Raw genomic sequence first — 110,986 nt, 5'->3', positions numbered from 1 at the left:
ATTGAGTCGCATGACCGGTCAGGCGAATCCACGTCCCCGCGATCGTAACCCTTCGTTAACCAAGTGGGGCCGATTTGTGCCCTTTCCGCAACATGTGCCGACATTCCTTCACGGCGCGGGCCGGTTCGCTTGACCGGAGGGGGCGATCAACGGATTAATCGGGTTACGCGCTCGGGGGGCAGTTTCAGTCGGCCCGGCGATGGACGCGGCCATGGGGGGTTTTTCCGATGGCACGTGCGAATGGAACAGCTCTTAGCTGATACTGCGAGGAACACATGAAAAAGATTCTTCTTGGGACGACCGCTCTCGTCTCGGCCGGCTTGATCGCCGGTCCGGCGCTCGCGAGCGATCCGCTGACCGTCACGGTCGGCGGCACGGTCACGGCCGGCTTCTACGTTATCGACGGCGATAACACTGCTCCGGCCACAAAGGTCAACGACACCGCCGTCAAGCTTGTCGCGCGCAACATCGACATCAATGCCGAAGGCACGCTCGACAACGGCATGGTCGCCGGTGTCCTCGCGACGCTTTCGCTCAATGACGATTGGAACACGGCCAACGCGGGCCGCGCACCTAACGATGCGGCGTTCCGCGAACTCTTTGCCTATCTCGAAGGCGGCTTCGGCCGGTTCGAAATCGGCGGCACCGATGGCGCTGCCTTCAAGATGCACTACACCTCGCCCTGGTTCGTGCCGGGCAACGGTGTCGACAGCCCGAACATCCTGAACGTTCCGACGGCGATTACCGGTATTACGGTTGGTGGTGCCGCGCACCGCTCCTCGACCTTCTCGCTGATGGCGGCCGATGCCAACAAGGTGACCTATTTCACCCCGCGCTTCGCCGGCTTCCAGCTCGGCCTGTCCTACACGCCGGACGTTTCCTACGCTGGTCCGAATCCGAACGGTCTCGGTGCAGCGACCGCGGGTGCGGCCGCCGGTGTCCGTATCGACGACGTCATCGAAGTGGCGCTCAACTATGCCGGCTCGTTCGGCGGTGTCGATGTCGGCGCCTCGGGCTTCTACGTCTCGGGCGAGACGGTTCTGAATGTCGCCGGCGGATCCGATCCCGAGGAATGGGGCTTCGGTCTCAATCTCGGCATGGCGGGCTTCACGCTGGGCGGTGCCTGGTACCAGTCCGAGGATCTTGCTGGCGTTGGCGCCCCGCTTGCGACGGCGGCCGGAGCAGAACAGGAAGTCTGGACCTTGGGCCTTTCCTATGCGACGGGCCCGTGGACGGTTGGCCTTGCGTACCTGCAGGATGAAATCTCCGCGACGGGCCTTCTCGATCAGAAGCTGACCACCTGGCAGACGGGCGGTGGCTACAATCTCGGCTCGGGTGTCGATATCGGCCTCGACCTGCAGATGAGCGAAGTCGAGCGCGCCGGTGTCGGCGGTGGCGACTACGACGTCCTGTCGGGCGGTCTCGTCCTGTCGGTTTCGTTCTGATCGCTTCGGCGTCAGACGCGAAACTTCGATACTTGGAGAGCGGGTGGCAACACCCGCTCTCTTTGTTTTTCGCGGCAGGCTTGCTAGAGATGCGTTAGAGAAGACGGTAAGGAGCTACAGAGAATGGGCGCGCTGATCTGGCTTGCCTCCTATCCGAAGTCCGGCAACACCTGGATGCGAAGCTTTCTGCACAATCTGTTCAGGAACGAACCCAAGCCGATCGACATCAACGACATTACCGATTTCTGCATCGGCGACTCAGGGGCGCAATGGTATTTGCGGCGCTCGGGAGGACGCCCCGTCACCGAGCTGACGGATGAAGAGATCGCCCGGCTGCGCCCGCTGGTGCATCGCGACTTTACGACGGTCTTTCCCGACTCGGTGTTCGTCAAGACGCATAATTATTTCGGTGAGTGGTGCGGCGTTCCGCTGCATACGATGGATGTTACGGCAGGCGGCATTTATGTGCTGCGCAATCCGCTCGACGTTGTCATATCCGTCAGTCACCATTTCGGAGAAACGCTGGACGAAGCAATCGCACATCTCGCCAATGACATGACGGTGATGGGCGGAACCGAGAGTCACGTCCTTGAAGTTCACCGCTCCTGGTCGACGCATGTGAAGAGCTGGACGGAGCATCCGAGCCCGCAGCTTCTCGTATTGCGCTACGAGGACCTGCTGCACAAACCGCGAAAGCATTTCAAGCGGGTAGCGAATTTTCTGGGTTTGAAGCCTTCCTCCGAACGTCTCGAACGCGCGATCCGCAATTCCTCCTTCAAGACGCTGAAGGCGATCGAAGAGAGGAAAGGCTTCAAGGAGCGCTCGAAGAAAGCAGAAAGCTTTTTCCGCGAAGGCCGCGCCGAGCAGTGGCGCGAGGTGCTGACGCCCGAACAGGTCCGCCGTATCATTCGCGATCATCACGAACAGATGGAACGTTTCGGTTATATTCCGGAGGATTATCGGGATGCCGTTCCGGTAGCGGATATGGAAGTACGGGACGCCACGGGCGTCGCGCGGGGCTGAGGACCGATATGGGCGCGTTGATCTGGCTTGCCTCCTATCCAAAGTCGGGCAATACGTGGCTCAGAACCTTCCTGCACAATCTGTTGCGCGATGCGCAGGAGCCGGTTCCGCTCGAGAAGCTCACCGATTTCTGCCTCGGGGAATCCTGGCTTTCCTGGATCGAACCGCATGCGAAGAAGCCGGTCGCGGCGCTGACGGAGCCCGAAATCGCGCGGTTGCGGCCGCTCGGCCAGGCCGACATGACCAGGGCGTTTCACGAATCCGTTTTCGTCAAGACGCATAATTATCTCGGTCCGTGGCACGGCGTGCCTCTGCACAATATGGATGTCACGGCGGGTGGAATCTATGTTGTCCGGAATCCACTCGATGTCGCGATATCCGCCCATCATCATTTCAATGCCACGCTGGACCAGACAATTTCCATCATGGCGCGGCCGATGGCGACTTCCCAGTTTACAGACAAGCTCATGCCGGAGGTTTATTCGTCCTGGTCTGCACATGTGAAAAGCTGGACGGCACGGCCTTTTCCCCAATTGCTTGTACTGCGCTACGAGGATCTGCTGGCCGATCCGGCAAAGCATTTCGGCATCGTCGCCGGTTTCCTCGGTCTCCAGCCGTCGCAGGAGAGGCTCCAACGCGCCGTCCGCAATTCGTCATTCGCGGTGCTGAAGGCCCAGGAGCAGCGCGACGGGTTTCGCGAACGTCCGGAGCATGCCGCCGCCTTTTTCCGCGAGGGCCGCGCCGAGCAGTGGCGCGAGGTGCTGACGCCCGTGCAGATCCGCCGCATCATCGCCGATCATCTCGAACAGATGGCGCGCTTCGGCTACATTCCGCCTGACTACGCCTGACGCTCAGTCGAGAAGAAAGCCGATTCCGGCCACGCCGGCCGCATCCGTTCCCGCAAGGCGGCGTATGTCGGCGCCGGTGGCGACGCCGCCCAGCGCATAGGGCGCCATGCCAAGCGCGTGGGCGAGGCGGGCGAGTTTTGCAAATCTGACAATGCCGAGCGTGGCCGCGCCCGGATGGCTCGCCGTCGGGAAGACCGGCGAGATCAAAACCGCGGCGGCGCCGGCGCGCGCGGCGGCGCGGATGGCGGCCTCGGAATGCGCGGCCGCCGTTATCGTTCCCAAACCGGCACCATGGCGGCGGGTGAGCGTGCGTTCGGGCAGATGCAGACCGCCCGCGCCAAGGCGGCGGCAAAGTTTCGGTTCGCCGGCAATCAGCAACAGGCAGTTCTTTGCTCGCGCTCGCGCCGCCAGCCGCCGAGAATCCGCGGCATCCGCGCCGGCGTCATAGGCGCGCCAGACAAGCGCAGATCCGGCGGGCAATGCATCGAGTGCCTTCAGCGGGTCCGGCAAGCGCGTGGCGTCGGTCATGCCGATCAGCGCGATGCCGCCGCGGCCTTTAGCGAGTCGCGATGCGGCGCGGCGCAACGCGCGCGCCTTCGCGCTTCCGCTTCCCTTGCCGTATGCGCTGCCTGCCACTAGCTTCGCTCCCATCCGCCGATTGTCCGCCGGGCCGAGCCGAGACTATGACAATGACCGCCTCCGACGCCACCGCTTCCGCCGATCGCCTCGCCGCCATTCGTCAGCGGATCGCCGATGCGGCGCGCGAGGCCGGGCGCGCCGCGCAAGAGGTGACGCTGGTTGCTGTGTCGAAGACCTTCGACGCGGAAGCCATCGTGCCGCTGATCGATGCCGGTCAGCGTGTTTTCGGCGAGAACCGCGTGCAGGAAGCGGCCGCCAAGTGGCCGGCGCTGAAGGCGCGATATGCGGATATCGAACTCCATCTGATCGGTCCGCTGCAAACCAACAAGCTTGGCGACGCACTCCAGCTCTTCGATGTTTTTCATACGCTCGATCGCGAGAAGCTGGCGCTGGCGCTCGTCAAGGCGCGCGACAAGGGCGCGGCGCTGCCCCGTTTGTTCGTTCAGGTGAACACGGGCGACGAACCGCAAAAGGCCGGTCTTGCGCCCACCGATACGGATGCGTTCCTCGCGCGGTGCCGCGACGAGTGGCGCCTCGATGTCGAAGGGCTGATGTGCATTCCACCGGCCGACGAAGAACCCGCTCTTCATTTTGCGCTGCTCGAAAAGCTGGCGCGCCGCAACGGTCTCGCGAAGCTTTCAATGGGCATGAGCGGCGATTTCGAGACGGCGATTGCATTGGGCGCCACCCATGTACGCGTCGGCAGCGCGCTGTTCGGCGCGCGCGGCTAGAGCTTATCGATCCGCATCGTGGTTTGCGGCGTGCAGCGCGACAAGACCTTCAGCATGTCGGGAAGCCGCAGCGCGACGCAGCCTTCGGTCGGTTGCAGGATGCCGTTCTTCTCATTGGCGAGATGAAAGAATATCGCACTGCCGGCGCCGGGGCGCGGCGGATCGTCATTGTGGCCGAGCACGACGACAAGATCGTAGAGATGGTCGTCGCGCCACATCGTCTCGGCGCTTGACGGATAGGGCAGACGGACCGGCCGGTTATATGCCGGGTCCTGCGGCGCATCGCACCAGCCATCCTCGCGCGTCGTTGGACGTACCGGCAAGGCGGTTGCCGGCGTCGGCAGACGGTCCGGGCGGTATCTGAGCTGTCTGAGCGGGAAGATGCCGATGGGTGTGCCGCCATCGCCTTCACGCTTGTCGCCCACCAGTCCGGTGCGCCCAAGTGCACAGACGAATTCGAGCCCGTCCATGATCAGCCGGCCGTGCGGTTCGCCCGGCTTCGCGGTTACGAGAATTTCGGTGGAAGACGCCATGGCCGCGTTAATCTAGGCGGACGCTTCGTGGCTGACCAGAGGGCGTCAGCGCGCGTGCTTCAAGGCTTCGTATTTGTCGAGCGCCTGGCTCATGGCGCCCAGAAGATCGGTCGCGGCGGGCGCGGCGTCGCCGTCATCGTCAGACGGGCCCTCGATGTCGAGGCTCATGCGCGGCGCGGCGACGACAAAGCCGGGTTCCATTTCCGCAGGCTCTGCGGCGGCCATTTCAAGATTGTCGAACGAACCGATCAGGGCTGCGAAGGCCTCCGGGCTCAGTTGCGGCAATCCGGCGCCACCGGTGACGGGCGACGTGGCGGCGAATTCGCGGCCGGGCATTTCCGGAACGATCGATGCCGTCTGTTCGACTGACGCATTGGCGCGGGCAAGCGCCAGCGTGTCTTCGGCCGGCGCCGCGGCGATGGCGGTTTCGGTGGCGGGGGTGTCCGCGTCGAAAACTGCCGCATAGATCCGGTCGCCGATGCCCTGTTCGCCCGAACCGCCCGCGATGGCGAGGCTCGCCACGGAGGCGACAAGGCCGATCGGGCCGCCGTAGAGCGCGCCACCGGCGACGCGGGCATGGGCGCTGATCCGGTCGCCGGTCAGGCCGCGATAAATCTCGGAGACCACCGGAATGTGCTGGAGGGGGTTCAGCGTGTCGATCAGGTCGTTGAAGCTGAGTTCGGCACCCTCCGGGGCGCGGCCTTCGCGCCGGGCCGCCCGCAGCTCGGCAAAAGCGGCGGAAGCCATGTTGTGCTTGCCGGCCGTGAACTGCTGGGGATGGATCAGTGCGTCGGTCATGCCGAGTTCTACGCAAAGGGCGGGCCAGCCGGCGGGGCTCGGAAAGCCGTCGGTTTTTTGCCATGCCGTGGCGGCGGCGGGGGCTCGCCCGGCAAATTCTGCCGGGCAGGTCATCCGGCGCGGCAGCTTTGCCTGTGTGCATTGGTTGGCGGCGCGAGCTATGGCAAACTCCGGCCCGCGTCCGGCCCCCGCTTCCGGCCTGTGGGCGTGTTTTGCGTATCGGAACGGATCGATCATGGCGAAAAAACCTTCCCCGCCCGGACCGGCAAAGAGCCCCTCCTTCATGCCGCCGGGCGGCGGCCGGGCGACCGTCGGCCTGCCGCGTTCGGCCTTCGGCGGACCGGGCCCGACGGTCGGCCTTCCGGCTGGCGGGCAGGGCGGCCTTCGGCCGGGCGCCGCTCAGAGCACGCCGCTGGCACCGGGCGAGGTTGTCCAATTGCTGCAACTGGGCGGAGCCCATCTCGCGGCCGGCCGGCTCGACCATGCGGGCAAGGCGGCGGCGCATATCCTGAAAACCGAACCGCAAAACCCGGACGCGCTTCATCTGCTCGGTCTCGTGGCGTTGGGCAAGGGCGATGCCGCCAACGCCGAAAAGCTGATTGCGACTGCCGCCGCCCTGATGCCCCGGCATGTCAATGTCTGGGTCAATCTGGGGAATGCGCAGCGCGAGCAAGGCAAGGCCGATGAAGCATTGATTGCCTATCGGCGGGCGGAGGCCATCAATCCGGACTATCCCGATATATTTCTCAATCGGGGCATTCTCTACAAGGACAGCGCCGATTATGCGGCGGCCATCGTCGAGTTTGAAAGGCTCATCGAGCTCATGCCCGCCGATGCCAACTCCTATCTGCGCGCGGCATCTGCGGCGACGGATGCCGGACGTTTTCGCGACGCGCGAACCTATTTGCTGAGCGCTACCGAACGCGCAACCAACATTCCGTTGCCGCTCGCCACGACGCTCTCGGCAACATATGAGCGGCTGGGCGATCTCGAGGACGCACTCACATGGGCCAACAAGGCGCTTGCCATCGACGCAGCGAGCGGCGGCGCGCTGGCCGTCTGGTCCAAGGCAAAGCGCCGTCTGCACAAGGGCGACAAGGCGGTGCTCGCCGAATGCCGCAACCGTCTCGCGGCACTCGATCTCGGTAAGGTGCCTGTGAACGATGCACGGCTGGTCTCTTCGGAACTCGCGCAAATCTGTCACGACGAGGGCGATATCGACGCGTCGTTCGGTTATTTCACGCAGCAGAACGAACATACAGCGCGCTTGCCGGAACTCGGCCGTGTCAACCGAACCGCCTTCATTGACGAAGTCAGCACACTGATCGATATCTTTACCGAAGACTTCGTATCCGGCTGGCGGGCGCTACCGGCACCCGGGATCGAGCCTGGTCACGCCGCGGCGCCGGTTTTTCTCGTCGGATTTCCACGTTCGGGGACGACGCTTCTCGATCAGATTTTCGACGCGCATCCGCAAGCCCAGGTCTTCGAAGAGCAGCCTTTCTTGCGCGCCGTCAGAAAGTCGATCGTCGGCTATCCGCAGTCGCTGGCGATTATGGATGAAGGCAGGCGGACGGCGGTGCGACGTCTCTACTGGCAAGAGCTATGCGATGCAGGCGCCGATCTCGAAGGTAAGACCGTTATCAACAAGATGCCGCTCGATATCATTTACGCCGGCCTCATCCACCGGGTGTTTCCCGAAGCGCGTATCGTCTTCGCGCTTCGCCATCCGGCGGACTGCGTGTTGTCCTGCTTCATGCAGGATTTCGTGCCGAACGGCGCGATGCTGAATTTCCTGACGCTCGAGGGCTCGGCGCGGTTCTACGAGCGGGTGATGACGCTCTGGCAGACCTACAGGACGCTGTTGCCGCTCAATGTGCATGAAGTGCGCTACGAAAACCTTGTCGCCGACCTGCGCGGCGAAGTCGGTCCGGCGCTGGAATTTCTCGGCCTCGGATGGCACGATGCGGTGAGCGATCCGGCGGCCCATGCGCTGGCGCGCGGCACGATCAAGACGCCTTCCTATTCGCAAGTGACGCAGCCGATCTATTCGAGTTCGGCCGACCGCTGGCGGCGATATGAAAAGCATCTGCAGCCCGTCATGCCCATTCTCGAACCGCATATAAAGCGCTTCGGCTATTCCCTCTGAAGGACCCATGAGCGGTATCAAGAAAATTCTCGTGGTCGACGACGACGATGCGCTGCGGACGGCGCTTGTCGAACAGCTCGACCTCCATGAAGAGTTTACCTGCGTGACGGCGCCGACGGCTGCGTCCGCGCTGGACCGTGTTCGCGGCGCGCATGTCGATCTTGTGCTGCTCGATGTCGGTCTGCCGGACATGGACGGGCGGGAGGCGTGCCGGCTGATGCGCAAGGCCGGCGTCAAGGCGCCGATCATCATGCTGACGGGCGCCGACACCGAATCCGATACGATCCTCGGCCTCGACGCCGGCGCCAACGACTATGTGACCAAGCCGTTCCGTTTCGGCGTGTTGCTGGCGCGCATCCGTGCACATTTGCGCAGCCACGAGCAGAGCGAAGACGCCGTGTTCAAGGTCGGTCCCTACACGTTCCAGCCGAGCGCGAAGGTGCTGGTCGACGTGCAGAACAAGAAGGTGCGGCTGACCGAAAAGGAAACGGCGATCCTCAAATATCTCTATCGCGCCGGGGCCAAGGTTGTCGGGCGCGATATCTTGCTGGCGGAAGTCTGGGGCTACAATTCAGGCGTCACGACGCACACGCTCGAGACGCATATTTACCGGTTGCGGCAAAAGATCGAGAAGGATCCGTCGAACGCCGAGATCCTCGTTACCGAAACGGGCGGTTACCGGCTGGTTCCCTGAAAAGGGATCGCATGGGGAGGATCGGGATGGTGGACGACGCGCTTCTGGTGGCCGAGAGGTTTTTCCGCGCCGTCGAAACGGGCGACACCGACGAGGTTGCGCGCGTTTATGCGCCCGACGCTCGCATCTGGCACAACTTCAGTCAGGCGGAACAAACGGTCGAGGAGAACCTCAAGGTTCTGCGCTGGATGGCGCGCAAGCTTCCCGGCCGGCGCTACGACGTCCTCAGGCGCGTCGTCATTCCCGGCGGCTTCATGCAGCAGCATGTGGTCAGGGGAACGCTTGCCGATGGCTCGGCGTTTGCGATGCCGGCCTGCGTTGTCTGTCTCGTCGAGAATGGACGCATTGTGCGCCTTGAAGAATATCTCGACCCGGCCCAGGCGGCGGTGCTTTCGGCCTAGTCTCCCTCGACGCGTGCGGTGGGGCGATAGGCGACGATGAATTGCGGCGGCATGCGCGTCGCACGTCCGCTTTCGATATCGATGCAGACAAAATCCGTCAGGCCGCGCAGCAGCGTCTGTCCGGTCTCGGCATTCACCATCTGGAAACGACGGCGCAACCGCAGGCGGCCGTCATTGCCGGTGATCCATGTGGCCACCAGCACGCGCTGCCCTTCATAGCTCGCCGCCAGGTATTCGAGTTCGTGGCGGCGCACGACCATGCCGCGGTTGAGGCGCTTGTAGTAGGCGAAATCGATCCCCAGCGCCTTGGAATGCTCCCATGCGGTTTTCGCCATCCAGCTCAGATAGACGACATTGTTCGTGTGCTGAAAATCATCGATGTGGCGGGGTTCGACCTGGACTTCGTGGATGAAGGGGTCGGGCCAGTCCCAGACGATCGGGGAGGTCGGCGAGGCCATGCGGATGCTCCGTTTCGGGGTTCGCACTTCTTAGCGTCGCCGCCGCGCAAGCGCAAATCGGGTCTTTGGCGCGGACGCGCGCCTCCGCTATGCTCCATCCATGAGCCTTGAACCCGCCATCGAGATGCTGAAGCGCCTTGAGCTTTTTTCGGGCCTCGATCCGGTGCGGCTCGAGGTCGTCGCCTTTACCTGCGAGCGGCGCGAATATGCGCCGGGCGCGACGCTTTTCGAGACGGGCGACGAGGCCGACTGCGCCTATCTCATTCTCGACGGCGAGGCCGCCATGCTGGCGCGCGACGACAGCGGCGCGGCGCAGGCGCTCAGGCTTGACAGGGGCGATCTCATCGGCGAAACGGCTTTGTTCGAACCGGGGCGACGCGTGACGACGGTGCGGGCGGTTTCGTCGCTTCACACGCTCAGGATCGGCCGCGACATGTTTCAGCGGCTGATCGGCGAGTTTCCGGAAATGGCGGGCGCGGTCGCGTCGCGGCTTGCCGGACGGCTGGCGCTGCTCGGGCGGGAACTGTCGGCGCTGGGTGATCGACTCGACACAAATGCGCGCGTAACAGGAAAAGGCAGGGGTGCGGATGAGTGAGCGTCAGGCGGAAGCAAGGCAGGACTGGCCGCCGAACATACAGGCGGTGTTCAAGCGCATGGCGCCGGCGAGCCGCTATCTCGGGCTCGAAATTCTCGACGCCGACCGCGAGGCGCGCGTCGTGAAGGTGGCGTTCAACGCCGGGCCCGAACTCTGCAACATGTGGGGCGGCATTCAGGGCGGCATGGTGGCGGCGATGCTCGACGATGTGATGAGCCTCGCCGTCGGTCTCGATCTCGAATGGGGACAGATTTCGCCGACGCTGGAACTGAAAGTCTCGATGCTGACGCCGGCGCGGCCGGGGCGCATTCTCGGCATGGGGCGTGTCATCAAGCGCGGCAAGTCGGTCGGCTTCATCGAAGGCGAATTGACGTCGGAAGACGGCAAGCTCATCGCGACCGCAAGCTCGACGGCAACTTTCGTAACGTTAAAAAGGAAAGACGCGCCGGCGGAGAACAACGCTCAGGCGTAGGCTTTCTTTGCGAAGAAGGCGCGCGCCTCGGGCGTCAGATGCGTGTTGAACAGCGCGAAGTGATGGCGGATGCCGGCATTGAGCGCCGCCTTGTCGAGTTTCACGACGCGGCGCGTTTCGCGCAGGAAGCTCGGCCAGTAGCGAATGACCATCCACACATTGTCGGCAAGCGCGGTCAGTTCGTCGTCCGGCATGTCGAGATGCTTTGCCTCGATCATGTGACGGAAGAAACGGACCAGCATGTTCGTCGTCGTTTCATAGATGCGGTGAACGCGATCCTCGAGCTCGGGCGAGGTGCGTCCGTATTCGGCCTGGTCGCGATAGAGAAACTGATAGGTCCAGACTTCCTCGAAGACCAGGCGATTGAACAGCGCATAGGATTCGAGCACCGTGTCCGGTGTCGAAGCGATGGCGAGGCGTTTGTCGATCAGTACAAAGAGCGCCAGTTGATGGGCGCGCACCAGATCGCGCTTGGTGCGGAAGTGATACCAGAGGTTGCCTTCCGAGATGCCGACCTCGTCTGAGATGCGCGCCGTCGTGACCGCGTCGTAGCCGTTTTCGTTGAAGAGACGCAGGCTCGCGGCCAGGATCCGATCCTTGGTTCTGGCGGGCGTTTGACCGGCTTTGGCAGGCTTTGTCATCGATCTGTCACTGGACTGTCAAAAAACTGTTGTCGATCTGTCGTGCGAGGACGCAGCGGCAGACTTGTCCCCGGTTTATCCCCGCCCGAAGCTGCCCTCTTGCGTGAATAGGGTCAATACCCTAATATGGGGCATCTACCCCATTAAAAGACCGGCGTGGCGGAGCCCCAACTTCGCCCCGCAAAATCGGCAGCGGTAGGAACCCCAGGAGCGGGCGCGCGGCGAGGCCTTCACCCCCGAGGCTGGCCCCCCCAGCTAGAGCCTCAGCGTCGCGATTACCGGCGCATGATCCGACGCCCGCTCCCACCCCCGCGCTTCCTTCAGGACTTTCATCGATGTCGGCGCGTCGGCGAGCGCCGGCGTCACCCAGATGTGATCGAGGCGGCGGCCGCGATCGGCGGCCAGCCAGTCCTTGGCGCGGTAGCTCCACCAGGAATAGAGCTTCTCGGTGTCGGGCACGAAGCGGCGCATCACATCGACCCAGTCATGCGAGGCGTAGAGCTCGTTCATCAGATCGACCTCGACGGGCGTGTGGCTGACGACTTTCAGCAATTGCTTGTGCGACCAGACGTCGTGTTCGAGCGGCGCGATGTTGAGATCGCCGACCAGCACCATGCGGTTTTTCGACTTCGTCTTGTGGCCTTCGTAGAGCCGTGTCATCTCGCGAACGAAGTCGAGCTTGTGGGCGAACTTGTCGTTGATCTCGGGATCGGGCTCATCGCCACCGGCCGGCACGTAGAAATTATGGACGCGCAACCCACCCGGAATGTCGAGATCGGCCGAGAGATGGCGGCAATCGCCTTTCCCGCAAAATTCGCGCGCCTCGGTCTTCTTGAAGGGGATGCGGCTCGCGATGGCGACGCCGTGATAGCCCTTCTGGCCGTTGATCGCGACATGTTCGTAGCCGGCTTTCTTGATCGCCTTCAACGGAAAGGCGTCGTTGACGCATTTGATTTCCTGCAGGCACAGCACATCGGGCTTTTCCTGCTTCAAGAGACGTTCGACGAGCTCGATCCGCAGGCGGACGGAATTGATGTTCCAGGTGGCGATTTTGAGGTTCACGGGGGCTGTTCCGGTTGGCGGCGGGTTTCAGAAAATGTTGAGCGTCAGGCCGGCAATGCCGATGGGCCAGCGGCCGCGCGTGAAAAGCGAGAATTTGCGGCGGAAGGGATGGTCGGCATCGGCCTCGACGATCAGCGCCAGCGCCGCGCCATGCGCCGCGTGAAGGGCGGCACCGGCGGCGGCGTTCAGCAGCTCCTCGTCCTCGACCTCCCAGAAGGCGGCGGCGTCGCGCACCGCATTGCCGATGCGTTCGCCGAGCAATGCCGAGACATGCGTCATCGCGATCGTCAGCCCGTCTTCGCTCAGGCGTTCGAGCGCGTCGGACGAAAGGCTCGCGCGCAGGCCCTCCTCGGCCTCCCAATGCACCGGATCGAAATCGAGCGTCGCGGCGGCGTCGGCGGCTTCCGACCAGTCGCGCAGGCGGGCGACCTCGGCATCGGGGAAGCCCAGACCGTCGAGCCAGGAGCGCGCCAGCGCCCGCGTCTCGGCATCGAGCGGGCGGCCGAGCTTCGAGAACCACGGCATGTGGACCGCTTCCTCGGCAAAGGCGCGCAGGCCCGCCAGAATCGGGATCTCCTCCTCGAGCCGCATCAGCTCGCTGTCGGAAATGGTCAGATGCGGTTCGCCGGGTTCGTCGAAAGGGCGCGGCATGAATTCTCAAGGTCCAGGGGAAGGTGGCGCGAGTCGCGCGAACGCAGCTTAGCTGCATAAAGGGCGGGCACAAAAAAGTTGCGCCCCCCACCTTTATTTCAAGGATGGCGGGGCGCAAAAAAAGTTGCGCCCCGCCGGGGGGAGGCGAGGCGCAACCGCGCTGTTCGCGCGTGGCGCCGGGAGGGGAAAGACCGGCGCTAAAGGGGCCAGAAGCGCCGCGGCGGGTGAGCGGGGGGCAGGTCACCCGGGCGGCATAAAGCTCGGCCCTTATAGGGAACTAGATAGGTGCGGCCCGGCCGGGCTTCAATACGCTTTGTTTACACAGGTAAACTGTGGATTAATGCCACTGGAGATACCGGAAAACAGCAGGAATCCGCTCTTTTCGGTCCGATTCCCGGCCGCCGGCGGCCCATGCGGCAAACGGCCGCATGAGGCGCGCGGCAGCGGTCAGGCGACGCCGAGATCCTTCGCCGTCAGGTCGAGGCAGCGGCGGGCGAGCGCGAAAAGCTCGTCGGTTTCGCTCTCGGTGATGGTCAGTGGCGGGCTCAGGACCATCGTGTCGCCGATGGCGCGCATGATGAGGCCGTTCGAGAAGCAGTGATTGCGGCATTGCGCGCCGACGGTGCCGACGTCCGGAAACTTGCCGCGGGTCTTCCGGTCCTTGACGATCTCGATGGCGCCGAGGAGGCCGACGCCGCGTGTGCCGCCGACCAGCGGATGGGCGTCGAGTTCGGCGAGGCGCTTCTGGAAATGCGCGCCGGTGGCGCCGCCGGCCTTCTCGACCAGCTTTTCCTTCTGCATCAGTTCGAGATTGGCGAGCGCGACGGCCGCTGCGACCGGGTGGCCCGAATAAGTGTAGCCATGCGCCATCTCCTCGTCGGAATTGAAGAGGACGTCGCCGACGCGGGCACCGACGCCGACGGCGGCGATCGGCTGGTAGCCGGACGACAGGCCCTTGGCCATGTTGATCATGTCGGGCTCGATGCCGTAGGTGTCGCAGCCGAACCAGTTGCCGGTGCGGCCGAAGCCGCAGATCACTTCGTCGATATGCAGCAGCACATCGTATTTGCGGCAGATGCGCTGGATCTCGGCCCAATAGTTCGCAGGCGGAATAATCAGCCCGCCGGCGCCCTGCACGGGTTCGGCGACAAAGGCGGCGACGTTTTCAGCCCCGAGTTCGAGGATCTTGTCTTCAAGGCTTTTCGCCGCGAAAAGCCCGTGCTCTTCCGGCGTGCGCTCGCCGCCTTCGGCGAACCAGTCCGGGCATTCGACATGGACGAAGCCCGGCAGCGGCAGGTCGAATTGCGGATGAAGATGCGGCAGGCCCGACAGCGAGGCGGCGGCCAGCGTGACGCCGTGATAGGACTTCTTGCGGGCGATGAAGGTTTTCTTTTTCGGTTTGCCCATCAGGTTCCAGTAGTAGCGGATCAGCTTGATGGCGCTGTCGTTGCCTTCGGAGCCGGAATTCGCAAAGAAGAAACGGTCGATGCCTTTCGGGCAAACCTCCGACAGTTTCTGCGACAGTTCGGCCGCGTAGGGGTTCGTCGTCTGGAAGAAGTTGTTGTAGTAGGGCAGTTCCTTCAGCGCCTTGTAACCGGCTTCGGCCAGTTCCTCGCGGCCATAACCTACCTGCACACACCAGAGGCCGGCCATGCCGTCGATCAGGCGCTTGCCTTCACTGTCATAGAGATAGACGCCCTCGGCGCGGGTGATGACGCGGGCGCCGGTCCGGGCGAGGTCTTTGTGAGTCGTGAAGGGGTGGAGATGATGGGCGGCATCCATCTCCTGCCAGCGTTTGGTCTGGTTGGAAATCGCGGCTGTCTGCGACATGGGATTTGCTCCGTGTTCCGAATGAAAGAGATATGCGGAAGGACGCGCCATTGAAGGCGCGCGGAGCGGCTCTACGGATTGTAGCCGATGCGGGCGCAGAGGATCAGCAGCTCGCGCTTGGCGAGACGCATCCTTGCAGCGGGTGTGAAGGCATCGCTGGTCATGGAGTGATTATAGGGGAAGGGTCGCCGGGTGGCTAGCGACCCTTCTCACACGTTCAGCAGCAGATGCTCGCGTTCCCAGGCGGAGATCACCTGCTGATAGGCTTCGTGTTCGGTCAGCTTGACGTCCATATAGACCTGCACGAAATCCTGGCCGAGCACTTCCTTCAGTTCCGACGAGGTACGCAGATTGTCGAGCGCGTCGAGGAGGTGGCGCGGCAGGGCGTAGCGCTTGCTGTCATAGGCGTTGCCGGTCATTTCCTTGGTCGGCTTCAGGTCGTTCGTCATGCCGATATAGCCGCAGGCGAGCGACGTGGCGATGGCGAGATAGGGATTGGCGTCGGCGCCCGGCACGCGGTTTTCGATGCGCCGCCCGTTGCGCTTGGCTTCCGGCACGCGCAGGCCCACCGTGCGGTTCTCGTGGCCCCAATGGGTGTTGATGGGGGCGGCGTGGTCGCGGACGATGCGGCGGTAGGAATTGACGTTGGGTGCGATCAGCGCCATCGCGTCGGGCAGGAATTTCTGCAGGCCCGCGATATAGGCGAGGAAGAGCTTCGTGTCCTTGCCCTGTTTGTTGGCGAAAAGATTGTCGCCGGTTTCGTTGTCGACAATCGACTGGTGAATATGCATCGCGCTGCCGGGCTCGCCCTCATAGGGCTTGGCCATGAAAGTCGCGTAGATGCCGTGGCGCAAGGCGGCCTGACGCATGGTGCGCTTGAAGAGGAACGCCTGATCGGCGATTTCGAGCGGGTCGCCGTGATCGAAATTGATCTCGACCTGGGCGGCGCCCGATTCATGGATCAGCGTGTCGATGTCGAGATCCTGCGCCTCGCAGAAATCGTACATGTCCTCGAAGATCGGATCGAATTCGTTGACCGCGTCGATGCCGTAGGATTGCCGCGCGGTCTCCTGGCGGCCATTGGCGCCGACCGGCGGTTCCAGCGGATAGTCGGGGTCGATATTTTTCGCCGCCAGATAAAATTCGATCTCGGGCGCGACGACGGGCTGCCAGCCCTTCTCGTCGAACAGCGCCAGCACGCGCTTCAGCACGTTGCGCGGCGCGATCGGCACCGGGCGGCCGTCGCGGTAATTGGCGTCGCAGATGATCTGCGCCGTCGGCTCGTCGTACCAGGGCACGACGCGCACGGTCGCCGGGTCGGGATCGAGGATGATGTCGGGTTCGATGTCGCCCAGAAAGTCGCTGTCGATATAGTCGCCGGTGACGGTCTGACCGAAAATCGATTCCGGCAGCTTCAGCGAACGCTCGGTGAGGCCGGCGACGAACTTCCGTGTCGGGATGATCTTGCCGCGCGCGATGCCGGCCATGTCGGAGACCATGCATTCGACTTCGGTGATGCGGCGGTCCTTAAGCCACTTTACCAGATCGTCCGTGCTGCCGACCGTCTCCGTCTTCTCCTCGCCCATCGCCATGGGACACCTTGCTTTCCTGTGTGGACTTGTTATTCGCGGCCGCCTCGCGCACCGCGTCTCCGAATGCCCGGAAAAGTTTTTGCGAGACCGGGTTTTCCCAGTAGCGCCATTCCGGGTGCCATTGCACACCGAGCGCGAAACCTTTCGCGCCGGTCACGCGCACCGCCTCGATCGTGCCGTCCGGCGCGCGGCCCTCGACGGTGAGGCCGGGCGCGAGCTTCGCGATGCCCTGCCCATGCAGCGAGTTGACCTCGATCTTCGCGGCGCCGAGTAGGCCCTCGAAGACGCCGCCGGCCACGAGCGTAACCTCATGGGCGGGGCCATACTGAATTTCGAGCGGGTCGTCTTTCCCCTCGCGGTGGTCGAGGCGCGGCGCGAATCCTTGCTCGCCCGGCTCCTCGTGTATGTGCTGATGCAGCGTGCCGCCGAAAGCGACGTTCAATTCCTGAAAGCCGCGGCAGACGCAGAAGAGCGGCACGGCGCGCGCGACGCAGGCGCGGATCAGATCGAGCGTCAGCGCATCGCGCTGGCGGTCGAGCAGCACGCCCTCGCGCGGATGGGCGCCGCCGTAAAGTTCGGGATGGACGTTGGAATGCGAGCCGGTGAGGAAGATGCCGTCGCAAAGCGCGAAGATTTCCTCAAGGTCGGCACCAGCGTCGAGCGGCGCGCGCGGCACCGGCAGCAGCACGGGCTGGCAATCGGCGCCGCCATCGACGGCGGCGATGTATTTTTCGCCGACCGCATGAAAAGGGTGCGGACCCAGCATCTTGACGTCGCAAGGCACACCGACAATGGGCCGGCGCCGCGCGGGATTTGGGGATTTTCGGGTCATGCCCCGTCAAATTACCACGCCGGACCCCTGAAAGGTCAAGGTACCGGCTTTTGCGGGGATGCGGCGCGTGTGGAAGATAATCGACGGAACGCGCCCTACTGTCGGCCGCCGATGGCCGGGCGTTGCTCGTCGCGCAGGGTGAAGAGCGCATTGTCGGCGCGGATGCCCGACTGGACATTGCGCAAGGCAACGGTCGTTTGCAGGCCTTGCGCGTCGGTGACGACCCACTGGCGGAGCTGCATGTTGGGCTGGTCGAACACCAGCGTGATCTGGCCGGGGGCCTCGCCGGCGCGGTCGGCCAGCGTGATCAGCAGCGCGCCGGGCTGGCTTTCGACATTGAGCACGCGGGCGGACTTTGCGAGATCGACATTGGCGGCGAGAAAGAGGCTCAGCGGCGTCGAGGCGATGGGGTAGCGCTGCGCGGGCGAGGAACTGTCCTTGACCGCGACCCAGGTGCCGTCGGCGACCACCAGCAAATTGTCCGGGGGCTGATATTCAAAACGCAGGCGGCCCGGCCGGCGCAGATAGAACTTGCCCTCGGCGACCGAACCGTCGGGACCGAGCTGCAGGAAATCGCCCTGCATGTTTTCAAGCGCCGCGAGGTAGGCGCTGGCATCGTCGAGCGCCTGTTCGTCGCTCGTTGCGGCGATGGCCGCATCGGACGCCGCTTCGGCGCGCGCCGCGCCACCGCTGACAAAGGCGACGATCAACATGCCGATGCCGACGGCGGCGGCTGCGAACAGCATGCCCTGACGGCGGCGGTGATTTTGGTCGAGATTGCTCATGGCAATAAACATGGACGGCCTTTGTGGCAAAATGTGGCGCCCGTTAAGGCGTTTTGGCGGCATATTCTTGTTGGAACCTTAACGGCGAAACGGCATGAATCCGTCGTTTCGTCAGTGGTCGCCGACCAGCACCTCGCGCTTTCCCTGATGATTGGGCGGGCTGACGACGCCCTGTTCTTCCATAAGTTCGATCAGGCGCGCGGCGCGGTTGTAGCCGATCTGCAGGCGGCGCTGGATGTAGCTTGTCGAGGCGCGCTTGTCGCGCGCGACGATCGCTACCGCCTTGTCGTAGAGGTCGTCGCCGGAGCCCGGGCTCTCGAAGGCGAAGGGATCGCCGCCCTCGTCGTCTTCGGCGGTGATCGCTTCGAGATATTCCGGCACGCCCTGTTTCTTCAGGAAGGTCACGACCTTCTCGACTTCCTCGTCGGATACGAAGGGTCCGTGGACGCGGCGGATGCGGCCGCCGCCGGCCATGTAGAGCATGTCGCCCTGGCCCAGCAATTGTTCGGCGCCCTGTTCGCCCAAAATGGTGCGGCTGTCGATCTTCGACGTCACCTGGAAGGAAATGCGGGTCGGGAAATTCGCCTTGATGGTGCCGGTGATGACGTCCACCGACGGGCGCTGCGTCGCGGTGATGATGTGGATGCCGGCGGCGCGCGCCATCTGCGCGAGGCGCTGCACGGCGGCTTCGATTTCCTTGCCCGCGACCATCATCAGGTCGGCCATTTCGTCGACGATGACGACGATGAAGGGCATGGGCGCGAGGTCCATTTCCTCTTCCTCATAGATCGCCTCACCGCTTTCGCGGTCGAAACCGGTCTGCACGGTGCGCACCAGCACCTCGCCGCGCGCATTCGCTTCGGTCACGCGGGTGTTGTAGCCGTCGATGTTCCGTACACCGACTTTCGACATCTTGCGGTAGCGGTCTTCCATCTCCTTGACGACCCATTTGAGCGCCACCACGGCCTTTTTGGGTTCGGTGACGACGGGCGCCAGCAGATGCGGGATGCCGTCATAGACCGAGAGTTCGAGCATCTTCGGGTCGATCATGATGAGCTTGCACTGGTCGGGCGAGAGCCGGTAGAGCAGCGAGAGGATCATCGTGTTGATGCCGACCGATTTGCCGGAGCCCGTGGTGCCGGCAATCAAGAGATGCGGCATGCGGGCGAGATCGGAAAGCACCGGCTCGCCGCCAATGTTCTTGCCGAGCGCCAGGGTCAGCTTCGAGCCGGAGTTTTCATAGTCGCGGGTTTCGAGCAGTTCGCGCAGATAGACCATTTCGCGGCGCGCGTTCGGCAGTTCGATGCCGATGACGTTGCGGCCGGGAACGACGGCGACGCGCGTCGAGACGGCGCTCATCGAGCGGGCAATGTCGTCGGCCAGCGAAATGACGCGCGAGGATTTGATGCCGGGCGCCGGTTCGAGTTCGTAGAGTGTGACGACGGGGCCGGGGCGCACCGAAATGATTTCGCCGCGGATGCCGAAATCGTCGAGCACGGATTCGAGCAGGCGGGCATTGGCCTGCAGCGCATCGTCGGTCAGCTTCGCGGTCATTGCCGGCGGCTTCGGCTTGGCGAGCAGGCTCAAGGGCGGCAGTTGATAGTCGCCGGCGGGTTCGAGCGGGAGCTTCGGTTGCGCTTCGCGGGCGGCGCGGTTCGAGGGTTTCAGCGGTTTCGTTTCGCCGCGCGCGACGCGGGGGCCGGGGCGGTCGGATTTCGGTTCGATGCGTTCGTCGGCGATGCGGGCATTGCGCGCCTCGCGGCGGCGGGCGCGGCGTTCGGCGGCGCTGCCGTCGAGACCGCGCTGGCCGAAACCGCCGAGCGCGCCGGCGCGGGCGGCGTCGATTTCATCCTGCGACAGCGGCGCATAATCGCCGCGCCGCAAAATGCGGTCGAGGCCGTCGGTCAGACGGTCGCCGATCTCCCAGGCAAGAATGCGCAAGCGGCTCGGTTCGACATCGGGGCGATGGGGGCGGGCGGGCGCTTCATCCTCGCCGGCACGGCGGCGCGGCCGGGCGCCGGAAGCGTAGCGGCGTTCCTCTTCGGCGGCGACGGTGACCTTGCGCAGATCGCGCACCCAAATGGCGGCGGCTTTCAGATCGGCAAGCGCGATGTCGGCGGCAAAGAGGATCAGGAAAAAGGCGATGGGCGCCGTAGCCAAGGCGGTCAGCGCATAGGCGACGCCATCGACGGTGAAGGGCGAGAAGAGCGAGAAGCCGAGTGCGGCCAGCCCGTCGCCGAGCAGGCCGCCGAGACCGAGCGCCAGCGGCCAGAAGGCAAAGCGCGGCAGCGCGCTCAGGGCGGTCGCGGCGAAAAGCGTCGCGGCGAGCCAGGCGGCGACACGGAAGGCAATCAGGTTGATGCGGCGATGCGCGAAGGCGCGCGCGCCCCAGACGAACAAGGGCAGCAGCAGCAAGACACCGGCAAGGCCGAGCGTCTGAAGCAATATGTCGGCGACATAGGCGCCGGGCAGTCCCATCCAGTTGCCCGGTGCGCGCGTCGTCGCGTTGTTGAAACTCGGATCGTCGATCGACCAGCTCATCACCGCGAGCAGCAAGAAACCGCCGAGCGCGATCAGCGCGACGCCAATGCCCTCGAAGGCGCGGCGCGCCAGGAAGGCGCGCAGCGACGGCGGCAAAAAGGCGAGCGGGTCGACGAGCCAGCTCCTCACGCGCTGCATCCTCCGATGGCCCCTTGAGGCCTCCTGCTTCCGGGAGACGGTTCCCGGACGCGTCCTGCTCTTTTTCGCGGCGGGCTTGCGGCCGGCGCGCACTCCGGCACCGATCACAGAACCTCCGCCATGCGGGCCAGCGCCTCTTCGGTTTCGGCAAGACCATCGACCAGCGCCACGCGAATATAGGCCGCGCCGGGATTGCCCGGCGGACCGTAAGGCGAATCTTCGCGCGATAGATAGGCGCCCGGCAACACTTTCACGCCCGCCTTCGCCCAGAGTTCGCGCGCCGCCTTCTCGCCGTCGCCGACATCGAGCCAGAGAAAGAAGCCGCCGGCCGGCCGGTAGAAGCCCAAACGATTGCCGAGAACGCGCTCGGCGGCGTCGATCTTGGCGCGATAGAGATCGCGATTGGCGGCGGCATGGGCGTCGTCGGTCCAGCAGGCGGCGGCGGCGGCCATCAGCGGCAACGGCACTTGCGGCGCGGCGACATTGCGGAAATCGCGGAAGCGGGCCATCAGCGCCCGGCCGCCGGCGCAGAAGCCGGCGCGCAGGCCCGGCAGGCTCGAGCGCTTTGACAGCGAGTGAAAGACGATCAGATCGGCGAAGGGGTCGTTGCCGCCGGCCTCGGCGGCCAGCGCGGCCTGCAAGGCGCTTGCCGGTGGTTCGCGGTCGTAGATGTCGGCATAGCATTCGTCGACGGCCAGCACGATGCTGTGGCGGCGCGCCAGGGCGATCAGGTTTTTCAACCAGTCGAGGCTCGCGACTGCGCCTTGCGGATTGGCGGGCGAGCAGAAATAGATCATCGCGGTGCGCGCCAGCAGTTCCTCGGGCAAGGCTTCGAAATCGGGCATGAAGCCCGTTTCGCGGGTCGCCGCCACATAGACGGGCTCCGCGCCGGCGGCCAAGGCGGCTGCCGCATAGCACTGGTAGAAGGGATTGGGCATCAGGATCGCCGGGCGTTGCCCGCGCTTTTCGGGCGGTGTCGCGACGAGGGCGATGTTGAAGAGCGCCTCACGGGTGCCGTTGACCGGCAGGATCTGGAGGTCGGGATCGAGGGCGGCGTCCTTGCCGATGGCGTCGGCCAGTCCGTAGCGGCGCGCCAGCCAGCCGGCGGCGGCGGCGCGGAACGCGGCGGTGCCGACGATCGGCGGATATTTGCCGAAAAGGGCGGAATTGCGCGCGATTTCTTCCATCACGAAGGCGGGGAAGGCGTGCTGCGGCTCGCCCAGCGACATGATGAGCGGCGGCTTGCCGGGCGACACACCGTCGATCAGCGCATTGAGGCGCGGAAAGGGGCTGCCGGGCAGGCTGTCGAAACGGGAGGCGGCGGCATGGTCCGTCATGGAACTCGCGCGGGGTTCGGGACCGGACGCGAGCAAATGCGCGGGTCCCGATGGTTAAGCGTCGTGGGCCGGCGCGATCTTATCCATGGCAGTGAGGTGGGTCCAGTGGCGGCATGTCCCGCACCCGGTGGAAAAAGCTGTGGAATTCCCGCGCCTTATCCACACAATTGCAAGCAAATCATTAACCATTGGTTAACCGTCCAGGGCGACCGCCGGTCGCCCTGGAAAAATTGTCAAAAGGAGGGGGGCGGCGATGGGCCGCCCCGGAGGTCAAGCGTTCAGCGGACCGGGATCTCGGATTCCGGGTTGGCGCCGATATTGTGGATCGAGAGGTCGGCGCCGCGGTGCTCTTCCTCTGCGGTCAGGCGAATGCCGACGACCAGTTTCAGGCCGCCATAGACGACGAGGCCGAGAAGGGTGGCGTAGACGACGCCCGCCAGCGAACCGACAAGCTGGCTCATGAAGCTGACGCCACCGAGGCCGCCAAGCTCCGCCATGCCGAAAATGCCGGCCGCCAGACCGCCCCAGAGGCCGCACAGCCCGTGCAGCGGCCATACGCCCAGCACGTCGTCGATCTTCAGGCGACGCTGGCAGAAGTCGAACATCACCACAAAAAGCGCACCGGCGACGCCGCCGACGATGAGCGAGCCCGCCGGGTGCATGATGTCGGAGCCGGCGCAGACGGCGACGAGGCCGGCCAGTGCGCCGTTGTGGATGAAGCCCGGATCGTTGCGGCCGACGACGAGCGCGGCAAGGATGCCGCCGGCCATGGCCAGCACCGAGTTCATCGCGACGAGGCCCGAGACGCCCTCCAGCGATTGCGCCGAGACGACGTTGAAGCCGAACCAGCCGATGCAGAGCAGCCAGGAGCCGAGCGCCAGCCAAGGGATCGAGGAGGGCGGAAAGCCGATCAGCTTGCCGTCCTTGGTGTAGCGGCCAAGACGGCGGCCAAGCAGGATGGCGGCCGAAAAGGCCAGCCAGCCGCCGACCGCATGGACGACGATCGAGCCGGCGAAATCGTGGAAGGGTGCGCCGAACGTGCCTTCGAGCCAATCCTGGAAGCCCCAGTTGCCATTCCAGACCAGACCTTCATAGAAGGGATAGACCAGACCGACGATGATGGCGGTCGCGGCGGCCTGCGGCCAGAAGCGGGCGCGCTCGGCAATGCCGCCCGAAATGATCGCCGGAATGGCGGCGGCGAAGGTCAGCAGGAAGAAGAATTTCACAAGGTCGACGCCCTGAGGCCCGTAGCTTGCGCCCTCGGCGCTGCTGCCGCTCAGCTCGGCGGCATTGACCAGAAAGTCGACGCCATAGGCGACGCTGTAGCCGATGAAGAAGTAGGCGACCGTCGAAACGGCGAAATCCGCCAGGATTTTGACCAGCGCGTTGACCTGGTTCTTGTGACGCACCGTGCCGACTTCGAGAAAGGCGAAGCCGGAATGCATCGCGAAAACCAGAATGGCGCCCATCAGAATGAAAAAGACGTCGCCGCCCGCGCCGAGACCGGCGCTAGCGCTTTCGATCGGATCCATGGGGATCTCCCTTTCGTTGCCACCAAGGAGCCCGGTCGCGTTCCCCCCTTTTCGAGTTCCCGGCCGGACGGCTGAGGCCGTTACCGGCCTTTTTCTTCAGCGCCCTGCACAATCAAGAGGCATGCCACGACGTTGCCGGTTTGAAAGGCAAGCCGATCAATGACTTAGCAAAAAGGGGCCGGGAGAGACGCTTGGAAGCGCCTAGCGAATAGCCACGCTTTGGAGGCATTCGGATTAATTCTTGTGCATCGGCCGCGCTGGTCAAAAATCAGGCGGACGGCAATGCGAGGCGCCGCGGCGCGGATAAAAAAGGAGCCCGGGAGGGGGGACCTACCGGGCTCCAAGTGTCGCCGCCGGCGCCCCGGATTTGGTGGCAGGGGACGCCGGCGGCTGCGGGAGGAGTGCGGAGGCCCGAGGGAGACCTCCGCGCCCATGATGCGGTCTAGTTGGTCACGAACTCGGGATAGGCCTCGACGCCGATCTCGCCCTTGTCCATGCCCATCATTTCCTCTTCTTCGCTCGCCCTTATGCCGATGGTGACGCGCAGCGCCGTCCAGAGCACAAGGCTCGTGATCGCCACGAAGAGGCCGATCGAGACGACGCCTGTCGCCTGAACGGCGAAGCTCGTTTCGGCATTGGTCAGCGGAACCGCCATCGTGCCCCAGATGCCGGCGAAGAGATGGACCGGAATGGCGCCCACCACGTCGTCGATATGGAGCTTGTCGAGCAGCGGCACCGTCAGCACCACGATGACGCCGCCGATGGCGCCGATGCCGAGCGCCCAGCCGAGCGTCGGGGTCAGCGGTTCGGCCGTGATCGAGACGAGACCGGCAAGCGCGCCGTTCAACGCCATGGTGATGTCGACCTTCTTGTAGAGGAGCTGCGTCAGCGCCAGCGCCGCCACCACACCGCCGGCTGCGGCGATGTTGGTGTTGATGAAGATGGTCGCCACCGCGTTTGCGTCCGCGACGGTACCCAGCGCGAGTTGTGAGGCGCCGTTGAAGCCGAACCAGCCCAGCCAGAGGATGAAGGTGCCGAGCGTCGCCAGCGGCATGGACGAACCGGGCATCGGGTTGATGCCGCCGCCCTTGACGTATTTGCCGAGACGCGGCCCGAGGATGATCGCGCCCATCAGCGCAGCCCAGCCGCCCGTCGAGTGAACGATCGTCGAGCCGGCGAAATCGGAGAAGCCCATTTCGCTGAGCCAGCCGCCGCCCCACTGCCAGGCGCCCTGGATTGGGTAGATGAACCCGGTCAGGAAAACCGTGAAGAGGAGGAAGGGCCAGAGGCGAATGCGTTCGGCCAGCGTGCCCGACACGATCGACGCGGCGGTGGCGACGAAGACCATCTGGAAATACCAGTCGGAGGCGGACGAATAGCCCGTGCCATCTTCGGCAACGCCGCCCGTGTCGTCGACACCCCAGAGCGACAGCGAACCGAACCAGCCGCCATCGACGCCGTCATACATCAGGTTGTAGCCGACGAGGTAATAGAGGATGCCGGCGATCGAGTAGAGGCTGATGTTCTTGGTGCATTGCATGGCGACGTTTTTCGAACGCACCAGGCCCGCTTCGAGCATGGTGAAGCCCGCCGCCATCCACATGACGAGGAAACCGCCGATCAGAAACAGCAGCGTGTTGAAGATATATGCCGTTTCAGGGCCGCTCAGTTCGAACGCCTCTTCCGCGATCTCCTCGATTTCCTGCGCCATCGAGGGCACAGTCATTGCCAGTGTCGCGAGCCCCGCCATGCCCGCCAGGCGTGTGTATCTTCCTATCTTAATCATCGTTCCTCTCTCGTTAGAGGGTTGCCGTCCCCTGTTGCCGCAAAACCCCTTCAATCCGTAGGCGGATTAAAGGGCTTCCGCGTCCGTTTCGCCTGTGCGGATACGCAGCACCTGCTCGACGGAAATTACAAAAATCTTGCCGTCGCCGATCTGGCCGGTCTTGGCAGCGCCACTGATCGCGGACACGACCGCGTCGGCCTGGTCGCTGGCCACCACGATCTCGATCTTCAACTTCGGCAGAAAGTTCACCGCATACTCCGCACCGCGGTAGATTTCGGTCTGGCCCTTCTGACGGCCGTAGCCTTTGACTTCCGTCACGGTCAGGCCCTGGACGCCGATCGCGGTCAACGCTTCGCGGACTTCGTCCAGCTTGAATGGCTTGATGATCGCCATAACGAGCTTCATTTGAGTTTCCTCTTTTCTATTGCCACCGAACCGCCTCTCGCATCCGGCGTGCTGTTTGTTCGACCCTTGCCACGCCGCAAACTGCGACAGCCGCAAGGGCGCGGACCAGAGCTACCAATCAAGAACCGTGCCGCGACTGCGAAGATGCAAAAAGCGCCGGACTCGGGCGGATTTTCGTCACTCGCCGACCGGGATGCGCCGCAATGCCCATGTTGCGGCGTGTTGCTGCACAAATTCTGTGCAACCTGTTTCGACGACAGTCAGCCCACGGAGCGACACGGCGTGCGCGGGCATTTCGCACATAAAAAAGGGCGCCCCCGCGGGAGCGCCCTTTCGTTGCGGTGTGAGCGATCGTCAGTGGATCGTTTCGCCGTGCAGGCTGATGTCGAGGCCATCGACTTCTTCCTGCGGCGTCACGCGCAGGCCGAAGAAGATCTTGGTCACCATCAGCAGAACGAAGGTGCCGAGACCGCAATAGACGATCGTGGCGATGACGCCCTTGATCTGGACGCCGACCTGGGCCCAGTTGCCTTCGAGGCCGCCAAGCGGCGTGTCGCCGCCGGTGATGGCGATGGTGGCGAAGACGCCGGTCAGGATCGCGCCGACGATGCCGCCGACCGCATGGACGCCGAAGACGTCGAGCGCGTCGTCATAACCGATGGCGCGCTTGACGCTGGTGGAGGCGATGAAGCAGATGACGCCCGAGGCGAGACCGATCCAGAGCGCGCCCATCGGATCGACGAAGCCGGCCGCCGGGGTGATCGCGACGAGACCGGCAATGGCGCCGGTCGCCATGCCGAGCAGCGTCGGCTTGCGATGGACGATCCATTCGGCGGCCATCCAGCCGAGCACGGCCGTTGCGGTTGCGATCTGCGTCACCGCCATCGCCATGCCGGCATTGCCGTCGGCGGCGAGCTGCGAACCGGCGTTGAAGCCGAACCAGCCGACCCAGAGCAGCGCCGCGCCGACCATCGTCAGCACGACATTGTTGGGCGCCATGTTTTCCATGCCGAAGCCCTTGCGGGGTCCGAGCACGAGGCAGGCGACGAGACCGGCGACGCCGGCATTGATGTGCACCACCGTGCCGCCGGCGAAGTCGAGAACGCCGTCCTCGCCGAGGAAGCCGCCGCCCCAGACCCAGTGACAGATCGGCGCGTAGATGAAGATCACCCAGAGTGTCATGAAGACCAGCATGCTGGAGAACTTCATGCGGTCGGCAAAGGCGCCGACGATCAGCGCCGGGGTGATGATCGCGAAGGTCATCTGGAAGGTCATGAAGACGCTTTCGGGGATTGTGCCCGACAGCGCATCGACGGTGAGGCCCGCGAGGAAGAGATTGTCGAGGCCGCCGACCCAGGCGTTCATCGAGCCGCCATCGCTGAACGCCAGCGAGTAGCCGATGACCATCCAGACCACCGACATCAATGCGGCGATCGCGAAAATCTGTGCGCCCATCGCAACGAAATTCTTCTTGCGCACCATGCCGCCGTAGAAAAGCGCGAGACCGGGAATGGTCATCATCAGCACCAGCGCGGTGGCGGTGAGCATCCAGGCGGTGTCGCCGGCACTCAGTTCAGCGACTTCTTCCTCGGCGAGCGCGGCGCCGGCGGTTGCGGCCAGCGCGAAAATGCCCGTGGCGGCCGCCAGCGCGGTCCGGCGGACAAGCCCCCGTCTTTCGATTGTGTCGGTCATTCGTTTCTCCATGTGCCGCCGGTGAGCATGGCCCCCGGCCTTGTTGCGCGCGGCGCGCCGCCCGTCTCCCCGGCGTGCGGTCTTCCGGCGCTTGATACGCTTGTTCTCAAGAAGCATGCCGTTTGCGCCGGAAGTCGTACCCCATTGTATTTGTTAGGAAATTTCTTTCGGGAGCCGGGTGGGTCACTGTTTGCAGTCAAGAATGTGCATCGAAAATAATCAGATTTTTCAATCTGCATAATTTTTAGGCTATCTGCCTTTTCCGAGTCGGCGGCGGGCGGCGGTGAGCGCGGATTAGCGGCGCTTTTTTCAGGGAAGGGGGTGGTTTCGCGGCATCGGCGCTTCGGCTAAGCTTTCGCCACAAAAAGTGGAGTGCAACTCCGCAAACAGGGGATCGGCGCGGCCCAAGCGGCGGCTGGCGGCCGGGAAACAGGGACGGGGAGGTCATGGCGGATCTGGCAAAGAATTGGCCTGTGGCGGTCAACGCCGCGGCGGGTGTGGTGTTGGCCGGCTTTATCGGCTGGCAGTTTATTTCCGGCGGCGCGGACAGCGCCGGGACGCCGGTCGTCGAAGCGCCGGTCATCGAGACGCCGGCCGAAGAGCCTGCGCCCCGCGGACTGGCCGATATCGACGGCGCGCGCATCGCGGCGGCGGACGCGGAACCCGGCAACTGGCTTTCGCATGGCCGCACCTATGACGAGCAGCGCTTCTCGCCGCTCGACGACATCAATGACGGCAATATCGGCGAGCTTGCGCTTGCGTGGTCGCTCGACACCTATACGACGCGCGGCCTCGAGGCGACGCCGATCGTCGTCGACGGCATCATGTATCTGTCGCTCAACTGGGGCGTCACCATCGCGGTCGATGCAAAGAGCGGCAGCGAAATCTGGCGCTTCGATCCGGAAGTGCCCGGCGAGTGGGGCCGCTATGGCTGCTGCGACGTCGTCAATCGCGGCGTCGCCGTGTGGAAGGGCCGCGTCTATACCGCGAGCTTCGACGGGCGGCTATTCGCGCTCGACGCGGCGGACGGCTCCGTCGTCTGGGAAGTCAACACGATCCCCGGACCGCCTTACACGATCACCGGCGCGCCGCGCGTTTTCGGCGACAAGGTGGTGATCGGCAATGGCGGCGCCGAATATGGCGTGCGCGGCTACATCACCGCCTACGACACCGACACCGGCGAGCAGGCATGGCGTTTTTACACCGTGCCGGGCGATCCGGCGCTGCCGGTCGAACATCCCGAACTCGAAGCCGCGATGCCGACATGGAAGGGCGGCGAGTGGTGGAAGATCGGCGGCGGCGGCACGGCGTGGGACTCGATGGTCTATGAGCCGGAGAGCAACACGCTTTATGTCGGCACCGGCAACGGCTCGCCCTGGACGCGCGAGATTCGTTCGCCTGGCGGCGGCGACAATCTCTATCTGTCGTCGATCCTGGCGCTCGACGCCGATACGGGCCGCATGAAGTGGTACTACCAGACAACGCCCGGCGACAATTGGGACTACACCGCGACACAGCCGCTGATGCTTGCCGACATCGAGATCGATGGCGCACAGCGCAAGGTCATCATGCAGGCGCCGAAGAACGGCTTCTTCTATGTGCTCGACCGCGAAACCGGCAAACTGATTTCCGCCAATCCTTTCTCGACGACGACATGGGCAAGCCATGTCGATCTCGAGACGGGCCGTCCGGTCGAGACGGGCGAAGGCGAATTCGGCCATGCGACCGCCTTCGTGCTGCCGTCGGCCAATGGCGCACACAACTGGCACCCGATGGCGTTTCATCCGGGCACCGGCCTCGTCTACATCCCGACGCAGGACATCGCCGGCATCTATTCGCTGAGCGAGCAGTGGAAGAACGAGGGCACGTACACGCCGAAAGAGAACTGGTGGAACACCGGCATGGACTGGACCGCCTATATCGACGCGATCACGGCGCTGCCGGAAGTCCCGATGGAGAAGGGTTACCTGAAGGCGTGGGATCCGGTGACCGGCGAAGCGCGCTGGCAGGCGGAATACCCCGCGCCGCTCAATGGCGGTGTACTGGCGACCGCCGGCAATCTCGTTTTCCAGGGAACGGCCGACGGCTATTTCCACGCCTACAAGGCCGACACGGGCGAACGCGTCTGGTCGCAATACATCCAGACCGGCATCGTCGCCGCGCCCGTCACCTATACGGTCGATGGCGAACAATATATCGCCGTGCTGGCGGGCTGGGGCGGCGTCAATATCGTCTCGGGCGATGCGCGCACGTCGGCGGCGGCGAAATACGGCAATGAGGGACGGTTGCTCGCCTTCAAGATCGGCGGCGGCGGGGAACTGCCGCAGCTTGCGCTGCGCGACCAGTCGATCCCCGACTGGCCGGCGTTGACGGCCGACGAGGCGACGGTGCGGCAGGGCGAGATTGCCTATACGCAATACTGCATGCTCTGCCATGGCGCATTGGCGATCAGCCCGGGCGTCACGCCCGATCTTCGCCGGATGGGCGAGAATATCCGCGAACACTTCCAGGACATTGTGCGTGGCGGCATCCTGTCGGATAACGGCATGGCAAGCTTTGCCGATCTCGTCAGCGAGGAAGACGTCGAGGCGATCCTCTCCTATATCCAGAAGCGGGCGCTTGAAGACAAGGCGCGGGGCGAACCGACCAACTGACGGGCGGGACGCCGGCAAGGAAAGAAACCCCGGAGAGAAATCTCCGGGGTTTTTTGCTTTCAATGCAAGGCGCGCTCGACGGCAAGGGCGAGGCCGAGCAGCTTTTCCTCCGTGAACGGATGGCTTTGCAGCATCAAGCCGACCGGCAGGCCGAGCTTGTCGTAGCCCGCCGGAAGCGTGATCGCGCAGAGGCCGAGCTGGTTGCCGATGGTCGCATTCCGGAGCGCCATGCGATTGGCGCGGAAGTAAGGCTCGCCGCCGGCTTCGAGCGACGCGATCGGCGGCGGCGAGATGGCGACGGTCGGCAGGAGCACCGCATCGACGCCTGCGGTCGCCGCCAGGTAGCGGGCGCGGATTTCGGCGCGCTTCAGATCGGCGGCGGCGATGCCGGATGCGGTGAGTGCCGCGCCCGCCATCACGCGCTCGTAAACCGGCGGATAGATGTCCGTCTTGTTGGCGGCCAGCATCTCGCCCCATTGCGCATGGGCTTCGGCGACGAGGCGGCTCGAACCCGGCGCCCAGGCGAGCGCGTCGATTTCGTCGAGTTCGGGCAGCTTGTGTTCGACAATACGCGCGCCGGCATGGACGAGGCGGCGGATCGCCGCTTCGAGCGCCGTGGCGACGCCCTCGTCGAGGCCTTCCCATGCGATGCCGCCGGGCAGCCAGAAGACGGCGCGGGAAAGATCGAAAGGCTGAAGCGCGCGTGCCTGATTTCCTTCGAGAAGCGCGAGCAGCGCGGCCGCGTCCTCGACGGTTTTTGCCAGCGGACCCACCGTGTCGAAGGTCGGCGAAAGCGGCACCGTGCCCGCGAGCGGCAGGTGGCCCGCCGTCGTCTTCAAGCCGACAAGACCGTTCCATGCGGCGGGGATGCGCACCGAGCCGCCGGTGTCGGTGCCGATGGCGGCGGCGGCCAGCCCGCGCGCCACCGAAACGCCGGCGCCCGCCGAGGAGCCGCCCGGCACACGCTCGATATGATCGTCATGCGCATTGGCGGGTGTGCCGAAATTCGGATTGATGCCGAGGCCGGAGAAGGCAAGCTCGGTCATCGACGTCTTGCCGAGACAGATGGCGCCGGCGCGGGTGGCGCGCGCCAGCACGTCGGCATCGCGTTCGGGCACACGATTTTTCAGCGGCAATGAGCCTGCCGCCGTCGCCTCGCCGGCGGTGTCGAACAGGTCTTTCCAGGAAAGCGGCACGCCGTCGAGCGCGTGGCGGCGCAAACCGCTCCTTGCGCGTGCGGCGGCGGCATCGGCCTCGGCGCGGGCGCGGGGCCCGAGCAGGCGCACATAGATGCGATGCGCCGGATCGGCGGCGGTGGCGCGGGCCAGGAAATCGTCCGTCACGGCGCGCGGGTCGGCCTCGCCGCTTTCGAAGCGGCGGCCGAGTTCGAGCGCCGTCAGGCCGGCGAATTCCATGTGCCTCTCCTTCATTTTTGCGGAGATTAGGCCCGCCGGGTGCTTGCGTCCATCCGCCCCTTGCCTTTGGCGTCCGCGCGGCCGATCTTGCTTCGATGAGCGGTGCGAGCGACAGCGATGTACTGATTGTCGGCGGCGGGTTGACCGGCCTGCCGCTGGCGCTGGCCTGCGCGCAAGGCGGATTGAGCGTCACCGTGGTCGACGTGCTCGACCCGGCGACGGCGACGGACGCCAAATTCGACGGCCGCGTGTCGGCCATTGCGTTTGCCTCCTGCCGGATGTTCGAGCGGCTGGGCGTCACCGCGCATCTTCAAGGCCAGATGCAGCCGATCAACGACATCATGGTGTCGGACGGGCGGGTGCGCGAGGGCGCCTCGCCCTTGTTCCTGCATTTCGACCACAAGGAAATCGGCGACGAACCGCTCGGGAATCTGATCGAGAACCGGCATATCCGCATCGCGCTGCAAAAGGCGGTGGAGGCCGAACCGGCGATCCGGCTCGTCGCGCCGCAATCGGTGAAGCGCGTCGAATACGGCGCCGGCGTCACCGCGACGCTCGCCAATGGCGAAAGCGTGACGGCGCGGCTTTGCTTCGCCGCCGACGGGCGCAATTCGCCGACGCGCGAGGCGGCCGGCATCCGCACCGTCGGCTGGGACTACGGGCAGACCGGCATTGTCTGCACCGTCGAGCACGAATTGCCGCATGAGGGCGTCGCGCAGGAATATTTCCTGCCCGGCGGGCCCTTCGCGATCCTGCCGATGGTCGGCAACCGCGCGTCGCTGGTCTGGACCGAAAAGACCGCGGACGCAAAAGCGATCCTTGCGCTTGGCGATGATGCTTTCGCCGAGGAGATGCGGGCGCGCTTCGGCGACTATCTCGGGACATGCGCGCCTGTCGGACCGCGCTGGTCCTATCCGCTGACGCTGCAGCTTGCGCGCGATTATGTGCGGCCACGCCTCGCGCTTGTCGGCGATGCGGCGCATGGCATCCATCCGATTGCCGGCCAGGGGCTCAATCTCGGACTGCGCGATGTCGCGGCGGCGGCCGAAGTCGTCGTCGATGCGGCGCGGCTCGGGCTCGATATCGGCGCGCTCGACGTGCTGGAGCGTTACCAGCGCTGGCGGCGTTTCGACAATGTGGCGCTGTCGCTGCTGATGGACGGGCTCAACCGGCTCTTCTCCAACGACATCGGCCCGCTCAGGCTGGCGCGCGATCTCGGGCTCGGGATCGTCAACGAACTGCCGCCGCTCCGCCGCTTCTTCATGCGTCATGCCGGCGGCGCCGTCGGCGACCTGCCGCGGCTCTTGAAGGGTGAGGCGGTTTAGTCACTCGCGGGCGAGGCCTTCGCGCTCCAGCGCCGTCAGATAATCCGTCCAGATTTTTTCGCCGTCGCGGCCCAGCCGATAGAGCGTCTCCCAGGTGAAGAGGCCGGTGTCGTGGCCGTCGTCGAAGACGATGCGCAGCGCGTAATTGCCGACGGGTTCGAGCGCGACGATGGTGACGTTCGCCTTGCCGGGCACGGTCTTCTTTTGTCCGCTCCCATGACCTTGCACTTCGGCCGATGGGCTTTCGACGCGCAGCAGCTCCGCCGCGAGACGAAAATGCGCGCCGTCATCGAAGGATATTTCGAGAAGGCGTTCGGATTTTTTCAGTTTGATTTCGACCGGCCAGGGATGCGTATCAGGCATCGTCGAGCGACCGGGCCTCGTCGACCAGCATGATCGGAATGCCGTCGCGGATCGGGAAGGCGAGACGCGCCTTCTCCGAAATCAGCTCCTGCTTTTCGCGGTCGTAGCGCAGCGTCGTCTTGGTGACGGGGCAGACCAGAATTTCGAGCAGCTTCGGATCGACTTCCATGCGCTGGCCGCGGGCGCTTTCCTGTGTCTCGGTCATGTTTCTTTCCGTTTGTTGTGCCGCTTGCGCTACTGCACCGTGGCGTCGCCCGGCGAGAGTTCGCGCAGCGCCTGTTCGGTGAGCGCAATCAGCATCTGGTTGCGGTCTTCCAGCGTCTTCGCTTCGAGCAAGGCCTGCTTCTCGCGCGGCCCATAGGGGCTGATGGTGCAGAGCGAGTTGACCAGCGTTTCGTTCGACGACAGCTTGATGGCGCGCCAGTCGGCCTGCAGGCCATGCGTGTCGAGATATTCCTTCAGGATTTCGAGCAGGCGTTCGCGGGAGACCTCGTCCTGCCCGTGGCCGGGCGTCAGGTCGTCGGCGAAAGCGTCCCAGTCGACTTCGAATTGACGGTAGGGCGTCATTGCCGGCAGTTCCGGCCCGAGGACGAAGCGGCAGATGCCCGTCAGCGTGATGACCATGCGTCCGTCGCCGGTTTCGGCAAAGGAGGTGACGCGGCCGGCGCAACCGGTGGCGCAGAGCGGCGGCTTGCGGCCGTCGATCTGCGAGGCGAGGATCGCCTCGTCGCCGTCGGGCTGAACCATGCCGACAATACGGTCGCCGCGAATGGCATCGTCGATCATCTTCAGATAGCGCGGTTCGAAAATGTTGAGCGGCAATTGTCCGCGCGGCAGCAGGATCGCGCCGGCAAGCGGAAAGACCGGGATCGTTCCCGGCAGGTCCGCCGTCGTCCGGTATCGATCCGTGAAACTCATGCCGATCCTAGCTGAACAGGATGGAGGAAAGACGGCGGCGTCCGCTCAGCGTCGCCTCGTCTTTCGGTCCATAGGCTTCGAAAAATTCGACGAGCTGCTTGCGCGCCGCCTCTTCGTTCCAGTTGCGGTCGTATTCGACGATGATCAGAAGTTCCTCCACCGCGCGTTCGCGTTCGCCGGCGGCGTTCAGCGCCAGCGCCAGGTCGAAGCGCGCCTGATGATCCTTCGGGTTCGCCTTGATGCGTTCGATGAGTTCGGAGACGTCGCCGAGATCGGCGGCCTTCTCGGCCAGCGACAGCGCCGCTTCGGCGGCGGTGAAGGCCGGATCGTTTTTTCCGTCGGGCCGGACAAGCGCCAGCGTCTGGCGGGCGCGGTCGAGATCGCCGGCCTCGATGTAACAGCGGGCAAGGCCCGCGACCGCCGCCGGGTGGCCGGGTTCTTCCTGCACGGCTTGCGCGAAGGCCTGCGCGGCGCGGGAAAGATCGCGCGCCTCGAGCGCTTCCTCAGCCATTTCGATCAGCTGCTCGGCGGGCGAGGGTTCAAGACCGCCGGCGAGACGCTCGATGAAGGCTTTCACCTGGCTCTCGGGCAGGGCGCCCATGAAGCCGTCCACGGGCTGACCGTTCTTGAAGGCATAGACGGCCGGGATCGACTGGATGCGCAATTGCTGGGCGACCGCCGGATGGTCGTCGATGTTCATCTTGACGAGCTTCACCGCACCGCGGGCCGCCAGCACCGTCTTTTCGAGGATCGGGGTCAGCTGCTTGCAGGGCCCGCACCACGGGGCCCAGAAATCGACGATCACCGGGACCGCCCGCGAGGCTTCCAGCACATCCTGCGCAAAGGTCTGGGTGGTGGTGTCGACGATCAGGCCTTCCGCGTCGGCGGCGCCTTGTCCGATGATCGGTTCCATGTTTCTCGGCCTTCTTCTCCTGCTCCTTAAGATGGAGCGGCGGCGTTGTGAGACAATGGTGTAGCGCGGGGCGAGCGGGCGGCGCAAGAATTGGGAGAATTCTTTGTGACGGCTCTGGCAAAGGCCAGCCCGACGCCTCACATATGGGCCTTGGTGGCAATATGAGGGGGGATACCGATGTCGTCTGCGCTTTTCCGGATCGTTCTGGTGCTTTCGGGCGCCGCGGTGATTTTTCTGGCGCTCAATGTGGCGCTGGGCGGCATCCCGACCATGGGCTGGCTCGGCGAGCGGCCGTTCCTTTCGGTCACCGACGAGGCGCAATATGCGCTGATCGACAATCATGTGCGGTTTTTCGGCGGGCTGTTTGCCGGGCTCGGCCTCCTTCTCTTTCTTGCCGCCACCGATCCGGTCAAGTACCGGCAGGCGACGATGCTGGTCTTCGGCGCCATTTTCGTCGGCGGACTGGCGCGCTTTTCGGCGCCGGACATTTCGGTGGTCTTCGCCCCCGAAATCGTCAATTCGCTGGCGGCCGAGCTCGTGCTGATGCCGCTGCTCGCCTTCTGGCTGTCGCGGCTCAGCCGCTAACCGGCGGCCGCCACCAGATCGACGATCATCGGCCGATGGCCGGTGAGCGCCAGGAAGGCCATGAAATCGTCGCGGGAAAGCGCCGTGGTGGCGGTGTTTTCGAGCGGGTGGTAGTTGAGCCGTTCATGCGCCAGCATCGGTGCATCGAGGACCACGGTGACGCGATGCTCATGGTCGTTGACGAGGGCGAAAGGCGTCACGGAGCCCGGACGGACGCCCAGCACCTCCCACATCAGCTCGGCATTGCCGAAGGAGAGCCGGGCGCTGCCCAGCGGTTTGGCGAGATTGTTGAGCTTCAGTTCGCGCTCCTCCAGCGTCACGATCAGCCAGAGGCGGCCCTTCTTGTCCTTCAGGAAGAGGTTCTTGCAGAAGGCGCCCTGGCGCGCCGCTTCCGGCCATGAGGCGCGATGGCCTTGCGCTTCCTCGACCGTGTGAAGGGCAGGATGGGTACGGGTTTGATGCGCGATACCTTGCGCCGCCGCCCAGGCGAGGAAGGCCGCGCTTGTTGTCAGTTTCGGGGTTGCATCGCCGGTCATCGCTCCTGATTGGCATGGATTTCCGGCGGAAAACAAGGGCCTTGCATTGGTTCTGGCGATAGGCCATAAAACCGCCCTCACAGGCGGCCGCCCGATTTTCGGGCGTCACCTGACCCGGATGCGGGCGTAGCTCAGGGGTAGAGCACAACCTTGCCAAGGTTGGGGTCGTGAGTTCGAATCTCATCGCCCGCTCCAGATTTACGAAGCCGCCGCGAGGCGGCTTTTTCTTTGGCTCGCGTTCGACAAGAGGGGGTTTCCACCGATGATTTCCGGTTCCGCTGCCTGCCCTTGCGGCTCGGGCCTTACATTTTCCGCCTGCTGCGAGCCGCATCTGACCGGCGCGAAGCTGCCGCCGACGCCCGAGGCCTTGATGCGCTCGCGCTATGCGGCCTTCGCCACCGGCAATATCGACTATCTGGAAGAAACGCTGCTGCCGGGCACGCGCGAGGATTTCGACCGCAAGGGCGCCGCCGACTGGGCGGCGGCCAGCGAATGGACCGGTCTTGAAATCCGCCACACGCAGGGCGGCGGGCCCGGCGAGGCGGAAGGCGTCGTCGAATTCGTCGCGCATTACACCCAAAGCGGCGACAAGCGGCTTCACCACGAGACCAGCCGCTTCCGCCGCCAGGACGGGCGCTGGTTCTATGTCGACGGCATCATGGGCGCGCGGCCGCGCCATGTCGAAAAAATCGGTCGCAACGATCCTTGTTCTTGCGGCTCGGGCAAGAAATACAAGAAGTGCTGCGGCATGGCCGCCTGAGCCTCGCGGCTTCCACGGCCCGGCTATTCATGCTCCACTTTGGAAAACGAAATCGGGTCCGCAACAATGCAGGGCCGGGTATCAAGGGGGCGGGCGTTGGATTCTCACAACCGTGCGGCGGATGACGAGCCCTTGCGCATTCAGGTGCCGGGGCAGGCAAGCGCGCAGCTTCTGTCGGCGACGGGCGCCCATGCCGCCAACGGTCTCGGGCAGTGGAGCTGGGCCGTTTTCGAATGGGCGCGCAATCCTTACGTCATTCTGATCACCATCTACATTTTCTCGCCCTATTTCTCGAATGTCGTGGTCGGCGATCCGGTGCGCGGCCAGGCGATCTGGGGCAACATCAACGGCGTCGCCGGTTTCTTCATCGCCTGTCTCGGGCCGGTGCTGGGCGCCATCGCCGACACGGGCGGACGGCGCAAGCCGTGGATCGCTTTTTTCGTCGCGCTGATGGTGCCGGCGATTTTCATGCTGTGGTGGGCGATGCCGGGCGGCGAAGGGCTGTCGATCCTCACCATCGCGGTGCTGATCGTGTTGATCGCGGTCGCCTTCGAATTTTCCGCCGTCTTCCACAATTCGATGCTGCCGGCGGTCGCGCCGCATGAGCGCATCGGCTTTCTGTCGGGCCTCGGTCTTGCGCTCGGCAATGCCGGTGCGCTGCTCATTCTCTGTTTCATGCTCTGGGCCTTCGTGCTGCCCGGCGTTGTCGGCTGGGGCTTCGTGCCCGAGGCGCCGCTTTTCGGCATCGATGCGGGCGCGCATGAGAACAGCCGCATCTCGGGCCCGATCGTCGCCGTCTGGATGTTCCTCTTCACGCTGCCGTTGCTGTTATGGACGCCGGATGTTTCGGGGTCGGGTGTGCCGGTGGCGACGGCGATCCGGCGCGGCATCGGCTCGGTCGTCGGCACGGTGAAGAAGCTCCGGCACTATCGCAACATCGCGATCTATCTCGTGGCGCGCATGTTTTACAATGACGGCAAGACGGCGGTGCTGATTTTCGGCGGCGTTTACGCGGCCGGCGTTTTCGGCTGGGACGTGCTGACGCTCACCGTCTACGGCATCGTGCTGTCGGTCTTCGCCGTTGCAGGCGGTTTTTTCGGCGGTTGGCTCGACGACACGTTCGGTTCGAAGCGCGCCATCATCGTTTCGATCGGCGGCACCTGCATTGGTCTGGTGCTTGCGATCTCGATGACGCCGACCGAGATGTTCTTCTTTATTCCGCACGACCCGGCAACCGCGCCGCCGGTCTGGAACCTGCCCTTCTTCGCGACGCTGCCGGAACTCATGTATCTGATCGTCGTGCTGATCGTCGCCATCTGCATCACGGCCGCCTATGCCAACAGCCGCACCATGCTGGCGCGCATCGCGCCGGTGTCGAAGATGTCGGAGTTTTTTGGCATCTATGCGCTGTCGGGCACCGCGACGGCCTTTCTCGGGCCGCTGCTCGTCGGTGTCGTGACGCATATGTTCCAGAGCCAGCGCATCGGCTTTGCCTCGATCCTCATTCTGCTCGGGCTCGGTCTTGCGGGCATGTTCTTCGTCAAGGAAGAACGCGCGGAGGCAGTCGATTGAACGCGGTGATCGAAGGCGCGGTGCCGGAGCTAAAGCCGCCGCACGATACGGGCGGGCGCGAGCCTGCCTCCAATGTCGCACAGGGCGCGTGGGTTCTCTATGAATGGGCGAACCAGACCTATTTCTCGCTCATCACCATTTTCCTGTTTCCGCCCTTCTTCACGCAGGTGCTGGCCGCCAATCCGATCGAAGGTCAGGCGCAATGGGGCTATGTGCAGGCGACGGCCGGCATTTCGATTGCGTTGCTCAGCCCGCTGCTCGGCGCGATGGCCGATGCGGCGGGGCCGCGCAAACCCTGGATCGTCGTCACCACGCTCGTCTGCGCGGCGGGCTGTTTCGCGCTCTGGTTCGCCGTGCCGGGAACGCCGCTGCTGCCGGTGATGATCGCGCTTGTCGTCGCCGCCATCGGCATGGAATTCACGATCATCTTCGCCAATGCCATGCTGCCGACCATCGCGTCGGACCGGCGGATGGGGCTTTTGTCGGGCATCGGTATCGGCGTCGGCCAGCTTGCCGCGATCGTCGCGCTGGTGCTGGTGCTGATCCTGCTGCAATTGCCGGGTGAAGTGGAAGCTTCCTTCATTCCCGCCGAGCCGATCTTCGGCCTCTCCAAGGAAGCGCATGAAACGGACCGCATCATCGGGCCGATCTCGGGTCTCTGGTTTGCCGTCTTCATGCTGCCCTTGCTGCTGCTGGTGCCGGACCAGAAGAGCCGCGGCATCAGCCGCACACAAGCCGCGCGGGAAGGTCTCACGCGCCTCGTTGCGACGCTGCGCTCGGTGCGCCATTTCCGCAATGTCGCGCTCTATCTTTTCTCACGCATGCTTTTCTATGACGGCATGACGGCGATCTTCGTTTTCGGCGGCATTCTCGCCGCCGGGATTTTCGGCTGGGGCGCGATGGAGATGGCCGTCTACGGCATCTGGGTGACGCTCTTTGCCGCTTTCGGCGCTTTCGTGGGCGGTTGGGTCGATCTCCGGATCGGCTCGAAGCGCACGCTGGTCTGGTCGCTTCTCGGCGTGATCGGCACATTCCTCATGTTGTTATCCTTCGATCGGGACAAGATCTTTTATGTGATCGAGGTGCAGGTGGCGGCGGATGCGGGCGCCTTCACCACGTTGCCGCAGCAGCTCTTTCTGCTCACCGTCGGTTTCTTCGGGCTGTCGGTCGGGCCCGTCATCGCGTCGAGCCGCACCATGATGGCGCGGATCAGCCCGCGTGAAATGATGACGGAGTTTTTCGGCCTCTTCGCGCTGGTCGGCAAGGCAACGGCCTGGGTCGCGCCGCTCTTCATCGGTATCGTGACGACGATAACGCAGAACCAGCGCTTCGGGCTGATGGTCGTCGTGCCGCTGATCCTTGCCGGGCTGATCGGGCTTCTGTTTGTGAAAGAGGAGCGTTCGTCACCGCTCGCCGAAATTCACCGCCATTGAGACAATGACGTTCATTCAATAAAATGGCGGCACTTCTCGCCGCGCGAAATTCCAGGGACATGCACATAGATGGCCAAGAAGAAATCCCTCAGCCAACGGCTGGTCCGAAGCTTCTATTACAAATACTTTGCCCGCAATATTCTCTTCGAGCTGCAGATGCGCGCCCGCGCGCAATCGGCCGACTATGCCGAAGCGCATATGGCGGATGCGATCATCTTCGAAGATGCGATCAAGATGCTCAAATATTGCGTCAAGCAAGCGCCGGCGGGTGCCGTTCTCGAATTTGGCGTCGCGGATGGCGGTTCGATCGCCGACATCGCTTCGGTCCATAGTGGCATTGTGCACGGCTTCGACAGTTTCGAGGGCCTGCCGGAGGACTGGACGGGACACACCGAAACCGCCGGCACTTTCAGCCGCGGCGGCACGCTGCCCAAAGTTCCGAAGAATGTCGAGCTGCACAAGGGCTGGTTCAGCGACACGATCCCGGTGTGGAAGGCAAAGCATGCCGACAAAGTCGGCTTCCTGCATATGGATTGCGATATCTATTCGTCGACGCGCGACGTGTTGGCGCTGATGAAGGACCGGCTGCAGGTCGGCACCATCATCAAGTTCGACGAGTATTTCAACTATCCGGGCTGGCAGAGACACGAGTTTCGCGCCTGGAAGGAATTCGTCGAAGCGAACGGCGTCGAATATCGCTACATCGCCTTCACGTCGTTGCATGGTCGCGTCGCGGTCGAGATCACGAAGATCTGAACGATCCGTCTCAGTGGCGGAAGTGGCGCATCCCCGTCATCACCATGGCGAGGCCCTTGTCGTCGGCCGCCGCGATCACTTCGTCGTCGCGCATCGAACCGCCGGGCTGGATCACCGCAGTCGCGCCGGCTTCGGCCGCCGAGAGCAAACCGTCGGCGAAGGGGAAGAAGGCGTCGGACGCCACAACCGAGCCGATGGTGGCCGGCGTCTTTTCACCGGCGGCTTCGGCGGCGTCCTGCGCTTTCCGCGCCGCGATGCGGGCCGAGTCCACGCGGCTCATCTGGCCGGCGCCGATGCCGACGGTGGCGCCGTTCTTCACATAGATGATCGCGTTCGATTTGACGTGCTTGCAGACGCGGAAGGCAAATTTGAGATCGGTCATTTCCTGCGGTGACGGCGCGCGCTTCGTCACCACTTTCAGGTCAGCCAAGTCGATGCGTCCGTTGTCGCGCGATTGCACCAGCATGCCGCCCGCCACCGCCTTGAAGTTGAGGCCGGGTGTGCCGGCATCCGGCAAGCCGCCGGTGATCAGCAGACGCAGATTCTTTTTCGCGCCGATGATGCGGCGCGCGTCTTCATCGGCGTCGGGCGCGATGATGACTTCGGTGAAGATGCGGGCAATCTCTTCGGCCGTCTCACCGTCGAGCGGGCGGTTCGAGGCGATGATGCCGCCAAAGGCCGATACGGGATCGCAGGCCAGCGCCTTGCGGTAGGCGTCGGCCAGCGTTTCAGCCGTCGCGACGCCGCAAGGGTTTGCGTGCTTGATGATGGCGATGGCGGGGGCGAGGCCCGCGTCGAATTCGGCGACGAGTTCGAAGGCCGCGTCGGTGTCGTTGATGTTGTTGTAGGAAAGTTCCTTGCCCTGCAACTGGCGCGCATTCGAGACGCCGGGGCGGTTCTCGCCGGTCACGTAGAAGCTCGCCACCTGATGCGGATTTTCGCCGTAGCGCAGCGTCTGCTTCAGGCTGCCGCCAAAGGCGCGGTAGTCGGGCGCGGTTTCGCCCAGCGCATCGGCAAACCAGTTCGAGATCGCGGCGTCATAGGCCGCCGTGCGCGCATAGGCCTTCTGCGCGAGGCGCGAACGCAGCGCGAGGCTCGTGCCGCCCTTGGCCGTAATTTCTTCAATCACGGCCGCATAATCCGCCGCATCGACGACGACGCCGACATAGGCGTGGTTTTTCGCTGCGGCGCGGATCATCGCCGGACCGCCAATGTCGATGTTCTCGATGCAGTCGTCATAGGCCGCGCCCTTCGCCACCGTCGCCTCGAAGGGATAGAGATTGACGACAAGGAGGTCGATGCCGCCGATCCCGTGCTCCTTCATCGCCGCGGCATGGGCCGCGTCGTCGCGCACCGCCAGCAACCCACCATGCACTTTCGGATGCAGCGTCTTCACGCGCCCGTCCATCATTTCGGGAAAGCCCGTCAGGTCGGCCACATCCTTCACCGGCAGCGCCGCATCCTTGATCGCCTTCGCGGTGCCGCCGGTCGAGACCAGCTCGACGCCCGCCCCGTGCAGCGCGCGGGCGAATTCGACGAGGCCGGTCTTGTCGGAAACCGAAAGCAGGGCGCGGCGGACGCGCTGGATGTCGGCGGCCTTGGGATGGGGTTTGGCGGAGGTCATGGGGTGCGGGTTCCGGTGCGGAAGGGGATGGCCGGGCGATAGCATGAAACGAGGCCCCGCGCCAAGGCGATCGACGGGCCGCGCCGGTAGATTGGCTCCCTTATCTTTACCTCAAAGGTCATCGAAAAACCGGCCCGGCGCGGCTAGGCTGGCCCGCTTTTCACTATTCCAGCGAAAGAACGTCGCCATGAGCGCTGCCCTCGACATTTCCTATCTGCCCTTCGCAAATCTCCTCGGGATCGAAATTGTCGAGGCGAAACCGGAGCTTGTGGTGGCGCGGCTCGCGGTCCGCAAGGAGCTCTGCACAATCCCCGACATCCTGCATGGCGGGGCGATCATGTCGTTCGCCGACACGGTGGGTGCGGTCGCCACGGTGCTGAACCTGAAAGAGGGGGCGGCGACCACGACGGTCGAGAGCAAGACCAATTTCCTGGCGCCGGTGCCGCTCGGCGATGTCGCGACGGCCACTTGCGAGCCCTTTCACAAGGGTGGGCGGCTGATGGTCTGGCAGACGAAAATCACCCGCGGTGACGGACGCCTCTGCGCCGTCGTCACGCAGAGCCAGATGGTGCTGGAGCCGAAGAAGAAGGCCTAGAGCCGATCAACGTTTCATGGAAACGATGAACGACTCTAGGTCTTTGTTTTGTCGCGTTTCCGGACGGTGAACCGGCCTCCACTTCACCTGGAAACGCTCTAGCGCTCTTCAGGCATGCCGAGTTCGGGCAGTTCCGGCACCTCTTCCTCGCGGGCCGCGCGGCCGGCATTGCGGGTCGAAAGCCGCCGCCAGGCCCAGTTGACGCGCGCCTCGCCGCGGAAAACCCGGCCCGTCACCACCACCTGTTCGGCGCGCCGCGTCGTGTCGCCGGAGCCGAGATAGACGCTTTCCTCGATCGCGATGTCGCATTCGCCGCCGCCTGCGCGGGCGCGGAATTGCCAGCCGTCGCCGTTCGAAAGCATCACCAGCACGTTGGAGCGGTCATGCGCCAGCGAGGCTTTTGCATCGGGATGCAGATGGAAGCGGATGGTGAAGCCGGGATCGGCGAGCGGCTTCGTCCAGAAGCGCCGCTGCCAGGGCAGGGCGCGGACGGGCGGCGCTTCCTCCAGCATGTCCTCGCCGCGCAAATCTTCGCCGGTCGCCGAAAGAAAGAGGCGCCGGCGATGCAGAAGACCGAAATTCCCCGCATAGCCGTCATGCGCCATGTCGAGCCAGACGCCGGCCTCGTTTTCGTTGCGGCGGCTTTCGACGCGGGCCGGCCCTTCCATGATGCGGGCGCCGAGCAGCGCGCGCGAGATTTTCCCGCGCAGCATGCGCGCCGATGATGTGTCGGCAAGCACCAGCGTCGAATGCGCGGCGGTGGCGCGGCTTGCCGCTTCCCAGTCGGGGCCCAGCACCTTCGTCGCGCCGCAATTGACGATCATGCGCGCGCGGCCGACGCTCATCTCGAAGGAGAGGCAGCCGGCATGCGCTTCGTGGCTGAAAGGGCCGGGCGGCGGCTTGCCGGCATCGACGACAAGGCCGGCCGGCCCGGCCGCGAGCCGCTGATAGCCCGAATGCGGCGCGTAGCCGAAGGGGCGTCCCTTGGTGTCGTCGCGTTCGAGCACGGCGTCGATCGCGCCTTCCGGTCCCTCGGTCGAGCCGTTGAAAAGCGCCAGCCGTCCGTCGCCATGGCGGAAGAAGCGCAGCATCGGCATCATCCGGTCGATCGCGTCGCGGATCGGCTTCGGGACTTCGATGCGCCGCATGGTCAGGGCTTCGCGCAACGAGAGCAGATCGAGCAGGATCGACAATTGCGCCGACGGGTTGCGGCTGACATGGCCGCCGTCGGGAAGGATCTGCCGGTTCAACTCGCGGCAGAGAAGCGCGATGCCTTTCTTCAGCCGCCTGTGGCCTTCCGAAAGACAGAGACCCGAAAAGGCGAGGCCGATGGCCGCGACGATGCGCGGTTCGCCGGCCGGCGCCATCGCGGCGACGCGCGAAAGGTGACGCGCCTGGCGGGCCATGTTGCGCAGCAATGTCGAGCGATAGACAAGTTCGGTGCCGTCGATGATCAGCGCCCCGTTCGCAACCCATGAGGTCAGGCGGCGGCCGATCACCTGCGGGCGCCAGGCAACGGCATGCCAGTTGCCTTCGGTGGAGATCCAGTCGGCGACGAGCTTCTGCGCATAGGCGCGCGCGGCGTCGCCCGTGCCTGCCGCATGGGCGGTCGTGAAATGGCGCAGCCAGGAGAAGCCGTGCAGTTCCTCCGCCCAGGTTTCGCTCGGCGGATCGGCGGCGAAGGGCGAGGAACCGCCCGGGGCGCGCAATTGCCCGCCGGGCAGGAACCACAAGCCCTGAAACAGCGCGTCGGCCTTCGAGGCGCGGCCGGGCCGGAGTTCGGCGGGATAAAGCACCATGTGATCGGGCATCGGCCCGCGCAGCGTCTGGCCGTAGAGCCAGCTTCCGAAGGCGCGGGCAAGGCTTGCATCGCGAATGCGAATGATCGCGGCGGCGGCGAGGTCCGCGGCGCGATTGCCCGAGGCCGCGCCGGCGCGGGCCAGCGCCTGTGCCTTGCTCTCCCGGTCGGTTCTCGCGCCTTCAATGGTCATGGACCGACGGCTGCCTCCGGACAGGGTTCGCCGCGCGCGCTACCGGGCGCCGCGCAACGTCGCGATGTTTTTCGCATAGGCGGAAGGTCCGCCCTTGAATGTCGCGGTGCCGGCAACCAGCACATCGGCGCCGGCCGCAATCGCGCGCGGCGCCGTTTCGAAATTGATGCCGCCATCGACTTCGAGATCGACGGCGCGTCCCGACGCATCGATCCGTTTGCGGATGGTTTCGATGCGCGGCAACTGGCTTTCGATGAAGCTCTGGCCGCCGAAACCCGGATTGACCGACATCACGAGCACGAGGTCGATGTCGCCGAGAAGCGGCCACAAGGCTTCGAGCGGCGTGCCGGGATTGAGCGACAGCCCGGCCTTGCAGCCCGCCGCCCGGATCGCCTGGATCGTGCGGTGTGGGTGCGCGCCGGCTTCCGGGTGAAACGTAATGATGTCGGCGCCCGCGCCCGCGAAGGCCTCGATGTAAGGATCGACCGGCGCGATCATCAGATGCACGTCGAAGACCTTGTCGGAATGGGGCCTCAGCGCCTTCACGACATCGGGGCCGATGGTGATGTTCGGCACGAAATGCCCGTCCATCACATCGACATGGATGTAGTCGGCGCCCGCTTCGGTTATGGCGCGGACCTCCTCGCCCAGCCGGGCGAAGTCGGAGGCCAGTATCGACGGGGCGATCTTGATGCCGCTCATGGCCGAAGCTCTCTCGGTCGGGGGTGTCCGAATTGCCGGATCGGGCAGTTCGGGCTTCTGATTTCAGTGATTAACAGCTAGATTCCTGCGGCGCAAGAATGAGCGGCGCCGGCCGGCTGGCCGGGCTGCGAGGAGAACCAGTGACGTCAACACAGCCGCAGCACGGCCCGGTATTGAGTTTCCGTCAGCGGCTCACCTGGATTGCCCATTTCTTCAAGGCGGTGGTCCGCCAGTATCTGCGCCCGATGGAGCGTGTGCTGCGGCCGCTTCTGCCCGAGGACGGGGTCGCGGTCGATGTCGGCGCGCATGCCGGCCATTATTCCAAGGTGCTGGCGCGCCTCGTGCCGCAGGGCCGCGTCTATGCTTTCGAGCCCGGTGCTTATGCGCATTCGCTCCTGAGGCTCGTCGTGGCTGTCCTCCGCCTTTCCAATGTGACCATTGTTCCCACGGGACTTTCCGACCGTCCCGGCGCCGAGGTTCTGCATGTGCCGATCAAGCGCCGGGGGACGGTCGGGTTCGGCCTCTCGCATCTCGGCACGGATACGAGCGGCCGGGCGATGGTTGAAGAGGAGATCCGGCTGACCACGCTCGATCTCTTTGCCGAGGAGGCGGGGCTTGCCCGGCTCGATTTCATCAAGATCGATATCGAGGGCTGGGAAGCACATTTTCTGCGCGGCGCAATGAAGACGGTTGAGCGCTTCAGGCCGGTAATGCAGTTCGAAATCCAGGACGAGATGCTGGCGCGGGCGGGCTCGACACATGCGGAGATTTTCGACGCGCTGGCGCCGCTTGGCTACCGCGTTTTCAGGCTGACCAGCCAGCATGGACCCGGCATCGAGCCGGTGGACGGATTTGTACATTCGGCCGATTATATCTTCGTGCCGGCTGAAAAGGCAGCGCTCGTGCCGCTGTCCTGAAGGTCAGCGCTTGCGCGCGATCACGCGCAGGCCGGGTTTCAGATAGAACTCGAACTTCACGATGTCGAAACCGTGACGATCCAGAAAACGGCGCATCGCGTCGCGCGTAAAATAGATCAGATGATCCGGCGGAAACACTTCGTTCCAGTCGGTGAACTTCTTCGGCACGCGCCAGTGTCCGGCATCGGGCGTCGTCAGATAGAGCACCGCTCCCGGATTGACCCGTGGAGTGAGCGCGGCGAAATATGTGTGCGGATCGGAGATATGTTCGATCACCTCGGCTGAATAGATGAAGTCGAAGTTCCCCCATTCAGGCGGCAGGCTTTCGATCGGCCCGGCATGGTACTGTCCGCCCGGAAACAGATTGCGTGCAATGCCGACGCTCTCATTGTCGATGTCGATGCCGTAGGCTTCGAGGCCGAGCTCGTGTGCGGCCTCGACTGCGGTTCCGACATTACAGCCGACATCGAGAAAACGCTTTCCCGGTGCGCACTTCATATAGCGGCGGATGCGGCGCCGGGCGCGTTGCACCTTGCGTTTGGCCTTGCCGGCATAGCTCTGGTTCGATCCGTACTGGTCGTAGATCGCTGTGATTTCGGCCGCGCCGGGCATCGGGTGAACGAAGGAAAAGCCGCATTCGCGGCAGCCGAATAGTGCATGACCCTTGTGCGCACCGAGCGGTGTAAATTCGGTGCCGCCGCATATCATGCAGCGCGTGGGCATTCCGGTCTCTGTTGCGGTATCGGGCACGATGCTAAAACTCCCCCGTTTTGGCGTGGCCAGACTGCATATCGCCGCCGCCGCCGTCAAATGGAAAGCCCGGGTTCAGCCCGGGCGGACGAGCCGCGCCGCATAAAATCCGTCCATGCCGCCTTGTTCGCCCAGATGACAGGGGAGGCTGCGCAGGTCGCCTGCGGCGGTGACGATGCCGTCGATACTGCCGAGTTCCGCCGCGCGGGCGGGCTCGCGGCAAAAGCCGGTATGCGTGTCCAGAAATTCCTCGACGCGTGCGACGCCTTCCTCCGGCTCCAGCGAACAGGTGCAATAGACAAGCGTGCCCCCCGGCGCCACCAGCGTCGCGGCATGGGCGAGAAGCTTCGTCTGCAAGCGCGCCAGCTTGTCGCGGTCGGCGGGCGATTTCAGGTGCAGCACGTCGGGGTGGCGGCGCGCCGTGCCGGTCGCGGTGCAGGGCGCGTCGAGCAGCACATGGCTCCATATCCGCCCCGGCGCGAAGCTGCTTGCGTCGGCCACCACCGTTTCGGCTTCGAGGTTGAGGCGCGCGAGATTTTCCTTCAGCCGTTCGAGGCGGGGGCCCGAACGGTCGAGCGCCGTTACGCGTGCGCCAACGCCTGCAAGCTCCGCCGTCTTGCCGCCGGGCGCGGCGCAGAGGTCGAGCACGTCGCGGCCCGCGACATCGCCCAGCAGTCGGGCCGGCAGCGCGGCGGCGGCGTCCTGCACCCACCAGGCGCCTTCGGCAAAGCCCGGCAGCGCTTCGATGCGGCCGGCACCCTTGAGACGCAACGTGCCGGCGGCCAGAATTTCGGCGTTGAGTTCCGCGGCCCAGCGTTCGCGTTCGTCGGCGCGCTTCACCGAAATGTCGAGCGGCGGGTCGGCATAGTGCGCGCGCACGATCGCCCGCGTCGTTGCCTCACCGTAAGTCCCCACCCAGCTCTCCCAGAGCCAGCCGGGCGTGTCGAGACGTTCCGTGTCGAGAGCATCGAGGGTGGCCTTTCCCTCGCGCGCGAGGCGGCGCAGCACCGCATTGACCAGCGATTTGAAATGCCGCGCGGCGCTGTCATGGGCCGCCGTCTCGACGCCGCTGTCGACGGCGGCATGGGCGGCGACGCCCAGAAACAGGATTTCGGCGGCGCCGGCGCGCAATATGTTTTGTGTCGGTCCGGCGCGCTTCGGCAATTCCTTGTCGAGCATCTGCGCCAGCACATGATCGATGCTGCCGAGGCGGCGCAGCGTCGTTGCCGCGATCTGGCGGGCGAAGGCGCGGTCGCGCGGGCTTGCGTCGCGCAGATGTCCGCTTGCGGTCTCGACGGTGAAGGCTTCGTCGAGCGGGCGGCGGCGCGTCAGCACCGCGCCGAGCAGTTCGGCGGCGCCGCGCCGCGCGGCAAGGCCCGGCGCGACGGCGTTTTCAGGGGCAAAATCGTTCATGGGGCGAGGTTAGAGCACAGGCCCCGTCTCAACACAAAGCGGAAGGAAAACGCTCAGCCCCGCGTCCGGCCGGCGGCCATGCCTTGCGCCAGCTTGCGCAATTCTGCGACGCGGTTGCCGGTCGCCGGATGGGTCGAGAACAGGTTGTCGCGGCCCTCGCCGTTCAGCGGATTGACGATGAACATATGCGCGGTCGCCGGGTTGCCCTCGGCCTGCGCATTGCGCGTCCGCCGCGCCGTGGCGTCGATGCGCTCCAGCGCCGAGGCGAGCCAGAGCGGATTGCCGGAAATTTCGGCGCCGCCCCGGTCGGCCGAATATTCGCGCGTGCGGCTGATCGCCATCTGCACCAGCGCCGCCGCCATTGGCGCCAGGATCGCCAGCGCCAGCACGCCGATAAAGCCGCCCGGCGCATTGCGGTTGCCGCCGAAGAAGAGCGCGAAGTTCGCCAGCATTGAAATCGCGCCGGCAATCGTCGCCGTCACCGTCATGGTCAGCGTGTCGCGGTTCTTGATATGCGCCAGTTCATGCGCCATCACACCGGCGAGTTCCTCCGGCGTCAGCATTTCGATCAAGCCGCTCGTTGCCGCCACTGCCGCGTGTTCGGGGTTGCGGCCGGTCGCGAAGGCGTTGGGCTGCGGCGAATCGACGATATAGGTCGCGGGCATCGGGATACCGGCGTTCTGCGCCAGCCGCTGGACGATGCGGTAATAATTGGGCGCCGACGTTTCGTCGACGCGCTGCGCCTTATACATGCGCAGCACGATCTTGTCGGAATTCCAGTAGGCAAAGAGGTTCATGCCCGCCGCGACGACGAGCGCGATCGCCGCGCCGCCGGCGCCGCCGATCAGATAGCCGATCCCCATGAAAAGCGCCGTCAGCGCGGCGAGCAGCATGAAGGTCCTGACCGTGTTCATTGTCTGTCTTTTCCGTCTCGTTCCGTTTTCCGTGCGCGCGGCTGGCGCGCGGATTGTTCACGATCTATATGTAGTTCGCAGGCCGCCGCTTCAAGGAAAACCGGAATTGCCGCCGATGACCGAAACGCCCGAAACGCCCGAAACGACGCCGAAAGAACTGACGCCCGCGGCGAAGCGGGCGCTTGCCGAGGCCGAAGCGCGGCGCAAGGCGGCGGCGGAAGCGGATGCGCCCCGCGAAATCGGCGGACGCCCCGGCCCCGAGCCGACGCGCTATGGCGACTGGGAAAGCAAAGGCATTCTCAGCGACTTCTGATTTCCGGTCCTGGCTGCAAGCTTCGCCATCGAGAGACGCGCCGCATTGGTCGCGGTTGTGCTTGAAGACGGCCGGATCGTGTTGTAAAAATTAGGAACAAAGTCCATTTAAGGACTTTATTCCCAATACCGGTGCCGTCATGCGTGCGTATCTCGCTGTCCTCGTTGTTGCCGCTTCTTTTGCGGGCTCGGCCGCCCCTGCCGCCGAGCGGCTGGCGGGTCCGGTCGAGGCGGAGGTTGTGCGCGTCATCGATGGCGATTCGCTGGTGGTGCGCGCCCGCATCTGGCTCGGGCAGACGGTCGAGACGCATGTCCGGCTTGCGGGCATCGACACGCCGGAGCTACGCGGCAAATGCGCCGAGGAACGCGAAAAGGCCGAAGCGGCGCGCGCGGCGCTCATTGCCTTTCTCGGCGAGGGGAAAGTGGCGCTTTCCGGCATCGAGGCCGACAAGTTCGGCGGCCGTGTCCGCGCGCGGCTGGCGAGCGCCACGCATCGCGATGTTGCCGAAGCGATGATCGCCGGCGGTCATGCGCGGGCCTACGACGGCGGCGCGCGCGCCGGCTGGTGCCGAGTGGCGGCGGTGGAGTGACTACCCCGCCCGGTTCTGCCGGTTGTCGACGAGATCGGTGACGACGCCCGGATCGGCCAGCGTTGAGGTGTCGCCGAGATTGGAAAAATCATCCTCGGCGATCTTCCTCAAAATGCGCCGCATGATCTTGCCCGAGCGGGTCTTCGGCAGGCCGGGCGCGAACTGGATCAGGTCGGGCGAGGCGATCGGGCCGATTTCCTTTCGCACCCATTGCACCAGCTCCTTGCGCAGCTCTTCGGACGAAGGTTCGCCGGCGTTCAGCGTCACATAGGCATAGATGCCCTGGCCCTTGATGTCGTGCGGATAGCCGACCACGGCGGCCTCGGCGACTTTCGGATGGGCGACCAGCGCGCTTTCGACTTCCGCCGTCCCCATGCGATGGCCCGAGACGTTCAGCACGTCGTCGACGCGGCCGGTGATCCAGTAATAGCCGTCCGCGTCGCGGCGGCAGCCGTCGCCGGTGAAGTAGCGGCCGGGATATTGAATGAAATAGGTTTCGACGAAACGCTGGTGGTCGCCATAGACGGTGCGCATCTGGCCGGGCCATGAATCGTCGATGCAGAGATTGCCGCTGGTCGCGCCTTCCTGAACATTTCCTTCGGCATCGACGATCACAGGCTGCACACCGAAAAAGGGCCGTGTCGCCGAGCCGGGTTTGAGGTCCGTCGCGCCGGGCAGCGGCGTTATCAATATGCCGCCGGTTTCGGTCTGCCACCACGTATCGACGATCGGGCAGCGGCCGTCGCCGACGACGCGGTGATACCAGAGCCAGGCTTCGGGATTGATCGGTTCGCCGACCGAGCCCAAGAGCCGCAGCGACTTGCGGCTGGTCTTCTTCACCGGTTCGTCGCCTTCGCGCATCAGCGCGCGCAGCGCCGTCGGCGCGGTGTAGAAAATATTGACATTGTGCTTGTCGATCACCTGCCAGCAGCGCGAGGCGTCGGGATAGTTCGGCACGCCTTCGAACATCAGCGTCGTCGCGCCGTTCGCCAGCGGCCCGTAGAGAATATAGCTGTGCCCCGTCACCCAGCCGACATCGGCCGTGCACCAGTAGATGTCGCCGTCGTGATAGTCGAACACATATTGATGCGTCATCGAGGCATAGACCATGTAGCCGCCGGTCGTGTGCAGCACGCCTTTCGGCTTTCCGGTCGAGCCGCTCGTATAAAGAATAAAGAGCGGGTCCTCGGCGCCCATTTCCTCCGGCGCGCAGTCGGCGCTCACTTTCGCCGCCGCCTCGCCATACCAGACGTCGCGGCCCGCTTTCATCCCGACCTTGCCGCCGGTGTGCTTCACCACGATCACCGACTTCACGTCGGGGCATTTCGTCAATGCTTCGTCGGTATTGGCTTTCAGCGGAATCTTGCGGCCGCCGCGCACGCCCTCGTCGGCCGTGATGACGCAATTGGAGGCGCAGTCGACAATGCGGCCGGCCAGCGCGTCGGGCGAGAAGCCGCCAAACACTACCGAATGCACCGCGCCGATGCGCGCGCAGGCGAGCATCGCATAGGCCGCTTCCGGGATCATCGGCATGTAGATCGTCACGCGGTCGCCGCGCTTCACGCCCTGCGCTTTCAGCACATTGGCAAAGCGGCAGACGGCCTCATGCAATTCGCGATAGCTGATTTCCTTGTGGTCCTTCGGATCGTCGCCTTCCCAGATGATCGCCGTCTGTTGCCCGCGCTTTTCGAGATGCCGGTCGATGCAGTTGACGCTGGCGTTGAGGGTGCCGTCCTCGAACCATTTGATCGAGACGTTGTGCGTGTCGAAGCTCGTATTCTTGATTTTCGTGTAGGGCTTCATCCAGTCGATGCGCAGGCCCTCGCGGCGCCAGAAATTTTCCGGGTCGTTGACGCTCGCCTCGTACATCTCGCGATATTTCGCGTCGTCGATCGCCGCGCGCTTTTTCCACTCGGCGGGCACGGGGAAAATTTCATCGGACATCGGGGCCTCCCTTGCAGGCGCGTTTCTCGTTGGCGGCATTATGTCGGGCGCGAGGTGAGGGGACAAGGCGGGAGGGTTGGCGCCGCCACATCCATATGTGTCATCCCGGCGAAAGCCGGGATCCATGGGCGGCTCCTCATGTGCCGCGCGTCAGATGGACCCCGGCTTTCGCCGGGGTGACATCATTCTTTGATGCCCGCCAGCCTGGCTATTTCCGCCTCGCTCATCCCCGCCTCGCGCAGCACTTCCGCCGTCTGCTCGCCGAGGCGCGGCGGATGGCGGCGAATGCTCGACGGCGAGGCCGAAAACCGCACCGGCGGCTTCAGCGCGAAATAGCCGCCGGCGTGCGGGTGTTCGTAGCGGCCGAAAAAGCCGACGGCCTGTAAATGCGGATCGTCTTTCAGGTCGTCGAGCCGGTTCATCTTGACCACCGGGATCGACAGCGGCTTCAGCAGCGCCAGCCATTCATCCGTCGTCTTCGTCTCGGTCAATTCCTCGATCATCGCGTAAAGCTCGCGGATGTTCTGCGTGCGGGCGCGATAGGTGTTGAAGCGCGGATCGTCGGTATAGACGCCGGGCTTGCCCGCCACTTCGAAAAACTGCTGCCACTGCTTGTCGGAATAAGGCAATAAGCCGATATGGCCGTCGAGCGTCTTGTAGGGCCGGCGGTCCGGGTTGGTGATGCGGCCATAGGTCCAGCCGCCCGTCGGCGGATCGTAGACCTGGTCGTAGAAATGTTCGGCGAGCACGAAGGAGGTCACCGCTTCGAGCATCGGCACTTCGACGAATTGCCCCTCGCCGGTGCGTTCCTTGTGAAAGAGCGCGGCGGTGACGGCCTGAACCATGAACAATCCCGACACCTTGTCGGCCATGATGGTCGGGATGTAGCGCGGCTTCGGGTCGCCGTCCATGCGGCCCAGAAGATCGGCGGCGCCCGAGCCCGCCTGGATCAGATCGTCGTAAGCGGGAAGTCCCGCGTAAGGCCCGTCCGAGCCATAGCCCGCCGCATGCACGAAAATAATGTCGGGCTTGACCGCCTTGATGTCTTCATATGACAGCCCGAGCTTCTTCATCGCCGCATAGCGGATGTTCGACGCGATCACATCGGCGGTTTCGACGATCTTCAGCAGCGCCGCGCGGCCGTCCGCGCTTGCCAGATCGAGCAGCACCGAGCGCTTGTTGCGGTTGATGGTCATGAAGATCGGACCGAGATCGGCGCTCGCCCCTTCCGGCAGGTGGCCCGGCCAGCGCATGATGTCGCCGCCCTGTCCGCCGCCGCCGGTCGGCGAGGGCGCCTCGACCTTGATCACGTCGGCGCCCATGTCACCGAGGATCTGCGTCGCATAGGCGCCGAAAACCACGGCGGTCAGATCGACAATGCGCACGCCTTTCAGCGGCCCGCGATTTTCGGTTTCGAGTTCTTTTCTCTGGCTCAACTTGGACTTTCCTACCTGTCGGTATTTCTATTCGCCGATCGTTTTCAGCAGGTGTTCCTTCAATTCCTTTTTGTTCGGCTTTTGATCGTCTCGCTCTGGAACCCTGAATGGGTGACCTTCCCATTTCGCGTAGGTGGAATGCGAGATTGCGGGACTAATTCGAACTTTCCATGAGTCTGGATCAATTGAGATGAGATGTGCGTCGAACAATCGATGCAGATCGACACGAAGCAGAACGCCATTGTAGATCCGATCCGATCTTGGGCCGAAATACTTGCCAATGTGGGATGCTTCGAGCGCTGTCTTTACATCACAATTCGTGATGGCGCATCGGTGACGGTAGGCTTCAAGAATCATCCTTCGGAAAGCCGGTTGCCCCGGCCTGACAGGTGTTCTGCGATTGGCAAACCGCCGATGATCGTCGGTCGGTATGTCGTGGTCGATATCTTCGTCGTGCTGGCGGGTGGCAGAGTTGTCTGAGAAACTCCGAAGTATCTCCCTGTACTGATCTTCTTTCAGGGGAAAGATATTTGCCTGCTTCGAAAATCCCATCTCTGCAAAGACGGGCAGCAGTGAGAGGAACGCGTCTTCCTTTAGGTGCGAGACTGGAAGCTGTAGGGATAGGTTCGTAGTAGGCGCGACTATCACTCGATAGTCTGTTGGTTTGAACTTGTTGATATCTGTTATGTACTCCCGCTCGACGGAGGACATAGCGCGATCTTTGGCACTATCCGTGACCTCGACAATTCCATAGATGCCGCCGTTTGTACCGCTTTCAAAAAGACACGCATAATCACCGACAGAGATCGGGCCAAATTTCTCTGAGTTGCGCCAGACGTCCCATGTGAGTTTGCCCAAGTCTTCGAGCGCGTCGCGCACGCGATACTTTTCGATCGAAGTGCGAAACAACCAGAAAGACATTTCTCACCTCTGGGCCCAATTCGAGTTCTCGGCCTCGCCGTTCCATTCATATAGAATGTCTGGCAGCCCCTCCTCATTGTCGGCGCCGTTGGTGCGGCGCGTCTCGGTCAGTTCGTGCCGCTCGTAGAAGCGGCGGGCGCCGAGATTGGCCTGAAACGTCCACAGGGAAAAGCCCCCCGGCAGTTCGGCCTTGGCCTTGCCGAGAAGAGCCGAGCCTGCCCCTGCGTTCTGCGCGGCGGGATCGACATAAAGATGATGCAGCCAGCCGGGCTCCAATGCCGCGAAGCCGAGCAGCGTGCCGTCGCGTTCCGCCAGCCAGACCGCGCTGCGCTTCACCACGCGGCGGATGAAGGCCCTCGTGTCGGCATCGCCGTGGAGCCGCGGCAGATAGGTCATGCCGGCGCGCGCCGCGATAAACACGCGCGCCACCTCCGGCCAGTCGTCCTCGGTCGCGCGGCGGATTTGCATGGGGTTATTTTTCGAGACGGCAAATCAAAAACAGAAGTGTCATCCCGGGATTTATTCCCGGGACCCAATCCACGCCGATTTTCATTGCGCCGTCAATCGCGGGCAATGCAGCACGTCAAAGCTCTTGCTGAGGGAACCAATGGGCCCCGGCAACGAGTGCCGGGGTGACACTTTTGGGTTGGGTTTGCTCTGCGTCTCTGCGCAACAGTTCATTGCATCACCCTCAGGTGCCGGTTCCTACTGCGAGCGGCGGTCTTTTACCGGCCTGCACTCAGCCGCAACGCAAAACTGCGTCTCGCCGGTCAGTCGATTGATCTTGTAGGACGCGGGAGCGCCGCGGGTCTGTACACCTTCGATGTGATAGATGCCGAGCAGCAGAACGGCGGTGATGAAGCCCGCGACAAACGATACTCCCAATAGTACCCACTTCATCATGCCCTCCTTGCCGGAACGGCACATATTACACGATGAAGGAGGCAAGGTCGCGCTTTACCCCAGACCCTTCACCAGCAGCACGCATCCGTCCGTCGCGGCTTCGCGGTCGGCCGAGATCGCGCGGTATTCCGGCGAAAAGGCCCATCGCCGCCACGAAGCCTCGTCGGGAAACTCGATCAGCACGATCTTCGTGCCTGACCATTCGCCTTCCACGAGGTGCGGGTTTTCATCCGCCGCCAGCAGCCGGCCCGGATGATCCTTCATCGTGTCGAAGAAGCGCGCCGCATAGGCCTCGTAGCGCGCCCGGTCATGGATCGTGAATTGCGCCAGTGCATAAACGGTCATGGGCCGCTCCCTCGCGTTTCCTTTCGCAGGATGCTGCGGGAGCGGATGCTGCGCGGGAAGCCCGCGAATGCGCGAAGGGGTTTGCAGACAACAGGGAATCGGCGCTTCGCAAGCAGAAAACAGAATCGTCATGGCCCGGCTCGTCCGGGCCATCCACGTCTTTCTTCCGATGGTTGCCGCCAAGACGTGGATGGCCCGCCTAAAGCGGGCCATGACGATTTTGGGGTAGGGCGGGAGGTACCGCACAGCAATCCCACCTTTCCCCCCGCCTCCACATTCTTCCCCGCCTCCTCTATGCTCCCCCCATGCTGCTGCATCTTTCCACCTGGCCCGAGATCGAGGCCTATCTCGCAAAGTCGAAAGGGATCGTCATCCCGATCGGCTCGACCGAGCAGCACGGGCCGAACGGGCTCATTGGCACCGATGCGATCTGCCCGGAATCGATCGCGCATCGCGCGGCGGCCGAGGCCGGCTTTCTGGTCGGCCCGACCTTCAATGTCGGCGTCGCGCAGCATCATCTGGGGTTTCCGGGTTCGATGACGCTTCGTCCCTCCACGATGATCGCCGCGATCCACGACTGGGTGTCGTCGCTCGCCCGCCACGGCTTCGAGCGCGTCTATTTCTTCAACGGTCATGGCGGCAATGTCGCGACCATCGAGGCGGCCTTCGCCGAAATCTATGCCGACCGCTCGCTGAGCGCGGACGCCTCCAATCGCGGCCCGGTCAAATGCAAACGCGCCAACTGGTGGGACTTCAAGCCCGTCACCGATTTCTGCAAGGAACGCTACGGCTCGGCGCATGGCGCGCATGCGACGCCGTCGGAAGTCGCGGTGACGCAGTTCGTCTATCCGGCCGCGATCAAGCAGGCAGAGATGAACCCGAAGGTCGCGCCCTGGGGCCGCTACACCGATGCCGAAAGCTACCGCGCCGCCTTCCCGGACGGCCGCATCGGCTCCGACCCGTCGCTTGCGAACCCAGCGGACGGCGAAAAACTCCTCGCGCTCTCGGCGAAGGGGTTGATCGAGGATTTCCGGAAATTCGAGGCGGCGTGACGGACGTCCGCCGCTGTCGCCCGAACGTCACAGCGCAGCGCTGCGCTGGTGTACTTCCGTCACAGCGGGGACAAGTCGTTGCTGCGTTGCGGTGGCGCGACGAAATTAGAGACGAATTCGTCTCCCGTTTCGTCTCTTTTCTCGTCACGCGCGCATGTGCGAATCCGGTGCGTGACAGATTTTTGACAGTACGATGACAGTCGACCGATTTATCCCCGATTCGGGGCAGTGACGCTGCCCCATTCGGCCCTTATCATTCCGTACAAAGATCGATTTACAGTGCCTTCTTCAACCCGCCCATCTTGCAGATCGTCTTCCACTCATCCGCCGTCACCGGCTGCACCGAGAGGCGCGAATTTTTCACCAGCACCATTTCGGCAAGCGCCGGTTCGGCCTTGACGTCGGAAAGCGTAACCGCGTTGGGCATGTCGCAGACCGCTTCGATGTCGACAAGGCCGAACTTGCCCTTCTCGTCGGTCGGGTCGGGCCGGTGTTCGCCGATCACGCGCACAATGCCGACAATGCTGCGCTCGTCGCCCGAATGATAGAAGAAGCCGAGCTCGCCCTTCTTCATCGCTTTCATATTGTTGTTGGCCTGATAGTTGCGCACGCCGGTCCAGGGTTCGCCCTTCGCGCCCTTCTTCTTCTGTTCGTCCCAGGACCAGGTCTCGCGTTCGGATTTGAAAAGCCAATAGGCCATCGCGTTCTTCCCTGCCTATTCTTTCGGGCCGAGCAGCCACTTCCACGCTCGCACTTCGGTTTTCGCGAAGAGACCGGCCTTGTTGTATGGATCGTCCGCGACAAGTTTCTCGGCGGCCGCGCGGTCTGCAACGTCGATCACCAGCATCGAGCCGTTCATTACGCTCGCATCGTCATTGGTGAAGGGTCCGCCGATTTTGACGCAACCCGCCGCGCCCCAATATTTCAGATGTGCCTCGCGATTGGCGAGCCTCAGTTCCAGCGCGTTCGGCTTGTCGGTGCAGATCAGACAAAAAAGCATGGATGTTGTTCCGTTTCCATTTCCAGAAAATCTCAGGCCTCGCGGCCGACCGGGCGCGCCAGCAGCGCCGCAATCGCCTCGTCGACGCTTGCCTTGCCGGTGACGATGGCCGTCACCGCGTCGGCGATCGGCATTTCGACCTTGTGTTTCTTCGCCAGTGCCGCGACGGCGGTCGCCGAATGCACGCCTTCGCTGACCGAGTTGCGCGATCCCATGATCTCGGCGAGCGGCTTTCCCTGTCCAAGCGCCATGCCGAGCGACATGTTGCGCGACTTCGGCGAGTTGCAGGTCAGGATCAGATCGCCAAGGCCCGACAACCCCATCAGCGTTTCGACATGCGCGCCCATCGCAAGACCGAGCCTCGTCAGTTCCGCAAAACCGCGCGTCGTCAGCGCGGCGCGGGCGCTGTCGCCGAACTTTTTGCCTTCGACGATTCCGCAGGCAATCGCCAGAACGTTTTTCACCGCGCCGCCGATTTCGGCGCCGATCAGGTCGGCGGAATAATAGGGCCGGAAGGTCGGCAGGCCGATCGCATGGGCGAGCGCTTCGGCCGTGCCCTCGTCGGCGCAGGCAAGCGTCACCGCGGTCGGCAATCCGCGCGCGACTTCGGCGGCGAAGCTCGGGCCGGAAAGGACGGCCGGTGTCGCATGCGGCGCGGCTTCGGCCAGCACTTCGGTCAGCAGCTTTCCCGTTTCCTGTTCGATGCCCTTGGCACAGAGCACCACCGGCGTGCCAGCGGTGAGCGCGGGGCCAAGCTCGATCAGCACACGGCGCATATGCTGGGCCGGCGTCACCATCAAGAGCGCGTCGGCCGCCGCCATCTCGCCAAGCGCCGTTGTCGCGCGGATGCCGGCATCGAGCGCGATGCCGGGCAGGAAGGTTGCGTTTTCGTGGCGCGCGTTTATTTGCTCAGCGACTTCCGGCTCGCGCGCCCACAGCGTCACCCGGCGTCCGGCCTTCGCCGCCACCTGCGCCAGCGCCGTTCCCCACGCGCCTGCACCGACGACGCCGATGTTCTCGATCTGTCTGGAAATATTTTCGGCCAACAGGGCTCTCCGTCCTGCGTTTTGTTGCAGGCGCTAACGATTGAACGGTTCGTTGATTATTTACTCCGCCGCATTACAATCATTTGTATGACCGCTCACGACGCCACGCACGAAAAAATCATTCAGGCCGCCAAACGGCGCTTCACGCATTACGGCTATGGCAAGACGACGATGGCCGAGCTCGCCGCCGATTGCGAGATGTCGCCCGGCAATCTCTATCGCTACTTTCCCGGCAAGCTCGACATCGCCGAAGCGATCTGCCGCGAGGCGTCGATGCAGACCGCCGACGATCTGGCGCGCATCCTGACGATGCCCGGCCGCACCGCGTCGCAGCGCCTCCATGATTTCCTGTTCATGGATCTGCGCGAGACTTTCCACAAGCTGGAAGAAGACACCCGGATCGTCGAGATGGCGCAGATCGTCACCGCCGAGCGTCCGGAGTTCCACAATGAGGGACTGAAACGGGAACGCGAAGTCCTTGCACGGATCATCGAGCTCGGCAACGCGTCCGGCGAGTTCGAAATCAGCGATCCGGAATTCGCCGCCGAAATGATCCAGGCGGCTACCCTGAAATTCAGCTACCCGCAGCTTTTCACGCGCCTGCCGCTTGAAAAACTCGAACGGGAACTCGAGGGTGTCTATCAAATCGTCGTCGCGGGGTTGAAAGCCGGGGCCGCCTGTTGCGACCCGCTGAAGCAACTCACGGAAGCTTGAACCGCTCTAATTTTCGTTCTAGCTCTTTACTTTTATTGCGCTGCGTTGGCCTGCGCCTGCGCCACAGCGCTTGTCTATGACGCTGAATCCATTAACAAAACACAGGCTGAAGCGGTGTTATTTGTTGCATCGCAGCAACATAAATCCTGACGATTGAATATTTTTTATTTCATTCATTGTTTTTCGAAAAGGGGCTCCCATTTCCCCTCTGTCAGCGGGACACCGGACCCGACCCGCCGACAAGGAACACAGGAGCAAGAGCCATGATCAACATTTCCAGCAAGCTGACCAACCGCGTCATCACCCTCGCTGTCGGCGGTTACTCGCTCGTCTTCCTGGCTCAGATCGCCTCCCAGTACGCGGCCTGAGCGGGAACGGCATCCCCATCGAGGGCGGCTCGGCCGCCCGCCATCCGAAAGACCAATGCCATGACGCAGAACCGGAAATTCTTCCCCCTCGTGGAGCGCGTCGCCGCCAAAGCCGTCGCCGCGCTGCTTGTGGCCTACACGCTCGCCCTGATCGTGCAGACCTCGGGCGTCGCCACCATCGTCTGATTTCCCCGTCCGGGCTCCTCCCCCTCCCCCTCAGGGAGCCCGGCGATCCCAGGACCCTTGCCCCCCAAGGGTCTCTTGACCCCGCCGCCTCCCCCGCGGCGGGGTTCTTTTTTTACCGTCAGGCCTTTGCGCCGGTGGCAGCGGCCGCGGGATCGAGCGGCCAGCGGGCGCGCGGCCCGGCCGAGATCGGGTCGGTGAGGCCGAGCGCCAGCCGCTCGGCGCCCGCCCAGGCGATCATCGCGCCGTTGTCGGTGCAGAGCTTTAGCGGCGGCACGACGATTTCGTAGCCGCAGGCATGGGCCGAAACCTTCAGCCTTTCGCGCAGCATCATATTGGCGGCGACGCCGCCCGCCACGACCAGATGGCGATGGCCGGGCGGGATCGTTTCGCTTGCCAGCGCCATCGCATTCTCGGTCCGGTCGGCCAGCACGTCGGCGACGGCCGCCTGAAAGGACGCGGCGATGTCGGCGCGGTCCTGGTCGTTCAATGGCCCGAGGCTTTCGGCTGCCTGTCTGACGGCGGTCTTGAGACCGGAGAAGGACAGATCGCAACCCGGACGGTTCAGCATCGGCCGCGGCAGGTGAAAACGGGTGGCGTCGCCGTCTCGCGCCGCGCGCTCGACCGCCGGGCCGCCCGGAAAGCCGAGGCCGAGCAGCTTGGCGACCTTGTCGAAGGCTTCGCCCACCGCATCGTCGACCGTGGTGCCGAGGCGGCGATAGCGCCCGACGCCATCGACCACCAGAAGCTGGCTGTGGCCACCCGAGACCAGCAGCAGCAGATAAGGAAAGGGCAGCCCGTCGGTCAGGCGGGCCGTCAGCGCATGGCCTTCGAGATGATTGACCGCCAGCAGCGGCAGCCCGCGCGCCGCCGCGATGCCCTTGGCGGTCATCAGGCCGACAATGACGCCGCCGATCAGGCCGGGTCCGGCGGTGGCCGCCACGCCATCGAGATCGTCCCAATCGACGCCTGCCTCGCTCATCGCCCGGGCGATCAAGCCGTCGAGATGTTCGACATGGGCGCGGGCGGCGATTTCCGGCACGACACCGCCAAAGGGCGCATGTTCGGCGATCTGCGAGAAAACGACATTGGAGAGAATTTCGCCCCGGGCGTCGGCGCCCGCGCCACGGCGCACGACCGCGGCGGCCGTCTCGTCGCAGCTTGTCTCGATGCCGAGCAGGGTGAGCGGTTTCGTCACGGGTTTCGCATTCCAAAAAGCCCGGCTTTCCTCTCTCGCGGAGCGGACAATCGGGCTATAACGGGCCCCGGGCGGCCGGACGCCCGACAAATGTTCCCGCTGGCATACAACCTTAGAGACCCCGCATGCAACGCCGCTACCGCATCGGCACCAGAGGCTCGAAGCTCGCGCTGATCCAGGCCCATGAAGTCGCGCGGCGGATCGCGCAAGTGCAGCACCTGTCGGTCGAACATGCGGCCGAGATCGTCGTCATCAGCACCGAAGGCGACCGCACACAGGACCGGGCGCTTTCCGAAATCGGCGGCAAGGGGCTTTTCACGCAGGAGATCGAGGAACAGCTTCTCGATGCCTCGATCGACATTGCCGTCCATTCGATGAAGGACATGCCGACGCAGCTGCCGGACGGGTTGATTATCGACTGTCTGCTCGAGCGTGCCGATCCGCGCGATGCGTTCCTGTCGCCGAAGGCCGCGACGCTCGCCGCGCTCCCGCAAGGCGCGGTTGTGGGCACCTCCTCGCTCCGCCGCGCCGCACAGGTGCGCGCTCTCAGGCCCGATATTCGCGTGGTGCCGTTTCGCGGCAATGTCGACACGCGGATTGCGAAGCTCGCCGACGGCGTTGCCGATGCGACGCTTCTGGCGATGGCCGGTCTCACCCGCATGGGGCTTCAGGAGAAAGTAACGGCGCCGCTATCGCCCGAGGAGATGCTGCCCGCCGTCGCGCAAGGCGCCATCGGCATCGAACGCCGCGCGGGCGACGACGAGGCGGCGCATCTGCTGGCGAAGATCCATCATGGGGAAACGGGCCTTTGCGTTGCGGCCGAACGCGCGCTGCTTGCCGTGCTTGACGGTTCGTGCCGCACGCCGATCGCGGCGCTGGCCGAAATTTCGGGCGAGCGGATGCGGCTTCGCGGCATGATCCTGACGCCGGACGGCGCGGAAGTGCTCGAAACGGCGCGGGAGGGCCTTGCGGCGGACGCCGTTGCCATCGGCCGCGACGCCGGTCTCGAATTGAAGTCCCGCGCCGGTCCGCAATTCTTCAGCGGGGTCTGAAGCCGATGCGGCTTCTCGTCATCCGGCCCGAAGAGGATGCGGCAGAACTTGCGCGTCTCCTCGCCGCGCGCGGCCATGAGGCGGTCACCGCACCCGTCATGTCCGTGCGCTTTCTCGACAATGCCGAATTGCCGGCGCGCGCATGGCAAGCCCTGCTCGTCACCAGCGCCAATGGCGCGCGGGCGCTGGCGCGACATGCGCAGGCGGCGGCATTGAGGGATGTGCGGGTTCTCGCGGTCGGCCCGGCGAGCGCGCAGGCGATGATCGACGCCGGTTTCCGCTGGGTCGAGGCGGCGGAGGGAGATGTCGACGCGCTGGCGGCCCTTGTCTGTCTTGAACTCTCGCCGGATGGCGGACCGCTGCTGCATGTGGCGGGGCGTGTGGTGGCGGGTGACCTCCGGGCGGTGCTGGCGGTTCAAGGTTTCGCGGTCGAGCGCGTGGTTCTTTACGAGGCGGTGGCGGCGGATCGTCTGCCTGAGGCGGCGCGCAAGGCCTTGACCGAAGGCGGCGTGGACGGCGTCCTGCTTCATTCGCCGCGCACGGCGCGGATATTCGTGTCGCTTGTGCGCGCGGCGGGCCTCGAAGCGGCGCTTTCCCGCATGACGGCCTTTTGTTTGTCGCAAGCCGTCGCCGATGCGCTTGGCGGCGCGAACTTTCTTACGGTGAAAATAGCCGCCCGGCCCGAACAGGCGGCGCTGCTCGACCTGCTCGCGCCCTGATTTTCCGCGGAACTTCGTCCTGACCGGCGGCGTTTCAGCCTCTATAGTGACGCCGGAGCGATACAGATCCCCCAGATGGTTGTTCATGTCCGATTCAAACGATAGCGACGCCGGCAAAGGGCCTGAGCCGGAATATCTGAAGCCCGAAGCGGAAGCGCGGCAGCGCAATGAGAAGCCGCGCAAGGAACCGCGTACGCTCGAGGGCACCGCCGAGGAGGTCAGCGGCGATGCACCGGGCAGACCCGCCACCTCCGCTGGCGGTGGAATTGCCCTTGCCGCTGCCGCCGGTTTCGGCGCCGCCGCCGTCGCGCTTGCGCTTGCCTGGTTCGCCGGGTTTGGAATGCCCGCACCCGATACCGGCGCCGACGACAGGCTTGCCGAACTCGCGGCGCGGCTTGAAGCGGTCGAGAGCGGCAGTGGCGAAAGCGCGCGCGGCCTCGACGAACGCGCGCAATCGCTTGCCGCGCGCCTCGATGTGGCGGAGGAAAAAATTGCTGCCGCCGAAGGCGCCGCGCCCGATGCGCAAATCGCGCGGCTTGCCGAAGAGCAGCAGGCGCTGAAGGACGCACTCAACGACACACGCGGCAGCGTGCGCGAGACGCGAGACCGGATCGATGCGCTGGCCGCCAGCCTGCCGCCTTCGGGCATCGCCGATCATGTGAGTGGCCTCGACACGCTGGTGAAGGCGCTCGATGCGCGGCTCGCGACGCTTGCACCGCAGATCGAGGCGATGGAAGGGCGCGTCGCCGCGCTTGAAGAAAAGAAAGACGATCCCGACGCGGCCGCGCGCGCGGCGCTTGGACTGGCGCTCGCCAATCTCGCCCGCGCCGCCGAAACGGCGGGTCCGTTCAAGACAGAGCTCGACACCGTGGCAAGCTTTCTCCCCGGTCAGGCCGCTCTCGATGCCTTGTCCGGCGCAGCGGCGGACGGCGTTGCGACGCGCGCCGCGCTGAAGGCGCGGTTTCCTTCGGTGGTCGAGAATATATTCGATGCCGAACGCCGCGCCGGCGCGGACAGTCTCTGGTCGCGCTTCGTCGCCAATGCAAAATCGCTGGTGACGATCCGGCGCACCGGCGAAATCTCCGGCGATACGACCGAGGCCATCGTCGCGCGCATGGAAGAGCGGCTCGAAACCGGCGATCTCGCGGGCGCGGCCGCCGAGGGCGAGGCGCTTCAGGGGCCGGCGCGCGAAGCGGCGGCGGGCTGGCTTGCGGATGCCCGCGCGCGTCTCGAAACCGACATGCTGCTGCGCGATCTTGCGGCGCGTGTCGCGACGCGCCTCGCGCCGGGCGGGGAGTGAGGCCCTAGATGCTGCGCGCCATTTTCATCTTCATCGTCGTCGCGCTCTTGAGCGCGCTTGCGATCTGGCTTGCCGACAATCCCGGCGATCTGACGATGCATTGGCGAGGCTACGAAATCCGCACCAGTTTCGTCGTCGGTGTCGGTGTCATGGCGCTGGCGGCTTTTCTGGTGCTTCTCGTATATCGCATCGTCTCGGGCTTCATCGATACGCCGGCCAGCGTCGCGGCATTTCTTGAAAAGCGTCGCCAGCAAAAAGGTTTTCTGGCGTTGTCGCGCGGCATGGTGGCAGTCGCGGCCGGTGACGCCCCCGAGGCAAAGCGCTACGCGGCGCAGGCGCACAAGCTTCTCGATGCGCCGCCGTTGACGTTGCTGCTTGCCGCGCAAGCCGCACAACTCGAAGGCGACGAAAAATCCGCCACCGGCTATTTCGAACGCATGCTGGAAGCGCCCGAAACGGCGTTTCTCGGATTGCGCGGTCTCTTCATTCAGGCGCGCCGCGCCGGCGACCGCGAAGAAGCGCTTGCGCATGCGCGGCGCGCTTTCGAGCTTCGGCCGCAAACGCCCTGGGCGGCGCAGGCGGTGTTCGAGATCGAGGCGGCGGAAGAAGATTGGGATGCAGCGCTCGCCACGCTCGACCGCGAGGTGTCGGCGAAAGTCATTTCGCGCGACAAGGCGCGCCGCCGCCGTGCCGTTCTGTTGACCGCCAAGGCGATGACGGCGACGGAGGCTGCACGCGGACAGGCTGGCGAGGCGCGAAAGGCAGCGCTCGAAAAAGCCGTCGCGCTGGCGCTCGACGCCGTTGCGCTCGACCCGGCTTTCGCGCCGACGGTTGCGCTTGCCGCACGGCTGTGCAGCGAGACGGGACGCACGCGCAAGGCAATACGGCTGATCGAGGCCGCGTGGGACGCAGAGCCCCATCCCGATCTCGCCGATGTCTGGCTCGACATGACCGAGGGCGAAAGCGGTTACGATCGTGCGGTTCGCGCGCGCGTTCTCGCGGCGCGCAATCCCGACCACATCGAAAGCCGTATTCTGGTTGCGCGCGGCGCCATCGGTGCGCGCGACTGGGCGGCGGCGCGCGAGGCGCTTGCCGTTTATGCGGGTCCGGACGCCAGCGCGATGCCGACGCAGCGCATCTGCGAATTGATGGCGGAAATCGAGGAAGGCGCGTTCGGCGACCGCGGTGCGGCGCGGGGCTGGCTTGCGCGCGCGCTTCACGCGCCGCAGGACCCGCAATGGACGGGCGAGAATTATCGTTCGCCGCGCTGGTCGCCGATCGATCCGATGACCGGCGCTTTCGACGCACTTGTCTGGACGGCGCCGGCGATCGCGCTTGCCCGTGAGGAGCCGCGACCTGACGCTTTCGGGCAGGAATCCGAGCGGCATGTCGAAAAAGCCGAAGCGCCGACGGCGCCTGTCGTTTCGCTGCCGGAGCGGGCGGCGCCAAAGGAGCCGCTTGCCTTTCAGCCGCCGCTGCCCGACGATCCGGGCCCGGAGGATGCCGACGAAGCGCAGGAGGGGGAACGCAAATGGTGAAGCGGGTATTGGCCGGGACGCTTACGCTGATCGTGCTGGCGTTTGTGGTGATCGTCATTTCGGTGATGCGGTTCGACGTGCCGCGCGAGGAACTTGTCGGGAAATATGCCGGCGGCGCATCGCAGTTCGCGACGCTGCCATCGGGCGCCAGCGTGCATTTCCGCGACGAGGGCAATGCGGACGGGCCGGCGCTGGTGCTGGTTCACGGGTCCAACGCCTCGCTGCATACATGGGAACCGTGGGTTGCCGAGCTTGGCGGCACCTACCGGATCGTCACGATGGATCTGCCCGGACACGGCCTGACCGGCCGCGTGCCCGGCGACGATTACAGCCGCGAAGGCATGGCGGCGTCGGTGCACGAGCTGACGGAAGCGCTCGGGCTGACGCGCTTTGCGATCGGCGGCAATTCGATGGGCGGCGGCATTTCGGCGCTTTACGCGCTCGATCATCCCGAACGCGTCACGGCGCTGATCCTCGTCAACTCGTCCGGCGTGCCGGTCGTGCGCGAGGACACCGACCCGCCGCTCGCCTTCCGGCTGGCGCGGATGCCGGTGCTCAGCAAGATCATGCGCTATGTGCTGCCGCGTTCGGTGGTCGAGGAGGGCGTGCGCAAGGTTTTCGTCGACCAGTCGAAGGTGACCGACGAAATGGTGGCGCGCTATTTCGACATGACGCTTCATGAAGGCAATCGCGATGCGACGCGGATGCGCTTTGCCAGCTATTCGGCGCGCGACGAGGTGGCATTTTCCGAACGTCTCGGCGGTATCGAGATGCCGACCCTCATCATCTGGGGCGACAAGGACCTGCTCATTCCGGTGGCGGCGGCCGACACGTTCAAGGAGCGCATTCCGCATGCCGAGCTTGTGATCTACGAAAATGTCGGCCATGTGCCGATGGAAGAGGTGCCTGTGGAGAGCGCCGGCGCGGTGGCGGCTTTTCTCGGCGCGGCGCTGGCCGAGCCTGCGCCCGCACCGGCTGCCGCGGCGGAAGAACCGGAAGGCGTCGAATAGGGCTGTTGCCAAAGGCGGCGGGGCGGGGTATCTGAGGCCCTTGAGCGGCCGGGCTTTTTCAGGGTCCGGGCCGCTCCGGCGCCGCTTTAGCTCAGTTGGTAGAGCACCTCATTCGTAATGAGGGGGTCGGGTGTTCGAGTCACCCAAGCGGCACCACACCCCCCACTGTCACCGCGCTGTCAAAAATCTGTCGTGAAACCGTCACGAACGGAAATCCTGTCCCGGACAAGATTGAGGCAAGGCATGTCGTCCGACGTCAAACACGCCCGCTTCGAGGGTCGCATCGTCATTGTCGGGTTCGGAAGCATCGGGCAGGGCGTGCTGCCGCTGCTGCTCCGGCATATCGATGTCGCGCCGTCGCAAATCTCGATCCTGACCGCCGACGCGGGCGGGCGCGAGGTGGCCGAAAGCCACGGCGTCGGCTTTGCCGTGACGCCGCTGCGCCGGGGCAACTATCTGTCGGTGCTCGACCCGCTGCTGGCGGAAGGCGACTTCCTGATCAATCTGTCGGTCGATGTGTCGAGCATCGCGCTCATCGAGTTCTGCCGCGCGAAGGGCGCGCTTTATCTCGACACCTGCATCGAGCCCTGGATCGGTCAGTACACGGATGCATCGCAACCGCCGTCGCAACGTTCCAACTATGCGTTGCGCGAGAAGGCGATGGCGCTGAAGGCGAAGCATGAGGGCGGGCCGACCGCGATCCTGACGCATGGCGCCAATCCGGGCCTTGTGTCGCATTTCGTCAAACAGGCGCTGCTCGATATCGCGGCGGACACAAAGACGGCGGTCGCGAAACCGCAGACGCGCGAGGACTGGGCGCGGCTTTCGGCGCGACTCGGCGTCAAGGTCATCCATATCGCCGAACGGGATACGCAAGTGTCGCCGACACCCAAGCGCATCGGCGAATTCGTCAACACCTGGTCGGTCGACGGTTTCGTCAGCGAAGGCTGCCAGCCGGCCGAACTTGGCTGGGGTACGCATGAGCGGCATTTTCCCGATGACGGCCACCGGCATGCGAGCGGTCCCGCTTGCGCGATCTATCTGACGCGGCCGGGCGCCTCGACGCGGGTCCGGAGCTGGACGCCGAACGAAGGCCCCTATCACGGTTTTCTCATTACGCATGGCGAGGCGATTTCGCTCGCCGATTATTTCACCGTGCAGCAGAACGGCGAGGCGCAGTACCGGCCGACCGTTCACTATGCCTATCACCCTTGCGACGATGCCGTTTTGTCGGTGCATGAATTCGCCGGCAAGAACTGGCAACTGCAAAAATTGAAACGGCTGATGATGGACGAGATCAGCGCCGGCATGGACGAGCTTGGCGTGCTGCTGATGGGTCATGCGCGCGGCGCCTATTGGTACGGCTCGCAGCTTTCGATCGGGGAGGCGCGCGCCCTCGCGCCGCACAACAATGCGACCAGCCTGCAGGTGACGGTGGCGGTGCTGGCGGGCGTCGTCTGGGCGATCGAAAATCCGGGGCGCTGGATCGTCGAGCCGGAGGAAATGGATTTCGAGCGCATTCTCGAAATCTGCCGGCCTTACCTCGGAAAAATGGCCGGCGCCTATAGCGACTGGACGCCGCTGCTCGACCGGGGCCTCCTTTTCGAGGAAGAACTCGACGAGGCCGATCCCTGGCAATTCCGGAATTTCCGCGTCGTCTGACCGCCTCGAAACGGAAAAGGCCGCCCCTCTTTGCGAGGGACGGCCTTGACCTGCGGAACCGCGCGCCGGACGCCAGTCGGGGACGGCAACCCTCCAACATTTGGCAGGGGCGGCGGTTTCCGTCAGTCGTGCTGCGGGATGCCCCGGTAGCGGAGACCGGCATGGCTTGCCTTCGGCTTGTCGTGAGGCGTCGCGCGATAGCTGGCGCCGCGATAGCGCAGGGTCGCGCTTCCGGTCGCACCGGCTGCCTTTTCGCCGTGATGGGCGGCGCCCCGGTAGGTGAGATCGGTCATGGAAGCCTCCTGCTGGCCTTTCAGTGTCCCTCGTTCCCCATCAATATGAGTAAGATGTGTAAGTTTGTCAATATACTTAAAACAAACAAATACACATTCCTTAGACAGGATGCCGGACGCCTGCTACAAAAGGGCGGAACAGCTTGAGTTTTCTTGTGTTTTCGACGCCGGCCGCGGATCCGCCGGGCCGGCGCCGACCGGAGTACATAGAAGAATATGGAAAAACTCGACCAGAGAATCCAGCTCGTCGCCTCGACCGAGTTCAACAATCTCGTCGACCGCTGGCGCCGGGAACAGGCCGACCTGCCCTCCCGTTCGGAGGCCATCCGCCGGCTCGTCCTTCACGGTCTCGAATATGAAAAGAGCTTCCCGATGCGCATGATCACGGCGATTATCCGGCCCCATAAATACGAGGAATTGCGCGACGCGCTGATCGCGCTCGGCATCGAGGGGATCACGGTGACCCAGGTTTCGGGCTTCGGCCGGCAGCGCGGCCAGACCGAAATCTATCGCGGCGCCGAATACAGCGTCGCCGAAGTGCCGAAAGTCCGCATCGACGTCGCCGTTTCGGCGGCGCTGGTCGAGAAGGCAGTGCGCGAGATCGAGCGGGCGGCCAATACCGGCAAGATCGGCGACGGCAAGATTTTCGTGCAGCCGCTCGAACAGGTCGTGCGCATTCGCACCGGCGAGACCAACGAGACGGCGCTCGGCTGATCCATCCGGCGGTTTTCCGCCGAAATCGCGGTTTCCCGCATCTTCCCGTTTACTTCCGGGCAAGGTGGCGGGGCGTATGCTGAGGGCCGGTCTCTCCCTCGGGCAGGACGCTGAAAACCGCAATGCACGGCCAGAAACATATGCTGTCGGCGCGGCGCAAGTCGCTGCTGGCGGATTATTCGACGGACCTCGGACAGCTGATGTCGCGAAGCCGGTCGGAAGCTGCATTGCGCGCCGCCAAGATCGAGTCCGATGCCGCGAGCCGCACCAAATCCGAATTCCTCGCCAATATGAGCCATGAGCTCCGGACGCCCTTGAACGCGATCATCGGCTTTTCGGAATTCATCCAGCACATCGCCGCGACCGGCAAGCCGTCGGAAAAGACCGGCGAGTATGCCGAACATATTGCGGGCGCCGGGCGGCATCTGCTCAACATCATTTCCGACATTCTCGATATTTCGAAGATCGAAAGCGGCACCTTCACGCTGTCGACGGAGATGTACGGGCTGCGCGAGCTGATTGATGCCTGCACGGTGCTGATCGAGCCGCGGGTGCGCGAAAAAAACCAGATACTCGAGATCAAGGCCGACAGGGATCTGCCGGAAGTGCCGGTCGATGTCCGCCGCATCAAGCAGGTGCTGATCAACCTTCTGTCGAACGCCCACAAGTTCACGCCCGAAGGCGGCCGCATCGTGCTGGTGGCGACGCGCGCGCCGGACGGCGGCGCGACGGTAGCCGTTGCCGATACCGGCATCGGCATGTCGGACGAACAACTCGCTTATGCGATGACGCCCTTCGGTCAGGTGCAGTCGAGCTATGCGCGCGGCCATGAGGGCACCGGACTCGGATTGCCGATCGCGGCGGCGCTGGCGCGGCTTCACGGCGGCGAATTCCATGTTCACAGCGAGCCCGGCAAGGGCACGACGGTTTTCTTCACCTTGCCGCCGCAAACACCCGATCAACCCGCTTCATCTGCATCCCCATCGTTCAATCAAGGCCTGCTGCAATGAGTGTCGCCGTTCCTCCTCCCGCTCCGCAGGCCGGTTCGCCGGTCAGGCCCACCGAACCGGAAGCGCCGCCCTTCATCGAACGCCGCGGTGTGCCGGCGGCGCCGCCCTGCCGCATCGCGCATATCGTTTCGGTGTCGGGCTCGCAGGCGATCGCCGTGCTGGAGCGCGACAAGATGCCGGGCGCCGAAGAACCCCGTGTCGAGATCGGCCAGCTCGTCAAGATACCGACGCCGTCGGCGACGGTGGTGGGTCTTGTCTCGGCGGTCAGCGCGCCCTCGCCGGCAATGGGCGGCATCGGCAGCAGCGAAGATCTCGGTCTCATCGAAATCAATCTTGCCGGCGAGGTCGCGCTCGATCCGAAGAACGGACGGCTGAGCTTCCGCCGCGGCGTCACGCATCTGCCGACGCTCGGCGACGGGGTGCTGCTTGCCGATCGTCACGACCTGACGCGCGTCTACACGCAGCCCAATGTCGCGACCATCGAAGTCGGTACGCTTTATCAGGATCCGGATGTGCCGGCGCGCTTCCTGACCGACGATCTGCTCGCCAAGCATTTCATCGTCGTCGGCACCACCGGCTGCGGCAAGTCCTGCGCGCTGACGGCGATCCTGCAACGTGTGCTGACGCAGCACGATCATGCGCATGTCGTCGTGCTCGACGTGCATAACGAATATCCGACGGCGTTCGGCGACAAGGCGGAACTGATCGATCCGACCAATCTGCATTTGCCGTTCTGGCTTTTGAACTTCCAGGAACTTGCCGCGGCGCTGACCAGCGGCGATGCCGATCACGACGCGGAAATCGAAATTCTCAGCGATGCCGTTCTGACCGCGAAGCGGCGCTATTCGGACGCATCGTCGAGCCGGCAACTGGCGCGCCGTCCGGGCGACCTCAGCGGCATGACGGTCGATGCACCGACGCCGTTCCGGCTTTCCGACGTGCTCGCCGTTCTCGACGAACAGCTCGGCAAGCTCGAACGCACGCAGAAGACGCTTCCCTACCGGCGGCTCAAGTCGCGCATCGAAACGCTGGCCAGCGACCAGCGCTACAGCTTCATGTTCGGCAGCCTGACCGTGCAGGACACGATGACCGACATTCTCGGCCGGTTGTTCCGTGTACCGAATGATGGAAGGCCGATCACCGTGATCGATCTTTCGACGGTGCCGCCGGAAATTCTCGACGTGGTGATTTCGGTGATCGCGCGGCTTGCCTTCGATCTCGCGGTGTGGAGCAAGGGCGGTTTGCCGATGCTGCTGGTCTGCGAGGAAGCGCATCGCTATGCGCCGGCATCGGTGGGGCAGGGCTTCGAGCCGACGCGCCAGGCGCTGTCGCGCATCGCCAAGGAGGGCCGCAAATACGGATTGTCGCTGGCGCTCGTGACGCAGCGCCCGTCCGAACTCGACACGACGATCCTCTCCCAGTGCAGCACGGCGGTCGCGATGCGGCTGTCGACTGAACGCGACCAGCAGGTGATGCGCGCCAACACGCATGACGGGGCGCTCGACCTGCTCGACTTCCTGCCGTTGCTCGGCGACCGCGAAGCGATCGTGCTGGGGCAGGGCGTTGCCATGCCGATGCGCATTCGTTTCAGCGATGTCGGCGATCAGGGCGTGCCGCGCAATCTCAACCGCGCTTTCTCCGATTCCTGGAGCCGCCCCAATCTCGACCGCGCGGGGCTTGAGGCGATCGTCGCGCGCTGGCGCCACGCGGGACGCGAACGGCCCTGAGGCGCGGGCGCACCCCCGCGACCGAATGTCCATGCCGAATGGCTGTCGGCGCGGGTGCGGCGGCGGCGATTTGGGGCTAGAGTCTTTCAGCATTTAGTAGAAACGCTGAAAGACTCTAGGTTGTTGTTTGATCGCGCTTCTTTTCGGAAAACCGGATTCCACTTTTCCGAGAAGCGCTCTAGGGTGACGGCGTTCCGAAGCCCCAGCCGAAAGCCCTGCCGATGATGTCGCCTCTCCTTCGCGCCGCCTTCCTCCTTCTTGCCCTTGCCGGTTTTGCTGCGCCCGCTGCGGCCGGCGAAAGCATTGTCGTTTCCGATCCCTGGGCGCGGGCCAGCGTGACGGCGACGGGGGCGGCCTATCTGACGCTCGAAAATGCCGGCGGCGAGGACGATGCGCTGGTCGAGGCGCGCTCGGATGTGGCGGAAAAGGTCGAGATTCACGACATGACGATGGACGGCATGGTGATGCGGATGCGCAAGCTCGACCGGCTTGCGCTGCCGGCCGGCGAGACCGTGCGCCTCGCGCCGGGGGGCCTGCACATCATGTTGATCCGGCTTCACGGGCCGCTGGCGGAAGGCAACGCCGTGCCGCTGACGCTGGTCTTCGAGAAGGCCGGCGAGATCGACATATCGGCCACGGTGCGCAAGGCCGGGCATGGCGGCGGTCACGGCGGGCATTGAACTCTTTGCTTTTTCGACCGTCTCCCCGGACCCGCATCAAACACGCGGATTGATTCGCTTTTTTATGGAATGCTGCGCTGCATATAATCAGTGTGCGACGCAATATATTTTAACACTCTCCCATATCTCCATTACAGCCGTGTCATAATTGCAATAGTGCGCAGCAATGTTACGCATCGGCGCGCGCCAAGCCCCCGGCAGTCTTGACTCAATCTTTCAATGACTGTCGTCTAGCAAGCGAGGGATGCTGACTGGCCGGGGGGACCAGTCGGAATACGTTCCGCACCACCTCCCGATCCAGCTGCAAAGTTAGTGAAGCCATCGAGGATCGAGGAGGATCGCTCCATGAGAAAAGGAAGCTTGCGCACGGCGCTGCTTGGCAGCACCGCAGCGGCAATGCTGATCGCATCGGCCGGCACGGCCAACGCTCTCGAATATAATTTCGGCAGCGTTCAGGTGTTCTTCGACACCACAATCAGTGCCGGTGTGTCGATGCGGACGGCGTCAACGAACAATCGCTATTTGCCGCAGTCGAACGGCGGTCCGCTTTCAGACACTCTTGACCCGTTCAGGGCTCCTGTCCCGGGACCGGCCCATGTTCCGGGCCCTGTTCTGATACCGGGCCAGACAATTCCGGCCGGCATGCCGACGAACGATACGTTTGTCGGTACCGGGGCTACCTACGGGTTCAATACATGGGCGCCCCAGATCGCCGGCTCGATCAACACCGATGATGGCCGCCTCAATTTCGATCGAGGCGATCTGACCAGCGGCATCGTCAAGATGACCAACGACATCCAGGTCAAGTGGGAGAACTACACGTTCTTCAGCCGCATCAATTCCTATTACGACGCGGTGCTGGACCAGAACAGCTCCTATGCCCGTTCGAACCTGGTCGCCGGCAAGGCCGACGCGGCGCGCGACATTCGCCTGCTCGACCTCTATGTCGCCGGCAATTTCGACGTTGGCGGGCTTCCGCTGACGGTTCGCGCCGGTAAGCAGGTCATCAACTGGGGTGAGGGCACTTTCATTCTCAACGGCGTCAACGGCGCCATGCCGATCGACGTCAACGCGTTCCGCCGTCCGGGCGCCGAGGTGAAGGAAGGCCTGTTGCCGATCTGGGCGATCAACGCCTCGCTCGGCCTGCCCTACAACCTGTCGATCGAAGGCTTCTACCAGCTCCAGCAGGCCGAGTATCAGCTCGACCGGCCGGGTACGCCCTTCTCGACCTCGGATGTGACCAGCCTGGGCAGCGGTGTCGGTGGCAACAACAATGCCGTCTCGTTCCTGACCGGCGGTCCCGGCGGCAATATGTTCCGTAACTGCTCGAATCCGGGCTTCGTCAACAATGCCTTCAACGCCGCTTGGGCGGGCTCGGCTTCGGCAATCGCGCAATTCCGCGATTGCGGTCAGAATGCAGTCGATTTCTCGCAATACAATCCGACAATGGCCAGTCTCGGTGGCTGGACGGCCATCAATGGCGGCAGCACCGAAGCATTCCGTCTCGCGATGGGCGATACTTCCATTATCAAGCGCGACCCGGATCGGTATGCAAAGGATTCCGGCCAGTACGGCATTGCCGCGCGCTGGTACTCGGAAGCCCTGAACAACACCGAGTTCGGCTTCTACTTCACCAACACGCATTCGCGTCTGCCCTTCGCCAGCGAGCGAATTTCGGCAGACCCGTCGCTCGCAGAAGTGTCGAGCTATCTGGGGGCTGGCGATACCACAGGTTTCCAGTCTCGTCTGCTTCAGTACAATGGCTGTAATGCGGCCGTGGGTCCTGCCGGCGTTACTAGCCAGCCTGGCGCTTTTTACGGTGTGCCGCTCGCACTTGACGCAGGTGCGCTCGATATGCTCAATCAGTCCGTAACCGATCCTGACGGCATCTACGCGGCCGGTCTTGCCATCGCCAACGCGTTCTATGCGGGCGCCGGTGGTGGACCGGTGGTCAATGCGCCGGCCGGCAGCCCGTTTGCCGGCGGTATCGAAGGGTTCAACCTGGCCGCTCTCGCCGCCCTCAACCCGAATTTCGCCTTGATGGCCAATCCGGTCATTCAGCCGAACTCGGTCCTTGCCCTGACCATCGCCAATTGCGCGCTGGTTGCCGAGCAGTCGACGTCGCTCGGCGCCGGTACGCCGTTTGTTCTGGTCGACGGCGCCGAGATCATGCTTGCGACAAACCCGAACACGCCCGGTATCGGCCTGTATCTCGAATATCCGGAAGATATCCGGATGTACGGGTTCAGCTTCAATACCACGTTGGGAACCTGGGGTGTGCAGGGCGACATCACCTATCGTCCGAACCAGCCTGTTCAGCTCGATACCGATCAGATTACGATCAACGCGCTGCACCAGGGCTGCATATTCCCGCAGCTTGTCGGTCATACCACGTCCACGGCTTTTGGCCCTCTCGACACTTATGGGCCGGGTTGTGGCGGTCTGGGTACGGGCGCGCAGGCGATCGACCTTCAGGGGTATGAGCGGACGAAGATCTACACCGCACAGGTCGGCACGACGGCGACCTTTACCAACTCCAACGCCCTTATCGGGACGCTGGGTGCCGATCTCGGCATTCTGGTGACGGAAGTCGGTGCGATGTATGCGCCGGATGCTCCCAAGGCCTATGCTGAAACGTTCACCAATGCCAACGGTCAGGTTTACGATGTTACGACCCGCTGGCAGAATGTCTGCGCCTCGGGCGGTACCGATCTGCCGCTCGGCGGTTTCCTCAGCCTTGCGTCGCGTCAGGGCTGCCGGGCGACGTCGGTGTCCTGGGGTTATGTGCTGCTCGGCCAGCTCCAGTACAACAACGTCTTCGGCACGGCCATCTCGCTGCAGCCGACGATCGCCTGGAACCACGGTGTCTCGGGCAACAGCCCGGCGCCGCTGGGCAACTACCGCCAGGGCGCCAAGGCTGTCAGCCTTGCGCTCAACGGCAACTATCTCGGCAACTGGCGCGGTGGCATCTCGTACACCAACTACATGGGTAACGAGAAGTACGTGAACAACAACGACATGGACTTCGTGTCGGCCAACATCTCCTACGCCTTCTGATCCTTCGGAAACGCGTAGCGCGAAACGAGACCCGGCGGTGGCAACACCGCCGGGTTTTTTCTTGCCCGCCGCGGCACCATGTTGCGTCGCACAAAAGACGGTGCCGCCCGCGAGAATCGTCCGTAGGCGGATCGACAGGCTTTTTGCCGCCGCGCGGACCGCCGCGATGCACATTAAAAAGATTTAATGCAGCCAGGGCGAAAAGGCCGTGAAAACGGGCTGAAAAGCGGCTTGGAAGACACACAATCGCCGGCGCCGCGATTTGCGCGGGCGAAGCAATTTGGTATCATTCCGCGAGAGTAAGGCGGGGAAACCGGCCTCGGTGTGCAGTCGCAATACGCCTTTTCAAGCGCCTGATCATCGAAAGCCCGATAAGAAATCCAGTGGAGGGAACGTATATGAAAAGGACGACCATGCTGGTGTCCGCAATTGCGATCAGCGCACTCGCGACGAGCGCGCTGGCCAAGGTGCCGGATGCCCAAGTGAACCGTCTGGGTCAGGATCTGACCCCGATGGGTTCGGAAAAGGCCGGCGATGGCGACATCCCCGCATGGACCGGCGGCCTGCCGACCGTGCCGAGCAATGTCACCTACACACCCGGTCAGAAGCTGCAGAACCCGTTCGCCAGCGACCCGATCAAATACACGGTCACGGGCGCGAATGCCGGTCAGTACGACGACATCCTGACCGAGGGTTACAAGGCCATGCTGAAGGCCTATCCGACCTACAAGATGAACGTCTATGAGACGCGCCGTACCTGCGCGTTCCCGGACCGCTTCTACGAAGCCAACAAGCGCAACGCCGCGGTTGGCGAACTTGTCGGCGGCGGCGCCGGCATCAGCCAGGCGATTTTCGGCTCGCCGTTCCCGATCCCGAACAACGCGCTCGAGATCATCTGGAACCACACGCTGCGTTATCGCTCGTTCAAGGTGGTGCGTCAGTTCGCGGCGGCGCCGGTCACGCGCGGCGGCGACTACACGCTGCAGATCGTGCAGGACGAAGCCATTCTGCAGTGGTCGGATCCGTCGGCGACCAAGGCCGAGGATCTCGAGAACATCTCGATCTACTACATCGCCAACACGATTGCTCCGGCCCGCGCCGCAGGCAGCGTGATCCTGGTGTATGAAGCCCTGAACGCCCAGATCCAGCCGCGTCAGGCCTGGCAGTACAGCCCCGGTACGCGTCGCGTGCGTCGTGCGCCGAACATCGCCTACGACAACCCCGGCACGAACTCGGACGGTCTGTCGACGTCGGACTCGTTCGACGGTTATAACGGCGCGCCGGATCGCTACGACTGGACCGTGCTCGGCAAGACCAAGAAGCTCGTTTCGGCCAATGCCTATGACGGTGAATCGACACCGTACAAGGACTATCTGACAGCGTCGCATGTGAACCAGGATCGGGTTCGCTATGAGCTGCGCCGCGTCTGGGAAGTCGAAGCCAAGCTTCGTGCCGATACGCGTCACGTCTATTCGCGCCGCGTCTATGCCAACGAGGAAGACGCCTACCAGATGTCGACCGTGGCGCTTTACGACGGCCGTGGCCAGCTCTGGCGCGTGCAGGAAATGCACCAGATCCAGCGCTACAACGTGCCGCTTTGCGGCTCGGCGGGCGAGATCGTCTACGACCTGCAGGCCGGCCGTTATCTGGCGCTGGCGCTGCAGAACGAGGAACCGCCGGTGAACTACTTCGCCGACGAACTCGACAAGGCGCGCTACACGCCGAACTCGATCCGTCAGCTCGGCGTCCGCTAAAGCGGCAGTCGTGAGGATTTGAGGGCCGGGCCCCGGGAAACCGGGGCCCGGTTTCTTTTTGGGCGCCGCCGCATCCCTGCGTCCCCTCGGCCGTCTTAACCCTGTTCGAAAGGGTTCGCCGTGCCGGTTCACGAGGCCCAAGACCGCGCCCGAAAAATGCGCTATAAGGAAAAAAACGCTATAAAAAGACCACCAAACAGGAGGCTCGTCCGGGGGGAGACCGGTGGACTTCGGCGCAACGCCGGAGCCCCAAATCCGCCCGCGGCGACCCAAACGCCCGAGTGCAGGAGCCCAAGGTAATGTCACCGTCGTTTATCGAGACCCTTTTCAGCGGCTTGCCGCGTCTTCGCCGCGCCGCTGCCGTGTTTTTCGCGCTGGCTTTTGCCGCCATCGCGCCCGCCGTCGCGCAGGACATGGATGGCGAACGCCAGCCCTCCTATGCGATGCAATCGGCGCTGGCGCCGGAATCCCTGCTGCTCGATGCGACCTATGCCAATGGCCGGCTCGTTGCCGTCGGCGAATATGGACATGTCGTCTATTCCGACGATCGCGGCGTTACCTGGACGCAGGCCGCTTCCGTGCCGACACAGGCGACGCTGACCGGCGTGACCTTCGTCAACGCGAAACTCGGCTTCGCCGTCGGCCACGACGCGACGATCATCCGCACGCGCGATGGCGGCGAGAACTGGGACCTCGTCTATCACGATGCCGAATCCGAAATGGCATTCATGGCCGTCTATTTCGAAAACGAGGAACGCGGTTTCGCACTTGGCGCCTTCGCCTTCATGGTCGAAACGCAGGATGGCGGCGAGCCCGACAGCTGGGAAGAGCGTTCGCTCAGCGATGGCCTGCTCGACGACTACCATCTCAACAAGCTTTTCGCGGACAAGGACGGCGATCTCTACATCGCCGCCGAATTCGGCATCGTCTATCACTCCAGCGACAAGGGTCGCACCTTCGATCGCATCCAGACGCAGTATGAAGGCTCGTTCTGGGGCGGCTTCGGCATGAGCGACGGCTCGGTCATGGTGTTCGGCATGCGCGGCAACGCCTTCCGTTCCTGGGACAAGGGACAGACCTGGACGAAAGTCGATACGGGCACCGACAAGTCGATCGCCGGCGGCGTTCAGCTTGGCGGCGGCAAGATCGTGCTGGTCGGCCTTCAGGGCTATGTCGGCTACAGCGACGACAACGGCAAGAGCTTCGTCGAGGTCACACGCGCCGATCGCCTCGGCTATGCGGCGGTGTCGGACGGACCGGACGGTCAGATCGTCGTCTTCGGCGAACCCGGCGCCAAGCTGATGCCGGACGATCCCGAAAAGGCCCGCGAAGCCGTCGGCGCGCGGATCACCGCCACGACGGAAGGCGGCAGCTAGACAAAGGCGGCCATGTGCCCGCACGCGACAGACCCCGGCCATCGCGGCCGGGGTTTTTCGTTTGCCGGTGCGCGCCCCGGCGATTGTCCCCTTTTCATCGCCGGTCGCGCGGGCCACAATCCCGGAAACGAAAATAAAACGAGGGAGCGCGAAGCATGACGGACGGCGTCGATTTCAGCCGCTACAAAAGGATCAAGGCGAGCCGTCAGGGCCGCGTGCTGACGCTGGCGCTCAGCAACCCGGCGCTGATGAACGCGGTCGACGGCGAGATGCACCGCGAGCTTTCGAGCATCTTTCTCGACGCCGCCGACGACCGCGACTCCGACATCGTCATCCTCACCGGCGAAGGATCGGCCTTTTCGGCGGGCGGCGACCTCAACTGGATGAAGCGCAGTTTCGAGGCCGGCGACAAGGGGCCCGATGCGGCGGAGGCAAAGCGCATCGTCTTCTCGCTGCTCGATCTCGAAAAGCCGATCATCGCCAAGGTGCGCGGTCCGGCGGTCGGCCTCGGTGCGACCATTGCGCTGATGTGCGATGTGATTTTTGCGAGCGACAATGCGCGCTTTGCCGATCCGCATGTGCGGGCCGGCATCGTGGCGGGCGATGGCGGCGCGATCATCTGGCCGCAGCTTGTCGGCTATGCGCGGGCCAAGGAATATCTGATGACGGGCGACGCTGTTTCGGCGGCGGAGGCGGAACGCATCGGTCTCGTCAATCATGTGGTGGCGGATGCCGAGCTCGACGCCCGTGTCGATGCCTTCGCGGCGAAACTCGCCGGCGGCGCGATCCAGGCGATCAAATACAGCAAGGTGTCGGTCAATATCGGCCTGAAGCAACTTGCGCATACGATCCTCGACACCTCGATCGGCTACGAGATGCTGACCTTCACGACCGAGGACCACAAGGAAGCGGTCAACGCGTTTCTCGAAAAGCGCAAACCGGCATTCACGGGGCGGTGACGGCGATGGATGCTGCCATGGGCGACATGCCGCTCAATTTCGACGAGCCGGAACATGTGCGGATGCTGCGCGATGCGACGCGCCGCTTCGTCGAAGCGGAAATGCCGCGGACGCGGGCGCGCGAATGGGATCGCGGCAATATCTATCCCGCCGAGGTGATGAAAAAGCTCGCCGCGATGGGCATGATGGGCCTGACCGTCGAGGAGAAATATGGCGGGGCGGGCGTCGACATCTACGCGACGATGGCCGTCATCGAGGAAATCGCCAAGCGTTCGGTTGCGGTCGCCTGCCCCTACATCATGGCGGTCTGTTATGCGGGCATGAATCTCGGTGAAAGCGCCAGCGAAGCGCAGAAGCAGGAACTGCTGCCGAAAGTCGCGGCGGGCAACCTGCTCTTTGCCTATGGATTGTCCGAACCCAATGTCGGCGGCGATCTTGCCACCGTCGAAACGACGGCGCGGCGCGACGGCGACACGGTCGTCATCAACGGCGCCAAGCGCTGGTGTACCGGCGCCGATATCGCCGACTATATTTTCTGCCTGTTGCGCTCCGGTCCGAAGGACGAGAAATACAAGAACCTGTCGATCGTGCTGGTGCCGCCGACGCTGCCCGGCATCACGATCACGCCGCTCGGCCATCTCGGCATTCGCGGCGTCGAAACCAAGGACGTTACGTTCGACGATGTGCGTGTGCCGGCCGCCAATATTCTCGGCGGCGAGGCGATGTGGAACAAGGGCTGGCAGCAGCTTGCCGGCCGGGCGCTTGAGGTCGAGAAGCTCGAATTGTCGGCCTGCGCGCTCGGGCTTGCCGAGGCCGCCGTCGCCGATGCCTGGGCTTACGCGGAAGAGCGGGTGCAGTTCGGCCGCGCCATTGCCGGTCATCAGGCGATCCGGCACATGCTGGCCGAAGCGCGCACGAAAGTTCGCGCGATGCGCCTGATGCTCTACAGCGCGGCCTGGCTCGCCGATCAGGGACGGCCCTGCTCGGTCGAGACGTCGATGGCCAAGCTCTTTTGCTGCGAGGGCGCGGCGGAGGTTACCCAGACCTGCATGCGCGTTACCGGCGCCTATGGCCTCTCCGACGAAATGGACATGGAGCGCTATGTGCGCGACGCGATCAGCCTGCCGATCGTCGGCGGTTCGTCGAACATGCAGAAGAACAATATCGCCAACCGGCTGAAGCTCGGCGCCTGAAGGAGACACCGATGAGCGATACGCAGATACGCACGGGCGGAATGGCCGATCCTGTTGCCGCGGCGGAGGGATTTGCCGAGGAGGTCGCCGCACGCGCCGCCGAGATCGAGGCCAATCGTTTCCTGCCGCAGGATATCGCGCGGCGTTTCGCCGAGGCGGGGCTCTACCGGCTTTGCGTGCCTGCCGCCTATGGCGGCCGGGAAGCGCATCCCTCCGTGCTCTTCGAAACCGTGGAACGGCTGGCGCGGGCCGACGGATCGGCGGCCTGGTGCGTCTTTATCGGCGCGACGTCGGGGCTGGTCGCGGGCTTTCTTGCACCGGAGGAAGCGCAGGCCGTGTTCGGCGATCCGTTGACCATCACGGCCGGCGTCTTCGCGCCGCGCGGCAAGGCCGTGCATGCGGTCGAGAAGGGCGTCTCCGGCTACCGCGTCAACGGATGCTGGCAATGGGGCTCGGGCTCGCGCAACGCGCATTATATTTCCGGCGGCTGCATGATCCTCGGACCCGACGGCAAGCCGGAAATGGCGGCCGAAGGCATTCCGCAGAACCGGATGATGATGTTCGACGCCAAGGACGTGACGCTGCTCGACACCTGGGACGTGTCCGGGCTTTGCGGCACCGGCAGCACCGATTTCGAAGTGAGCGATTTGTTCGTGCCGGCCAAGCGCGCGGTCAGCCTTGTCAGTGACAAGCCGCTTGCCCGGCCGCTCTATTGTTTTCCGACCTTCGGCCTGCTCGGCATCGGCATCGCGGCGGTGGCGCTCGGGCTCGCGCGCGGTTCAATCGACACGCTGGTCGAGCTTGCGGGCGGCAAGACGCCGCAAGGTTCGTCGAAGCCGCTGGCGCTGCGCGCCAAGGCGCAACTCGACGTTTCGCAGGCCGAGGCGCTGACGCGTTCGGCGCGGGCCTGGCTTCTGGAGACCGTCAATGCGGCGTATGCGGCAGCGGAAAAGAACGGCGAAATGACGGTGGCGCATCGCCGCGACATCCGCCTCGCGACGACGCATGCGGTGCAGTCGGCGGCGCGGGCGGTCGATCTGATGTACACGCTTGCCGGCGGCAGCTCGGTCTATCGCGGCTCGCCCTTGCAGCGCCAGTTCCGCGATGTGCATGTGGCGACCCAGCACATGATGGTGTCGGATGCGACCTATGAGCTGACGGGCCGGTTGCTGCTCGGTGTGCCGACCAACACGGCGATGCTCTAACACATTGAATCTTTTACTTTTTTCTGGAGACAAATCGCGATGAGCGAAGCACGAAAAGGCCGGGTCGCCGGCAAGATGGCGTTCGTCACCGGCGGCGCGCAGGGGCTCGGCAAGGCGTCGGCGATCATGCTGGCGCGCGAGGGCGCGAAAGTGACGCTGGCCGACATCAACGAGAAGGGCGCGCAGGAAGTCGCCGACGAGATCAATGCGGATCGTCCGGGTACGGCCTTTGCCGTCGGGCTCGATGTCACGCGCGAGGACCAGTGGAAGGCCGCGCTTGCCGAAGCCGACAAGGCGATGGGCGGCATCAATGTGCTTTTCAACAATGCCGGCATCGGCGGCGGCACGACGGTCGAGGAAACCGATTTCGAGACCTACAAAAAGGTGATGGCGGTCGATGTCGATTCGGTCTTTCTCGGCTGCAAATACGCGATCTCCTACATGGTGCCCCACGCGCCGGGCTCGATCATCAACACATCGTCGATCGCCGGCCTGATCGCCGGCCACAACATGGCGGCCTATAACGCGGCCAAGGCGGCCGTGTGGCTGCTGTCGAAATCGGTGGCGCTGCATTGCGCGAAGCGCGGCTACCGCATCCGCTCCAATTCGATCCATCCGACTTTCATCGACACGCCGATCCTCGACGGAATGGCGCGCGGCATGTCGAAGGAGGAGCTGGTGAAGAAGCTCGCCAAGCAGGTGCCGCTCGGCATTGTCGGCGAGCCGGACGACGTCGCCTATTGCGTGCTTTATCTGGCCTCGGACGAATCGAAATTCATCACCGGCGCCGAAATCAAGATCGATGGCGGCATTAGCGCGATGTAAGAGGTTCGGCGCCTAGGCTCTTTCGTCGGGTCTTGCGGTGCGGCGGGACCGGTCCCATATCGGTCAGCAACCATGACCCGTCGTATCCTCATCGTGCTCCATCAGGAGCGTTCCAACCCCGGCCGGGTGGCGCAGGCGCTGCTGCAGTGTGGTTGCGAACTCGACATCCGCCGGCCGGCGCTGGGCGATCCGCTGCCCGAGACCATGGCAGCGCATGACGCCGCCATTATTTTCGGCGGGCCGATGAGCGCCAATGACGACCTTCCCTTCATCAAGGCCGAGACCGAGTGGATCGGCGTGCCGCTGAAGGAGGAAAAGCCCTATCTCGGCATCTGCCTCGGCGGGCAGATGCTGGCGCGCCATCTGGGGGCCCGCGTCTGGGTGCATCCGGAGGCGCGGGTCGAGGCCGGCTACTATCCGATCCGGCCGACCGCCGAGGGCGCGCATCTCTTCGACGACCCGCAATATGTCTATCAGTGGCACCGCGAGGGCTTCGAGCTGCCTTCGGGCGCGGTGCAGCTTGCCGAAGGGGCCGGCGACTTCCCGGTTCAGGCGATGCGCTATGGCGACAAGGCCTATGGCATCCAGTTTCACCCCGAACTGACGACGCCGATGATGGATGCCTGGCTGACACTGGCGGCGGAGCGGCTGAAGCAGCCCGGCGCCCAGCCGGCGGAGGCGCATCGCGAGGGCCGCCAAGCCCATGACGCGGCGCTGCGGGCATGGCTCGGGCGCTTCCTCGACCACTGGCTGCCGCCGGAAGCGGGCGCGGGCGGCGAGGGCTGAATTCGGGGGAAGGGATGCTCCGGAAATGGTGGAGCCGAGCGGGATCGAACCGCTGACCTCCTCATTGCGAACGAGGCGCTCTCCCAACTGAGCTACGGCCCCGGAGCCCGGCGATTTTTCAAGCGCCGGAGCCGCTTCTTAGGCGGCGGCGGGCGAGGTGTCAAGTGAGCGGCAGGGCCTTGAGGCGGCGCGCCGAAACCCGTCCTTGAACGCCGTGCCGCGCCCGTTTACACCTTGGATAACGGATTCGCCGCGGCATCCTTCGCGCCGCTCTCCGCGTGGCCTGCCGCTCCGGCCGCGAACAATCAACAATGGCGAGGCCCCATGATTGCCCTGCTGAACCTGATCGCCTCGGCCATCACCATCTATGTCTGGATCATCGTGATCGGGGTGGTGCTGAGCTGGCTGGTCGCCTTCAACGTTGTCAACACGCATAACCGTTTCGTCTATACCGTCGTCGATACGATCAACCGGCTGACCGAGCCGGCGCTGCGGCCGATCCGCAACATCCTGCCCAATCTCGGCGGCATCGACATTTCGCCGGTCATCCTGATCCTGCTGCTCTTCTTCCTGCGCAACCTGATCGTCTATGACGTGCCGATCTGGCTTGGCTATGGGGTCGGGTACTGAGCGGAGCAGGCGTATTGAAGGCGCTTGCGGGCGGCGTTGCGGTGCGTCTGCGCGTCACGCCGCGGGGCGGCGCCGACCGGATCGAGGGGCTGGCATGCGACCCCGACGGCAATGGCTTTATCAGGCTGCGCGTTTCGGCCGTTGCCGAAAAGGGCCGGGCCAACGAGGCGGTGCTGAAGCTGCTGGCGAAGGCGTGGCGGCTGCCGCGGACCTCGCTTTCGGTTACCGCCGGCGAGACCGGCCGCAACAAGGTGGTGACGGTCGCGGGCGATGCGGCGGCGCTTGAGGCGCGGATTTCGGCCTGGCTCGACGGGCTGCCGGGCGAGACGGGAAAGAACGGGGCGGCATGAGCGAAGCGCGGATCATCGACGGCAAGAAAATCGCCGAGGGCTTGCGCGTCCGCGTTGCCGCCGAAGTGGCGCGGCTCAAGAAAGATCACGGCCTCACGCCCGGCCTCGCTGTCGTTCTGGTCGGCAACGATCCGGCCAGCGAAATCTATGTCCGCAACAAGGGTTTGCAGACCAAGGAGGCGGGCATGAACTCCTTCGAGTTCAAGCTGCCCGAAACGACGACGCAGGAGGCGCTGCTTGCGAAGGTTCGCGAGCTCAATGCCGATCCGGCGGTGCACGGCATTCTGGTGCAGTTTCCGGTGCCGGCGCAGATTTCCCAACAGGCGGTCATCGAAACCATCGACCCCGACAAGGATGTCGACGGTCTCCATCCCGTCAGCGCCGGGCGGCTCGCCAGCGGCTTGCCGGGCCTTGTGCCGGCGACGCCGACCGGCTGCCTTGTTCTGGCGCGTGAAGCCTTCAAGGCGCGCGGCGAAACGCTGGCCGGCAAGCATGCCGTCGTGGTTGGCCGCTCCAATCTCGTCGGCAAGCCGGTCGCGCAATTGCTGCTCGGCGAAAACTGCACCGTCACGATTGCGCATAGCCGCACCGCCGACCTGCCGGCGGTCTGCCGCCTGGGCGACATTCTGGTGGCCGCGACCGGCCGCGCCGAAATGATCCGCGGCAATTGGGTGAAGCCCGGCGCCGTCGTCATCGATGTCGGCACGACGCGCATTCCGGCGCCCGAGCGCGGCGAGGGAAAGATGCGGCTCGTCGGCGATGTCGCCTTTGCCGAAGCGAAGGCGGTTGCTGGCGACATCACGCCGGTGCCCGGCGGCGTCGGCCCCATGACCATCGCCTGCCTGCTGCGCAACACGCTTTTCGCCGCCGCGCGCATTCACGGCATCGCGCCACCGCAAGATATTTGAGGCCGCGTCATGGAAATGCGCCAGCTCGGAAAATTGTGGCCGGTCAGTGCGCTGACACTTGGCGGCGGCGGGCTCGGTCAGATCTGGGGTGCGACGTCGCGTGACGAAGCGGTCGCCACGGTGCGGGCGGCGGTCGACGCCGGCATCACGCTTTTCGACATGGCGCCGCTTTACGGTCGCGGCGAGGCCGAAGCGGTGATGGGCGCGACTTTCGAGGGTAAATGGCCCGACGGCATCCGCGTCACCACCAAATGCATGATCGGGCAGCGGCATTTTCCCGATGTCGCGGCGCGGCTCGAGGGGTCGCTTGTCCGCAGCCTCGAAACGATGAAGCGCGAACAGGCCGACATCTTCCTGCTGCATTCCAACATCTGTCCCGACGATTATGTCTATGAGCGCGAGCCCGACTTCCCGAATTTCGGCGCCGTCACGCGCACGCAATTTGTCGAGGCGATCGTCCCCGCCTTCGAGAAGCTGAAGGCGCAAGGGCTGATCGGCGCCTGGGGCATCACCGGCACGGGGCTGCCGCGCACGATCATGGATGTCTTGCGCGAGGGCCCGCGCCCTGCCGTCGTGCAGGCGGTGACCAATCTGCTCGATTCGCCGGGCGGCATGCGCCGTTACGAAGAGCCGGCCGAGCCGCGCAACATCATCCGCACCGCAGGGAACAACGATGTCGGCGTGATGGGCATTCGCGCCGTGCAGGCCGGTGCGCTGACCTCCGCCATCGACCGCCAGATGGACGAGAACGAACCCGAGATGCGGGACTATGCCCGCGCCGCGCCCTTCCGCGCGCTCTGCCGCGACATCGGCGAAGATCCGGCCATCGTCGCGCATCGCTATGCGCTGGCGATCCCCGGCGTCGACACGCTGGTGCTCGGCGTCAAGAACCGCACCGAGCTTGCAAGCATCGTCGCCGCGGCGACACCGCTCGACGCCGCGCTCGTTAAACGGATCGACGCGCTGCGCCTCAATTTCCAGGTACCGCGCATGCCGATCGACGGGGAGGACATGCTCTGATGCCGCTCCCCGCCGCGCGCCTATCTGTTGTCGAGCTGCGCCCGGACCGCGTGCAACCCGTCGCGTGTGATGCGATAGGGGCTGCCTTCGCGCGAGGCGATCAGGCCGCGCCGGCGCAAGCGGCGGAAGGTTGCCAATGAGCAATCGCTCAAAACCCAGCCCTCGCGCGTGACGCAGATGACGGTGCGGATCTTTCCCTTTTCATCTTTTTCGACGCGGATCGTACCGCCGCGCGCCAGCGCATGGAGCGTGCGCTGCTCGAATTTCGAGACGTTCATCGGAAGATACCTGGAGAAAAGCCAAAGCGGGACGGGCGGCACGGCCGGCGCAGGCAATCGCGCTGCGCGGGCGGCGGCCCGTCTTTTCAAATGGCCCGTCCGAGAGGGGAAACCCGTCTCAGCGGCCGCGCTTTTCTCCGGCTACAGACATCAACGCTCCATCGCGCGTGGTGCCACATCTCTAGCCGACGGGCGCGCGCCCCGTCAATCCGCATGTCTGGCTGTATGGCCGGCGCTGGCGGCAGCGCTGCTGGTTTTTGCCGCGCTGTTGCCGTCCGGCGACGCCCGCGCCGACAGCCATGCGGTCGAGGGCGGCATGATCGCCTGGCCCGAACACGAGATGGAGCGTGCGCTCGACTTCTTGATCGAGCGGCGGATGAGTGATCTCGACGTGCGCGGCGCCGCGGTCGCCATTGTCGTCGAAGGCAAGCTCGTCTTCGCGCGCGGCTATGGCGTTGCCGATATCGATGGCGACGTGCCGGTCACCGAGCACACGCTTTTCGAGGCCGCCTCGCTTGGAAAGCCGATTGCGGCGTTCGGCGCGCTGCTGCTGGCGCGGGAACGGAAGCTCGCGCTCGACGCACCGGTCACCGAAAGTTTCGATGCGCCGTGGCTTGAGGATGCGCGCGACCGCGAAACAGTGACGCCGCGCCATCTGCTGATGCACAGGTCCGGCCTTTCCAATAATCTGCGTTTCGGATCGCGCCGCACCGGCTTCGAGCCCGGCTCGCGATTCTCCTATTCGGGCGTCGGCTACATGTATCTCGCCGACGCGATGGCCGGGATCGAGGAAACGGGGTTCGACCGGCTGATGCGCGAGCGCGTGTTCGCGCCGCTCGGCATGCATTCGTCGGGCTACACCGTGGCCGAGGCGCTGGTCGACACGGTGGCGCGGCCGCATATGCCGCTGTGGCTGCCGATCGTCGCGCTGCTGGGGCCTGCCTTGTGTTTTCTCGCGATCCTCGGATTTCTGACGCTGCTCATCGTCCGTTTCGGTTTCGGGCGGCTGCGCATCCGGCCGGTCGAGTTTCTGCCGGCGATCGTGCTGTCGCCCTTGTTGGCGGGCGGCTTCGTTTTTCTGAGCTTCGGCCTCTGGCCGTTGCTTTTCAGCCTCGGCTATCTGCTCGCATGGCTTACCGCGCTCGCCGCCGTTGCCGTGTCGCTGCAATATCTTCGCGTCGTGCTGGATCAGGGCCGGAGCGACCGCGTCATTGTCAGCGGCCGCATGCGCCGTCACGGTCTCGATCCGTCGATGCTCGGTGTCGCCTTTGTCGCCAGTCTTCTCTTCATGTTCTGGCAGGTGCCGGGGCCGATGCGGAACGGCGACGATCTCAACGCGGCCTCGTCGCTGCGGTCGAGCGCCCACGATCTCGGGCTCTTCATGGCGGGCTTCATCGACGGCGCGGTGATCGGGCCGGAATGGCGCGCCCGCATGGTGTCGGAGCGCGTCGAGATCGGCACGCGCGACGGCGCCCGCATCGGCTGGGGCCTCGGTTTCGGCACGCGCGAAACGGCGACGAGCTTCACCATCTGGCAATGGGGGTCCAATGTCGGTTCGAAAAGCCTGATGGTGATCGACCCGTCGCGCCGCGCCGGTGTCGTTATCCTGACCAATACCGAAAGCGGCGATACGCTGACGCAGGAAATCGCCAGTCACGTGCTCGGCATCGACGGGCCGTGGCGGCTGCCCTGATCGCGGGCCGGGCTCTGCAACGCGGGAGTGTGCGTCATGGATAAATTCGAGAAGATTTTCGCGCGCGCCGCCAAGCGTCATGGGGGCGCGAAGGCGGTTGAGGCGAACCTTGCCAGACCGAAAAGCACCGCGGCGCTTAAAAAGATTTCCGACGACCGCTGGCTTGCCGGGATGACGCGGGCGGTGTTTCAGGCCGGTTTCGTCTGGAAGATCATCGAGAACAAATGGCCGGGCTTCGAGGAAGCTTTCGACGGTTTCGACCCGCATCGCGTCGCCTTCTACACCGATGAGAAGATCGGACGCCTTGCCAGCGATGCCCGCATCGTGCGTAACGGGCAGAAGATCGTGGCGACGCGTGACAATGCGCGTTTCGTCGTCGAGCTGGCGAAGGAACATGAGTCCGCCGGGGCCTTCTTCGCGGGCTCCAAGCCGGAGCAATTCGCGGGTCTGCTCGATGTCCTGAAAAAGCGCGGCAACCGGCTGTCGGGCGCCTCGGCGCAGTTCTTCCTGCGGCAGATGGGCGTCGATAGCTGGATCCTGTCGCCGTCGGTTGTGGCCGCGCTCACCAATGCCGGTGTCGTCGACAAGGCGCCGACCTCGCGCAAGGCGATGGAGGCGGTGCAGGCCGCCTTCACGCAATGGCGCAAGGAAAGCGGCCGCTCGCTGACCGAGATCAGCCGGGTGCTGGCGATGTCGGCGGACGGGTGAGGCTTATTTCGCTTTCGCCGCCGCGATGGCCTTGACGATCAGCGCGCGCGCGACCTCGGGGCCTTCCCAGCCGGCGACCTTCACCCATTTGCCTTCCTCAAGATCCTTGTAGTGCTCGAAGAAATGGGTGATGCGCTTGATCAGAATGTCCGGCATGTCGGTGTAGCTCTGGACGTTCTTGTAATAGGGATTGAGCTTCTCGACCGGCACGGCGAGGATCTTTTCATCCTGTCCGGCTTCGTCATGCATCATCAAGACGCCGATGGGCCGCGAGCGGATGACGGCGCCCGGCACCACCGGAATGCGGCTCACGACCAGCACGTCCACCGGATCGCCGTCTTCCGACAGCGTGTGCGGCACAAAGCCGTAATTGCAGGGATACTGCATTGCCGTGTGCATGAAGCGGTCGACGAAAAGCGTGCCCGATTCCTTGTCCATCTCGTATTTCACCGGATGGCCGCCATGCGGCACCTCGACGATGACGTTGATGTCGTCGGGCGGGTTGTTGCCGATCGGGATGGCGTCGATACGCATTTACTTTCTGGTCCTGTTGTCGCGGGCGGCGAGCAGACGCAGCCTGAGCGCATTGAGCCGGATGAAGCCCGCCGCGTCCTTCTGGTCGTAGGCGCCGGCGTCTTCCTCGAAGGTGACATGGGCTTCCGAATAGAGCGAATAGGGCGATGAGCGGCCAACGATGGTGGCCGAGCCCTTGTAGAGCTTCAGGCGTACGCTGCCGGTCACCATTTCCTGGCTCTTGTCGATCAGCGCCTGCAGCATTTCGCGCTCCGGGCTCCACCAGAAGCCGTTATAGATCAGCTCCGCATAGCGGGGCATCAGCTCGTCCTTCAGATGCGCCGCGCCGCGGTCGAGCGTCAGGCTCTCCATGCCGCGATGGGCAACGAGCAACACCGTGCCGCCCGGCGTCTCGTAGACGCCGCGCGACTTCATGCCGACGAAACGGTTTTCGACAAGGTCAAGCCGGCCGATGCCGTTGGCGCCGCCGAGCTCGTTGAGCTTCGTCAGCAGCGTCGCCGGGCTCATCTTCACGCCGTCGATGGAAACGGCGTCGCCCTTTTCGAAACCCACCACGACATAGGTCGGCGTGTCGGGCGCGTCTTCGGGGCGAACGCTGCGGCTATAGACATATTCCGGCGCTTCTTCCGACGGGTCTTCCAGCACTTTTCCTTCGGCCGAGATATGCAGCAGGTTCGCATCGACCGAGAAGGGCGCTTCGCCGCGCTTGTCCTTGGCGATCGGGATCTGGTGCTTCTCGGCGAATTCGATCAGCTTGGTGCGCGAGGTCAGGTTCCATTCGCGCCAGGGCGCGATGATCTTGATTTCGGGGTTGAGCGCCGCATAGCCGAGCTCGAAGCGCACCTGATCGTTGCCCTTGCCGGTCGAGCCGTGGCAGACCGCATCGGCGCCCGTCTCGCGCGCAATCTCGATCTGGCGCTTGGCGATCAGCGGCCGGGCGATCGAGGTGCCGAGCAGATAGACGCCCTCGTAAAGCGCGTTCGCCCGGAACATCGGGAAGACGAAATCGCGCACGAACTCCTCGCGCAGATCCTCGATGTAGATTTCCTTGACGCCGAGCATCTCGGCCTTCTTGCGCGCCGGCTCCAGCTCCTCGCCCTGGCCGAGATCGGCGGTGAAGGTCACCACCTCGCAGCCATAGGTCTCCTCAAGCCATTTCAGGATGACGGAGGTGTCGAGGCCACCGGAATAGGCCAGCACCACCTTTTTCACGTCTTTTGTCGCGCCGCTCATCTTTTCACCCTCAAGCCGGTCGATTTTGCGGCGCATCATAGGGAAATCGGTTCGGGCGGCAAGGGGCGGCGGATGCGGCGTCTTCGGCGGCGACGGAGGGCGATTTCGCTGCCATAATCGCGCCGAATGAGGCCAATTTCGGGGGGTTCCCATGGATTCGTCGGTCATCCTGCTCATCGTGCTGGGGATCGTTCTCGGCGGCGGTTATGCCTGGTATGTCGCGCTGATCACCCGCCGCAACGAGGTGCGCGAGGCGATGGGCTCCATCGACGTCCAGCTTCGCAAGCGTTTCGACCTCCTGCCCAACGTCGTGGCGCTGGCGCAGAAATTCATGACGCATGAAAAGGAGTTGCTGGAGGGGCTGACGGCGCTCAGGGCCAAGGTCGCCGAACCCTATGCAAAGGAGGATCCCGCGGCGGTCGCCACCCATCTCGACGCCTCGCGGGCGCTCGAAACCGGCATGATGCGGCTCTTCGCGGTGGCCGAAAACTATCCCGAGCTTCGCTCCGCCGAGACGATCACCCGCGCGCAGGCGGCGTTCGAGGAAGTCGAGGGCAACATCGCGGCGGCGCGGCGCTTCTACAATTCGGCGGTGACGCGGCTCAACAATGCGGTCGAGGTTTTTCCGGGGTCGATCGTCGCCGGTTTCGCCAAGGTGCAGAGTTTCCCCTTCTATGAGGTCGAGGACGCGGCGGCGCGCCAGCCCGTCGACGTCAACCAGCTGATGTCGTAAGGGCGCGATGCCGGCCGCCGACGCACCCTCCGGGTTCGACGCGTTCTTCGCGCGCGAGATCGCGCCGTGGATTGCGGAGAAGGAGATCGAGCGCCGCGCCGTCTTCCGCCGCACCTTGCGGCGCGCCGTCCCGATCGTCGGCGCCGGGTTCGTCGCCTTTGCCGTTTCCGCGCAGGCGATCGAAGGCGAGGACATGCGCGGCTTCGCGCTTTTCGTCAGCGTGGCGATCATGGTGGCCGGGGCGGCGACGTTCGGATCGGTGCTGATGTGGGGCCGCAAGTTCGCGGAAGAGCTTTCGGCAAAGATTTTCGATCACTTCGGCTATGCCTATTCGCCGCATGTGCCGGCGGATTTTCTCGCCGCCTTCGAAAGCTGCCACCTGCTTCCCTCCTACAGCCGCAAATCGCTGGAGGACCATGTGCGCGGCGAGGTGCGCGGCGTTCCCTTCGAACTCGCCGAGGCCTTTCTCGAACGCAAGGTCCGGCGCGACAAGCGCGACGAATACGATCTCGTATTTCGGGGGCTCGTTGCACGCTTCCGTTTTCCGAAGCGCTTTTCGAGCCGCACCGTCCTCCGCGCCGACCGGGGGATGCTGAACGCGCTCGGCCATGCGGGCGTCGCGGGCGAGCGGGTGCGGCTCGAGGACCCGCGTTTCGAAAAGCTGTTCGAGGTGTTTTCCGGCGATCAGGTCGAGGCGCGCTACCTGCTGACGCCGGCCTTCATGGAACGCATGGTCGCGCTTGCGGAACTGACCGGCGCGCCGCTGCAGGCGGCGTTCGAGGGCGGCGAGCTGCTGCTTGCCATCGACGGGCGGCGGGGCTATTTCGCGCAGCCCTCCCCCTGGCGCGATCTCGGGCGGGGCGATCATATCCGCGCTTTTGTCGACGACATCCAGCTGATCGGCGACATCGCCGCCACGCTGAAGCTCGACGCGCAGACGGCGGTGTGAGTTTTCGCAATGGCTCTTGCGCCGGGCCGGCTATCGCCCCACCTGTCACGGGGCAATAATCGTGCAGCGCAGAAGAGGGCATCATGCAGGTCGAGTTCTGGTACGAGTTTGCGAGCACCTATTCCTACCTGGCCGCGATGCGCGTCGAGCGGGCCGCCGCCGAGGCCGGTGTCGATCTTGTCTGGCGGCCCTTCCTGCTCGGGCCGATTTTCGGCGCGCAGGGCTGGAACGACAGCCCGTTCAACATCTATCCCGCCAAGGGCAAATATATGTGGCGCGACATGGCGCGCCTTTGCGCCGACGCCGGGCTGACGCTGAAAGAGCCGGTGCGCTTCCCGCAGAACGGGCTCAAGGCGGCGCGGCTGGCGCTTCTCGGGCAGGACGAGGCATGGGGGCCTGAGTTTACACGCCGCATCTATCTCGCGAACTTCGCCGAACAGAAAGACATTTCCGACGAGGCCGTGCTCGCCGAAATTCTCGCCGCACTCGGCCTCGATGCGGCGGCGCTCACGGCGCGCGCGAACGAGCCCGCCCACAAGGAGCGGCTCAAGGCGCAGACGGAGGCGGCGATTGCAAAGGGCATCTTCGGCGCGCCGTCATTCGTTGTCGGCGACGAGCTTTTCTGGGGCAATGACCGGCTCGAAGCGGCGCTTCAATGGGCGAAGCGCTGACGGGCGCGCGGGCTCAGGCTTCCGTTCTTGCTTCCCTGATCCGCTCGCTCGCGCGCTGCTTCACCGTCTCGCTCTTCAACTGTCCGCAGGCCGCCATGATGTCGCGGCCGCGCGGGGTGCGGACGGGGCTTGCATAGCCGGCGCGGTTGACGACGTCGGCGAATTTTTCGATCGTCTCCCAGTCCGAACATTCGTAAGGCGAGCCCGGCCAGGGATTGAAGGGGATCAGATTGATCTTGGCCGGGATATGCTTCAAGAGCCGCACCAGCGCCTTCGCGTCTTCGAGTGAATCGTTGACGCCTTTCAGCATCACATATTCAAAAGTGATGCGCCGCGCGTTGGAGACGCCGGGATAGTTGCGGCAGGCTTCCAGCAATTCCTTGATCGGATATTTCTTGTTCAAGGGCACCAGCTTGTTGCGCGTCTCGTCGTTGACGGCGTGCAGCGAGATCGCCAGCATGCAGCCGATTTCGGCGCCCGTCTTTTCGATCATCGGCACGACGCCCGATGTCGACAGCGTGATGCGGCGCTTCGACAGCGACAGGCCTTCGCCGTCCGAGACGACTTCCAGCGCATCGCGCACATTGTCGAAATTGTAGAGCGGCTCGCCCATGCCCATCAGCACGATATTGGTGATCAGGCGGTCTTCCGAATTGCGGCCGCCATCCGGCCATTCGCCCAGCGCGTCGCGCGCAATCATGATCTGGCCGACGATTTCGCCCGCGGTCAAGTTGCGCACCAGTTTCTGTGTGCCGGTGTGGCAGAAGCTGCAGGTCAGCGTGCAGCCGACCTGGCTCGACACGCAAAGCGTGCCGCGTCCTTCCTCGGGAATGTAGACCGTCTCGATTTCCGGCCCCGGCACGCCCGGCTTCTCGCCCGGCAGCCGCAGCAGCCATTTGCGCGTACCGTCGACCGATTTCTGTTCGGTGACGATTTCAAGCCGCGAGAGATCGAAAGCCTCGTTGAGCTTGCCGCGCAGTTCCTTCGACAGCGTCGTCATGCCCTCGAAGCTTGTCAGCCCGCGATGATAGATGCCGTTCCATATCTGCCCGGCGCGCATCCGGCACTGATTTTCGGGAATGCCGAAATCCTTCAGCGCCGCGGCGAGCTGCGGCCGCGTCAGCCCGACAAGCCGCGTCCGCGCGTCCGCCTTCCGGGCGGGCGCGGGCGTCCGATTTTCATGTGCGATGTCGAGGCTCGTCATGGCCGCTTCATATCACAGACGGCATAACGGGGGCCAATGGCCCCCGTTTCCGGCAGAAATCCGGTGTTTTCCCGCCTATTTGCAGGTCTCGTCGATCTTCCGCAGCGCGGCCGAGGAGCCCTTCAGCGAATAGGTGTCGGTGGTCAGCGTGTCGCGCGCCGAGGTGCCCCTGATCTCCATCGAGCTTCCGGCCTTCAGCGCCTGCACCATCTTTCCCTCCTCGGAGGGGTTTTCGAGCCAGGCCCAATACTGATGTTCGCCGCCTTCCTTCGTGCCGTTGAACATCTGGAACTTGTCCGTCCCGATGGTGGCGAAGGGGCGGCTCGTGGTCTTGAAGGGATAGCCGGCGCGCATGCTGATTTCGTTGCGTGCGTTGCGGCCCGGGCGGTGCGTCACCATGAAATAGACGTCGCCGCGACTGGCGCCGGCCGGCAGCATCCGCGTGGGGGCGCTCATCGCATAGCACATGCGATCGCTGCCGGAGCCGTAGCTGTAGGCCGACCAGTCGTCGTATTTGCCGAGAAGCTTCGGGGCTTCCTGTGCGGCGGCAATGCCCGATGTGGCGGCCGTCAGCAGGACGGCGCCAAAAGCGAGGGCGGCGGCGCGGGCGAAGGTCGTGGAAAGGCGCGGGCGTCTTGGCATGATCTCTTCAACTCGTTGCTTGCGCTTGTTATCCGGGATCGGGCGGCGATGCGCCTGACCATAACGGCCCCTCGCCCCGATTTCCAGATATGCCGCCCGAAATTGGGGCGAATTCCGGCGGGCGGGACAGGGCGGGCCGGCCCGGAAATTCACCGATTCTTGTGGCGGAAGCATGGCGGCGGCGGGTCTTGCGCGGTTCGAGCGGCGCGGTCTCAATCTGGCGAAGGCCGCCCCGCTCGTGCTAAGTGAGAGGCATCGCCATTTCCGGAAATCAACCATCCAAAGCAAAATCAGGGGGAGACGACCATGAAAGCCGTTCTGTGCAAGGAATACGGCCCGCCCGAAAGCCTCGTCATCGAGGAGGTGCCCTCGCCTCAGCCCAAAAAGGGCGAAGTCCTGCTCGAGGTCCATGCGGCGGCCGTCAACTTCCCCGACGTGCTGATCATCGAAAACAAATACCAGTTCAAGCCGCCGCTGCCCTTCTCGCCGGGCGGCGAGGTCGCGGGCAAGGTTATCAAGATCGGCGAGGGCGTCACCAAGGTGAAGGTCGGCGACCGCGTCATCGGCTCGTGCGGCTGGGGCGGCTTTGCCGAGGAGATCGCGCTTGATGAGGCGCGCGTGACGCCGATCCCCGACGAGATGGATTTCGTCACGGCGTCGGCCTTCCTGATGACTTATGGCACCTCGCATCACGCGCTGAAAGACCGCGCGGCGATCAAGCCGGGTGAATCGCTGCTGGTGCTCGGTGCGGCGGGCGGCGTTGGGCTGGCCGCCGTCGAGCTTGGCAAGGCGATGGGCGCGCGCGTCATCGCAGCCGCCTCGTCGGAAGACAAGCTCCAGGTCTGCCGCGATCACGGCGCCGACGAGACGCTCCTTTATCCGACAGGCGCGCTCGACCGCGACGCGCAGAAGGCGCTGACCGACCGGATCAAGGAACTGACCGGCGGGCAGGGCGCCGATGTCGTCTACGACCCGGTCGGCGGCGACTATTCGGAGCCGGCGCTCCGCGCCACCAATTGGGAAGGGCGTTTTCTCGTCATCGGTTTTGCCGCCGGCCCGATCCCCAAAATCCCGCTCAACCTCGCATTGCTGAAAGGCTGCCAGATCGTCGGCGTTTTCTGGGGCGCCTTCACCGGGCGCGAGCCGAAGCGCCATCAGGAAAACCTCAAGGAGCTGATGACCTGGTTCAAGCAGGGCAAGCTCAAGCCGCACGTCTCGAAGACCTACAAGTTCGAGGAAGCGGCGCAAGCGCTCAACGACATGGCGGCGCGCAAGGTCAAGGGCAAGATCGTCCTTGTGCCCTCGCGTTGATGCCAAAAAGGATTCCGTCATTGCGAGCGCAGCGAAGCAATCCAGAAGCCACACGGCACGGACTGGATTGCTCTCGCCTTGGCGAAGCCGGAGCTTCGCTTCGGCGTAGCCAGGTCGTCGCGCGACGCGCTTCTCGCAATGACGGTCTGGAGGGTGACACTTTGCCGGAGCGCCGCGCATGAGGCGCATGCTGGTCACGCTCGGCGTTTTCGCCAGCATCGGCGTCATCGCGCTGTTCGCGTTTCTGATCTATGTGCTGCTCGCCTCCGGCGCCCCGAAATACTGGGAAGGCGAAATCGCGGCCTTTGAGCGGCGCGACGTGTCCAATCCGCCGCCGCCCGGCGCGGTGCTTTTCGTCGGCGGGCGCGATGTCCGGCTCTGGCCGCGACTTGCCGAGGACATGGCGCCCGTGCCCGTCATCCAGCGCGGCTTCGGCGGCGCACAGATTTCGCATGTCACGTATTACATCCACCGCGTCGTCCTTCCTTATCATCCGCGCGCCGTCGTCGTGATGGCGGGCGATGCCGACCTTGCCGACGTCTATGGGCGGCGGCCGGAAGATGTGCTCGACGATTTCCGCACGCTGGCGCTGTCGCTGCGCGCCGAAGGGCTTGCCGCCCCGATCTATTTCGTGTCGATCCGTCCGCAACCGGCGCGCAAGGAGCGCTGGTACGGCGCGCAGCGCGCCAATGCGCTTGTCGCCGATTTCGTTGCCGGTCAGCGCGACATGTATTTCATCGACGCCGCCGCCGCCATGCTCGATGCGGAAGGCAATATCCGCGACGATCTTCATCGCTGGGACAGGCTGACGCTCAACGAGCGCGGCTACGCGGTTCTCACCGCCGCCGTCCGGCCGGTGCTGATCGATGCCGGCTATGGCGGCTTGCGCTCGACGCGATAGTTTTCACGATACACATAAAAACAGGGAGGCCTTCATGGCCGAGACGCTTTCGAAAGACACAAAGGCCGGCAAGATCGAGGGCAGCTACGATCCGAAATTCAAGCCCGTGGTCGATGCCTTCATCGAAAACTGCGAAACGCGCGATGAGGTCGGCGCCAATGTCGCGATCACGCTCGAGGGCAAGACCGTTGTCGACATCTGGGGCGGGCGGAAAGCGCGCGACGGTGCGGCATGGGAGAAGGATACCGTCTCCATCGTCTTTTCCTGCACCAAGGGCGCGACCGCCTTGTGCGCGCATATGCTGGCCGATCGCGGGCTTCTCGATCTCGATGCGAAGGTCGGCGCCTACTGGCCCGAATATGCGAAGAACGGCAAGGAAGAGACGCTGGTTTCGATGATGCTCGACCATTCGGCCGGCCAGCCGCATGTGCGCACCAAACTGAAAGATGGCGCCTATTACGATTACGACTACATGGTGAAAGTTCTCGCCGACGAAGAACCTTTCTGGAAGCCCGGCATCCGCAACGGCTATCACGGCGTCACGTTTGCGTGGACGGTCGGCGAGCTGGTGCATCGCGCTTCGGGCAAACGCCTCGGCCGTTTCTTTGCCGACGAAGTGGCAAAGCCGCTCGGCCTCGACTTCACCATCGGCACGCCCGAAGCGACTGAGCCGCGCATCGCGGCGATGATTTTCGCCGAGCCGGATCCCGCTGCCGCGAATTCGAAGTTCACGCAGGCGCTGCTCACCGACACTTCGAGCGCGGCGCATCTCTTCCTGATGAACAGCGGCAACACGGACTTCAATTCGCGCGAATGCCACGCCGCCGAAATCGGTTCGGCGAACGGCATCACCAATGGCCGCGGGCTTGCCGGCATGTATGCGCCGCTCGCCAATGGCGGGGGCAAGCTGGTTGGGCCCGACACGCTGGCGCGCATGGGCCGCGTCGCGATGGCGACGCATGAAGATGCGACACTGCTGATCCCGTCGCGTTTCGCGCTCGGCTACATGAAGTCGATGGACAATCGCAAGGAACCGAACGCACCCAACTCCTCCTGCATCATGTCGGATGCGGCGTTCGGCCATGTCGGCATGGGCGGTTCGATCGGTTTTGCCGACCCGGAATGCCGCATGAGCTTCGGCTACAACATGAACCGCATGGGCGCCGGCATCCTGCTCAACACCCGCGGTCAGGCGCTGGTCGACGCGGCCTATACCGCGCTCGGCTATCGTTCCAACGCGTCGGGCGTCTGGGCGATGTGAGGATTACTTCTCCGCTTCCGCCGGCGGCAGGTCGAGCGCGGCGCGCGCGGCCTTGCGGTGGCTCGGGCGGATATGGCTCGACACCAGACCGATCGCGGCCATCAGCACAGCCGCATCGTCGGTGAAGCCGAACACCGCGACGACATCGGGAATGAGATCGGCCGGCGTCACGAAATAGGCGAGTGCGGCCAGCAGCGTCGCCTTGACGCGGATCGGTGTGCGCGGGTCGCGGGCGCAGAACCAGGCGGATGCCGCTTCCTCGGCAAAGGGCACCTTGCCGGCAAAGCGCGCCATCTTCTTCCAGAAGCCGTCATTGACGGTCTTCTCGTTGCGCGCGATCACGGCCGGCAATTGATGGTTGGGGTCGAGGGCCGCGTCCGTTCCCGTATGTCCTTGCGATGTGGCCATGGCCGTTCCCGCTGTGTCGTGCCCCGCCTCCCGGCAAAAGATGGGCGTTTGCGGGCCTGCTTGCAAGCAGCGGCGACGTAGCGTCAGGGCCGCTGGCGGCGCAATTGCCCGCCATTCAAGGCATTTACGGGATTTTTGGCTCGCAAGAGTGCCGACAAATTTGTAAAACCGGCGCCAATCGGGCCTCGCGCAGTGCCGCGTCCCCGCAAGACCGTTCATCAAGGGAGACGACCCATGAAACTCGATTCAGGCATCAGCGCCATCATCACCGGCGGCGCTTCGGGCCTCGGCGCGGCGACCGCGCGCCGCCTCGCCAAGGAAGGCGTCAAGATCGGCATTTTCGATCTGCAGGAAGACAAGGGCGAGGCGCTGGCGAAAGAACTCGGCGGCGTCTTCGCGAAAGTGAACGTCACCGACGAAGCGAGCGTCGATGCCGGCTTCGAAAAGGTCCGCGCCGCGATCGGCCAGGAGCGCATCCTGGTCAACTGCGCCGGCACCGGCAATGCGGTCAAGACCGCGTCGCGCAACAAGGAGACGGGCAAGCCCGAGCACTTCCCGCTCGACAAGTTCAACCTCATTATCCAGATCAACCTCGTCGGCACCTTCCGCTGCATCGCGAAGTCGGCGGCCGGCATGCTGACGCTCGATCCGCTCGCCGATGGCGACCGCGGCGCCATCGTCAACACGGGCTCGGTTGCCGCGCAGGACGGCCAGATCGGCCAGGCGGCCTATTCGGCGTCGAAGGCCGGCGTCGTCGGCATGACGCTGCCGATCGCGCGCGACCTCAGCCGCGAAGGCATCCGCGTCAACACGATCCTGCCCGGCATTTTCGACACGCCGCTCTTGGCCGGCGCGCCCGAAAAGGTTCGTCAGGCACTCGGCGCGCAGGTGCCGTTCCCGGCGCGTCTCGGCAACCCGGAAGAATATGCCTCGCTCGCGACCGAAATGATCCGCAACGGTTATTTCAATGGCGAAACCGTCCGCCTCGACGGCGCGATCCGTATGGCGCCGCGCTAATCCTTCGGCGCATCAATGCGAAAGCCCCGGTGGAAACGCCGGGGCTTTTTCGTTTCACTTCTTCCCGGCCTTGCCCGCCCATTTGTCCATCAGCGTGGCGAGCTTGATGTCCTTTTCCGACAGCCCGCCCGCATCATGCGTCGTCAGCACCACCTCGACGCGGCTATAGACGTTTGCCCATTCGGGATGATGGTCCAGCTTCTCGGCCACCAGCGCCACGCGGCTCATAAAGCCGAAGGCCTCGTTGAAATCCTTGAAGCGGAACGTCTTCTCGATGGCGTCGCGGCCCTTCACCTTCGTCCAGCCCTTGAGGCCCTTCAGCGCCTTCTCCCGCGCCTTGCCGGTCAGTTTGTCCGTCATCTTCGCCTCCGTGAATTTGCAGCGTCAGCCTCGCCCGCCTAATCTGCCCGCGCAAGAGGAGAGAAGCCGATGGACTGGAAAGGCGTCAAGGCACCGACACTGGAAGAATTCGAGGCGCTGGCGGACGCGGCCTTTGCGCGCCTGCCCGCCGGTTTCCGCGCGCGCTGCGCGGGGCTTGTCATCCGCGTCGAGGATTTCCCTGACGACGAGGTCGCGGCCGAAATGGAGCTTGAAAGCCCGTTCGACCTCCTCGGCCTCTATCAGGGCATTTCCCATGTCGACCGCTCGGTGATGGAGCCGGCGCATATGCCCGACATGGTGTTTCTCTACCGCCGGCCGATGCTCGACTACTGGGCCGAATATGACGAGCCGCTCGATCATCTGATCGCGCATGTGCTGGTGCATGAGATCGGACATCACATGGGGCTGTCCGACGACGACATGCATGCGATCGAGGAAGCGGCGGGCGACTAGCCGTCGCCATCGCGCAGGTTTTCCGGCCACTCATCTTCCGGATAGCGCCGCTCGGCCACGTAGGGCCCGCCGCCGGTTCCGCCCCGCGCCGAAAAAAGCGTGAAGCGGCCGACCGTGAAGCGCGGCGCGGCGAAAAGATTATTGGCCGCGATATAGCGCCCGACATCCTCCGGCGCCGCGCGGCCGAGGCGCGCCACCGTCACATGCGGGTGAAACTTCCGCGTCTCGGGCTTGAGGCCGACGCGGCGCATCGCGCTTTCGTGGCGGCCCTGAAGCACGCGCAAGGGCTCCGACATTCTGACGCCCGCCCATAATGCGTTCGGCCGCGCGCCGCCGAATTCGCCGACGCCTTCAAGCTCGACCTCGAAGGGCGCAACGGGAATTTCGGCCAGCGCCGCGTCGATATCGGATGCGATATTCTCGGCCACATCGCCGATGAAGCGCAGCGTGATGTGCAGATCGCCGCGCTCGATCCAGCGCGCGCCCTCGAGCCCCTGTTGCAGCCGCGCGAGTTTCTCCGCCGCCTCGTCGGGAATTTCCAGCGCGGTGAAGAGGCGGATCATCGCGCCCTCAAGGCGCCGGGTTGGGCTGCGTGAGATGCGCGGCCTCGATGTCCTTTTCGAGTTCCTCCGTCCATTTCACGTCAACGCTCGTCACCGCGAGCTTCAATTGTTCCATCGTCGTCGCGCCGATGATGTTCGAGGTCACGAAGGGCCGCGTCGTCACGAACTGGTTGGCCATTTGCGACGGGTCGAGCCCGTGCTTCCTCGCGACGCCGAGATAGGCCTCTATGGCGCGGTCGGTCATCGGCGATTCATAGCGCTGCAAGCGGTTGAACAGCGCCTTGCGCGAGCCTTCGGGCAGCGCGCCGTTCTGGTATTTGCCGGAGAGATAGCCCTGCGCCAGCGGCGAATAGGCGAGCAGCCCCACCTGGTCGCGATGGGCGATTTCCGAGCCGCCAAGTTCGAAGGTCCGGTTCAAGAGGTTGTAGGCGTTCTGGATCGACTGCATGCGCGGCAGGCCTTTGGTTTCGGCGTGATGCAGGAATTTCATCGTCCCCCAGGGCGTTTCGTTCGACAGCCCGACATGACGCACCTTGCCCGCCTTCACCACCTTGTCGAGCGCCGCCAGAATTTCGTCGATCGGGTTCGTCGTCCCCTCGATATGCTTGTAGCCGAGGCCGCCGAAAAGATTGATCGGCCGGTCGGGCCAGTGAAGCTGGTAGAGATCGATATAATCCGTCTGCAGACGTTTCAGGCTCTTGTCGACCGCTTGCACGATCTGCGCTTCCGTCTGCTCGGTGCCTTCGCCGCCGTCGCGCAGCCAGGTCATCGGGCTGCGGCCGGCAACCTTGGTGGCGAGGATCACCTTGTCGCGATTGCCGCGCGCCTTGAACCACGAACCGATGATCCTTTCGGTCGAGCCTTGCGTCTCCGGCTTCGGCGGCACCGCATACATTTCCGACGTGTCGAAAAAGTTGATGCCCTGCGCCAGCGCATAGTCCATCTGCTCGTGGCCTTCGGCTTCGGTGTTCTGCTGGCCCCATGTCATGGTCCCCAGACAGATCGCGCTGACCTTCAGGTCGGTGCGCCCGAGCGTGCGATATTCCATTGCCGTCCCCCCGTTCGATTTTGTGCTGGTGATTTATACAAGTGCGGGACAGAGCGTGTCACGCGGGGGTTTTGTTCTTCGTCTTTCTCGTTTTTGTCGGGATTTGATTTGAGGCTTCAAACATAAATTCAGTGTCACCCCGGCGAAAGCCGGGGCCCATTGGTTCCCTCAGCAAGTGAGAGGGTGTCCGGCGCCAGCGATGCGGCTTTCTCGTACAGCGGAACAAGTGCTGGCGTGGATTGGGCCCCGGCTTTCGCCGGGGTGACATCTGCGGATTTGGCGATATCAGCGTTCAAGCCCGGCAATGATGCGCAGGGGCATCCCCTCAATTGACCGCATCCTCCGCGCCCACTTCCGCAATCAACGCCTCGACCTTCGGCAGGATCCGTTCGACGATGACGCCGACACCTTCCGCCGTCGGATGAATGCCGTCGCCGAGATTGAGGTGGCGCTCGGCGGCGACGCCGTCGAGGAAGAAGGGATAGAGGATCAGGCCGTGTTCGGCCGCGAGGTCCGCATAGATCGGGTTGAAGGCGGCTGCGTATTCGCCGCCGAGATTGGGCGGCGCCAGCATACCGGCCAGTAGCACCGGCAGCCCGCGCGCCTTCAGCCGCGTCACGATGGCCTCCAGGTTGGCGCGGGTCACCTCGGGGTCGATGGCGCGCAGCGCGTCGTTTGCGCCAAGCTCGACGATCACCGCATCGGCGTCGGGCCCCACCGCCCAGTCGAGCCGCGCGAGGCCGCCTGCCGTCGTGTCGCCGGAGACGCCGGCATTGGCGATCTTCACATTCTCGTGACCGGCGGCGGCAAGCGCCCGTTCGAGCTGGGTCGCAAAATCCTCGTCCGGTCCCAGCAGATAGCCCGCTGTCAGGCTGTCTCCGAGCGCCACGATGGTGAGGGCGCGCTCGGCGGCCTGCGCAAGGGAGGGCGCAATCGCAAGCGCGGCCGCCAGCAGTAGCGCCGGTAAAAGCTTGCAATAGCGCATCGAAAAGCCATATCGCCCATATCGCATCGTCGCGTGTCTTTCTTTTCCTGCCGCCATCTGCCGGCCTATGCTGGCCCCCGCCTTCTCGCGAACATAGATATAGAGAGCCCCCGCCCCTTGCCCAATATCATCGAACTCGAAGACGTCCGCCTGACCCTGCCCAGCGCCGCCGGTCCGGTCAACATCCTGCGCGGCATCGACCTTTCGATCGCCAAGGGCGAGGCGGCCGGTCTCGTCGGGCCGTCCGGCTCCGGCAAGTCGACGCTGCTGATGGTGCTTGCCGGTCTCGAGCGGCCGAGCTCGGGCCGCATCGTCGCGGCGGGCGAAGACCTCACCGCGCTTGGCGAGGACGCGCTGGCGCGCTTCCGCCGCGACCGCGTCGGCATCGTCTTCCAGTCCTTCCATCTGATCCCTACCATGACGGCGCTCGAGAACGTCGCGATCCCGCTTGAGTTCGCCGGCCGCGCCGACGCCTTCGCGCGCGCGGAAGAAGAGCTTCGTCTTGTCGGGCTCGGCCACCGGCTGACGCATTATCCGGGACAGTTGTCGGGCGGCGAGCAGCAGCGCGTGGCGCTTGCCCGCGCGGTTGCCGGCGATCCCGAAATCCTGCTCGCCGACGAGCCGACCGGCAATCTCGACCAGACGACCGGCGCCGAAATCGTCGCACTGATGTTCGATCTCCATCGGCGCAAGGGCACGACGCTTGTCCTCATCACCCATGACGAGGCGCTGGCGGCGCGCTGCGACCGCATCATCCGCCTGCGCGACGGGCTGGTGGAAAGCATCGAAGCGGGCGTGGCGGCATGAGAAAATTTGCAGTCGCCCATCTGCTCACCTCCCCGCAAGGGGGAGGTGAAGTGCAGGGGAGTGCCGCGCTATGAACGCCACCCCCGCCTCCTACTTCCTCGCCGCCCGCCTCGCGCGGCGCGAGCTGCGCGGCGGTCTCAAGGGCTTCCGTGTTTTCATCGCTTGTCTCGCGCTCGGCGTCGCGGCGATTGCCGGTGTCGGCTCCGTGTCTTCGGCGCTGACGCGCGGCCTTGCCGAAGGCGGGCAGGAAATTCTCGGCGGCGATGTCGCCATCCGCCTCATTCACCGCGCGGCCAGCGCCGAGGAGCTCGCCTGGATTTCGGACGGCAATGCGGTTTCGGCGGCGGCCGAAATGCGCGCGATGGCGCGAAGCGTTGGCGACACTAACGGCGTCGCGCGCGGCCAGACGCTGGTCGAGTTGAAAGCCGTCGACAATCTCTATCCGCTTTATGGCGAAATGGAACTCGCGCCCGCCATGGATTTCGCCGCGGCGCTGGCTTTCCGCGACGGGCATTGGGGGCTTGTCGTCGAACCCAATCTGATGTCGCGTCTCGGCGTCGCGGTCGGCGATCTGGTGCGCATCGGTGAGGCCGAGCTTGAGCTTCGCGCCGTCATCGCGCGCGAGCCCGACCGGGTCGCCGACGGTTTTGCGCTCGGGCCCCGCGCCATGATCGCGATGGAAGCGCTCGAATCGACGGCGCTGGTGCAGCCCGGCAGCCTCGTCAATTTTTTCTACCGGGTAAAACTGCCCGAAGCGCTGCGCTCGTCGGCCGGCATTGCGGGCTGGGTCGCGGCGCTTGGCGAGCGTTTCCCGGATGCGGGCTGGCGCATTCAGGATCGCAGCGACAGCGCGCCGGGCGTGCGGCGTTTCGTTCAGCGCGTGGCGCTTTTTCTTTCGCTGGTCGGCTTGACCGCGCTCGTCGTCGGCGGTGTCGGCGTCGCCAATGCGGTCAAGTCCTATCTCGACGGCAAGCGCACCGTCATCGCCACCTTCAAATGTCTCGGCGCGCCGGGCGCATTGATTTTCCGTCTCTATCTGATGCAGGTGATGGCGCTTGCCGCTGTCGGCATCGTGATCGGCCTCGTCATCGGCGGCGCCGCGCCCTTCATCGTCGAAATGGTGGCGGGGGCCGCGATCCCGATACCCGCCGATCTCGGCATCTATTGGGGGCCGCTGATCCTTGCCGCCGCTTACGGTGTGCTGACGGCGCTCGCCTTCGCGATCTGGCCGCTGGCGCGCGCCCGCGAGGTTCCGGCAACGAGCCTCTTCCGCGATCTCGTCGCGCCGGTGCGGCGTTTCCCGCGCGCGCCCTATGTCGCCGCGACGGCGGCCGCGCTCGCCGCGCTTGCAGGCCTTGCCATCGCGCTCGCCGAGGAGCGTCTTTTCGCGATCTATTTCGTCGGCGGCGCGGCCTGTGTTTTCATTCTTCTGTTCGGTGCCGCGCGCGGCATCATGGCGCTGGCGGCGCGTAGCCCCCGCGTCCGTTCGCCGGAACTGCGTCTCGCGCTCGCCAATATCCACCGCCCCGGCGCACCGACATCGGCCATCGTGCTTTCGCTCGGGCTCGGGCTCACGCTTCTCGTCACGGTGTCGCTGATCAACGGCAATCTCACCGGCGAGATCATGGGCGAGCTGCCCGACCGCGCGCCCGCCTTCTTCTTCGTCGATGTGCAGCCCGACCAGATCGACGGGCTTGAGGAAATCGTCACCGCCAGCCCCGGCGTCGTCGCGTTCAACCGCGTGCCGATGCTCCGGGGACGGATTTCCTCGGTCAATGGCGTACCTTCCGACCAGTTGACGGTTGCACCCGACGTGCAATGGGCGCTTCGGGGCGACCGCGGCATCACCTATTCGGCTTCGATGCCGTCGGGCTCGACAATGGTGCGGGGCACATGGTGGCCGGAGGATTATGCGGGCCCGCCGCTCGTCTCCTTCGGCGAGGAACTGGCGCAAGGCTTCGGCGTCGATGTCGGCGACAGGATTTCGGTCAATGTGCTCGGCCGCGAAATGGAAGCGACGATCGCCAATACGCGCGAGATCGACTGGTCGACGCTCGGCATCAATTTCGTGCTGGTCTTCTCGCCGGGCGCGCTCTCGGCCGCGCCGCACACGGTTCTCGCCACCGTCGCGATGGAGGGCGACAATGCGGCGGAGGAGGCGCTGGAGCGCGAGGTCACCGCGCGCTTCCCCAACATCACCTCGGTGCGCGTCAAGGAGGCGCTTCAGGCTGTCAACAAGCTCCTGGAAGATTTCGCGATGGCGGTGCGCGCCACCGGCGCGGTCACGCTGGCGGCCGGCGTTCTCGTTCTTGCCGGCGCGATGGCCGCCGGTTTCTCGGCCCGCGTCCGCGACGCCGTCGTCCTCAAGGTGCTCGGCGCCACGACGGGGCGCATTCTCGGCATCTATGTCCGCGAATATGCGCTGCTCGGTTTTGCGACCGCGCTTGTTGCAGCACTCGCCGGCACCATCGCCGCCTTCTCGGTCATCACCTTCGTCATGGACCTGCCCTGGCGCTTCCTTCCGGGCACACTCGCGGTCACGGTCGTCGCCGCCGCCATCCTCACCGTCGCGCTCGGCCTGCTCGGCACCTGGCGGGCGCTCGCCGCCCCCGCCGCGCCGGTGCTCCGGGCGGATTAACAAACGCCCCCGGGGACAAGTTGCGGGACAAGTTGCGGGATAAACCCGGGGACAAGTGCGCTTGTGACAGATTTTTGACAGACCGATGACACAACGGCGGTTTTCCGGCCGGGCCGGGAGGCGCTAAGCCCCGGAAAGCGTTACCATTTCTTGGTGCTGATCCCCGGTTTTGCTTGAATTTCGGCAGGCCGCAGCCGATATTGACGGCAGGCACACTCAGGAGGGTGCAGATACATGGCGAATTACGATCAGGAACGGCTCCATCAGGTCGAACTCGGGCGGCGCGCCGACATGGCGGTCGACGAGGGCCTTCGGAGCTATATGCTCAGTGTTTACAACTACATGGCGATGGCGCTCGCGCTCACCGGCCTCGTGGCATTGGGCGCCTACAACATGGCCGTCGTCGAAACGCCGGCGGGCCTTGCCTTCAGCGAGTTCGGTCAGGCGATCTATGCGAGCCCGCTGCGCTGGGTGGTCATTCTGGCGCCGCTCGCCTTCATTTTCTTCCTGAGCTTCCGCGTTCAGGCGATGAGCCTTTTCGCGGTGCAGACGACATTCTGGCTCTTTGCCGGCGTCATGGGCCTCTCGTTGTCCTCAATCTTCCTCGTCTATACGGGCGAGAGCATCACCACGACCTTCTTCGTGACGGCGGCTGCCTTCGGCTCGCTAAGCCTTTACGGTTACACGACAAAACGCGATCTGACCGGCATGGGCTCGTTCCTGTTCATGGGCCTCATCGGCGTCATCCTCGCGATGGTCGTCAACATTTTCCTGCAGAGTTCGGCGCTGCAATTCGCGGTCTCGGTGATCGGCGTTCTGGTGTTCGCCGGCCTCACCGCCTACGACACGCAGCGCATCAAGGGCATGTATTACGAAGGCGACAGCGTTGCCGCCTCGGGCAAGAAAGCCGTGATGGGCGCACTCTCGCTCTATCTCGACTTCGTCAACATGTTCATGTTCCTGCTGCAGTTCCTCGGCAGCCAGCGCAGCTAAGCCGCTGAAACATCGCTACAAAACAAAGCCCCGGCAGCGATGCCGGGGCTTTTCGTTTGTATGCAGCCGCCTCAGGCGTCAACGAGGCGCAGCGCCCGCTTGTCGAAAACCTTCAGCACCTGCTTCAGATCGTGGCCGCGCTTCAGGATCAGTCCGGTCGCCGCCACCACCGCATAGGCGCCCTGCTTGCGCGCCAGTTTCGGGCGTTTCTCGATGCGGTAGAGCGGCATTTCGCTGGTCCGGCGGAAAACCGAGAAGACGGCAACATCCTTGAACCCGCCCATCGCATAGTCGCGCCATTCGCCGTCGGCGACCATGCGGCCATAGACAGAGAGGATCGCATCGAGTTCGTGACGGTCGAAGAAGATTTCAGGCTCGCGCTGCCGTTTTTGAGGCGCGGCCGGTCTCACCAGCGTCAGCCCGCGGTCCGTTCCGGCGCTCGTGGCCGTGTAATCGGGACGATCGGTCATGCGGGCGTCGGATCCTCCAGGGGGCGCGGTCCAGCAAGCCTCAAGCATGGCACAAGGCGCGTCGCGGCGTCATGCGATTGTTGCAATTGCCGCGGTTTTCTTGAGGTTTTCGGATGGCGGCCATTAATTGTGAAACCACAATATTGCCTTTTTTCAGCCCTTGCGGGGCCACACTGGACCGTCAGATTAGCACCGTTGCCTCACTGGCCCGGTTCCTTGCGACGTTCCGGTTTCATCAGCCCCCCAGCCCCACCGGGATAGATTGGGGGAGCCGGGCCACCCCTTCCCCCACCCCCCGGGGGATTTTCGAGCGCAACGCACGTCCCAAGAGTGAAAGCTCCAGCCGTCCGGGTTCCCCCACCCGGACGGCAAGCTTTTTGTGCGCGCGGTAGATGAAACATCTTTCACTTGAAGGACTTGGCGGCCTGTCCTACACAGACTGCCTGCATGGGAGGCAGGCCGCGCCTTTGCAATCGGGCGCCGCGCAACAAGCAAATGCCGCCTCGTCTCGCGGGGAAGCGGCGTTCGGGGAGAGGCATCATCGTCCGGTCGAATATGGAAACGGCGGCTAGAGCTACATCCGCGGGCGGCGAGGCGATGATCGTCATCGACGGGCTGACCAAGCATTTCGGGCCTTTCACGGCCGTCGACCGCATCGGCTTTACGGTCGAGAAGGGCGAAGTTCTGGGCTTTCTCGGTCCGAACGGCGCCGGCAAATCCACCACCATGAAAATGATCACCGGCTTCCTCGCGCCGAGCGCGGGCAGCGCGCGCGTTTGCGGCCACGACATCGTGACCGACACGCTGGCCGCGCAACGCACCATCGGCTATCTGCCGGAAGGCGCGCCGGCTTACGGCGACATGACGCCCCGCGGTTTCCTGCGCTTCATCGCGCGCGTGCGCCGGCTTTCGGGCGCGGACGCGGAAAAGGCCATCGACCGCGCGGTCGAGGCGACGGAGCTGGGCGGCGTTCTCGAGCAGCCGATCGATACGCTGTCGAAAGGCTTTCGCCGCCGCGTCGGTCTCGCGCAATCGATCCTGCACGATCCGCCCGTCCTCATCATGGACGAGCCGACCGATGGTCTCGACCCCAATCAGAAATTCGAAGTGCGCAAGCTGATCGCCCGCATGTCGGCCGAGAAGGCCATCGTCATTTCGACTCATATCCTCGAAGAGGTCGACGCGATCTGCACCCGGGCGCTGATCATCGATCGCGGCCGCGTGGTCGCCGACGGCACGCCGGCGGCGCTGATGGCGCGTTCGCGCTATCACAACGCCGTGTCGCTGACGCTGAGCGGGCAGACGACCGTGCAGATGGCCGAGAAACTCAAGGCGCTGAACGGCATCGCCAGCATCGAGATCGTGCCGCGCGGCGCCGAGACGACGTTCACGCTCTTCCCGGTCAGCGCGCGTGAGAGCGATGTGCTGCTGATCGACGCGGTGGCGCGGCTGGCGCGCGACGAGAACTGGCCGGTGCGCGCGCTTTACGGCGAGCCCGGCCGTCTCGACGAAGTCTTCCGCAGCCTCACCCGTTCGGATACGACCGTCACCGACGGCAAGAAGGACGCGGCATGAACGA

At 64.5% G+C, this 110,986-nt stretch carries 111 protein-coding genes and 3 tRNA genes (1 of these 114 only partly in view); 62 read left to right on the top strand and 52 right to left on the bottom strand.

What is annotated here, in order from left to right; all coding sequences use genetic code 11:
* Nucleotides 1-275: 275 nt before the first annotated feature.
* The 3 genes from KF719_RS09955 (at nt 276) to KF719_RS09945 (ending at nt 3,316) form a co-directional block, all read left to right on the top strand.
* Nucleotides 276-1,445 (top strand): porin, encoded by a 1,170-nt coding sequence (locus tag KF719_RS09955; protein WP_293508563.1) that lies wholly within the window; start codon nt 276-278, stop codon nt 1,443-1,445.
* Nucleotides 1,446-1,568: 123 nt separating this feature from the next.
* A complete protein-coding gene (locus tag KF719_RS09950; RefSeq protein ID WP_293508562.1) occupies nt 1,569-2,468 on the top strand; it encodes a sulfotransferase domain-containing protein in 900 nt (299 codons plus the stop codon).
* Nucleotides 2,469-2,476: 8 nt separating this feature from the next.
* The gene (locus tag KF719_RS09945; protein WP_293508561.1) at nt 2,477-3,316 is read left to right on the top strand and encodes a sulfotransferase domain-containing protein; all 840 of its coding nucleotides are present in this window, start codon (nt 2,477-2,479) and stop codon (nt 3,314-3,316) included.
* Between the two features lie 3 nt (nt 3,317-3,319).
* Here KF719_RS09945 and KF719_RS09940 read toward each other — a convergent pair whose 3' ends face one another.
* Nucleotides 3,320-3,952, bottom strand: a complete 633-nt coding sequence (locus KF719_RS09940) for a thiamine phosphate synthase (RefSeq protein ID WP_293508560.1) — start codon at nt 3,950-3,952, stop codon at nt 3,320-3,322.
* A 47-nt stretch (nt 3,953-3,999) separates the two neighbouring features.
* Between KF719_RS09940 and KF719_RS09935 the strand changes: the two genes are divergently transcribed.
* Nucleotides 4,000-4,686 carry a YggS family pyridoxal phosphate-dependent enzyme gene (locus tag KF719_RS09935; RefSeq protein WP_293508559.1) on the top strand — a complete coding sequence of 229 codons (687 nt, stop codon included), beginning with the start codon at nt 4,000-4,002 and terminating at the stop codon, nt 4,684-4,686.
* Here KF719_RS09935 and KF719_RS09930 read toward each other — a convergent pair.
* Both KF719_RS09930 and KF719_RS09925 read right to left on the bottom strand, forming a co-directional pair.
* On the bottom strand, nt 4,683-5,219 hold the full coding sequence (locus KF719_RS09930; protein WP_293508558.1) for a L,D-transpeptidase family protein: 537 nt from the start codon (nt 5,217-5,219) through the stop codon (nt 4,683-4,685). The genes KF719_RS09935 and KF719_RS09930 overlap by 4 nt on opposite strands.
* A gap of 45 nt (nt 5,220-5,264) precedes the next feature.
* A complete protein-coding gene (locus KF719_RS09925) occupies nt 5,265-6,017 on the bottom strand; it encodes a hypothetical protein (RefSeq protein WP_293508557.1) in 753 nt (250 codons plus the stop codon).
* 235 nt (nt 6,018-6,252) lie between these two features.
* Here KF719_RS09925 and KF719_RS09920 point away from each other — a divergent pair, with 235 nt between their 5' ends.
* Genes KF719_RS09920 through KF719_RS09910 form a run of 3 tightly spaced genes read left to right on the top strand, consistent with a single transcriptional unit; the run spans nt 6,253 to nt 9,261 of the window.
* Nucleotides 6,253-8,166, top strand: a complete 1,914-nt coding sequence (locus tag KF719_RS09920) for a tetratricopeptide repeat-containing sulfotransferase family protein (protein ID WP_293508556.1) — start codon at nt 6,253-6,255, stop codon at nt 8,164-8,166.
* A gap of 7 nt (nt 8,167-8,173) precedes the next feature.
* The gene (locus KF719_RS09915; RefSeq protein ID WP_293508555.1) at nt 8,174-8,860 is read left to right on the top strand and encodes a response regulator transcription factor; all 687 of its coding nucleotides are present in this window, start codon (nt 8,174-8,176) and stop codon (nt 8,858-8,860) included.
* A gap of 26 nt (nt 8,861-8,886) precedes the next feature.
* On the top strand, nt 8,887-9,261 hold the full coding sequence (locus tag KF719_RS09910; protein WP_293508554.1) for a nuclear transport factor 2 family protein: 375 nt from the start codon (nt 8,887-8,889) through the stop codon (nt 9,259-9,261).
* On the opposite strand, the gene KF719_RS09905 is transcribed toward KF719_RS09910, so the two are convergent.
* Nucleotides 9,258-9,719: a thioesterase family protein gene (locus KF719_RS09905; RefSeq protein ID WP_293508553.1), complete on the bottom strand. Its 462-nt coding sequence runs from the start codon at nt 9,717-9,719 to the stop codon at nt 9,258-9,260. The genes KF719_RS09910 and KF719_RS09905 overlap by 4 nt on opposite strands.
* 100 nt (nt 9,720-9,819) lie before the next feature.
* Here KF719_RS09905 and KF719_RS09900 point away from each other — a divergent pair, with 100 nt between their 5' ends.
* Nucleotides 9,820-10,314, top strand: coding sequence for a Crp/Fnr family transcriptional regulator (locus KF719_RS09900; RefSeq protein ID WP_293508552.1), 495 nt, complete (start codon nt 9,820-9,822; stop codon nt 10,312-10,314).
* On the top strand, nt 10,307-10,786 hold the full coding sequence (locus tag KF719_RS09895) for a PaaI family thioesterase (protein ID WP_293508551.1): 480 nt from the start codon (nt 10,307-10,309) through the stop codon (nt 10,784-10,786). Before KF719_RS09900 ends, KF719_RS09895 begins: the two co-directional genes overlap by 8 nt.
* Here the strand turns inward: KF719_RS09895 and KF719_RS09890 are convergent.
* The 13 genes from KF719_RS09890 to KF719_RS09830 form a co-directional block, all read right to left on the bottom strand.
* Nucleotides 10,777-11,427 (bottom strand): TetR/AcrR family transcriptional regulator, encoded by a 651-nt coding sequence (locus KF719_RS09890; protein ID WP_293508550.1) that lies wholly within the window; start codon nt 11,425-11,427, stop codon nt 10,777-10,779. The two genes, KF719_RS09895 and KF719_RS09890, sit on opposite strands and share 10 nt — an antisense overlap.
* 255 nt (nt 11,428-11,682) lie before the next feature.
* On the bottom strand, nt 11,683-12,489 hold the full coding sequence (locus tag KF719_RS09885; protein WP_293508549.1) for an exodeoxyribonuclease III: 807 nt from the start codon (nt 12,487-12,489) through the stop codon (nt 11,683-11,685).
* A gap of 27 nt (nt 12,490-12,516) precedes the next feature.
* Nucleotides 12,517-13,140 (bottom strand): hypothetical protein, encoded by a 624-nt coding sequence (locus tag KF719_RS09880; protein ID WP_293508548.1) that lies wholly within the window; start codon nt 13,138-13,140, stop codon nt 12,517-12,519.
* Between the two features lie 447 nt (nt 13,141-13,587).
* The gene (locus KF719_RS09875) at nt 13,588-14,970 is read right to left on the bottom strand and encodes an aspartate aminotransferase family protein (RefSeq protein ID WP_293508547.1); all 1,383 of its coding nucleotides are present in this window, start codon (nt 14,968-14,970) and stop codon (nt 13,588-13,590) included.
* A gap of 209 nt (nt 14,971-15,179) precedes the next feature.
* Entirely contained in the window at nt 15,180-16,562 is a 1,383-nt protein-coding gene (locus KF719_RS09870) for a glutamine synthetase family protein (RefSeq protein WP_293508546.1), read from the bottom strand.
* Complete coding sequence (locus KF719_RS09865; protein ID WP_293508545.1) at nt 16,498-17,394, bottom strand: gamma-glutamyl-gamma-aminobutyrate hydrolase family protein; 897 nt, start codon at nt 17,392-17,394, stop codon at nt 16,498-16,500. Before KF719_RS09865 ends, KF719_RS09870 begins: the two co-directional genes overlap by 65 nt.
* A gap of 95 nt (nt 17,395-17,489) precedes the next feature.
* Nucleotides 17,490-18,179 carry an outer membrane lipoprotein carrier protein LolA gene (locus KF719_RS09860; RefSeq protein ID WP_293508544.1) on the bottom strand — a complete coding sequence of 230 codons (690 nt, stop codon included), beginning with the start codon at nt 18,177-18,179 and terminating at the stop codon, nt 17,490-17,492.
* A gap of 111 nt (nt 18,180-18,290) precedes the next feature.
* Complete coding sequence (locus tag KF719_RS09855) at nt 18,291-20,858, bottom strand: DNA translocase FtsK 4TM domain-containing protein (RefSeq protein WP_293508543.1); 2,568 nt, start codon at nt 20,856-20,858, stop codon at nt 18,291-18,293.
* A gap of 104 nt (nt 20,859-20,962) precedes the next feature.
* Nucleotides 20,963-22,195 (bottom strand): aminotransferase class I/II-fold pyridoxal phosphate-dependent enzyme, encoded by a 1,233-nt coding sequence (locus KF719_RS09850; protein ID WP_293508542.1) that lies wholly within the window; start codon nt 22,193-22,195, stop codon nt 20,963-20,965.
* Nucleotides 22,196-22,473: 278 nt separating this feature from the next.
* Entirely contained in the window at nt 22,474-23,727 is a 1,254-nt protein-coding gene (locus KF719_RS09845; RefSeq protein ID WP_293508541.1) for an ammonium transporter, read from the bottom strand.
* 442 nt (nt 23,728-24,169) lie between these two features.
* Complete coding sequence (locus tag KF719_RS09840) at nt 24,170-25,513, bottom strand: ammonium transporter (RefSeq protein ID WP_293508540.1); 1,344 nt, start codon at nt 25,511-25,513, stop codon at nt 24,170-24,172.
* A gap of 66 nt (nt 25,514-25,579) precedes the next feature.
* The gene (locus KF719_RS09835) at nt 25,580-25,918 is read right to left on the bottom strand and encodes a P-II family nitrogen regulator (protein ID WP_293508539.1); all 339 of its coding nucleotides are present in this window, start codon (nt 25,916-25,918) and stop codon (nt 25,580-25,582) included.
* Nucleotides 25,919-26,272: 354 nt separating this feature from the next.
* On the bottom strand, nt 26,273-27,610 hold the full coding sequence (locus tag KF719_RS09830; RefSeq protein ID WP_293508538.1) for an ammonium transporter: 1,338 nt from the start codon (nt 27,608-27,610) through the stop codon (nt 26,273-26,275).
* Nucleotides 27,611-28,056: 446 nt separating this feature from the next.
* Here KF719_RS09830 and KF719_RS09825 point away from each other — a divergent pair, with 446 nt between their 5' ends.
* On the top strand, nt 28,057-30,264 hold the full coding sequence (locus tag KF719_RS09825; protein ID WP_293508537.1) for a PQQ-dependent dehydrogenase, methanol/ethanol family: 2,208 nt from the start codon (nt 28,057-28,059) through the stop codon (nt 30,262-30,264).
* A gap of 59 nt (nt 30,265-30,323) precedes the next feature.
* Here the strand turns inward: KF719_RS09825 and KF719_RS09820 are convergent, their stop codons facing one another.
* Nucleotides 30,324-31,679, bottom strand: a complete 1,356-nt coding sequence (locus KF719_RS09820) for an amidase (RefSeq protein ID WP_293508536.1) — start codon at nt 31,677-31,679, stop codon at nt 30,324-30,326.
* A gap of 95 nt (nt 31,680-31,774) precedes the next feature.
* On the opposite strand from KF719_RS09820, the gene KF719_RS09815 reads away from it, so the two are divergent.
* On the top strand, nt 31,775-33,004 hold the full coding sequence (locus tag KF719_RS09815) for an FAD-dependent monooxygenase (RefSeq protein WP_293508535.1): 1,230 nt from the start codon (nt 31,775-31,777) through the stop codon (nt 33,002-33,004).
* Here the strand turns inward: KF719_RS09815 and KF719_RS09810 are convergent, their stop codons facing one another.
* Genes KF719_RS09810 through trxA form a run of 4 tightly spaced genes read right to left on the bottom strand, consistent with a single transcriptional unit; the run spans nt 33,005 to nt 35,198 of the window.
* Nucleotides 33,005-33,367, bottom strand: a complete 363-nt coding sequence (locus KF719_RS09810; protein WP_293508534.1) for a DUF971 domain-containing protein — start codon at nt 33,365-33,367, stop codon at nt 33,005-33,007.
* A complete protein-coding gene (locus KF719_RS09805) occupies nt 33,360-33,572 on the bottom strand; it encodes a Trm112 family protein (protein ID WP_293508533.1) in 213 nt (70 codons plus the stop codon). Before KF719_RS09805 ends, KF719_RS09810 begins: the two co-directional genes overlap by 8 nt.
* Nucleotides 33,573-33,601: 29 nt before the next feature.
* Nucleotides 33,602-34,285: an LON peptidase substrate-binding domain-containing protein gene (locus KF719_RS09800; protein ID WP_293508532.1), complete on the bottom strand. Its 684-nt coding sequence runs from the start codon at nt 34,283-34,285 to the stop codon at nt 33,602-33,604.
* 7 nt (nt 34,286-34,292) lie between these two features.
* A complete protein-coding gene (gene trxA / locus KF719_RS09795) occupies nt 34,293-35,198 on the bottom strand; it encodes a thioredoxin (protein ID WP_293508531.1) in 906 nt (301 codons plus the stop codon).
* 177 nt (nt 35,199-35,375) lie between these two features.
* On the opposite strand from trxA, the gene KF719_RS09790 reads away from it, so the two are divergent.
* Nucleotides 35,376-35,783: a DUF4345 domain-containing protein gene (locus KF719_RS09790; protein ID WP_293508530.1), complete on the top strand. Its 408-nt coding sequence runs from the start codon at nt 35,376-35,378 to the stop codon at nt 35,781-35,783.
* On the opposite strand, the gene KF719_RS09785 is transcribed toward KF719_RS09790, so the two are convergent.
* Nucleotides 35,780-36,319 (bottom strand): prolyl-tRNA synthetase associated domain-containing protein, encoded by a 540-nt coding sequence (locus KF719_RS09785; RefSeq protein ID WP_293508529.1) that lies wholly within the window; start codon nt 36,317-36,319, stop codon nt 35,780-35,782. The two genes, KF719_RS09790 and KF719_RS09785, sit on opposite strands and share 4 nt — an antisense overlap.
* A 120-nt stretch (nt 36,320-36,439) precedes the next feature.
* Between KF719_RS09785 and KF719_RS09780 the strand changes: the two genes are divergently transcribed.
* The 5 genes from KF719_RS09780 to KF719_RS09760 all read left to right on the top strand — a co-directional run bounded on the left by KF719_RS09780 (nt 36,440) and on the right by KF719_RS09760 (nt 40,840).
* Nucleotides 36,440-36,514, top strand: a tRNA-Gly gene (locus KF719_RS09780).
* A 67-nt stretch (nt 36,515-36,581) separates the two neighbouring features.
* Entirely contained in the window at nt 36,582-37,079 is a 498-nt protein-coding gene (locus KF719_RS09775; RefSeq protein ID WP_293508528.1) for a YchJ family protein, read from the top strand.
* Nucleotides 37,080-37,175: 96 nt separating this feature from the next.
* Complete coding sequence (locus tag KF719_RS09770) at nt 37,176-38,651, top strand: MFS transporter (protein WP_293508527.1); 1,476 nt, start codon at nt 37,176-37,178, stop codon at nt 38,649-38,651.
* 5 nt (nt 38,652-38,656) lie between these two features.
* Complete coding sequence (locus KF719_RS09765) at nt 38,657-40,084, top strand: MFS transporter (protein WP_293510627.1); 1,428 nt, start codon at nt 38,657-38,659, stop codon at nt 40,082-40,084.
* A gap of 69 nt (nt 40,085-40,153) precedes the next feature.
* Nucleotides 40,154-40,840: a TylF/MycF/NovP-related O-methyltransferase gene (locus KF719_RS09760; RefSeq protein ID WP_293508526.1), complete on the top strand. Its 687-nt coding sequence runs from the start codon at nt 40,154-40,156 to the stop codon at nt 40,838-40,840.
* 10 nt (nt 40,841-40,850) lie between these two features.
* Here KF719_RS09760 and purH read toward each other — a convergent pair whose 3' ends face one another.
* Nucleotides 40,851-42,464: a bifunctional phosphoribosylaminoimidazolecarboxamide formyltransferase/IMP cyclohydrolase gene (purH, locus tag KF719_RS09755; RefSeq protein WP_293508525.1), complete on the bottom strand. Its 1,614-nt coding sequence runs from the start codon at nt 42,462-42,464 to the stop codon at nt 40,851-40,853.
* A gap of 187 nt (nt 42,465-42,651) precedes the next feature.
* Between purH and KF719_RS09750 the strand changes: the two genes are divergently transcribed.
* Complete coding sequence (locus tag KF719_RS09750; protein WP_293508524.1) at nt 42,652-43,059, top strand: PaaI family thioesterase; 408 nt, start codon at nt 42,652-42,654, stop codon at nt 43,057-43,059.
* 98 nt (nt 43,060-43,157) lie between these two features.
* Here the strand turns inward: KF719_RS09750 and KF719_RS09745 are convergent, their stop codons facing one another.
* Together KF719_RS09745 and rpe are read right to left on the bottom strand one after the other, a co-directional pair.
* Nucleotides 43,158-45,050, bottom strand: a complete 1,893-nt coding sequence (locus tag KF719_RS09745; RefSeq protein ID WP_293508523.1) for a heparinase II/III family protein — start codon at nt 45,048-45,050, stop codon at nt 43,158-43,160.
* A gap of 39 nt (nt 45,051-45,089) precedes the next feature.
* Nucleotides 45,090-45,752 (bottom strand): ribulose-phosphate 3-epimerase, encoded by a 663-nt coding sequence (rpe, locus tag KF719_RS09740; RefSeq protein WP_293508522.1) that lies wholly within the window; start codon nt 45,750-45,752, stop codon nt 45,090-45,092.
* 140 nt (nt 45,753-45,892) lie between these two features.
* Between rpe and KF719_RS09735 the strand changes: the two genes are divergently transcribed.
* Nucleotides 45,893-46,669: an FkbM family methyltransferase gene (locus KF719_RS09735; RefSeq protein WP_293508521.1), complete on the top strand. Its 777-nt coding sequence runs from the start codon at nt 45,893-45,895 to the stop codon at nt 46,667-46,669.
* 3 nt (nt 46,670-46,672) lie between these two features.
* On the opposite strand, the gene KF719_RS09730 is transcribed toward KF719_RS09735, so the two are convergent.
* From KF719_RS09730 to htpX, 3 genes are all read right to left on the bottom strand, one after another.
* On the bottom strand, nt 46,673-47,392 hold the full coding sequence (locus KF719_RS09730; RefSeq protein WP_293508520.1) for a class I SAM-dependent methyltransferase: 720 nt from the start codon (nt 47,390-47,392) through the stop codon (nt 46,673-46,675).
* A gap of 102 nt (nt 47,393-47,494) precedes the next feature.
* Nucleotides 47,495-48,832, bottom strand: a complete 1,338-nt coding sequence (locus KF719_RS09725) for a transcription antitermination factor NusB (RefSeq protein WP_293508519.1) — start codon at nt 48,830-48,832, stop codon at nt 47,495-47,497.
* Nucleotides 48,833-48,885: 53 nt separating this feature from the next.
* Complete coding sequence (htpX, locus tag KF719_RS09720) at nt 48,886-49,746, bottom strand: zinc metalloprotease HtpX (RefSeq protein WP_293508518.1); 861 nt, start codon at nt 49,744-49,746, stop codon at nt 48,886-48,888.
* Between the two features lie 115 nt (nt 49,747-49,861).
* Between htpX and KF719_RS09715 the strand changes: the two genes are divergently transcribed.
* Nucleotides 49,862-50,059, top strand: a complete 198-nt coding sequence (locus KF719_RS09715; protein WP_293508517.1) for a DUF1674 domain-containing protein — start codon at nt 49,862-49,864, stop codon at nt 50,057-50,059.
* Nucleotides 50,060-50,198: 139 nt separating this feature from the next.
* A complete protein-coding gene (locus tag KF719_RS09710) occupies nt 50,199-50,648 on the top strand; it encodes a thermonuclease family protein (protein ID WP_293508516.1) in 450 nt (149 codons plus the stop codon).
* On the opposite strand, the gene acs is transcribed toward KF719_RS09710, so the two are convergent.
* The 6 genes from acs to KF719_RS09680 form a co-directional block, all read right to left on the bottom strand.
* A complete protein-coding gene (gene acs, locus KF719_RS09705) occupies nt 50,649-52,592 on the bottom strand; it encodes an acetate--CoA ligase (RefSeq protein ID WP_293508515.1) in 1,944 nt (647 codons plus the stop codon).
* A gap of 182 nt (nt 52,593-52,774) precedes the next feature.
* Entirely contained in the window at nt 52,775-54,028 is a 1,254-nt protein-coding gene (locus KF719_RS09700) for a CoA transferase (protein WP_293508514.1), read from the bottom strand.
* Between the two features lie 27 nt (nt 54,029-54,055).
* Nucleotides 54,056-54,949 (bottom strand): EVE domain-containing protein, encoded by an 894-nt coding sequence (locus KF719_RS09695; protein WP_293508513.1) that lies wholly within the window; start codon nt 54,947-54,949, stop codon nt 54,056-54,058.
* Nucleotides 54,950-54,952: 3 nt separating this feature from the next.
* On the bottom strand, nt 54,953-55,417 hold the full coding sequence (locus tag KF719_RS09690; RefSeq protein ID WP_293508512.1) for a GNAT family N-acetyltransferase: 465 nt from the start codon (nt 55,415-55,417) through the stop codon (nt 54,953-54,955).
* A gap of 237 nt (nt 55,418-55,654) precedes the next feature.
* Entirely contained in the window at nt 55,655-55,852 is a 198-nt protein-coding gene (locus KF719_RS09685; RefSeq protein WP_293508511.1) for a hypothetical protein, read from the bottom strand.
* A gap of 54 nt (nt 55,853-55,906) precedes the next feature.
* On the bottom strand, nt 55,907-56,197 hold the full coding sequence (locus KF719_RS09680; RefSeq protein ID WP_293508510.1) for a DUF1330 domain-containing protein: 291 nt from the start codon (nt 56,195-56,197) through the stop codon (nt 55,907-55,909).
* A gap of 305 nt (nt 56,198-56,502) precedes the next feature.
* On the opposite strand from KF719_RS09680, the gene KF719_RS09675 reads away from it, so the two are divergent.
* Entirely contained in the window at nt 56,503-57,249 is a 747-nt protein-coding gene (locus tag KF719_RS09675) for a creatininase family protein (RefSeq protein WP_293508509.1), read from the top strand.
* A gap of 274 nt (nt 57,250-57,523) precedes the next feature.
* Here KF719_RS09675 and KF719_RS09670 read toward each other — a convergent pair whose 3' ends face one another.
* Genes KF719_RS09670 through KF719_RS09660 form a run of 3 tightly spaced genes read right to left on the bottom strand, consistent with a single transcriptional unit; the run spans nt 57,524 to nt 59,295 of the window.
* On the bottom strand, nt 57,524-57,949 hold the full coding sequence (locus tag KF719_RS09670; RefSeq protein WP_293508508.1) for an EVE domain-containing protein: 426 nt from the start codon (nt 57,947-57,949) through the stop codon (nt 57,524-57,526).
* 15 nt (nt 57,950-57,964) lie between these two features.
* Nucleotides 57,965-58,249 (bottom strand): YciI family protein, encoded by a 285-nt coding sequence (locus KF719_RS09665; protein WP_293508507.1) that lies wholly within the window; start codon nt 58,247-58,249, stop codon nt 57,965-57,967.
* Nucleotides 58,250-58,281: 32 nt separating this feature from the next.
* Nucleotides 58,282-59,295, bottom strand: a complete 1,014-nt coding sequence (locus KF719_RS09660) for an NAD(P)H-dependent glycerol-3-phosphate dehydrogenase (RefSeq protein ID WP_293508506.1) — start codon at nt 59,293-59,295, stop codon at nt 58,282-58,284.
* An 87-nt stretch (nt 59,296-59,382) separates the two neighbouring features.
* Between KF719_RS09660 and KF719_RS09655 the strand changes: the two genes are divergently transcribed.
* Nucleotides 59,383-60,009, top strand: coding sequence for a TetR/AcrR family transcriptional regulator (locus tag KF719_RS09655; protein ID WP_293508505.1), 627 nt, complete (start codon nt 59,383-59,385; stop codon nt 60,007-60,009).
* A 428-nt stretch (nt 60,010-60,437) separates the two neighbouring features.
* Complete coding sequence (locus KF719_RS09650) at nt 60,438-60,563, top strand: hypothetical protein (protein WP_293508504.1); 126 nt, start codon at nt 60,438-60,440, stop codon at nt 60,561-60,563.
* Nucleotides 60,564-60,681: 118 nt separating this feature from the next.
* Here the strand turns inward: KF719_RS09650 and tsaD are convergent, their stop codons facing one another.
* Nucleotides 60,682-61,758, bottom strand: coding sequence for a tRNA (adenosine(37)-N6)-threonylcarbamoyltransferase complex transferase subunit TsaD (tsaD, locus tag KF719_RS09645; RefSeq protein ID WP_293508503.1), 1,077 nt, complete (start codon nt 61,756-61,758; stop codon nt 60,682-60,684).
* 125 nt (nt 61,759-61,883) lie between these two features.
* Between tsaD and hemC the strand changes: the two genes are divergently transcribed.
* The 7 genes from hemC to KF719_RS09610 all read left to right on the top strand — a co-directional run bounded on the left by hemC (nt 61,884) and on the right by KF719_RS09610 (nt 69,039).
* Nucleotides 61,884-62,810, top strand: a complete 927-nt coding sequence (hemC, locus tag KF719_RS09640) for a hydroxymethylbilane synthase (RefSeq protein WP_293508502.1) — start codon at nt 61,884-61,886, stop codon at nt 62,808-62,810.
* A gap of 5 nt (nt 62,811-62,815) precedes the next feature.
* Nucleotides 62,816-63,529, top strand: a complete 714-nt coding sequence (locus KF719_RS09635) for a uroporphyrinogen-III synthase (protein ID WP_293508501.1) — start codon at nt 62,816-62,818, stop codon at nt 63,527-63,529.
* Nucleotides 63,530-63,614: 85 nt separating this feature from the next.
* The gene (locus tag KF719_RS09630) at nt 63,615-64,829 is read left to right on the top strand and encodes a mitofilin family membrane protein (RefSeq protein WP_293508500.1); all 1,215 of its coding nucleotides are present in this window, start codon (nt 63,615-63,617) and stop codon (nt 64,827-64,829) included.
* Between the two features lie 8 nt (nt 64,830-64,837).
* Complete coding sequence (locus KF719_RS09625; RefSeq protein ID WP_293508499.1) at nt 64,838-66,367, top strand: heme biosynthesis HemY N-terminal domain-containing protein; 1,530 nt, start codon at nt 64,838-64,840, stop codon at nt 66,365-66,367.
* On the top strand, nt 66,361-67,377 hold the full coding sequence (locus KF719_RS09620; protein WP_293508498.1) for an alpha/beta hydrolase: 1,017 nt from the start codon (nt 66,361-66,363) through the stop codon (nt 67,375-67,377). The genes KF719_RS09625 and KF719_RS09620 overlap by 7 nt, the downstream gene beginning before the upstream one ends.
* Before the next feature lie 80 nt (nt 67,378-67,457).
* Nucleotides 67,458-67,533: transfer RNA gene (locus KF719_RS09615), tRNA-Thr, on the top strand.
* 87 nt (nt 67,534-67,620) lie between these two features.
* Nucleotides 67,621-69,039: a saccharopine dehydrogenase C-terminal domain-containing protein gene (locus KF719_RS09610; protein ID WP_293508497.1), complete on the top strand. Its 1,419-nt coding sequence runs from the start codon at nt 67,621-67,623 to the stop codon at nt 69,037-69,039.
* A gap of 122 nt (nt 69,040-69,161) precedes the next feature.
* Here the strand turns inward: KF719_RS09610 and KF719_RS09605 are convergent, their stop codons facing one another.
* Complete coding sequence (locus KF719_RS09605; RefSeq protein ID WP_293508496.1) at nt 69,162-69,332, bottom strand: DUF4278 domain-containing protein; 171 nt, start codon at nt 69,330-69,332, stop codon at nt 69,162-69,164.
* Nucleotides 69,333-69,704: 372 nt separating this feature from the next.
* Between KF719_RS09605 and KF719_RS09600 the strand changes: the two genes are divergently transcribed.
* From KF719_RS09600 to KF719_RS09545, 12 genes are all read left to right on the top strand, one after another.
* The gene (locus tag KF719_RS09600) at nt 69,705-70,046 is read left to right on the top strand and encodes a P-II family nitrogen regulator (RefSeq protein ID WP_293510625.1); all 342 of its coding nucleotides are present in this window, start codon (nt 69,705-69,707) and stop codon (nt 70,044-70,046) included.
* 122 nt (nt 70,047-70,168) lie between these two features.
* On the top strand, nt 70,169-71,056 hold the full coding sequence (locus KF719_RS09595; protein ID WP_293508495.1) for an ATP-binding protein: 888 nt from the start codon (nt 70,169-70,171) through the stop codon (nt 71,054-71,056).
* Nucleotides 71,053-72,783 carry a DUF87 domain-containing protein gene (locus KF719_RS09590; protein WP_293508494.1) on the top strand — a complete coding sequence of 577 codons (1,731 nt, stop codon included), beginning with the start codon at nt 71,053-71,055 and terminating at the stop codon, nt 72,781-72,783. Before KF719_RS09595 ends, KF719_RS09590 begins: the two co-directional genes overlap by 4 nt.
* A gap of 221 nt (nt 72,784-73,004) precedes the next feature.
* Complete coding sequence (locus KF719_RS09585) at nt 73,005-73,463, top strand: copper chaperone PCu(A)C (protein WP_293508493.1); 459 nt, start codon at nt 73,005-73,007, stop codon at nt 73,461-73,463.
* A gap of 345 nt (nt 73,464-73,808) precedes the next feature.
* Nucleotides 73,809-76,520, top strand: coding sequence for a DUF1302 family protein (locus KF719_RS09580; RefSeq protein WP_293508492.1), 2,712 nt, complete (start codon nt 73,809-73,811; stop codon nt 76,518-76,520).
* 398 nt (nt 76,521-76,918) lie between these two features.
* Nucleotides 76,919-78,274 (top strand): DUF1329 domain-containing protein, encoded by a 1,356-nt coding sequence (locus tag KF719_RS09575; protein ID WP_293508491.1) that lies wholly within the window; start codon nt 76,919-76,921, stop codon nt 78,272-78,274.
* 299 nt (nt 78,275-78,573) lie between these two features.
* Nucleotides 78,574-79,650, top strand: a complete 1,077-nt coding sequence (locus tag KF719_RS09570) for a YCF48-related protein (RefSeq protein WP_293508490.1) — start codon at nt 78,574-78,576, stop codon at nt 79,648-79,650.
* Nucleotides 79,651-79,805: 155 nt separating this feature from the next.
* A complete protein-coding gene (locus KF719_RS09565) occupies nt 79,806-80,609 on the top strand; it encodes an enoyl-CoA hydratase-related protein (RefSeq protein ID WP_293508489.1) in 804 nt (267 codons plus the stop codon).
* A 5-nt stretch (nt 80,610-80,614) separates the two neighbouring features.
* On the top strand, nt 80,615-81,802 hold the full coding sequence (locus KF719_RS09560; RefSeq protein ID WP_293508488.1) for an acyl-CoA dehydrogenase family protein: 1,188 nt from the start codon (nt 80,615-80,617) through the stop codon (nt 81,800-81,802).
* A gap of 11 nt (nt 81,803-81,813) precedes the next feature.
* Entirely contained in the window at nt 81,814-83,007 is a 1,194-nt protein-coding gene (locus KF719_RS09555; RefSeq protein WP_293508487.1) for an acyl-CoA dehydrogenase family protein, read from the top strand.
* 39 nt (nt 83,008-83,046) lie between these two features.
* Nucleotides 83,047-83,832, top strand: coding sequence for an SDR family oxidoreductase (locus KF719_RS09550; RefSeq protein ID WP_293508486.1), 786 nt, complete (start codon nt 83,047-83,049; stop codon nt 83,830-83,832).
* Between the two features lie 72 nt (nt 83,833-83,904).
* Nucleotides 83,905-84,618, top strand: a complete 714-nt coding sequence (locus KF719_RS09545) for a glutamine amidotransferase (RefSeq protein WP_293508485.1) — start codon at nt 83,905-83,907, stop codon at nt 84,616-84,618.
* Nucleotides 84,619-84,644: 26 nt separating this feature from the next.
* Here KF719_RS09545 and KF719_RS09540 read toward each other — a convergent pair.
* Nucleotides 84,645-84,720, bottom strand: a tRNA-Ala gene (locus KF719_RS09540).
* Between the two features lie 222 nt (nt 84,721-84,942).
* Between KF719_RS09540 and KF719_RS09535 the strand changes: the two genes are divergently transcribed.
* Genes KF719_RS09535 through KF719_RS09520 form a run of 4 tightly spaced genes read left to right on the top strand, consistent with a single transcriptional unit; the run spans nt 84,943 to nt 87,526 of the window.
* Complete coding sequence (locus tag KF719_RS09535) at nt 84,943-85,248, top strand: YggT family protein (RefSeq protein WP_293508484.1); 306 nt, start codon at nt 84,943-84,945, stop codon at nt 85,246-85,248.
* 14 nt (nt 85,249-85,262) lie between these two features.
* The gene (locus tag KF719_RS09530; RefSeq protein ID WP_293508483.1) at nt 85,263-85,598 is read left to right on the top strand and encodes a DUF167 family protein; all 336 of its coding nucleotides are present in this window, start codon (nt 85,263-85,265) and stop codon (nt 85,596-85,598) included.
* Nucleotides 85,595-86,506 carry a bifunctional methylenetetrahydrofolate dehydrogenase/methenyltetrahydrofolate cyclohydrolase gene (locus tag KF719_RS09525; protein WP_293508482.1) on the top strand — a complete coding sequence of 304 codons (912 nt, stop codon included), beginning with the start codon at nt 85,595-85,597 and terminating at the stop codon, nt 86,504-86,506. The genes KF719_RS09530 and KF719_RS09525 overlap by 4 nt, the downstream gene beginning before the upstream one ends.
* 9 nt (nt 86,507-86,515) lie before the next feature.
* A complete protein-coding gene (locus tag KF719_RS09520; RefSeq protein ID WP_293508481.1) occupies nt 86,516-87,526 on the top strand; it encodes an aldo/keto reductase in 1,011 nt (336 codons plus the stop codon).
* Nucleotides 87,527-87,546: 20 nt separating this feature from the next.
* Here KF719_RS09520 and KF719_RS09515 read toward each other — a convergent pair whose 3' ends face one another.
* Nucleotides 87,547-87,804, bottom strand: a complete 258-nt coding sequence (locus tag KF719_RS09515; RefSeq protein WP_293508480.1) for a YjhX family toxin — start codon at nt 87,802-87,804, stop codon at nt 87,547-87,549.
* 268 nt (nt 87,805-88,072) lie between these two features.
* On the opposite strand from KF719_RS09515, the gene KF719_RS09510 reads away from it, so the two are divergent.
* Both KF719_RS09510 and KF719_RS09505 read left to right on the top strand, forming a co-directional pair.
* Nucleotides 88,073-89,497, top strand: coding sequence for a serine hydrolase domain-containing protein (locus KF719_RS09510; protein WP_293508479.1), 1,425 nt, complete (start codon nt 88,073-88,075; stop codon nt 89,495-89,497).
* Between the two features lie 36 nt (nt 89,498-89,533).
* Entirely contained in the window at nt 89,534-90,205 is a 672-nt protein-coding gene (locus tag KF719_RS09505; RefSeq protein WP_293508478.1) for a DNA-3-methyladenine glycosylase I, read from the top strand.
* Nucleotides 90,206-90,208: 3 nt separating this feature from the next.
* On the opposite strand, the gene ppa is transcribed toward KF719_RS09505, so the two are convergent.
* Nucleotides 90,209-90,739, bottom strand: a complete 531-nt coding sequence (ppa, locus tag KF719_RS09500; RefSeq protein WP_293508477.1) for an inorganic diphosphatase — start codon at nt 90,737-90,739, stop codon at nt 90,209-90,211.
* A complete protein-coding gene (locus KF719_RS09495; RefSeq protein WP_293510623.1) occupies nt 90,740-91,972 on the bottom strand; it encodes an argininosuccinate synthase in 1,233 nt (410 codons plus the stop codon).
* 151 nt (nt 91,973-92,123) lie between these two features.
* Between KF719_RS09495 and KF719_RS09490 the strand changes: the two genes are divergently transcribed.
* The 3 genes from KF719_RS09490 to KF719_RS09480 all read left to right on the top strand — a co-directional run bounded on the left by KF719_RS09490 (nt 92,124) and on the right by KF719_RS09480 (nt 94,325).
* Entirely contained in the window at nt 92,124-92,705 is a 582-nt protein-coding gene (locus KF719_RS09490; protein WP_293508476.1) for a LemA family protein, read from the top strand.
* A gap of 7 nt (nt 92,706-92,712) precedes the next feature.
* Complete coding sequence (locus KF719_RS09485) at nt 92,713-93,654, top strand: DUF3137 domain-containing protein (RefSeq protein WP_293508475.1); 942 nt, start codon at nt 92,713-92,715, stop codon at nt 93,652-93,654.
* 83 nt (nt 93,655-93,737) lie between these two features.
* Nucleotides 93,738-94,325, top strand: a complete 588-nt coding sequence (locus KF719_RS09480) for a 2-hydroxychromene-2-carboxylate isomerase (protein ID WP_293508474.1) — start codon at nt 93,738-93,740, stop codon at nt 94,323-94,325.
* 13 nt (nt 94,326-94,338) lie between these two features.
* Here KF719_RS09480 and rlmN read toward each other — a convergent pair whose 3' ends face one another.
* Together rlmN and KF719_RS09470 are read right to left on the bottom strand one after the other, a co-directional pair.
* The gene (gene rlmN, locus KF719_RS09475; protein WP_293508473.1) at nt 94,339-95,529 is read right to left on the bottom strand and encodes a 23S rRNA (adenine(2503)-C(2))-methyltransferase RlmN; all 1,191 of its coding nucleotides are present in this window, start codon (nt 95,527-95,529) and stop codon (nt 94,339-94,341) included.
* A gap of 75 nt (nt 95,530-95,604) precedes the next feature.
* Complete coding sequence (locus KF719_RS09470) at nt 95,605-96,171, bottom strand: hypothetical protein (protein ID WP_293508472.1); 567 nt, start codon at nt 96,169-96,171, stop codon at nt 95,605-95,607.
* A 306-nt stretch (nt 96,172-96,477) separates the two neighbouring features.
* Between KF719_RS09470 and KF719_RS09465 the strand changes: the two genes are divergently transcribed.
* From KF719_RS09465 to KF719_RS09455, 3 genes are all read left to right on the top strand, one after another.
* A complete protein-coding gene (locus KF719_RS09465; RefSeq protein WP_293508471.1) occupies nt 96,478-97,482 on the top strand; it encodes an NADPH:quinone oxidoreductase family protein in 1,005 nt (334 codons plus the stop codon).
* A 178-nt stretch (nt 97,483-97,660) separates the two neighbouring features.
* Nucleotides 97,661-98,383, top strand: a complete 723-nt coding sequence (locus tag KF719_RS09460) for a GDSL-type esterase/lipase family protein (protein ID WP_293508470.1) — start codon at nt 97,661-97,663, stop codon at nt 98,381-98,383.
* Nucleotides 98,384-98,417: 34 nt separating this feature from the next.
* Complete coding sequence (locus KF719_RS09455; RefSeq protein ID WP_293508469.1) at nt 98,418-99,644, top strand: serine hydrolase domain-containing protein; 1,227 nt, start codon at nt 98,418-98,420, stop codon at nt 99,642-99,644.
* 3 nt (nt 99,645-99,647) lie between these two features.
* Here KF719_RS09455 and KF719_RS09450 read toward each other — a convergent pair whose 3' ends face one another.
* A complete protein-coding gene (locus KF719_RS09450; protein WP_293508468.1) occupies nt 99,648-100,052 on the bottom strand; it encodes a YkvA family protein in 405 nt (134 codons plus the stop codon).
* A gap of 234 nt (nt 100,053-100,286) precedes the next feature.
* Here KF719_RS09450 and KF719_RS09445 point away from each other — a divergent pair, with 234 nt between their 5' ends.
* A complete protein-coding gene (locus KF719_RS09445) occupies nt 100,287-101,069 on the top strand; it encodes an SDR family NAD(P)-dependent oxidoreductase (RefSeq protein WP_293508467.1) in 783 nt (260 codons plus the stop codon).
* Nucleotides 101,070-101,123: 54 nt separating this feature from the next.
* Here KF719_RS09445 and KF719_RS09440 read toward each other — a convergent pair whose 3' ends face one another.
* Nucleotides 101,124-101,429, bottom strand: a complete 306-nt coding sequence (locus KF719_RS09440; RefSeq protein ID WP_293508466.1) for a 4a-hydroxytetrahydrobiopterin dehydratase — start codon at nt 101,427-101,429, stop codon at nt 101,124-101,126.
* A 69-nt stretch (nt 101,430-101,498) separates the two neighbouring features.
* Between KF719_RS09440 and KF719_RS09435 the strand changes: the two genes are divergently transcribed.
* Nucleotides 101,499-101,903, top strand: coding sequence for a metallopeptidase family protein (locus tag KF719_RS09435; protein ID WP_293508465.1), 405 nt, complete (start codon nt 101,499-101,501; stop codon nt 101,901-101,903).
* On the opposite strand, the gene thpR is transcribed toward KF719_RS09435, so the two are convergent.
* From thpR to KF719_RS09420, 3 genes are all read right to left on the bottom strand, one after another.
* Nucleotides 101,900-102,466, bottom strand: coding sequence for an RNA 2',3'-cyclic phosphodiesterase (gene thpR / locus KF719_RS09430; RefSeq protein ID WP_293508464.1), 567 nt, complete (start codon nt 102,464-102,466; stop codon nt 101,900-101,902). The genes KF719_RS09435 and thpR overlap by 4 nt on opposite strands.
* A 7-nt stretch (nt 102,467-102,473) precedes the next feature.
* Nucleotides 102,474-103,514: an aldo/keto reductase gene (locus KF719_RS09425; RefSeq protein ID WP_293508463.1), complete on the bottom strand. Its 1,041-nt coding sequence runs from the start codon at nt 103,512-103,514 to the stop codon at nt 102,474-102,476.
* Nucleotides 103,515-103,839: 325 nt separating this feature from the next.
* The gene (locus KF719_RS09420) at nt 103,840-104,526 is read right to left on the bottom strand and encodes an arylesterase (protein ID WP_293508462.1); all 687 of its coding nucleotides are present in this window, start codon (nt 104,524-104,526) and stop codon (nt 103,840-103,842) included.
* A gap of 90 nt (nt 104,527-104,616) precedes the next feature.
* Here KF719_RS09420 and KF719_RS09415 point away from each other — a divergent pair, with 90 nt between their 5' ends.
* The 3 genes from KF719_RS09415 (at nt 104,617) to KF719_RS09405 (ending at nt 108,937) form a co-directional block, all read left to right on the top strand.
* Entirely contained in the window at nt 104,617-105,306 is a 690-nt protein-coding gene (locus tag KF719_RS09415; protein ID WP_293508461.1) for an ABC transporter ATP-binding protein, read from the top strand.
* A gap of 70 nt (nt 105,307-105,376) precedes the next feature.
* The gene (locus KF719_RS09410; protein WP_293508460.1) at nt 105,377-107,944 is read left to right on the top strand and encodes an FtsX-like permease family protein; all 2,568 of its coding nucleotides are present in this window, start codon (nt 105,377-105,379) and stop codon (nt 107,942-107,944) included.
* A gap of 234 nt (nt 107,945-108,178) precedes the next feature.
* On the top strand, nt 108,179-108,937 hold the full coding sequence (locus tag KF719_RS09405) for a Bax inhibitor-1/YccA family protein (protein WP_293508459.1): 759 nt from the start codon (nt 108,179-108,181) through the stop codon (nt 108,935-108,937).
* Nucleotides 108,938-109,008: 71 nt separating this feature from the next.
* Here the strand turns inward: KF719_RS09405 and KF719_RS09400 are convergent, their stop codons facing one another.
* Entirely contained in the window at nt 109,009-109,407 is a 399-nt protein-coding gene (locus KF719_RS09400) for a DUF2794 domain-containing protein (RefSeq protein WP_293508458.1), read from the bottom strand.
* A gap of 597 nt (nt 109,408-110,004) precedes the next feature.
* Between KF719_RS09400 and KF719_RS09395 the strand changes: the two genes are divergently transcribed.
* Nucleotides 110,005-110,982 (top strand): ABC transporter ATP-binding protein, encoded by a 978-nt coding sequence (locus KF719_RS09395; RefSeq protein WP_293508457.1) that lies wholly within the window; start codon nt 110,005-110,007, stop codon nt 110,980-110,982.
* Nucleotides 110,979-110,986 carry the 5' portion of an ABC transporter permease subunit gene (locus tag KF719_RS09390; protein ID WP_293508456.1) on the top strand. It continues 727 nt past the right edge of the window, so the window shows 8 of its 735 coding nt (coding positions 1-8); it begins with the start codon at nt 110,979-110,981; its stop codon lies beyond the right edge, outside the window. The genes KF719_RS09395 and KF719_RS09390 overlap by 4 nt, the downstream gene beginning before the upstream one ends.

The sequence above is a fragment of the Parvibaculum sp. genome, assembly GCF_019635935.1.
GTDB lineage: Bacteria > Pseudomonadota > Alphaproteobacteria > Parvibaculales > Parvibaculaceae > Parvibaculum.
The sequence above is the reverse complement of the archived record's forward strand: the minus strand, read 5'-3'. Positions and strand labels throughout refer to the sequence as shown.

Coding starts and splice junctions, on each gene's coding strand:
- KF719_RS09955 (WP_293508563.1), top strand. CDS start 276: ATGAAAAAGATTCTTCTTGGGACGACCGCTCTCGTCTCGGCCGGCTTG.
- KF719_RS09950 (WP_293508562.1), top strand. CDS start 1,569: ATGGGCGCGCTGATCTGGCTTGCCTCCTATCCGAAGTCCGGCAACACC.
- KF719_RS09945 (WP_293508561.1), top strand. CDS start 2,477: ATGGGCGCGTTGATCTGGCTTGCCTCCTATCCAAAGTCGGGCAATACG.
- KF719_RS09935 (WP_293508559.1), top strand. CDS start 4,000: ATGACAATGACCGCCTCCGACGCCACCGCTTCCGCCGATCGCCTCGCC.
- KF719_RS09930 (WP_293508558.1), bottom strand. CDS start 5,219: ATGGCGTCTTCCACCGAAATTCTCGTAACCGCGAAGCCGGGCGAACCG.
- KF719_RS09925 (WP_293508557.1), bottom strand. CDS start 6,017: ATGACCGACGCACTGATCCATCCCCAGCAGTTCACGGCCGGCAAGCAC.
- KF719_RS09920 (WP_293508556.1), top strand. CDS start 6,253: ATGGCGAAAAAACCTTCCCCGCCCGGACCGGCAAAGAGCCCCTCCTTC.
- KF719_RS09915 (WP_293508555.1), top strand. CDS start 8,174: ATGAGCGGTATCAAGAAAATTCTCGTGGTCGACGACGACGATGCGCTG.
- KF719_RS09910 (WP_293508554.1), top strand. CDS start 8,887: ATGGTGGACGACGCGCTTCTGGTGGCCGAGAGGTTTTTCCGCGCCGTC.
- KF719_RS09905 (WP_293508553.1), bottom strand. CDS start 9,719: ATGGCCTCGCCGACCTCCCCGATCGTCTGGGACTGGCCCGACCCCTTC.
- KF719_RS09900 (WP_293508552.1), top strand. CDS start 9,820: ATGAGCCTTGAACCCGCCATCGAGATGCTGAAGCGCCTTGAGCTTTTT.
- KF719_RS09895 (WP_293508551.1), top strand. CDS start 10,307: ATGAGTGAGCGTCAGGCGGAAGCAAGGCAGGACTGGCCGCCGAACATA.
- KF719_RS09890 (WP_293508550.1), bottom strand. CDS start 11,427: ATGACAAAGCCTGCCAAAGCCGGTCAAACGCCCGCCAGAACCAAGGAT.
- KF719_RS09880 (WP_293508548.1), bottom strand. CDS start 13,140: ATGCCGCGCCCTTTCGACGAACCCGGCGAACCGCATCTGACCATTTCC.
- KF719_RS09875 (WP_293508547.1), bottom strand. CDS start 14,970: ATGTCGCAGACAGCCGCGATTTCCAACCAGACCAAACGCTGGCAGGAG.
- KF719_RS09870 (WP_293508546.1), bottom strand. CDS start 16,562: ATGGCGATGGGCGAGGAGAAGACGGAGACGGTCGGCAGCACGGACGAT.
- KF719_RS09865 (WP_293508545.1), bottom strand. CDS start 17,394: ATGACCCGAAAATCCCCAAATCCCGCGCGGCGCCGGCCCATTGTCGGT.
- KF719_RS09860 (WP_293508544.1), bottom strand. CDS start 18,179: ATGAGCAATCTCGACCAAAATCACCGCCGCCGTCAGGGCATGCTGTTC.
- KF719_RS09855 (WP_293508543.1), bottom strand. CDS start 20,858: ATGCAGCGCGTGAGGAGCTGGCTCGTCGACCCGCTCGCCTTTTTGCCG.
- KF719_RS09850 (WP_293508542.1), bottom strand. CDS start 22,195: ATGACGGACCATGCCGCCGCCTCCCGTTTCGACAGCCTGCCCGGCAGC.
- KF719_RS09845 (WP_293508541.1), bottom strand. CDS start 23,727: ATGGATCCGATCGAAAGCGCTAGCGCCGGTCTCGGCGCGGGCGGCGAC.
- KF719_RS09840 (WP_293508540.1), bottom strand. CDS start 25,513: ATGATTAAGATAGGAAGATACACACGCCTGGCGGGCATGGCGGGGCTC.
- KF719_RS09835 (WP_293508539.1), bottom strand. CDS start 25,918: ATGAAGCTCGTTATGGCGATCATCAAGCCATTCAAGCTGGACGAAGTC.
- KF719_RS09830 (WP_293508538.1), bottom strand. CDS start 27,610: ATGACCGACACAATCGAAAGACGGGGGCTTGTCCGCCGGACCGCGCTG.
- KF719_RS09825 (WP_293508537.1), top strand. CDS start 28,057: ATGGCGGATCTGGCAAAGAATTGGCCTGTGGCGGTCAACGCCGCGGCG.
- KF719_RS09820 (WP_293508536.1), bottom strand. CDS start 31,679: ATGGAATTCGCCGGCCTGACGGCGCTCGAACTCGGCCGCCGCTTCGAA.
- KF719_RS09815 (WP_293508535.1), top strand. CDS start 31,775: ATGAGCGGTGCGAGCGACAGCGATGTACTGATTGTCGGCGGCGGGTTG.
- KF719_RS09810 (WP_293508534.1), bottom strand. CDS start 33,367: ATGCCTGATACGCATCCCTGGCCGGTCGAAATCAAACTGAAAAAATCC.
- KF719_RS09805 (WP_293508533.1), bottom strand. CDS start 33,572: ATGACCGAGACACAGGAAAGCGCCCGCGGCCAGCGCATGGAAGTCGAT.
- KF719_RS09800 (WP_293508532.1), bottom strand. CDS start 34,285: ATGAGTTTCACGGATCGATACCGGACGACGGCGGACCTGCCGGGAACG.
- trxA (WP_293508531.1), bottom strand. CDS start 35,198: ATGGAACCGATCATCGGACAAGGCGCCGCCGACGCGGAAGGCCTGATC.
- KF719_RS09790 (WP_293508530.1), top strand. CDS start 35,376: ATGTCGTCTGCGCTTTTCCGGATCGTTCTGGTGCTTTCGGGCGCCGCG.
- KF719_RS09785 (WP_293508529.1), bottom strand. CDS start 36,319: ATGACCGGCGATGCAACCCCGAAACTGACAACAAGCGCGGCCTTCCTC.
- KF719_RS09775 (WP_293508528.1), top strand. CDS start 36,582: ATGATTTCCGGTTCCGCTGCCTGCCCTTGCGGCTCGGGCCTTACATTT.
- KF719_RS09760 (WP_293508526.1), top strand. CDS start 40,154: ATGGCCAAGAAGAAATCCCTCAGCCAACGGCTGGTCCGAAGCTTCTAT.
- purH (WP_293508525.1), bottom strand. CDS start 42,464: ATGACCTCCGCCAAACCCCATCCCAAGGCCGCCGACATCCAGCGCGTC.
- KF719_RS09750 (WP_293508524.1), top strand. CDS start 42,652: ATGAGCGCTGCCCTCGACATTTCCTATCTGCCCTTCGCAAATCTCCTC.
- KF719_RS09745 (WP_293508523.1), bottom strand. CDS start 45,050: ATGACCATTGAAGGCGCGAGAACCGACCGGGAGAGCAAGGCACAGGCG.
- rpe (WP_293508522.1), bottom strand. CDS start 45,752: ATGAGCGGCATCAAGATCGCCCCGTCGATACTGGCCTCCGACTTCGCC.
- KF719_RS09730 (WP_293508520.1), bottom strand. CDS start 47,392: ATGCCCACGCGCTGCATGATATGCGGCGGCACCGAATTTACACCGCTC.
- KF719_RS09725 (WP_293508519.1), bottom strand. CDS start 48,832: ATGAACGATTTTGCCCCTGAAAACGCCGTCGCGCCGGGCCTTGCCGCG.
- htpX (WP_293508518.1), bottom strand. CDS start 49,746: ATGAACACGGTCAGGACCTTCATGCTGCTCGCCGCGCTGACGGCGCTT.
- KF719_RS09715 (WP_293508517.1), top strand. CDS start 49,862: ATGACCGAAACGCCCGAAACGCCCGAAACGACGCCGAAAGAACTGACG.
- KF719_RS09710 (WP_293508516.1), top strand. CDS start 50,199: ATGCGTGCGTATCTCGCTGTCCTCGTTGTTGCCGCTTCTTTTGCGGGC.
- acs (WP_293508515.1), bottom strand. CDS start 52,592: ATGTCCGATGAAATTTTCCCCGTGCCCGCCGAGTGGAAAAAGCGCGCG.
- KF719_RS09695 (WP_293508513.1), bottom strand. CDS start 54,949: ATGTCTTTCTGGTTGTTTCGCACTTCGATCGAAAAGTATCGCGTGCGC.
- KF719_RS09690 (WP_293508512.1), bottom strand. CDS start 55,417: ATGCAAATCCGCCGCGCGACCGAGGACGACTGGCCGGAGGTGGCGCGC.
- KF719_RS09685 (WP_293508511.1), bottom strand. CDS start 55,852: ATGATGAAGTGGGTACTATTGGGAGTATCGTTTGTCGCGGGCTTCATC.
- KF719_RS09680 (WP_293508510.1), bottom strand. CDS start 56,197: ATGACCGTTTATGCACTGGCGCAATTCACGATCCATGACCGGGCGCGC.
- KF719_RS09675 (WP_293508509.1), top strand. CDS start 56,503: ATGCTGCTGCATCTTTCCACCTGGCCCGAGATCGAGGCCTATCTCGCA.
- KF719_RS09670 (WP_293508508.1), bottom strand. CDS start 57,949: ATGGCCTATTGGCTTTTCAAATCCGAACGCGAGACCTGGTCCTGGGAC.
- KF719_RS09665 (WP_293508507.1), bottom strand. CDS start 58,249: ATGCTTTTTTGTCTGATCTGCACCGACAAGCCGAACGCGCTGGAACTG.
- KF719_RS09655 (WP_293508505.1), top strand. CDS start 59,383: ATGACCGCTCACGACGCCACGCACGAAAAAATCATTCAGGCCGCCAAA.
- KF719_RS09650 (WP_293508504.1), top strand. CDS start 60,438: ATGACGCAGAACCGGAAATTCTTCCCCCTCGTGGAGCGCGTCGCCGCC.
- hemC (WP_293508502.1), top strand. CDS start 61,884: ATGCAACGCCGCTACCGCATCGGCACCAGAGGCTCGAAGCTCGCGCTG.
- KF719_RS09635 (WP_293508501.1), top strand. CDS start 62,816: ATGCGGCTTCTCGTCATCCGGCCCGAAGAGGATGCGGCAGAACTTGCG.
- KF719_RS09630 (WP_293508500.1), top strand. CDS start 63,615: ATGTCCGATTCAAACGATAGCGACGCCGGCAAAGGGCCTGAGCCGGAA.
- KF719_RS09625 (WP_293508499.1), top strand. CDS start 64,838: ATGCTGCGCGCCATTTTCATCTTCATCGTCGTCGCGCTCTTGAGCGCG.
- KF719_RS09620 (WP_293508498.1), top strand. CDS start 66,361: ATGGTGAAGCGGGTATTGGCCGGGACGCTTACGCTGATCGTGCTGGCG.
- KF719_RS09610 (WP_293508497.1), top strand. CDS start 67,621: ATGTCGTCCGACGTCAAACACGCCCGCTTCGAGGGTCGCATCGTCATT.
- KF719_RS09605 (WP_293508496.1), bottom strand. CDS start 69,332: ATGACCGATCTCACCTACCGGGGCGCCGCCCATCACGGCGAAAAGGCA.
- KF719_RS09600 (WP_293510625.1), top strand. CDS start 69,705: ATGCGCATGATCACGGCGATTATCCGGCCCCATAAATACGAGGAATTG.
- KF719_RS09595 (WP_293508495.1), top strand. CDS start 70,169: ATGCACGGCCAGAAACATATGCTGTCGGCGCGGCGCAAGTCGCTGCTG.
- KF719_RS09590 (WP_293508494.1), top strand. CDS start 71,053: ATGAGTGTCGCCGTTCCTCCTCCCGCTCCGCAGGCCGGTTCGCCGGTC.
- KF719_RS09585 (WP_293508493.1), top strand. CDS start 73,005: ATGATGTCGCCTCTCCTTCGCGCCGCCTTCCTCCTTCTTGCCCTTGCC.
- KF719_RS09580 (WP_293508492.1), top strand. CDS start 73,809: ATGAGAAAAGGAAGCTTGCGCACGGCGCTGCTTGGCAGCACCGCAGCG.
- KF719_RS09575 (WP_293508491.1), top strand. CDS start 76,919: ATGAAAAGGACGACCATGCTGGTGTCCGCAATTGCGATCAGCGCACTC.
- KF719_RS09570 (WP_293508490.1), top strand. CDS start 78,574: ATGTCACCGTCGTTTATCGAGACCCTTTTCAGCGGCTTGCCGCGTCTT.
- KF719_RS09565 (WP_293508489.1), top strand. CDS start 79,806: ATGACGGACGGCGTCGATTTCAGCCGCTACAAAAGGATCAAGGCGAGC.
- KF719_RS09560 (WP_293508488.1), top strand. CDS start 80,615: ATGGATGCTGCCATGGGCGACATGCCGCTCAATTTCGACGAGCCGGAA.
- KF719_RS09555 (WP_293508487.1), top strand. CDS start 81,814: ATGAGCGATACGCAGATACGCACGGGCGGAATGGCCGATCCTGTTGCC.
- KF719_RS09550 (WP_293508486.1), top strand. CDS start 83,047: ATGAGCGAAGCACGAAAAGGCCGGGTCGCCGGCAAGATGGCGTTCGTC.
- KF719_RS09545 (WP_293508485.1), top strand. CDS start 83,905: ATGACCCGTCGTATCCTCATCGTGCTCCATCAGGAGCGTTCCAACCCC.
- KF719_RS09535 (WP_293508484.1), top strand. CDS start 84,943: ATGATTGCCCTGCTGAACCTGATCGCCTCGGCCATCACCATCTATGTC.
- KF719_RS09525 (WP_293508482.1), top strand. CDS start 85,595: ATGAGCGAAGCGCGGATCATCGACGGCAAGAAAATCGCCGAGGGCTTG.
- KF719_RS09520 (WP_293508481.1), top strand. CDS start 86,516: ATGGAAATGCGCCAGCTCGGAAAATTGTGGCCGGTCAGTGCGCTGACA.
- KF719_RS09515 (WP_293508480.1), bottom strand. CDS start 87,804: ATGAACGTCTCGAAATTCGAGCAGCGCACGCTCCATGCGCTGGCGCGC.
- KF719_RS09505 (WP_293508478.1), top strand. CDS start 89,534: ATGGATAAATTCGAGAAGATTTTCGCGCGCGCCGCCAAGCGTCATGGG.
- ppa (WP_293508477.1), bottom strand. CDS start 90,739: ATGCGTATCGACGCCATCCCGATCGGCAACAACCCGCCCGACGACATC.
- KF719_RS09495 (WP_293510623.1), bottom strand. CDS start 91,972: ATGAGCGGCGCGACAAAAGACGTGAAAAAGGTGGTGCTGGCCTATTCC.
- KF719_RS09490 (WP_293508476.1), top strand. CDS start 92,124: ATGGATTCGTCGGTCATCCTGCTCATCGTGCTGGGGATCGTTCTCGGC.
- KF719_RS09485 (WP_293508475.1), top strand. CDS start 92,713: ATGCCGGCCGCCGACGCACCCTCCGGGTTCGACGCGTTCTTCGCGCGC.
- KF719_RS09480 (WP_293508474.1), top strand. CDS start 93,738: ATGCAGGTCGAGTTCTGGTACGAGTTTGCGAGCACCTATTCCTACCTG.
- rlmN (WP_293508473.1), bottom strand. CDS start 95,529: ATGACGAGCCTCGACATCGCACATGAAAATCGGACGCCCGCGCCCGCC.
- KF719_RS09470 (WP_293508472.1), bottom strand. CDS start 96,171: ATGCCAAGACGCCCGCGCCTTTCCACGACCTTCGCCCGCGCCGCCGCC.
- KF719_RS09465 (WP_293508471.1), top strand. CDS start 96,478: ATGAAAGCCGTTCTGTGCAAGGAATACGGCCCGCCCGAAAGCCTCGTC.
- KF719_RS09460 (WP_293508470.1), top strand. CDS start 97,661: ATGAGGCGCATGCTGGTCACGCTCGGCGTTTTCGCCAGCATCGGCGTC.
- KF719_RS09455 (WP_293508469.1), top strand. CDS start 98,418: ATGGCCGAGACGCTTTCGAAAGACACAAAGGCCGGCAAGATCGAGGGC.
- KF719_RS09450 (WP_293508468.1), bottom strand. CDS start 100,052: ATGGCCACATCGCAAGGACATACGGGAACGGACGCGGCCCTCGACCCC.
- KF719_RS09445 (WP_293508467.1), top strand. CDS start 100,287: ATGAAACTCGATTCAGGCATCAGCGCCATCATCACCGGCGGCGCTTCG.
- KF719_RS09440 (WP_293508466.1), bottom strand. CDS start 101,429: ATGACGGACAAACTGACCGGCAAGGCGCGGGAGAAGGCGCTGAAGGGC.
- KF719_RS09435 (WP_293508465.1), top strand. CDS start 101,499: ATGGACTGGAAAGGCGTCAAGGCACCGACACTGGAAGAATTCGAGGCG.
- thpR (WP_293508464.1), bottom strand. CDS start 102,466: ATGATCCGCCTCTTCACCGCGCTGGAAATTCCCGACGAGGCGGCGGAG.
- KF719_RS09425 (WP_293508463.1), bottom strand. CDS start 103,514: ATGGAATATCGCACGCTCGGGCGCACCGACCTGAAGGTCAGCGCGATC.
- KF719_RS09420 (WP_293508462.1), bottom strand. CDS start 104,526: ATGCGATATGGGCGATATGGCTTTTCGATGCGCTATTGCAAGCTTTTA.
- KF719_RS09410 (WP_293508460.1), top strand. CDS start 105,377: ATGAACGCCACCCCCGCCTCCTACTTCCTCGCCGCCCGCCTCGCGCGG.
- KF719_RS09405 (WP_293508459.1), top strand. CDS start 108,179: ATGGCGAATTACGATCAGGAACGGCTCCATCAGGTCGAACTCGGGCGG.
- KF719_RS09400 (WP_293508458.1), bottom strand. CDS start 109,407: ATGACCGATCGTCCCGATTACACGGCCACGAGCGCCGGAACGGACCGC.
- KF719_RS09395 (WP_293508457.1), top strand. CDS start 110,005: ATGATCGTCATCGACGGGCTGACCAAGCATTTCGGGCCTTTCACGGCC.